This window comes from Paenibacillus aurantius, from assembly GCF_032268605.1.
GTDB lineage: Bacteria > Bacillota > Bacilli > Paenibacillales > NBRC-103111 > Paenibacillus_AO > Paenibacillus_AO aurantius.
Genome location: NZ_CP130318.1, coordinates 5,239,753 through 5,355,095, shown reverse-complemented (window position 1 = coordinate 5,355,095; position 115,343 = coordinate 5,239,753). Strand labels below are relative to the sequence as shown.

Genomic DNA, 115,343 nt, shown 5'->3' with positions numbered 1-115,343 from the left:
GCGATTTCGTATTGTTGTTGTCGATGATCTTGATACTGCTGGTACCGGAAAATGCTTTGGTTTGAAGCTGCTGAACGTCTAAGCCGGTCACAGGCAGAGCCGGACTGATCGTCCAGCCGGTCAGTCCGGCTTGCTCAAAGCTCCCGTTGGCAACCGTCAACGGCTCATACTCGATTTGCTCCTCGGCATAGACGTTCCCTGCGGCAGGGATCATCGCCGGAACAGCCAAGGAAGTGCACAGCAGCACCTTAGATAACGATTTCCACTTCAAACAAAATTCCTCCTCCCGAGTAGTAACAGCATACATGGGACTGATGTGCGGGTCTCTAAGCGATATGTATACCATCTAGAATAAATTACCCTTTCGTGAAACCGCTGTCAATATGACTTTCCTAAACATTTATCGCCTACAAAACTCCTAGTTAGGGAAGGACACCTGGAGTAAACTCTTGTGGATCTTTCCTTTTTTATGGGTAAAAGTGGATAATGAAGGGGGGTTCTGGGTACCCAGTTCCCTCCAAGCAAAGGAGAAGAAAAATGCGGAAAGCTTTATGGATTTGGTTGGTGATTCTATCTACTTTGAATGGGTGCAGTAGCAGCTTGCCTGTTTATCAGGAAGAAAATAATTTTAGAACGGTAAAGATTAAGGGAACGGAATATGCTCTTCATAAATTAAGTTATGGTGGAAAAACGTACATCTCGGAGCCAGAACAGTATATCAATCCGGCCTTTTATAAGGACTTAAAGCTTGGCAAACAAATTGGCAAAACGGAGGGCGGGATGCGGATTTACCAAGTTAAGAACGAGGACGAGCGAGTGGTCATGATGGGGCTTATGTTTCCGGAGTTATTTTACAAGTTAGAATAGACGCATACTGGATAAAGATGGATAATCAAAGAAACTCTTGACCAAAGAAAAGGGATGAGCTGGAGCTTGAGAAGTGGTTATGATTTTATGCGGACACGACTGCTTTCTTAGAAGGTGAACCAAACAAGATTGCTATACTAGGGACAAAAGCTAGTGGAGGGGATGCCGATGGTCACTAATATTTGGTCAGGCACTAAAGTCAGACTACGTCCTGTCCAGCCAACGGATTGGCGAGCCTTTCATGAGAATGACCAAGACTCAGAGGGAGCTAGACTTTGTGACTCTCTTCATTTTCCGCGGTCTGAAGAAGGAACGAAGGCTTGGGCCGAACGTACTTCTTCCATGGGGGTGGAAGGAGATAATATCTTTCTTGCCGTTGAAACCTTAGAGGGGACTCTTGTAGGCAGTATAACGGCAAACCATTGTGATAGGCGTAATGGCACTTTTAAATACGGAGTCGCTGTCTTTCGAAGTCATTGGCGAAGAGGATACGCTTCCGAGGCCATTAGGATTTTGCTTCATTATTACTTTCAAGAATTGCGGTATCGTAAGGCGAATGCTCATGTCTATGCCTTCAACGAAGGCTCTCGTGCTTTGCAGGAGCATCTGGGCTTCATCCAAGAAGGGATACTCCGAGATATGATTTTTACGCAGGGCAGGCATTATGATGAGTATGTGTACGGACTTACGAAAGATGAGTTTGAAGAACTGAATAGGCTGTATAAGGCTTCCTATGAGCGTTCGGAGGGAAAGCAATGACGGAAGAAACGGGCTAAAGCTACCTGAGGGCAGGGGGGGGCCATATCTTGTAATAAAGGTGGGAATAAATGAAAAGAGGAATCCGTTTTGAGATACCCAATGAGTATGGAAGTTTCCTTGGAGAAATGCTTAAGCCTATGAAAATCACATCGTTTCATTGGTATGTCGGGAGTGAAGAAGCCTATTTGGTTAATGAAAATGAAATAGGTGAATCACTTTTCCCTGACGAGATACACGGGCTGGATGGTTTACTCCTTAAAGAGCTTATCGAAAAAGACACGTTCGTTATCTTTGCTAATTTAAAGGCATTTCCTAAAGATAAGAATGTAGTGGATGTTCATACTTATGAGGAATTTATGAATAGCCATTGTGAGCTCGTTTGTTTGGTAACCGACTGTGTTTATGTGGATATTTATTGTAAGGACAAAGCATTGCTTGAAACCCTATTTGAAAATGCAACAAGGAATCGGTTTGAAAATATCCATTATTTAACCAATGAAAATGACGATAGAATAAGGCTATCGGTATGGTAATACATTTACCGGGGTGGGGTATGAACAACCAATGTTCCCGATTGCATCAAATCGTGAGTACTAGGTCAAGATTCCATTTTCCAATTGAGTACACCCAAATCCCTAAGAATGGAATATACATTGTCTTCGAAAAGGGTGAGTCGGGGCATGGTGGAGAAAGGATAGTACGGATCGGAACACATACCGGAAAAAACCAGCTTCGGTCTAGACTGAAACAGCATTTTGTGCAGCAAAACAAGGACCGCAGTATCTTCAGGAAGAATGTTGGCCGCTGCTTCCTAAATCATGCTAATGATCCTTACCTCCCAATATGGGAGCTTGATCTTACGACAAGAGAGAGTAAGGCACGAAATGGGCATTTTGTTGATGGTGTCTACCAGCAGCATATAGAATCAAAAGTAAGTGAATACATTCAAAGCAGCTTTTCCTTCGCCTTGTTGGAAGTGGCGGAGAAAGAAGAACGCCTCTATTTGGAATCCCGGCTCATTTCCACGGTATCCTGCTGTACGGAATGTGGACCGTCCGGTTCCTGGCTGGGCCTTTCCTCTCCGGTCCAGAAGATAAAGCAAAGCGGCATGTGGCAGGTGAATGAGCTATATAAAGAACCGCTATCCGTTGAGGAGACTCGAGGATTAGCGGGATATCCATAAGTCCGCTGAAAGGGTAAAACCACTGGGAGGTAGAATGATCTCCAGTAAAATGGTTACATTCGCTACCGCCCCATTAAAATTTTAGTGGGCTGTATACACGAATAAACAATAAAGCGAATAACGTTACCATTGTCCGGGGCACTCCGTGAGTTGCTCCGATTCCTGCTGTATTTTTCTTGGGATTTTAAAGAAAAGTACAAGGGACGGAAGGAATTACTGGAGCACCGCCGCTTCTCCCTTCTCCATCATTGTACAGCAGATTGCTTTACAGTCATGCATATTTCCTATATATTTTTAGTTGGAGTCTAAAAAGGCAATACAACTATTCCAAATCGTTACAAATCGGTATCCAGGAAAGGTAGGGCCACGTATGGACTTCGACCATAAATCGGGCCGGGGTAAGTTCCGTTCCAAATTGCAGCATATGATCGAACGGCTGCGAAACGATATCCTGATCGGCACGTATAAGCCCGGCGAGTTTCTTCCTTCCGAGACGGCTTTCGTCAAGCAGTACGGGCTAAGCAACAAATCCGTTCGAAAAGCCCTTGACGAGCTGGTGGCCGAGGGTTTGATCGTTAAGATCAATCGGGTGGGAAGCAAAGTCACGGAGAAAGGGAGCCAATCCGCTGTCGTTAAGCTTGGCGTCAGTTCTTCCATCGAAGACGACATTGTATTGGCCAAGTTACTAGAAGATTTCGGCACTTTGCATCCCCATGTACACGTCAAAACCGTAACGATCACCCGGTCCGAATACGCAAGCCAGATCAAGAATTATTTGGAGAGCGGCCTGATTGATGCTTTTACGTTGAACAGCCTGCATTTTCAGGAGCTGGCGGAATCGGGAGCGCTGGAACTGGTGGAGCCGATGGAAGCGGATCGTGAAATATACCCTTTTCTGAACGACGTGTTCTGCCATGACAAGGAATACTTCGCCAAGCCTATCGTCTTCTCGCCGATTGTCCTCGCTTATAACCGCGCCCATTTTCGCGAAATGAACGTACCCGAACCGGACGGAAGCTGGACATGGGAAGACGCGCTGAAGCACGCCGCGACGCTCTCCCGGGTAAAAGGACGGCATGGCCTTTATTTCATTATGGTATCTTCCCTGCGGTGGCCCGTCTTTCTTATGCAAAGCGGCGAGGACTTCAAGCCCGATCGGAACGGCAAGTATGACATTGCCGGCAGCAAGCTTCTGGAGGGCATCCAATTGTCCAAACGTGTTATCACGACACAGGACAATTATGTAGGGTTCCTGGTCGAAGATAACAAAGACATCATGGATTTATTTCGTCAAGGCAACGTGTCCATGATGCTGGCCAGCTATATGTCGCTCAATGAGTTCAAGGAATCGACGCTGGATTATGACATTTCGCCCGCCCCGTTCCTGCACGACCCCTGCACGATGCTGCATGCCATCGGTGCTTCCCTTCGCCGAACGGACCAAGAAAATGGGGCGGCCCGCTTGTTGGTCGACTACTTGGGATCGTCCAGGGCGCAGCAGATTGTCCGCCAAGGGACGGTCAGTATTCCCGCCGTCCGATCCCTGAATGAATCGCCAATCGAAGAACCGGATCCGATTAACCGGCCGCCGCGGTATGCTTTGTATCGCGAAATCATGGCTTCTTACCAAACGCGCAGCAAGTTAAACCTATCCGCCCAGTCGTTCCATTTGCTCGGTAAACTATTGAAAAAGTATTGGTCTAATCTCATAGACGAGGACGAGTTGTGCGAGAAAATACGGGAGCAGTTATAGAAAAGGAGAAAGGAACTTGCTTTCTCCTTTTTTTGTTGTGTTCAAAATACAGCTGCGCCTTCCGTGATTTACCATTGCGTAATTTATTTGTTGACTGATGGAGTAAAAGCCTTTAGAATGACAACGTAAAGTAAATCAGTTTTACGGCAGATGCAGTACATATGATGGTTAATAATTTAATTTGTACATCAGTTTTTACCATTTCGAGGGGGTGCAGCAGGAGTTATTGAGGAAGGAAAGGCTATGTAAGGGGAAGTAGCGTAAAGTAAAGTAACGTAAAGGGAAGTAACGTAACGGCTGGTCATTTTATATTAATCGAGGAGGTTGTACCCAAATGAAAGCTCCTTTGAAAGCGGCTACACTTGCATGTGTCCTTACCCTTATTACCTCGTCTATTACGGCTTGCAGCAGTTCGAAGCCGTCCAGTGATACCGAGGCCTCCGGGACGCCTGGGGCAAAATCTGATGTATATGAGAACGGCTTGCCGAAAGACCAGAAGGTAACGCTGAAGATCGGCAATTTCGAGGGCGGCATGGGCCGGGAATGGTTCGATTATGCGGTCAAAACCTTTAAGGAGAAATACCCGAACGTCTCGATTGACGTGAACTCTTCTCCGAACATCAGTCAAATCACGCAAACCAAAATCGCAGCAAACGATAATGAGGACATGTTCGATCTATTCTCCGGAAGCATACCCGGGGGAATCACAAGCTACGCCGAGAGCGGTATGCTGGAGCCCCAAGATGATCTCTGGGATCGTAAAGCTAGTGATGGTAAAGGGAAAACCTTAAAGGAACTGGCTTTCTCCGGCACTTTCGAATCCACGCAGCATACACTTGGGAAAGTCTATTCCTTCCCGATTGCGGGCAGCGGCTCCGGCCTGATGTACAATAAGACGCTGTTCGAGGAAAAAGGCTGGAACCAGGCGCCCAAGACGTGGAGCGAGTTCCTGCAGCTCTGCGAAACGATTAAAGCCTCCGGCGCCATCCCGATTACTTTCCCCGGAATGTACCCGGATTATATCAATAATGGGTTCGGCACCGCCAAATTATACGAGCTGGCCGAAGCCAAGGGAAATTTGAAGCAGGTACAGGATAATTACCGCAATTTCAAGCTGCCGTATTATCTCGCTCCGGAAAATGTGGAACGCTGGAACCGGATCTATGAGATGGGCAAGAAAGGCTATTTCCCATCCGGCTTGGCCGCGCTAAACCATACGCAATCCCAAATGCAAGTTCTGCAAGGAAAAGCGGCTATGGTATCGACAGGCACGTGGGTGGAGAACGAGATGAAGGCTTCCACGCCGCAAGGCTTCAAATGGGGCTTTATGACCGTGCCGTTCGGAGAGTCGGAAAGCAATACCAAATGGGTGCAATTCACGCCCGGTTCGGGATTCCTGATCTGGGCGAAGAAGCCGGACCTCAACAAGAAATGGGCCAAGGAATTCATTGTTTGGCTGTGGAGTCTGGATGTGCAGGCACAGATTGCGGAAAAAGGCGGGATGCTTCCGCTGCGGGCGGACTTCTCGGAAGATCAGGCTCGTATGGCGAAGCTGCAAAGCGTGCCTAGCGCTTTCCTGGACTATCTGAAAAATAACAAGGTAAAGGTTGACTCGGGTTACTCCGACACGGTGTTGACAGATGAGGCTTACGAGCAATCGCTTAAGCTCATGTCCGAGTCGATCGCGCAAATCGCCACCGGCAAGCAGGAGCCGCTGCCGAAGCTGCAGGAAGCCGAAGCCTTGCTGAAAAAAGCCATTGAGGCACAGAAAAAATAGTGGGCCTTTGTAAAAGGGAGGTTAGCGCCTCCCTTTTATATCACCCAAGATCATATTCCCTATCAAGAAAGGAGCGCGTCTATTGACTAAGAATTCGTCAACCTTGACCTCCGCTCGTCCGAAGCTTAGTCAGCAGCTGCAGAAAGCCAGCTTCCAGAAGACGGTCTTTCTTCTGATTGCTATCGTGCCTACCTTCGGCGGTTACCTGCTATTTGGCTTGTATCCGAATTTAATGTCCGTCTACTATTCTCTGCTGAAATGGAACGGCATTACCAAGCCTAAGTTTATTGGGTTACAGAACTACGTCAACATGTTCCAAGATAAATATGTTTGGAGAGCACTCCTCCATAATCTGTTTTTCATGGCGACTGTGCCATTTTTCATCCTGGCCATCTCCGTGCTTCTAGCCTATTTGCTGACCAACAAGGGGTATAAAGGAACGTCCTTATTGAAAGTACTGTTCTTCTTCCCTAATGTATTGTCAACCGTTGTGGTCTCCTTGCTATGGGCGTTCATCTACGACGGCAGCTTCGGTCTGCTGAATGCTCTGCTTAAGCTCATCGGAATCGATATGCAAGGCTACTACTGGCTGGGAGATGCCCGCACGGCACTCACGGCACTCGTTCCTCCATCCGTGTGGGCGGGGGTCGGCCTGTATGTCGTTATCTTCGTTAACGCGATGACCACGATTCCGAAATCCTTGTACGAAAGTGCCATTCTGGAGGGAGCCGGAAATATGACGCGGCTGTTCCGCATTACGCTTCCCCTCATGACTCCGATCATCCGCGTGAGCGCTATCTTTCTCGTTCTGGGAACTTTAAAAACTTTGGATATGGTTCTGATCTTGACCCGCGGAGGTCCGGCAGGGTCCACCGATGTGATCGGATTGTATATGTTCAATATGGCTTTCGGGGAACAGGTTCGAAGTTACGGATATGCTTCTGCCATCGGCATGTTCCTGTTCGTCATTCTGGTTGGCGCGAAACTGGCGGTAGACAAGCTGCTGCCTAACCGCGAATACGAATATTAGAAGGTGGTAGAGCATGAAAGAACATCGCACGGCTTTCGATTTGATCTGGTGGGTTGTTCTCGCCGCCTGGTCGCTGTCCATCTTGTTCCCGGTTGTTTGGGTCATATACGAATCGTTGAAAACGAATCAGGAGTTCTTCCAGAACGTTTGGACGCTTCCGGAAACGCTGAACTGGGGCAATTATCTCTCGGCTTGGGAGAGATTTAAACTTGGGACCACCTTGCTTAATACGCTGTATTATGTGGGCGCGAGTCTGGTAATCGGCACATTCCTTACCTCTTTGAATGCGTATGCCCTCACCCGTATGAATTTTAGAGGGCGGAAGCTCATTTGGAGCCTAATTATGCTGTCCCTGTTTTTGCCGGGCATCAACGCCCTCATCCCCCAGTATATCCTTATGCGTGATCTGCATTTGACCAACAGCCTTACCGGACTCATCATCCTGGACGTCCTGGGGGAAAATGTCTTCTTTCTCATGCTGCTTGGCGGGTTCATGCAATCGCTGCCTATGGAACTGGAAGAAAGCGCGAAGATCGACGGCGCTTCTCTTTTTAAAATATTCTCGCGCATTATTATGCCGCTCGCGATGCCCGGCGTTATTACGGTGGCCATCTTCAAATTCCTCGGTCTGTATAACACCTTCCTGCAGCCGTTCATCTATCTGAGCGACTCGAGCAAATATACGATCGGCGTGAATATCTACCAGGCGAACATGCGGATGCAGTATACGAATGACTGGGTGACGCTGTTCTCCGGTGTTGTGATTACGATGATTCCTTCTCTTATCGTGTTCATTATCTGCCAGAGGTGGATTGTGGAAGGGGCCACCATGGGTTCAGTGAAGGGATAACGCTAGGGAGGGACAACCAATGGTTACGGACAAATGCAAGGAGAACCCGGACGGGTTTGCGGATAGAGTGAACCGATTCGCCGCCAAGGCTGCAGAAGCCGCTCGCGGCTGGTATGACAGCGAAGGAGAGTGGATCGCGGACAGCTTGCCGGCGGATACAAGAGAACGATTTTGGCTGGCGGAATTGCTTTATGCTGCGGGGGAATCTTCCTGGGCCGACGCCATTGTCCTAAGGGGAGAAGTACCGGAATACGGCGAAGTCCCCTTCGGGATCTTCGAGACCAATCTAGCCACCAGCCTGCTGGTCGGCCATCGCGATAAAATGTCGGCGGAGGTTCGCCAAAAGCTTGAACGCTTGGTGCGGGAAGGCTTTTCCTTTAAGCCGGGAAACCGGCAGCCCGACTATCAGTTTCACGGCTATAACGACAACATGCCCGCCAAGGCCACGATGGGGCTGATCTTGGGCGGGGAACTGCTCGGATGCCAGGAAGCCGTGGAGTATGGATTGTGGAACTTACGGCAGTTCAAGGCGTCGCTGGTTAGAAACGGTATCAACAGCGAGTTCAACTCGCCTACTTATGCAGGGTTGACCATCCGCGCTTTAAGCGAAATCGCCGAGCATGCGCATGATGAGGAAGCCCGAAGCTTGGCCCTTGGCATCGAACAACGCTTATGGCTCGATCTTGCGGCGCGGTTCCATCCGGAGATGGGCGTGTTGGCGGGGCCTTATTCCCGGGCCTATACGGTGGATTGCGTCGCACATGCCAGTGGTGTCTCGAGCTTGCTGTGGTTCTGCCTGGGTGAACGGGTCCATCCTTCGCCGATGGCCTTGTTCGATCTGCCGCAGGATCTCGTTCTCCATCATATGGGGGATGTGCCGTTCAACGCTGCCCAGTTCAGCTGGTTTGCCGGCGGCCGCTATCATATTCCAGACGAAGCTTATGCCATGTTCACCTCCAAGTCCTACCCGTTCAAGGCGGTGGCCACTTGCGAGCTGGGAGCTAGTGCCGACACCGATTTCCTCGCCCGTTCGGGCCGGATCGAGACGGTCCTGTTTCCGGACTTCGCCTTGGGCACCTCCAGCACGCCTTTTGGGAGCATCGCGCAGAACCAAAGCTACTTCGTCACCTATAAACGGCGTGAGCACGTTCAGTCCTTTCGGGATATCGGCACGGTGTTTACCAAGCTTGTCCTAAACGGAGAAGTGCCCGGAACGACAGCACATGCCATGGACGGCGACCGGGTCTACCCGAATGCCGGCGAAGTGGATAACCTGGCTTCCTATGCCAACACGTTTACCATGCAATCCGAATCCACGGCCATGGTGCTGACCCATCCGGTATTGGATGGAGAGGCGGCGATGAAGCCGCTGACGGATGTAAGCGAGCTGATCATCTTATCGACGCACGGTGGTGACGTGGAGGAGCTGATCGTGGGCGGGGTTCCAAGGAAGGAATGGTCCGGAACCGTCGAGCAGGGCCAATGGATCGCCTGCCGCTCCGGAAGAATGCTTGCCGCCTTCCGTCCGATGGCCTATACCCGACTGCCTGACCCGGTCAAGATTTCTCTAGAGTCCAACGGGAAGTACAAATACATCCGCATCCAATTGTACAACGGGGAACCGAGATGCTTCTCGCGCGATGAAATGCGGCTCCTCTCGAGCGGATTCGTCGCCGAACACGCCGGAATCTCCGACTATTCTTCCTTAACTGCTTTCGCGGAAGAGCTTGGGGCCGCCCGGTTCACCGACTATTACTGGACGACACGCCGGGCGCGCTACCGGCGTCCAGCCGGCCGTACCAGACCCGCGCTGGAGCTGGAGACTTCCTGGAGTCCCGGCGGCCTATCGCCGCGCTATGCGACGATTAACGGCCGCCGCGTCGAGCATCCGATCGTCGAGATCGACGGGTTGAACACCGCGGAGCTGCCTTTGTTGAAGGAACCCTTTACCCCGATTCCTCCTTTCTTCCCTTGGAAGGATTTTTCGGTGATGTGGGGCTATGTTCCTTATGCCATCGGAGATCGGGAAGAGGGAAAGGAGAAGGCTTATGATGAATAACGATCTCGTCGCTTATTTGCAGCCGGCGCCTAACCGGTATGATCCCATGGAATGGCGCGACGTCACCGGTTATCTATCGGACATCAAGGTCGAACCGCATCGCCTGGTGCTGAGAGCCGCCCTGCCGCCCGGTCTCTATCACTTCCGGCTGGAAACGAAGGATGGCGCGTTCGACATGAATACGGCGGCAGTCCCTATGGTCCAGGTTCCCGATGGCCGGCTGGAGTCCGTCGGCCCGTGGGATTTGGACCACCTAAGCAATGTCATGGCCATGCCGATGGCCCGAACCTATGTGAACGGCCGGCTGGTAGGCGGATTGTGGTTCGATATGCCGGGGCCGGAAGAGGTTGCGAACAGCCGGTTAAGAGCGGAATTCGGCATTGAAGCAACAGAAGGCGAGACGGAAATCAAGCTGGAGTTCGTCGAACGGGATCGCGACCGCATCGACTGGCAGCGAATCCGGTTCCTCGAGATCCGCAAGGACGACCGCTCCTGGCGCGAGCTTCTTCCTGCCGAGCAGAGCCGGCCCCGCCTATATTTGAATGCGGAGGATGCCGATCGCCTGCGGGAGCAGCTGATCGGCCGTCCGGAATTCGATCGGATATGCGATCGGATCCGGAAGGACGGATCGGCGGGCGAGGTCGATTTCGATCTTATTTGCTTGGCGCATCTGCTTACAGAAGACCAAGAGATCGGCCAAATGATCAAACGGAGGGTTCTGGAGGTATGCTCTCTTCCCACCTGGTCCGGCAAAGCGGATCCACTGGTAATGGGAGGAGACAACGACCGCGGAATTTCCCTGAAGCTGTACATGACCGCCCTCGCCTGGGATTGGTGCCGGGAATTATTCGATAGTAACGAGCAGGCCGTCATTAAAGACAAAGTCGGCACCTATCTGCAGAAAATATTCGATTTCACCGTGCTGCAGCGGGCGTATATGGGCTGTCCGTCACCGGAGCCGCATTCGCTTGGCACCTGGAACGGCACGGCGATCGCCTGCATGGCGTTTTACGATGATCTTCCCTTGGCCCGCAAAATTTTGCCCTTCTTCCATGGGCTGTTTTGCGACAGCCTGCGTCTATACCCGTTGGACGGAAAGAACGTGTGGGTCACCTATTTTCCGTACCATTTGGTTCGTTATTTGGCGGCCGCGCACACCTTTGGCGGGCATCGCCCCGAGCTTAGCGACAGTCCTTTCCTGGACCGTCTCGGCCATGCCATGCTCGCTTGCTTCAACGCTCCTAACAGCCAGGAGCTGCAGCGTGGCTTGCGGACGAAGGAGCATCGTCATCTGGCGGCCTACCTGAACCGCTTCCATCCGACACCGGATATCTCGTCCATCTACGAGACCTTTGTCGAGCAGGAACGTAGAACGGCCGGCGATGTCGCCTTGACGCTATTCGATCTCCTGTACGCGCCGCGGACTTCGGCAAGCCCGGCGCCGTTTCCGCACGCGCCCTTTTTCGCGAAGGATATCGGCATGATTACATTCGCTTCCGAAGGCCAATCGGCCATTACCGGCTCACTCAGCGCCGGCCTAAAGGCAGGGCGCTCCGTCAGCTTCCGGATCATGCCGCACAATCGCGAGTTCGTTCCTTCCCTGGGGAGTCTCCAGCTTAACGTGGACGGCAGTCCGGTTCTCGTGGATATCTCGTCCTATGGTCAGGACAGCTCGCTAAGCAATACGATGTGCTTCGAGGATGGCGGCATCTATACGCAAGGGCAGTACCTGAGCGGGAATGTCGGGCCGGAGAAGAGCTCTTATATCCGCCGCCTCCTGATAACCGATCGGTTCCTCTACGCTCATGCCGTCCTGACGGACGAACTGCATCCGAAGCACCAGGTGAATCATGCGGAGCGGATTCTGGTCGTGGACCTGCAGAGCGGAACGATGGTGATCTCCGATTCGTTTGAGGGCGAGCAGCTGCTGCGCTTTGCGACGCATTTGCACTGCTCCGGCTCCGTCACGGAATGGGGGGCCGGCCAATACCGGCTGACGGGCGGGCAGGCCAATCTGATCGCCGGTATTAAAGACGGCGACAAGGGCTTGACCGATGAGGAGAAAGGCGAGATTTACGTAACCATATTGAACGATAGGCAGGACTGCGCGGTACAGATCGAGGAGCCGTCCTGGCATCCGAGCTATATTTACGGCCTGAATGGAAATGCCGGCGAGCAGGACATCCGGTTTGGCCGGTTTCCGCGTTACCGGCGTTGGCGTTTGGAATACCCTTCACGGGTGAAGAGCGGTGCCTTTCTATTCGCGCTGACCGGCAAACCCGGCGAAGTATCGGCAGAGGGAAACACCGTCCGCTTTGCTGGCGGCGCCCGTCTCTTGTTCGCCGATAACGATCCGTTCCGGATAGCCGGCTTGGAAATGAAGGCGGAAGCGGTCTTGGCCGATAACGGCGAGCGGATGTTGGCCATTATCGGCGCTCGTACGCTCCGCATGGGAGAATGCACGCTTGTCTTTGATAGCCCCGTCGATTTGGAAGTGGAAGTATCCGATGGCGAGTTGGCTGGAGTCGTTTATGCTCCCACCCGTCATTTCCTTTCGACTGGCGAAGGAATCCGCGTGAGCGATTGGCAGTATGCTCCTCATCACAACCGCAGCCACAATCCTTGGATGGCACAGATCCAAAGCTTCTGACGCCAGGCTGCTTGGGGAGAAGCTGTTCGATGCCAGCAACACTAGATAAACTGCAGGACGAGGGAGAGAATACATTGCGTACATTTAGAGCCGGTGTGATCGGCTGTGGAAGCGTGGGGAAAGTTCACACCGAGTGTGTGAAGCAGCTCGACGGTTTCGATATGGTGGCCTACTGCGACATTTTCGAGGAGAATGCCCTATCGCTTCTGGAACAATACGGAGGCGAATATGCAACGAGTGATATCGACCGGTTTTTTGCCGACGATTCCCTTGATGTCATCTACGTGACCACTCTGCACGACACGCATGCGGAATACAGTATCCGGGCCCTGCTGTCCGGCAAGCACGTGATGGTCGAGAAACCGTTGGCCTTAACGGCGGAAGAGTGCGTTCGAGTGGGGGACGCGGTGAATCAATCGGGTAAAAAGCTGATGGCTGCTTTCAAATTGCGTTTTCACGAAATGGTTCTGAAAGCGAAAGAGCTTATTCCGAATCCGGTTATGGTATCGATGCAGTTGATGGATAACCGGTGGGGAGATCATATTTGGGCGAACGATCCGATCAAAGGCGGCGGCAACATCTTGTCGCAAGGATGCCATGCCACTGACATTCTTCGGTTTGTAGCCGGCGGCGACCCTGTCGAAACTTACGCAACAGGCGGCCACTATTACCAGGCGAACGGTCTTCCGGACAACATATCCGCGGTTTACCGCTTCGATAATGGCGTGGCCGGCAATTTGATCGTAGGCGATGCCAACACTCCGTCGTATACGAGCAAATTTTATATGCAAATTTTCGCCGAGGGCAAGTCGGTGACCTTGTCGGATCGTCTTACGACGCTGACCTACAACGCGGCGGACGAAGAACCGGTCGTCTTCCGGAGCACGGAAGCCGGAATGCTCGAGGAAAACAAAGCCCTGCTTCAATGCTTGCAGCAGGAAACGGAGCCTCCGGTCAATCATATCGACGGATTGTATTCCACTTTAATGATTATGCAGGCGATCGAATCCCTAAATAGCCGAAAGCCCGAACCGATCCGCCCCCTGATCGAGCAATTGAACTGCCGCTAAAGAACGATGCGGCGAAGGAGGTAATCCTGTCATGGCCAATTATGTGAAAATCAGCTGTTTAACCGCACCTCCGCTGCGGGTCGGAGAGCACGAGGATGATCAAGAAATCGTTTATAAAATCATCGCCTACTGGCGGGAGCAATTGGAGCAGGTTTTGCCGGATCGTCCGGATCTCATCCTGCTGCCGGAAATGTGCGATGCGCCGGACGGCGCCTTGTTCCCCGCCGCCCGTATGGCAGACTATTATCGCCAAAGAAAGGATCAGGTTCGCGACTTCTTTGCAAAAGAAGCCAGCGAGCACGGCTGTTATATGGCCTACTCGGCCATGCGTCTGATGACGGACGGTTCTTTCCGGAATTCCATGCAGCTGATCGGCCGGGACGGCAAGGTTGCCGGTGTCTACAACAAGAATCATCTCTTGATCGAGGAATGTACCGAGAACAATGCCCGTTATGGAAACGAAGCGCCGATCATCGAGACGGATTTCGGCCGTGTCGCCTGCGTGATATGCTTCGACTTGAATTTCGACGACCTGCGTCTTCACTATGCACAGGCAAAGCCGGATCTCATCCTGTTTAGTTCAATTTTCCACGGCGGATTTATGCAGCAGTATTGGGCGTATTCTTGCCGCGCCCACCTGGCCAGTTCCGTCTATCCGACGACGCCGAGCCAAATCATCACGCCGGTCGGTGAAATTATCGGCGCCAGCACGAACTATTTTCATCACGTCACACGCACCGTTAATCTGGATTGTGCGGTCATCCACCTTGACCATAACGCCAAACACTTCCCTGCCATCAAAAAGAAGTACGGCAGCAAAGTGAAAATCGACGATCCGGGAAGACTGGGATCGGTGCTAATTTCAAGCGAAACCGAGGAATTTACGGTGCAGGACATCCTGACGGAATACGGGCTTGAGCGCCTGGACGATTATCTCGCCCGTTCGTTGAACCATCGTCACGCACCTGGAAATATGGAATGAGCACACAAGGAGAGGGGGCGGCACAATGAGCCGCAAATTTCGGTTCGGCATCGTCGGAGCGGGAGCCATCACCCCGCTTCATGCGGAAGCGGTGCAGCAGCAGGCAGACGCGGAGCTTGTCTCCATCTGCGATATTCGCAAGGAAAGGGCGGCTGCCCTGGCGGAAACCTACGGGATTCCCAACGTGTACGACCGCTACGAGCTGATGCTTCAACAGGATGATCTGGACGTCATCTGCATTTGTCTGCCCAACGGCTTGCATGCCGAAGCAGGCATTGCGGCTGCGAAGGCGGGCAAGCACATCTTTTGCGAGAAGCCCTTGGACGTGACGGTTGAGAAGATCGATGCTCTAATCGACGCTTGCCGGGAACATCGCGTCAAGCTGGCGACGGTGTATCAACGGCGAATGATGCCGGAGGCGATCGCGGCCAGACAATGGATCCGGGAAGGCAAGCTCGGCAAGCTGGTGCTGGGGGAGCTTATCTCAAATATCACCGGGACGAAACGTACTACCAGGCTGCCGGCTGGCGCGCCACATGGGAGGCGAACGGCGGCGGCGTGCTGATGAATCAAGGCGTTCACGGCATCGATCTGCTGCAATGGATGATGGGGGATATCGCCTCCACCTTCGCTTATACCGCTCCGCTCGTGCATAACGTTCCGGTCGAGGACACCGCCGTTGCCGTAATTAAATATGAAAGCGGCGCCTTCGGCGTCATCGAGGGAGCCATATCGGTCTATCCCGATCAAGAGTCACGATTCGAGCTGCACGGATCCAGAGGCACGATCATCTTCACGGATAGTGGAATCAAGCAATGGGATGTGGTCGATGATCAGGGGAACCGGGTGGAATACCTGAACCGTGACACATCGGGGACGGCCTTTGCCCAGGCCCATCGTACGCTGATCGCCGACTTGATCGATGCGATCCGCAACGACCGGGAGCCGTTAATCAACGGAGAAGAAGCAAGAAAAGCCGTTCGGGTCATCCGGGCGATATACGAGTCTTCCCAGTCGGGCAAAGAAATCGTGTTGTCGTAGGCTGGACCAGCTGGAAAGAAGACCGGACTTGGATTCTAGGAGAAAAGGGGTACTTATCGATGCGATTTTATTTAATTGGTGCGGGCGTCATCGGCAGAACGCATGCCGAAGCCATTCGCAAGCTGTCCCTGGAGGAAGGGGTAGAGCTTAAAGTGGCGGACCCCAACCCGCAAGCAAGGTCCAGCTTTGCCGAGCTGTTCCCGGAGGCGGTAGTTTTCAGCGACGCACAGGAGATGCTTTCGGAAAAAGCCGAGGATGATGATATCGTGATTGTCGGGACACCTCCCGTCACGCACTGCCCATTATCCAAGCTGGCGCTGGAATCGGGCCGCCATGTTTTGTGCGAGAAGCCGCTTGTCATGAACCGGGAGGAAGCCCAAGAGCTGCTGGAAACCGCCAACAAGCATGGCCGCTTGATCGGGTGCTGCAGTGACCGCTTCCTCGGGCTCCCCAAGATGGAAGAGGTCAAGAAGATTGTCCACTCCCATTCGCTCGGCGATATTTACAAGGTTACTTTTGTCCACCGCAGCCAGCGGTCGCGCCCGGGGATCGAATACCAGCCGGAAAGCCGCTGGTTTCTCGATCGCTCCAAGTGTGCGGGCGGCATCGTGATGGACTGGGGTCCTTATGATATAGCCGTTATTAACGAGCTGCTGGCCCCGGTTTCCGTGAAGGTGGCGGCGGCCTGGACCAGCCAGCCGAAGACACAGGTGGATCCGACCGACATCGTCTATGATGTGGAAGGGCACGTTGGGGCTATGCTGAACTGCCGCTTGAAGGATTCCCGCGAAGTCAGGGTTCACTATGAACGGGCTTCCTGTACACATGGCGAACCTTACAATCGTGTGGAAATCGAAGGCACCCTTGGGGCGGTGAGATGGTCGCCTTATTTCGGATCGGATGGTGTGGTGACGACGTACGACGAGAAGGGAGAACCGAAGTCCAGTGAGCGGCTGGCTGCGAACGAGAGTGGATTCAAATTCCTGGATCATCCGGTCCTCTTTTTTGTCCGCAAGGTCAGGGGTGAGGAGTCGCCGGCCATTGTGAACGACCAGGCTGTTTTTAATTTCTCCTGTCTGCAGGCGATCTACGATTGTGATCTATCCGGTCAACCGCAAGTGGTCGAGCTTGGGCAGCCTCCAACCGTACATAAGTGATCAAGGAGAGGAGCTGAAACATGGACATTAAAGGATTCTCGTCCGCAATGTTCGGGTGGAACATCCCCTATTGGAGGGAGAACAAAGAGCCTGCCCTGGAGGAGATCTTTCGCCATTGCGCGGAAGCCGGACTCCATGCGGTTGAGCTGGATGCCTCTCCGGAGAAAGTGCAAGCGGCTCAAGCTTACGGCTTGGCGGTTTCCGGGACGTATATTGGGCTGGACCTTCATGAGCTGTTCGAATCGCTCGATATCGAGAAGAGCATCCTGCCGGCGGCGAGGCGGCTTTCGGATGCAGGCGGCAGCGATCTCATCCTCAATGCCAATCCGAAAGGGGGCTGGGGGAACCCTCAGCCCAAGACCGAAGAGGAATTCAAGCGGCAGGGGGCTAACCTGGCGAGGATCGCAGCCGCTGTTCGTCCCTATGAGCTCAAGGTATGTCTCCACAACCATGCAGCGGATAACCATAACGCGGAAGGCGACCTGCGCTCTGTTGTGGACTATGCCTCACCTGAAGTTCATCTTTGTGTCGATACCGGATGGGCCCATGTGGCCGGGGCCGACCCTATCCAGTGGATTCGGGATTACCCCCAAAGAATCGCAGCGGTGCATTTGCGGAATCAGATCGGGGACGTTCCGACGGAGGATATTCTGGAGGGCGAGATCGACATGCCCGAGCTGGTTCGAACCCTCCATACTATCGATTACCGAGGCTGGTTGTGCTTCGAATTATGGCACCGCGAGGATACCTTCCCCAAGCGCACGATGGCAGAAGATATGAGAAGGTCAGTCGAAGCCCTGAAGCTTTGGTTGGATGAGATAAACTAAACGGTACCCTGTAGAGCTGACACTTAAAAAAGTCTCTCTATAGGGTGCTTTTTTTGCGGAGAAAGAAATCGAGCCACTTTCCGCCCCAAGTCCGACGGAAAGCAGCGTGTGAAGGGTATTTACCAGTTTTAGAATCGTTAATAGCTACTACAGCCGATTAAAGCGTTGGATTGACCGCTTTACTGGCACTGGAACCAATATTCGCAACATTATTTAGCTTTGATTTCGTTATTTAGACAGCAAGGAATAAGAGAATGCGGCATCGAATATAGGCTGGTTACCTCTTGCCTGTTTCATGTCAATGAGACGAACAGCAAGCTTAGACAGTCGGTTTTCTCCTTTTAATAACCGTCACCAGTTGACAGAATAAAAAGGCGGTGGTCGAATTGGAATCAAACGACTCGGATAGAAGTCATTTGACAAAATGGCTAGTCTTTGGAGCATTTGCTTCTGCTTTGTTTTTGTTACGTGAACAGACCACATACTTTTACGCAGTTAATCCAGGTGCCGATTTCCTCGGTCGAGACCCGGCATTCTGGCGATGGCAGGTATTACAAAACAGAGGATAAGGTGTTGACCTCCAAGTACCAGTATGCGATGGAATCCATGAGATTCCGAAAGAAAATCTTTCCCTTCCCTGAATCCGAAGGCGGTTCCTCCATCACCGTCACTGATGCCAAGGGCGTAACGCATTCCATTCGTTCAGGACCCCGTAACTTTTTTTCAATTGATGGTGTATGGTACAAAGCCAGCAGCAGTAGAAATTCCGAGATGGCTTGGAAAGGGTTTTCTCAGAATTTCTACAATGATTCAAATCGTATGCCGCAGAAATAACAGACGGATTATACGATCATAAATTCAGCCGCCTTTACAAGGGAAGGCGGCTTTATCATAGCCAATAAAAATGAACTACTCTAACCCTTCGGCCGCCCATCCAAAAGCTATATTCAAAGGACCAATAAAATAGTAATATTATGGAAGTCAAGCGGTGCAGCTTGACCTGAGCTGATCAAAGTATCGTTAGAAGGTGGTATGACGGTGGAATGGCCTATATCCTCCAAGCAGCCTGACATTGCAGCATGGTTTCGCCAATATTCGGATCCCCTTCATCGGGATCCCTATTCGTTTTACCGGTACTTGCTTGAGGAAGAACCGGTTTACTTCCTGGAGGAACGGAGAACCTGGGTGGTCTCCCGCTATGAGGACGTGACTCAAGTCCTTAAGGACCCTGTATTTGTAAAAGAATACCGGAATGCCGTCCCCCTGCCCGAAACCGCTCAAGCGGCGACCTTCTCTAGAAAGATAGACGAGCTTTTCTATCATTCCATGTTGAATCGCGATGCCCCGGTACATACCAGGCTGAGGAGATCGGTCAGTCATGCCTTTACACCCAATAGGATGACACGGCTGCAGCCCAAAATTATCGAAATCGCGAAACAGCTGGCTCATCAATTGGAGGGAGAGGCAAAGCCTGATTTGATCGCTTCCTTTGCGTTTCCGCTGCCTGTCATCGTTATTGCCGAAATACTGGGCGTACCGGCGGAAGACCGTGAGCTGTTCAAAGCTTGGTCCCACACTTTTGCGCGGGATCTGGATGGAACCGACACCTCCCCTGAATTTGCGAGCCGTGCCCGCCAAGCCGGGGACGAGATCTCCGATTACTTTAAATGTATGATCACCGAACGAAGGGCGAGACCGCGTGAAGATTTGATAAGCGAAATGCTCGCTTCTCAACAAAGGGAAGAAGGACTAACCGATCTGGAAATCATCGCTACCTGTACGCTTCTGCTGGTAGCCGGTCATGAAACGACAGTTAACCTTATTGGAAACGGGGTTCGTACGCTGCTGACTCATACCAATCAACTGGAGAAACTGCTCCATCGGCCCGAATGGATGCCTTCGACGATTGAGGAGGTTTTGCGTTATGAAAGCCCGGTCCAGATGACCTCCCGTTTCGCCTCGGCCGATTATGAGCTCCGCGGCAAGGCCATTCGTCAAGGGCAGTCCGTCCAAGTCATGCTCGCTGCGGCAAACCGGGATGCCGCCAAATTTCATCAGCCGGATCGATTCCTTATAGACCGAACGCCCAATCCACATATAGCCTTCGCCACCGGGTCCCATTATTGCCTGGGGGCTCCTCTTGCCCGGATGGAGGGGGAGATCGCCCTGGCTGCGCTGCTGAAACGATTCCCGCGTATGCAATTAGCGGCGGAGCACCCGGATTGGCGCCCTCTGATTTTGTTCCGGGGGCTCTCGTCTCTTTTGCTGCGGTTAGAATAAAGATAAAGATGGTAGGAGGAATACCTAATGGCATTTCAAGTGAGAAACTATGCGGTTGTCCAATTGCCGGTTCGTGACCTGGAGGCTTCCTTGAAGTGGTACCGGGAGAGGCTGGGCATTCCCTTCACGTTCCAATACAAAGAAGGGGACCAAGAGGCTTGGCTGAACGTCGGAGGGGTCGGGCTGGGGCTGATTCACTGCCCGGAGGTGCCGAACCTGGATTTCACCAACAGCCAGGGGCAGCTGCAGCCGTTAATCTCCCTTCAAGTGGACAACATTCACGAGGCCCACGAGGAGCTAAGGAAGAACTGGCCCGACGTCGGCGAAATGGTGTACAAGCCCCAGGGCGGGTACAGCTTTACCTTCCGTGACCCGGACGGCCATCTGGGCAATTTGTGGGGCGGCTGGCCCAAGGAAGATAACTAGACGTTATAAGCCGGAAAAAGGGCTCGTCATGGGAAAATGACTGGCCCTTTTTACCTTCATTAATATAGTCGGCTCCGGTACCCTTCTTCGAGACGGGCCGCCAAAGCATCGGGTGTCACTCCCTCCAGCTTGGAAGCCGGCCCTCCCGTTAGAATGTGCTTGAAGCAGACGTTTACTACTACGGGAGGATTGGTGATGAAAAGGCTTAGATTGTTGATCTTCGTTTGGCTGATGTTTGTTCCTTTAGGGTGTGAGAATGAAAGCTCGGAGTCCATACCCCAAGCTATGCAAGCAGCCGGAATAAAGGATAGGCAAATCATCCATGAGCATGAACTGGAGGATGTCGTCCTTGTTTTTTATCAAGAACCGACTGGTGGTTTAGACGCTGGACTTGTCAATAAAACGGGAACAGGATACAAATGGGGATTCGGCGGCGGCACAGCCTATGAAAAGGATGATGTGCCTTGGGTTTGGACGAATTTGGACTTGAATTCCAAAGAGAAGCGTTACCAAGTATATTATGGAATAGTGAAAAATGATAACATAGCGAGATTACACATTAAGCACAATAATGAAGGGTTAAGCACCATTAACAAAGATGCGGAAATTGTACCCACCCAGGACTACCGGATTTGGTTTGCCCTTCAGGATCGTTACAGTGACATTCATCCTGGATTTCTTTTGACCGGCTATTCCAAAGACGGAGAGGAAATTTTTTCGCTATCCATGAACAGCTAAAGAAGGCAGCAAAAAGGGCCATCCGGCTAAGGATGGTCCTCTTTGGCTGGGGCCGTCAACCCGCCGCTTTCGCCGGGGATAAGGCCGCTTTCCCCGGGAAATTGACGAGAAAAATGCCCAGGCCGATGCATAGCGCCCCCGCCCACACATATCCGTGCAAGGTTTCGCCGAGCAGAGCCCAGCCGGCCAGCATGCCGAACAGGGGAATGAGGAACAGGTAGACGTTCGCTTGGCCCGGGTCGCTGTTCCGCAGCACATAATACCAGGAAACGAACTGGGCGATGGAGCTTATCCCGATCATCCAGCCCAGCACCAGCAGCTCCTTCCCGAGGTGGCCCGTGTCCCAGACGAAGCGGGGCTCTTCCAGTAAGGGGCAGGCGATGAGCAGGAGCACCCCGCCGATCAGCATCTGGTAAGCAGCCATGACCCAGGAGTCGAACGCTTGGCCCCATCGCGAGGTCAGCAGCGTGGCGAAGCCCCAGGCCATGCCGGCCCCCAGGGCATACCAGAAGCCCGGTTGCAGCTGGATGGAGAAGCCCTGCGTGATCGCAACGCCTACAAAACCAAGGAACGCTCCCGCCCATTGGATGGGACGGTAGCGGGTCCCGTACAGCAGGAAGCTGAAGATAATGAACCAGAGGGGGTTCGTGGAGGAGAGGAGGGAGGCGCTGCCCGACGGAATCGTCTGCATGCTGCAGTAAATGCCCGCCATGACCAGGGCCGATTGGAACAACCCGATGATCGCCAGCTTCAGCCATAGCGCCGCACTTTGCGGGTGAGGGCGCCTCCACAGGAAGGGCAGCATGAGCAAACCCGCGCCCACAAAACGGATCGCCAGAACGACAAAAGGGGAACCGAACGAAAGCGCCATTTTCCCCACGGGAAAATTTATACCGGCCGCCAGCATAGTAAAGAACGTGAGAATCAAAAGCCGAGGAGATTTCATGTCGTCACACCTTTCATTCTGTTTAAGGGATAATCACAGTTTATTTTATGGGATGTATCATGTAAAATAATTAAATAAGATAAGACCCATCATTTCATTTGATGTTTTCAAAGGATACCAGAAGGAGGGGCAACGATGGAAAGCGGAGATTTGAAAATCTTTCAGGCGGTTGCGCGCGAAGGAAGCATTACGAGAGCGGCGGCCAAGCTCGGGTATGTGCAGTCCAACGTCACGGCGCGAATTCAGCAGCTGGAAGCGGAGCTGAGCACCCCTTTGTTTCACCGGCTGAGCCGCGGGGTGGCCTTGACGCCGGCCGGGGAGACCCTGCTCACCTACGCGAACCGGGTCGTTCATCTGCTCGAGGAGGCCGTCAAAACGACGAAGTACTCGGAAACCCCGGCCGGCCCGCTGCGGATCGGCTCTCTCGAGACGACGGCGGCGGTTCATCTGCCCGGCATCATGAAGAATTACCACAAGCAGTTTCCCGAGGTGAAGCTGTCGCTTCAGACCGGGCATACGTCGGATTTGGTAAAAAGCGTGCTGGAGTATGAGCTGGACGGCGCGTTCATCAGCGGCCCGTTCGAGCATCCGGACCTGTCGGTGCTGCCCGCCTTCGAGGAGGAGCTCGTGCTCATCTCCGAGCCGACGGACGCCGGGCTGCAGGAGATGCTGAACAAGCCGCTTCTGTTCTTCGGCAAAGGCTGCTTTCACCGCGACCGGCTTGAGCAGTGGCTTCGGGAGGAGCGCCCGGGGCCGCTGAACATTATGGAGTTCGGTACGCTCGAGGCCATCCTGGGAGGCGTCTCCGCCGGACTGGGCGTTTCGCTGCTGACCCGTTCGTCGGTAAGCAGCTGGGAGGCCGCGGGCCGGGTGCGCTGCTTCCGCATTCCCGAGCGGTTCCGCTCCTCGGTGGTCAGTTTCGTCTACCGGCGCGACGCCTTTCCCACGAGCGCCTTCGATAAATTCGTCGAGCGGCTCCAAGATGGCGGGCCGGCCAAAGGTTGAGTCCCTATGACTTGTGCTATAATGGGTAGATATGGGTTTACCGCGGATGGGGGGCCATGCTGTAAATTTCATGAAGGAGAGATTAGATGAAGGAACACCACAGAGAAAACAAGTTCGTCGATCACGTCCGAAGCCTTGTCATGATCATCATTGGCGCTGTTATGGCGGCATACGGGCTGGAGGCCGTGCTGATTCCGAACGATGTCGTGGATGGCGGCGTAACCGGGATAAGCATGATGGGAGCGCATCTATTCGGAATCCCGCTCGGTATCCTGCTCTTCGTTCTGAACATCCCGTTCATTTACTTGGGCTACAAGCAGGTGGGAAGGACCTTCGCGATCCGGAGTACGGTAGGGATCGCCGCTTTGTCCGTCTCCACCTCTTTGCTTCATCATGTCCACACCATCCTGGGCAAGGAAGATCCGCTTCTGATCGTGCTGGCGGGAGGAATCCTGCTGGGGGTCGGCATCGGGGTCGTGCTTCGGAACGGGGGAGCCCTCGACGGCTCCGAGGTGCTGGCGATCCTGGTGTCCCGGGGCATTCCGTTCTCGGTAGGAGACGTTATTCTTTTTATCAATGCGTTTATCTTTATTGGGGCGAGCTTTATCTACGGCTTGCAGAACGCGCTGTATTCCGCCATCACCTATTACATAGCAAAGAATGTGATCGATATTATCCAAGTCGGTCTGGAAAAATCCAAGTCCGTCAAAGTCATCAGTCCCAAATCCGAAGAGATTGGGGAGGCCCTACAGGCGCGTCTTGGCCGCGGCGTAACCTATACCCAAGGGCGCGGAGGCTTCACGAACGAACCGACGGAAATCCTGAACTGCGTAATCAACCGGATGGAAGAAACCAAGCTGATGTCCATTGTCCGGGATATCGACGAAGGCGCGTTCGTGGTCATTTCGGATGTGTCGGAGGTGCGCGGCGGGAGCTTCCGGAAGCGGGACATTCACTAGCTGGACAAGCGGATGGGGCGCGAGGGCTCTGTCAAATAAGGAAGGAGAGGAGAAGGCGGATGGCGGATGATGGACGGAGAAACAATGATTATCCCATGGTCCTTATTCCAGGGGGAGAAATCGAATTGCGGGATGACCGAATCCAAAAGCAGTGGAAAGCCCCGGTCCAGCCTTTCTTTCTTGCCCGCTATCCGGTAACGCGAGGCCTGTACCAAGCTTCCTCCCCGAATTCCAGGGATAACGACCGGAAGCCGGCCGTGAACGTTTCTTGGAACGAGGCGGTTATCTTTTGCAACCGGCTGTCGCGGCAGGCGGGGCTGAAGGAATGCTACTCGGTAGGAAGGGATGGGGAAAGCGTTAGCTGGAACGAGGAGGCGGACGGCTACCGGCTTCCTACGGAAGCGGAGTGGCAGTATGCTTGTAAAGCCGGCACAGCCGGCTATCGGTACGGGGAACTGGATGAGATTGCCTGGTATGAGGGGAATTCAGGAGGCGCCGTACAGGACGTGGGAGGCAAGGTGCCTAACGCCTGGGGGCTGTATGACATGCTGGGGAACGTGTGGGAATGGTGCTGGGACGTATATGACGCGGAAGTTTACGGGTCCTACCGGATCTTTCGGGGAGGCAGCTGGGCAGAAGAGGCCCGGGGATGCGGGGCTACGTGCCGCCGCCGCAGCCATCCGACCTTCGGCATCGACGACCTGGGCTTCCGCCTTGCCCGGTCTTGGCAGGAAGAAAGCGGCTGACCCTCGAGGATCAGCCGCTTTCTTTATCGTGCTTACAACGATTCGGACGCCTGCGCCAGGAGGTTCGACAATTGAGCCAGGTCCGGCTCCACGCCTTCCTTCAATTTGATCCATTTGCGTTCGGCCGGGCCTTCGAAGCCTTTGGGGAACTCAATGCCTTCCGCATTCATGATCATGAACGCAATCGCATCCTTGGAAGGGGAGATCACCGCAGCGAATTGGCCGTTTTTGAGAAAATGCGGCTTCTTGTACTGGATTTTTTCTTCAACCCCCGGAATCGTCTCCTGCACCATCTGACGAAGCTTATGGCCAAGCTCCGCCTGCCACTGCCCGTTAAGGTTATCGATAAATGCCGTCACTTCGGGATTCATAAGTACCGCTCCTTCACTTGTTAATTGGTTTGGTTAAGAAGGGATATCCAATATCACTCTATCATGTAAAAATTTTGAAGTAAATGCTAATGTCTTACCCGGCTACTTGGTTGGCGAGGATTCCGGTTTGGAAGCCTCGGCATCGAGAAAGGGTACGACGGCGGCAAGAAGAAGATGGGTCCGCGAGATCATCGTGTAATGGGTAGTGCCGGGGAAGACGGCCAGCTGCGCATTCGGCAGTCCCGCCAGGTCTCCGGCAACGCCGCCGCCCAGCAGCCGGAACATCTCGACGGCGTGATCCGGTCTGACGTTATCGGAATCGCCGGTGCGGTCTCGAGGAACCGGATGGCCTGGTACACCCACTCTGCCGCTTTGGCACGGGTTACCTTCGACGGGCCGGCTGGCTTCCCCGCTTCCGGCAGCGTCCGGTCCGGCGCAGCAGCCGTAAGGGCAGCGTTCAGCAGCGAAGCAAACTCCTCCTCGGTAAGGGACGCGGAAGGGTCGACGCCGGCCGGAAGAGGGAGGCCAACCGTCTTCGCTTGTTCCACAAGGCCGGCATACCAGGGGCCGGCTGTTGGATCAGCCTCCCTCTCTCCGACGGCTCCCTGCAGCAAGCCTTTCATCACCAGGCTCAAGCCCTCGGCATAAGTCATGTCCTGATCCGGGGCAAACCGGTCCCCGCCGACACCGGACACGATGCCTCTTTCCTTCAGAGCCAGAATGGCTTCACCCTTCTTAGGGTCCACATCCCCAAAGGCAGCCGCCGACCCGGCGGAAAAACTGATGGCCGCGACCAGGACCAAGGGGATCCAAACCGTTTTCTTTACCCCTCGCTTTCTTCCAATTTTTTGCTGTTGATGACAATATACCAAATAGGGAATATTCCTGTCAATGTATATTTAAAGATACTGAACTTGGCCGTAATCGAAAAAATTAAAAAAATGTAAATACCCCTTAGGCAGAGTAGATGTTATAATTATTAACATGTGGCACCGCTTACAAGGGCCTCGGCCTATACAAGGGGGAAGACGTCCATGAATCTGATTAAGCGCCTGGGACATCAGCAGTTATTCATGCGTTTGATGATTCCTTATATTTCGTTCATGCTGGTGGCCCTGATCATCGGGGGTTGCTTCTACAAATTGACCTACGACATCGTTAAAGATGAAGTGACGGGCAGCAATATGCAGCTGCTGGAGCAGGTCAAGGAAACGATGGACATCCGGCTGTCCGAAGTCAATACCATCGCCCTTCAGCTGCTGAACGATCCGATGGTGATGAGCTTCGCCAGGGTGCACGACGCATTCGGAAGCAAGGAGACCTACCGGGTGCTCGAAGCGAAGAAGAATTTGTACAGCTATAACACGTCCAATAATTTCGTCCTGGACTATTATTTGACCTTCAAGAACAGCAACGTGGCCCTGTCGGCCAATTCCATCTATGACCTTCCTTATTTTTATCAGCATATTTTGTCACGTGAGGGCACCGATTACGACTCCTGGCGAAGCGACTTGTTCGGTTCGTACCGCAACCGCGAGGTCATGGCTTCGGGTCGGACCCTGTACCAGGAAAAGCCCTACGATATGCTGACGTACGTGCAATCGCTCGGCTACCCCGGCTACATCCAAGGGGCCCTGATCATTCTGGTCGATAACCAGAAGTTGAAGTCTCTGATGAGTGGCGTCAACGTCTCCGACGGAGGCTGGGTGTCTATCATGGACGAACAGGGACGGGTCGTCAGCACCTTGTCGGGCGACGGAGCCGTTCCCGATCTGAATCCTGCCGAGTATGCCGCGTCATCCGGTATCATCGAAGCGAGCCCGAAGACTAACGGGATGATGGTCACCTATACGAAGTCCTCGTATAACAACTGGTCGTACATCGTGGCACAGCCGCCCCACGTCGTGCTCGGCAAAGTAATCTCCATCCGGAAGATCACGACCGGAATTGCGCTGGCGTTCCTGCTCATCGGGGTTCTGCTCGCCTATTTGTTCGCCAGCCGAAGCGGCAAGCCGCTGGTCCAGCTTTTCTCCACGCTGGCGGAACGGCCCGGCGGTTCGCAGCCCCGGCGACCCAAGGAAATGTATGGATTTATTCAGAACTCCCTGGCTGCGCTAATCGACAACAACACGGCGATGCAGAGGGAGATCAAACGCCAGGCGCCCCTGCTGTGGGAAAGCTTCTATGAACGGCTGCTTAAGGGCGAATTCGTCAGCCTGGATGAAATCAATACGCTGCTGAAGCACCAGCATATTCGGATCGAAGGCCGGAGCTATGCGCTCGGCATCCTCCATTTCCGCGGGGGCACCAGAGGACTGGACGCCGACGATCTGCGCAGGCTGGACGTCGAGCGGGTGCTGGTCAAGGAAGCACTGCGGCGGGCACCCGCCGACAGCCTTTATGTGCATGACCTGACGGAGGACAAAATCGCGATCCTGTTCGTCGATTCCGGCGAAGACGGAGCTCCCTTCAGGCGGACGATCGAGGGGATCATCCAGGATGTGGCGTCCGAGATCGGCAAGCAGCTTCCGCTTGGCCTTTATTTTGCCATCGGGGGATTCCGCGATTCGCTGCTCGACGTTTCCGGGTCTTACGAGGAGGCCAGGCAGTCGCTTTCTTCCCTGACGTACGAGGACATCGTCCAGACGGCGTGGTTCTCCGATCTGCCGAGTGAAAACCGCCTTTTCTACTTCCCGGGGGAAGTGGAGAACCGTCTCTGCAATTTCACCAAAGCCGGAGAGACCGAGGAGCTGAACCAGCTGCTGGATTCGCTATACCGGGAAAATTTTCAGGAGCGCCATCTGCCGCTCGAGAAGCAGCAGCTGTTCTGCTATGAGATCGTCAGCTGCCTGATGAAGCTGCAGGAGCAGCTGATGCTTCCGTATTCGGAAGAGGTGCAGGAGCTGCTTCGCCTGCTTGGCACGACGGAGAACCTGCGGGAAGCGTACCAAAGCGCCGCTGAGCTGTTCCTGTCCATGAGCGCCGAGGCGGATCACCGCAAGAAGAGCCGCAACGTGAAGCTGCTCGAGTCGATACTCGCTTATATCCAGGAGTATTACGGGCAGCCGAGCTTAAGCCTGGATGTCGTAGCCGACCGCATGAACATTTCCAAAGGTTACATGTCCCAGTTCTTCAAGGAACAGACCGGAACCAACTTCTCCGACTATCTCGAGAGCCTTCGGATGAAGGAAGCGAAGCAGCTGCTGGCCACCACCAGCCTCCCGGTCCGGGAGATCGCCGAGCAGGTGGGCTACCATTCCACGAGTACTTTTTGCCGGGCGTTTAAACGGGGCAACGGCCTCAGCGCCACTGCTTTTCGCGAATCGGAAGCAGGCTGAAGGTCGGCGTGCCGTTCGCTCGTAGGAAAGCCGGAACGTTTCGTTCCGGCTTTTTTTACATGGATGATGTCCTGTCTGATCCCTTAGTCCTGATCAGGTTGGAGCCGAAGAGGCCTATTTTCTTGTAATATTTGGAATAAACTAGTCGAATTCTGTTCCTGTGCACATCGATCGGGGAAGTGTAAACCCGGTTTTCTTAACGATTGACGACAAAACCGGAAGATTTACAATTTACGTTCCACCTCCTGCCGGCCTATGCTGGGGACACGGAAAACACGCGAACCAACCTATGGGGGAGAATCGCCTGTGTGATTCCATCTTAAACACTGGAGGAGGTGAGAACTGTTGTTGAGCGGCTATATGTTCAAGAAAAGGCTGGTCCGAAGCTGGCAGCTGTACGTGCTGATGGCCCTTCCGTTCCTTTATCTGATCCTTTTCAAATACGTGCCGATCTACGGGGCGCAGATCGCCTTCAAGAATTTCACGGTCACCAAGGGAATCTGGGGAAGCGACTGGGTGGGGCTCAAGCATTTCGACCGGTTCGTGCATTCCTATGATTTCTGGCGGATCCTGAGGAACACGCTTATTCTTAGCTTTTACAATCTGGCGGCGGGATTTCCGTTTCCGATTCTGCTGGCACTCGGCTTGAACTATTTGAAAAGCGTGCGATTTCGCAGAATCGTGCAGATGGTGACCTACGCACCCCACTTTATCTCCATTGTCGTCATCGTCGGCATCGTGAAGGAGCTGCTGGATCCGCGGACGGGAATCCTGAACAAGCTTCTCGGGTTTCTCGGCATCGCTCCGATCAACTTCATGGGCGAGATTTCGTACTTCTCTTCCCTTTATGTCTGGTCGGACGTCTGGCAGCACGCCGGTTTCAACTGCATTATCTTTCTGGCCGCGCTGGCCAGCATCGATCCGTCGCTGCATGAGGCGGCTGTCATGGACGGGGCGAGCAAGCTGCGCCGGATGTGGCACATCGATTTGCCGGGCATTATGCCTATGGCGATCATCGTTCTCATCCTGAACACCGGCCACATTCTTGACGTCGGCTTCGAGAAAGTGCTGCTGATGCAGAATCCCATCAACCTGAAGGCGTCCGAGATTATCGACACTTACGTGTATAAGGTGGGATTGACGTCCCAGGTGGCCAACTACTCCTATTCGACGGCAATCGGCCTGTTCAAATCGATCATTAACTTGATTCTGCTGCTGACGGTCAACAAAATTGCCCAAAAAACGAAGCAGGGCAGTCTATGGTAACCCCTTGTTCGAAGCTTGCGGGAAAGGAGGAACGCACATGAATATAACCTATCGTAACGAATCGCGAACGGATAAGCTGTTCACCCTGCTGAACAACACCTTCATGATTCTGATGTTTCTGGCGGTGCTGTATCCGATCGTCTATATTGTCAGCGCTTCCTTCAGCGACTCCCAGGCGGTCGTGTCCGGCGAAGTATGGCTGTGGCCGGTTCGTCCGAGCCTGGACGGCTACAACGCGGTATTCGAGTACAGCCAGGTCTGGGTAGGATTTCGTAATTCGATCCTCTACACGGTAACCGGCACGCTGGTTAACATCGTGATGACCGTGCTGGCGGCTTATCCGTTGTCCCGAAAGGATTTCTTCGGCAAAAACCTCTTCATGGTCCTGTTTATGTTCACGACCATGTTCACCGGAGGGCTGATTCCGACCTATCTGCTCGTCAGGGAGCTTGGCATGCTCGATACGATCTGGGCCATGATTCTTCCCGGAGCGCTGACGGTATGGAACGTCATCATCACCCGGACTTATTTCCAGATGTCGATTCCCCATGAACTGCTGGAAGCCGCGCAGCTCGACGGCTGCGACGACTTCCAATTCGTCTGGAGGGTCGTCGTCCGCTTGTCGGGGCCGATCCTGGCGGTCATCACGCTTTACTACGCCGCGGCCAACTGGAACCAGTATTTCAACGCCATGCTGTTTCTGAAAAATCAGGCGCACTATCCGCTCCAGCTTGTGCTGAAGGATATATTGGTCAGCAACGACGTGGACGTCACGATGCTGTCGGGGGATCCGCAGGATGCCGCCCGGCGCGAGGCGCTGAAGACACTGCTGAAGTATTCGCTGATCGTTATCTCAACCGTTCCGCTGTTGATATTCTATCCGTTTGTCCAAAAGTATTTGGTAAAAGGCGTCATGGTCGGTTCACTTAAGGGCTAATAGAAGGGGGAGCAGAAGGATGAAAAATAAAAAATGGTTGTCCATGTTGGTCACGCTTGGCATGCTCGCCGGCATCCTGAGCGCATGCAAAGACAGCAACTCCGCGGGCGATACTACCAAGGGAGACGGCGGTGGGGGCGCCGCGAGCGTGTCGGAAGCTGGGAAGTTCCCGATCGTGGCTGAGAAAACCAACCTCCGCGTCATGATCGGGGCCAACCCGGCCGTCGAGAATTTCGATACGAATGCCTTTACGAAATATTTTGAGGATTTGACCAATATCCATGTCGAGTGGGAGATTGTTCCGGCGAGCACGGGAGCGGAGAAGCTGAATATCGCGCTCGCCAGCGGCGACCTGCCGGACGTCATTATGACGATGAACGTGACTCCCGAACAGCAGGCGTTGTATGGGGAGCAGGGAGTACTCCTTCCGCTCAACAAACTGATTGAGAAATACGGCGTGAACACGAAGAAGATGTTTGAGGAAAGCCCGCTCGTCAAATCGGCGATCACGTCCGCCGACGGCAACATTTACGCGCTTCCCGCTCCGAACGAATGCTACCACTGTTCCATGCGCCAGAAGCTCTGGATTTACAAGCCGTGGCTGGACAAGCTGAACCTCAAAATGCCGACTACGACAGAAGAATTCTACGAGGTGCTCCAGGCGTTCAAAACCAAGGATCCGAACGGCAACGGGAAAGCCGACGAAATTCCGTTCTCGGGGGCGCCGCAGACTAGTCAGAAGTCCACCCTGACGACGAGCGTCGAAAACTACCTGATGAACGCCTTCACGTATGCGCCTTTCACTCGCCTGTACATCAACGATCAGGACAAGGTGGATGTGCCGTTTAACAAGGACGGCTGGAAGGAAGGCCTGAAGTACCTGCACAAGCTGTACAAGGAAGGGCTGATGGATCCTCAGGCGCTGACGCGGGACGCCTCCCAGCTGGTGCAGCTGGGCGAGAATCCCGGTGTGCCGATTCTCGGAGCGGCTTCCGGGCCTAACATGAGCGCGATGACGCAGCTTAACGGCTCAAGCGGCCGCTGGCTGGACTATGTGGCCGTTCCTCCGCTCAAAGGTCCAGGAGGGGTGCAGCTTACCCAGTACGATCCGTATCAAGTGGCACCGGGACAATTCGTCATTACGAACAAGGCGAAAAATCCGGAAGCGGCCTTCCGCTTCGCCGACGCGCTCTATGATCGGGAGATCACGCTTCGTTCCACGGTCGGCGAGCTGGACAAGGACTGGAGATGGGCGAAGGACGGAGAGATTGGCCTGAACGGCAAGCAGGCGGTTTACTTGGACATGTCCAAGTTCGGCGTCACCCAGAACAAGCATTGGTCCCAAAGCGGTATTGCCTACCGTCCGAACTCACTCAGACTCGGTCTTGTCGACACCAAGGACAACCCGCTCGAGTCCATTCTTTACAAGGAAACGAAAGAGAAATACGAGCCTTACCGCGTCCAGGTGAAAACGGTCATGCCGCCGGTGAACCTGACGGTCGACCAGTCGGCGGAAATTGCCGACCTGTCCAAAACGATCTACGACTACACCAATGAAATGCTGTCGCGCTTCATTATCGGCGATGCCGACATCGATGTGCAGTGGAGTCAGTACCTGTCTACGCTCGACAGCATGAATTTGGGGCGTTACCTGGAAATCTACCAGGAAGCGTATAAAACGTATAAAGCCGCGGCGTCGAAATAAGGACGGGGCTGTCCAAGGCCTTTGCGCGAACGGACCGGACGCTGCCTGAATTCCGGGCAGGTCCGTTATCCCCGCGCGCCGAGATCACGAAAGAAGAAGGGAGCTTGCCGTTATGAGCTTGCAGACGAAAGCGTTCACCGTCCCGGACAAATGGAAATGGTTCACCGAAAGCCGGTATGGCATGTTTATACACTGGGGTCCGTATGCCCAGTACGCCCGCGGAGAGCAGGTGCTGTTCCGGGAGCATCTCGACCAGAAGGAATACGCCGAGAAGGCGGCTTCTTGGAGCCCGAAGCACTTTGATCCGGAGCTTTGGGCGGATACCGCCAAAAAGGCGGGCTTCAAATATGCGTGCTTCACGACGCGGCATCATGACGGCTTCTGCATGTGGGACAGCGCCTACACCGACTATTCCAGCGCGAAGCAGGCGGCGGGCCGGGATTTCGTCCGAGAATACGTGGACGCCTTCCGCAAGGCGGGACTGCGGATCGGACTGTATTATTCCTGGATCGACTGGCGCCTTCCGGCGTATTTCGAAGGGCCTGCGCGGAATCCCGAAGGATGGGCGAAGGTCCGTGCCTATTTGCATAACCAGGTGAAGGAACTGCTTACGAATTACGGACAGATCGATCACTTCTTCTTTGATGGCGTCTGGCCGCGAAATGCCGATGACCTCGGGAGCATCGAGCTGGTGGAGGAGATGCGCAGGCTGCAGCCGGGCATTCTGGTCAACAACCGGCTGGGCTACTCCAGCACCCATGACGGATACCGGGCCGACGGAGGAATCGGCGCAGGCGATTCCGATACGCTGGGCGACTTCGGCACGCCCGAGCATCTGATCGTCGCTGACCAGAAGCGGCTCTGGGAGTCCTGCCAGGTTATGACCTGGCGGCTTTGGAGCCACGTCACGGGAGAGCGCTGGAAGCCGGCGGACGTACTGCTCGACACCCTGGTCGAATGTGCCGAGAAGGGCGGCGAGCACGGCGGCAACCTGCTGCTTAACTGCGGACCCACCGCGGATGGCGAGATGCCGCCGGAATTCGTCGAGCGCGCGCTCGAGATCGGCCGGTGGCTGGAGGTGCACGGCGAGGCGATCTACGGCTCGGACGGAGGCTCCATTACCGAATTCATCACGCGGGGCCGCCAGACGACACGGGGCCATTATCTGTATCTGATCATCCGCTTCTGGGACGGCCGTCCGGTCATGCGGCTCGCGGATTTGAGCTCCCGGGTCCAATCGGTAAAGCTGCTGACGACCGGACAGGAGCTTGCGTTCGAGCAAAGCGGCGACGAGCTGTTCATCAAGGGGCTGCCCGTCGAGGCGCCTTCGCGCCTGTTCCCCGTGATTCGGGTGGAATGCGTTGGCAAGCCGCAGGCGAACGAATGGGGCCGGCAGCGCCTCTGGGACGGCGACCCGCTTCGGGTGGCGGATTGGGCGCGCAGCCAGCGGGGAACTTCGGTTTTCGCGGATGGCAGGGAACGCTGACCGGAAAGAGTTAAAAGTCATGCTTGATGAGGTGATCCATAACGGCCATGCGAGTCTCCATGGCCGAACGTCTTACGCTTGCGAACGTTTTTCGGTCGCTGCGGAACACAAAATACCGCCCTTCCGACTTCCGATGGGGAAGCGAAAGGGCGGTAACTCTTTTTTTAACCAGATTAAGCAATCGGCGGGTTAGGGGGATCCAGATACAGCACCATAAGCTCTTCATCCAGGTAGCGGGCGGAATCCAGCTTGATCGCCTGTTTGTCGAATCCGTATGTTTGAAAGCCTAATCCCGCATACAAGGACCTGGCGGGTTCGTTAGAGGCCGTCACCGTAAGGTGAATTTGCTCCACCCGCTCCGTTTCTTTCGCCTTCTTAATGGCTTCTGTCATTAATTGTTTGGCCAGTCCCTTTCCCCGCGTCTCCGGAGCCACGTACACGGCGACGATCTGAGCCCGGTGGGCCAGTTTCTTCTTCTGCCCCAAGACCAAGGTAGCGATTCCGGCCAGCCGGCTCTTGAGGATGGCTCCGAAGGTGAACGTATGCTCATTTGCCGCCAACCGTCGGTTCCATTCTTCTAAAGACATAGCCAACTCCTCTTCATAGCTTGCGCTGTAAGCTTCGGGAGAGGTTTGTAAGGCTTTCAGCCGGATTTCTTTGTAGCGTCCGGCATCCTCAGGACCCAGCAGCCGGATCTCCATCGCGGCATCCTTCTTTCCCAACGTGAATCCCTTCTCCTTCCCGGCCTTCTACTTCGCTCCGGCCAAGGCTTGATCCACCAAATCCATCGTATGCGTCAGCAGCCGCCCGTCTCCCCAAGCCAAGTGACCGGGGACAACCGTCCGGACGTTCGGGTAGCGGTCGATGACCTTTTGCAGGGACGTTTTCCATTCGGGCACGTTCGCATCGGCCAGGTTCCCCAGCCCGTTCACGTCCAGGGAACGGATCATGCATCCGCCGAACAACAAGTTAAACTGGGGAAGCCAGACGACCATGTTATCCTCCGTATGGGCAGGGCCGGGGTAGTAGGTCTCCAGCTTGACATTGCCGATCTGAAGCTCGGTGATTTCGTCGTTCAGAAGAACATCCGGGGAAAGGTAGCCGTCCTCCGCGGCAAGCTTTGCCGTCAGCGGGGTGCTGGCCGCGGGGATGCCCCGTTCGCGTAAAACCCCGATTCCCCCGATCCGGTCATTATGGGCATGGGTAATGATCGCCTGGACGACGTTTTGGTTGAAATGGGCCTCTACCAGATCCAGCAGCTCCGCGGTCAACGGCTCGTCCCATGACGTATCGACCAGAACCAAGCCTTTCGAGGTGCGAATCAGCAGCCCGTTTGACGGGTACGGAACGCCGCCGAGATCGGTATATTCCGTATGCACCCAAACTTGAGCGTTCAGCGGAGTCAGAACAATGGTGCCGGCTTCGTTGGTTATCGTTTGCTTGGGAGGGGCCGACGGGTGGTCCGAGGCCGCGCCAGCCGATAGAGGGGCAGCGGCCAAACCAAACAGGACAAGACTAACCAATAAGATCATCCATTTACGCAGCATTAAGGTCAACTCCAATTCTTATGAATTATCGTGAGGGAGACTGTCTATCGGGCCAGCAGAGCGCCAATGATATCGGCATTTGTGTTTTTTAGAGAATCCGGGATTTCCTTACGGGCGGAGGCCAGAGCAAAGTAATACATCGTTTCCTTATCCTGATGGTACCGGTGCTGCAAAAGGCTCGAATCCCCGCCCCCTTTCTCCAGAAGCTGCTCGTAAAATTCACTCTGGGTTATGGAATCGGAGGAGCTCAAATGAAACGTTCCTTCCAGACGATGATCGACAAGAAAGGCCGTCTGCTTGGCTAATGTCACATCCAGCATATGGGTGCACCGGACATTCGCATAGACCTCCACCGGCTTCTGCCCGCGCCGGCTCTGGACGAGTTGATTCCATCGGGGGGATTCCTTACCCCAGATGGCCGGAATCCGAATGATGACGGCTCTTTCCTTCAAGGCGTCCTTCAGCCGATTCTCGCACTGGATTTTGAATGATCCATAGTCGGATGTGGAAACGGGGGTATCCTCTTCCGTATGAGGGCGGGAGTCATCCCCGTCGAACACATTGGTGGTCGAGAAATAATACATCCGGGACCCGATGGGGTTCATTTCCACCGCCACTCTCTCGTGAAGGGCGAGCTGCTCGTCATAGTTTCCCCGAAGGGAGGAGATCACGACAGCAGGACGAAGGTGCCGGACTATCTTGCTCCCTTTATCGATCTCGCCAACCTCCAGCTGGAAACGCCTGTCTTCGGGAAGATCGGGTAACGAGGAACGATAGGTCCCGTACAGCTCGTACTTGTCCTGGAACTGCCGGATCAAGGCTCTTCCTACGAGACCGCTTGCTCCTAATACGAGCATCCTTTCCATCTATCCTATTCTCCTTTCTGGGCATCCTTCTCTTTAGTAGACGAATGATTAGCCGGATAAGTTATTCCGATCTCAAAAAAATATAAAAAGAAACCCATGCAAAAACAAAATAGCCCAAGGAACGGCCCCGGACGAGGGGGTTCTTTGGGCTGAAATTAGCAGCGTGGTAAACCGGCCGGAGCGGCGCGGCAGGGAAAGCGTGAGCCTCGAATCCAAAGGCCGGTTCGACCGCCTCCTGCTTGGCAGAGGCCGGATAACCGCGCCTACTCGTGCTCCTGCGTGATCACAAGCCTCCACTGCTCTTGCCTGACGGGCTCCTTCGCCCTCAGCACCACGCGGTGGACCCGGTCGCCCCAGACCGCCCGGAGCTTGTCGTCGCCCACTTCGATGCGCTCGCTTTCGGCGGCCAGCCGGTCCGCATCGAACGCGACGCGCACCGCCATGCCCGGGGCGACCGCCAGCGTGAAGCGGCCTTCGGCAAGCTGCGGCTCCTGGAGCGTCATCAGGCTGAGCGTCACGTCGGCGGGTTCTCCCGAGAGGGAGAACGAGTCGGTGACGTGAACGGCCGCCTTCCCGCCAGCGGGCCGGTCGAGCCGGATCGTCCTCTTCCAGCTGGCCAGCTCCGCTTCCGCGGGATAGGCGGACGCGAGCTCGAGGGAGAATTCGGCCGACTCCTCCTCCGCCGCATAATGGACATCCGCCGCCTGGAAGTCGCTGCCGGGCGCCTGCTGGATGCCGCGCACCGTGGGCAGGGCGTGGTACGCCGACTGCATGGTCCAGATCTCGTAGCGGCGCGGGCTGAAGGTCTTCGACGTATAGGTCTCCACGCCGATGTCGATGAGCGCTGGCACGCCGTCGGCATAGACGATGAAGTGGCCTACGTCGTTGTGGTTATGGCTCTCGTCGTTGTGTCCGCCCTTCCCGGCGACATAAAGCCCCTTCTCCGAGCCGGCCCGCTCCCGGGCGGCGAACAGATGAATGCCGTCAAGCCACACATCCCGGAGCAGAAGGGGAGGGGTGGCGTACGTCTGCAGCTCGTCGAAGTCGGCCAAAGCGGGAAGAATCCGGAAGAGCGAGAAGATGCGCGGGATGTCGAGGGAGCTGCGGCGGAAAGCATCCGCCCCGAGAGCGCATAGGGCTTCATCACCGATCCGCAGGCCGTACCGGTACACCAAGTCCCCGTATACCTTGAGGCGGGCGTCTCCATCGGCGAAGTTCACATAATAATCCCCGGCGATATGAACCCGGGCGAAATAGCGGCCGATTTCCTGAACAAGAGGCTCCTCGTAGAAAGTGATCCGGCCCTCGGTGGCCAGGTACAGGTGCTCCAGGCAGTCGAACAGGGAGCCTCCGGCATGTCCCCAGTAGCCGGGGCCCTCGTCGCAGCCGCCGTCCGGAAGATAGACCGCGAGGAAGGTGTCCAGGCTGAGCAGCGCCTTCGCCAGAGCTTGGGCCCGGCGGCCCTGGTCATTCTCCAGCAGAAGGAAGGAGCCCATAACGTTGGAGAGTATCCACGGGTTCCAGTTGTTGACCTTGCGCGCGGAGAAGCCCATCCACCAGAAGTCCTCCCGTTCCAGGAAGGGAATGAAGATCCGCTTGTCCATTTCCCTTCCGATACGCTTCCGAAGCATCGGGCACAACGGATCCAGCTCCTCCTCCAGCAGGTAGGCCGTCCAGGCGAGCAGAGAGGCCGTTTCGGCAGCGAAGAGGTCAATGACCGGATCATCCACATCGGGAAGGGCATGACCCTTGCTCTGCTGGGAAAGTGATAGATGGGCGGGGACGACCCAGGATGATTCTTCGCATAAGGCCCAGAGGCCGTTAGCGATGGTCTCCAGAAACCGCCCGCTGCCCTCGAAGCATTCGGCCAGCACCAGCGCCCCAAGCGCCCGGCGCCGGTCGAAGTAGGCCTCTTCGTACCGCGAGCGGTTGCCGTTCTTGACGAAATCCATATACCGCGAAGCGGGGAGAGCCGGCCAGTCGAAGTCCAGCCGGGCTTCCCCTTGCGCGAGGTACGCCTCCCGAACCGGATCGGGGAGCCCTTCCCAGAAGCCCCGGTCCCGGGCCTGAGGGTAAGGGCGGTACTCCTCCCTCGGCAGAAGCATACTCTTCAACGTTTCCTCCGAATACTTTTCCTGAAGCATGAATTTCTCATCCTTTCCCTTGACTAGGGTAAGCCGGCCCTTGCTCCCAAGGACCCGGCCCGATTCCCCTTCATTGTAGCCGGAAACGCTTTCCAGGGATATAATCTTTTCCCCGGAGCATCCGCTTCGGCGGATAATCATTTCAGATGATTACGTCCGGAGAGCCGCGGATTGTAAGCGCTTTTGTGTCATTTGAAATGATTGTATCTTTTGGCGGGAGGCTTGTCCTAGAATAAGCACATGACTCAGTGCCTTATCCGGTAACTTCGTGGACGAGAAAACCCCTGTATGCACGAAAAATAATAGGGAAGCAGATCAATACTCCCGGATAAGGCACTACCGAAGGAGAGTGAGCCGCTATGAATGTCCGTTCCGCCGAGGCCGCCGGACGTGCCGCTGAAACGGGCGTCCTGTACAAGAGACGGCGCGGGAAAGAGCTTCTGATGGATTGGGACCTCTACCTGCTCCTGGTGCCCGGCCTTTTGTTTTTTCTTCTGTTCAAGTATGTGCCGATGTGGGGCGTGGTCATCGCGTTCCAGGATTACTCCCCTTTCAAAGGGGTGCTGCACAGCGACTGGGTCGGGCTCAAGCATTTCGTCAACCTGTTCACCTACGACAAGTTCTGGGCGATCTTCCGCAACACGATTCTCATCAGCTTCTACAATCTGATCTTCTTCTTCCCGGCTCCGATCCTTCTGGCCCTTCTGCTCAATGAGCTGCGGATCAGCTGGTTCAAGCGCTCGGTCCAGACGATCATCTACCTCCCGCATTTCATCTCCTGGGTGGTGGTGGCGGGGATGACGTACCTCATTCTCGGCACGCAGGGCGGGATCGTCAACGAGCTTATCCAGGCCTCGGGAGGAGAGAAAGTGGCGTTCCTCACCACCCCGGAATATTTCCGGACCCTGATCGTCTCGCAGAGCATATGGAAGGAAGCCGGCTGGGGCACGATCATCTTCCTGGCGGCCCTCTCGGGGGTCGACACGCAGCTGTACGAGGCGGCGATTGTGGACGGAGCGGGGCGCTGGCGCCAGCTGTGGCACATCACGCTGCCGGCGATCCGCAGCACGATTCTCATCCTGCTGATCCTGAGGCTCGGCAATATCCTCGACGTCGGGTTCGAGCATATCTTCCTGATGCTTAACTCCACGGTCAACAGCGTGGGCGATGTTTTCGAAACCTATGTATACCGGGAGGGCCTGATCGGGGGCAAATTCAGTTACACGACGGCGGTGGGGCTGTTCAAATCGCTCGTCGGCCTCGTGCTGGTGGCGGGAGCCAACTGGCTCAGCCAAAAATTCGGAGAAGAAGGCGTCTTCTGATGCCGGAAAGGAGCTACCATGCTGTACAAACCGACGATTGGCACCCGAATCTTTGACGTCTGCAACGTGCTCCTTCTGCTGTTCTTCGCGGGAGTTACGCTGCTTCCGTTCCTGTACATTCTGGCGACGTCGCTCGCCCCGCTGACCCAGGTGCTCCGGGGAGGCGTCATCCTGTGGCCGGAATCCCTCACGTGGGATGCGTACCGGACGATTTTCACGAACGCGCACTTCGTCCACTCCCTGTATACGACGGTGATTCTTACGGTGGTCGGGACGCTTACCAACCTCGTGCTGACGGTGTTCATGGCTTATCCCCTGGCCAAAAAAAGGCTCAAGGGCCGCCGGACCATCCTCTTCCTCGTCGTCTTCACCATCCTGTTCAGCGGCGGCATGATCCCGACCTACATGGTGGTCAAGGCGCTCGGGCTCATGAATACGATGGGCGCGCTCATTCTGCCGGGGGCGATCAGTGCTTTTAACCTCATCATTATGCGGAACTTCTTCCAGAGCATCCCGGAGGAGCTTGAGGAAGCGGCGAAGATCGACGGCTGCCGCAACCTCGGCGTGCTGTTCCGCATCGTGCTTCCCTTGTCGATGCCCGCGCTTGCGACGTTCACCCTGTTCTATGCCGTCGGGCACTGGAACCAGTTCTTCGCGGCGGTCATGTACATCACGAAGTCCAATCTGTGGCCGATCCAGGTCGTGCTGCGGCAGATGATCATCGAGGGCTCTACCCAGGATTTCGAGGCGGCGATGGGAGAGCTGAAGATTATCCCGGCCACCATCAAGATGGCGGCGATTATCGTGGCCACCGTGCCGATCCTGTTCGTTTATCCGTTTCTTCAGAAGCATTTTACCAAAGGGGTGCTGCTTGGCTCCGTTAAGGGGTAACATCCGGTGCTCCGTCACCAATTCATACCAAAATGGGAGGTTCTGTAGGATGAGAAAACCATGGTTGAAAGCGCTGTCCCTTGGACTTACGGTAGCGGTTGCCGCGGGAGCGGCGGCCGGGTGCTCCACGAAGGAGAAGGAATCGGGAGCGGATGCGGGAGATGGAGGAGGCAAGGGAAAGCGCCTGAAGATCAGCATGATGTACCCTCTGTACAATGAGCCGCCGCAGAAGAATGAAGTGTGGAAGTACATCGAGGACAAATTCAACATCGAATTCGAACCGATGGCGGTCCCGAACAACAGCTACGAGGACAAGCTGAAGGTGACGCTGGCCTCCGGGGACATGCCGGATATCATCCTGTGGACGAAGTATCCCGATCCGGAATTCAACAAATACGTGCAGCAGGGAGCCTTTCTCCAGCTCGATGACCTCATCAAGGGGTCGCCTAACCTTATGAAAACCCCTCAGGCGGTCTTCGACAATATCAAAATCGAGGGCAAACTCTACGGCGTTCCCCGTACGCGCGCCCTGACCCGCGCCGCCGTCATGATCCGCAAGGACTGGCTGGACAACCTCGGTCTTCCGGTTCCGAAGACGATGGACGAGGTGTACCAGACGGCGGTGAAATTCACGAAGGACGACCCGGACAAGAACGGCAAGGCCGATACGTTCGGTATCGCCTTCGGCGAGAACGTCTCGCACATGGACCCGCTGTTCACGGCATTCGATACCGGCAGCGGATGGAGGGTGATGGAGGACGGCACCCTCATGAGCGATTCGATCACGCCGGGCCGCAAGAAGGCGCTCGAATGGCTGCGCAATCTGTACCAGGACGGCGGCCTGGATAAGGACTTCGCCGTGCTGAAGAACTCTCAGGTGTGGGAGAAACTGGAAGGCGGCAAGGCCGGCATGCTGCTGGGTGCGCAGACGAGCGACTATGCCCGCTACGTGGAGAACCTCGCCAAGGTGGACCCGAAGGCCAATCTCATCATGATCAAGCCGCCGGCTGGCCCGACGGGCAAATTCGGCTTCGGGGAAACCTCGGGATTTTTCGGGGAGTGGGTCATTCCTTCGAAGACGGACAAGGACAAGGCGAAGCGCATCATGGAGTTCCTGGAGTGGCAGGCAAGCGACGAAGCGTACCAGATGAAGCGGTTCGGCCTGGAGGGCGTGCATTACACGAAGGGAGCGGACGGCAAGCCGAAGGTGAACGTGGAGAAATACAAGGCCGACGGTGTCGATGCAACCATCCAGCATAACCCGTATGACCCGTACAGCTACGTGGTCATGACTGCTCCGGAAGCGGTTCAGAAGGCGCAGAAGGAGAACCTGGACCTGGTAAAAGATCTCGGAGTGAAGAACCCGGCCTTGTCCTTCGTGGCGCCGACCTCGATCGAGAAGGGGGCGGACCTCGGCAAGCTTCGGGATGAGGAATACGTGAAGATCGTCATGGGCAAGGTGCCGCTCGATGATTTCGACCGCTTCGCGAAGGAGTGGCTGGACAAGGGCGGAGCCCAGATCACCAAAGAGGTGAACGAGTGGTACAAGAGCCAGAAGAAGTAACGGGTAAGGGGGGGAGCCCCCGGATGAATAAGGCCGCGGCTGAGGGTGTAGGGCAGCGGATAAGGCACTAGGACCTAGGGCCCTTCCTCTTAGGGGGAAGGGCTCATTTTGCCGATAGAGGAGGGTGGGGGCGGGGACAGGCCGGGGAAACTTCGCTATACTGAATGTAAGGGGTTACATTACTAGCTAAGGAAGGAAGGGATGTCCTTGCTCCTGCGGATCGTGAACGGCATGTGGACGAAAGGGTCCATGAAGCTTAAGGTTCTGGTTGCGGTTTCCCTGCTTGTTATTGTTCCTGTTGCCGTCTTCGGCGGAATTGCCTATCTGGTTGCCGAGAACGCCGTTTCCGAGGAAGTGGGGAAGGCGAATCGGGAAACGGTCAAGCAGGTGCAGGAGAGGATTGACGAGAAGCTCATCACACTCGACAAGATTGCCCTTCAGCATGCGTTCAACCCCAACTTCAAGGAGTTTCTGTCCTTGTCGAATCCTTATGAGAATCCGGAGAAAGCACGCGACGTCATGACCGTCCTGACCTCCATGGAAGGGCTGATCAGCGATGCCAACGCTGTCTCTCTCTATATGACTCAACAGAAGCTGCTCGTCAGCCCAAGCCAGGGGGTCACGGACCTGGGGAAGCTGGACCCGGACCTTCGGAAACGGCTCGAGGCGAAAGCCTCCGAGCTGGAGAACGGCCGGCCTTATTTCCTGACGGACCGCAAATCGGAGTCCCGGCTTCCCCGCGGCGGTTCCCATGTGGTGACCTATGTCCGCAAGCTGCCCGTGTCGGTTCTGGATCAGCCGATGGGCTACCTCATCATCGAGCTTAATGACCGGGCCTTTTTCGATGTGTTCTCCCACATGACCCTCGGAAGCAGCGGGGAGATGCTGATCGCGACGCCTTCGGGCAACATTTTCTCCGACTGGAACAAAAACCTGCTCGGCCCCGACCTGCATTCTCCTCTCATTCAGAAGCTGCTTGCCACCACCAAGCCCGAGGACCGGTTCTCGGAGAAAATCGACGGGCGGACGATGCTGGTCAATTACCTGCAGTCGTCCTACAGCGGGTGGAAGTACATCTCGGTTCTGCCGGTGGAGGAGCTGACCGGGCATTTCGATTGGATCAAGCAGATGATGATCGGCCTCGGCCTCTTCCTGATCGCGGTCAGCCTGCTGGCGGTGTTCTGGCTGTCCCGCAGCTTCTTCGGCCTCTGGCACGGCCTGCTCGAGCTATTGCGGCGCGGCGGGCGCGAGCATCCCGCACCGGCGGCGGGAAGGCTGAATGAGTTCGGGCTGATCCGCCACTATGTGGAGACGCTGCACCGGACAAACGACGAGCTGGAGAAGCAGGTGGAGGACTCCATGCCGCTTCTGAGGACGCATTTTCTGCGGCGGGTGCTGAACGAAGCCATGAAAGAGGAGGAGCTCGGGCAGCGCTTCGGGTATTACGGCCTTCCGATGGAAGGGCGGTACTATGCGGTCATGTGCCTGGAGCTTGACGACCTGCGCGGCCAGACGGAGCAGGACCTGAACCTTTTCGGCTATGCCGTTAACAATATAGCCCGTGAAGTGATCAGCCACCATGCCGAAGGGGCGGTGTTCCAGACGGGCACGGAGCAGACGGCCGTCATCCTTAACCTGGGTGGGGAGGAGACGAGCGCCCATGATGCCCAGGCGGCCGTGTTCTCCGTGGCGGAGGAGCTGCACCGGGTGATCGGCGAGCTGCTCAAGGTCACCGTGACGATCGGCATTGGCCGCTGCTACCCGTGCCGCACCCGCATCCGGTCGTCCTACCGGGAGGCGAAAGAGGCGCTCGAGTTCCAGCTCGTGGAGGGCAACGACAAGGTCATCTTCATCGGGTCGATGCTTCCGCAGCGGTCCGCGTTCTTCTACCCGGCCGAGCAGGAGCTGACCGTCGTCACCGGCCTAAAGCTGTGCCGCCTGGAGCAGATCCGGCAGGGGACGGACCAGTTCGCGGCGAAGCTGACGGCGTGCGGGAGGCAGGCCTCGGTCGACCACATCCAGCAGTCCTTCGTTCAGCTCGTGGCCGCCTCGCTGAAGACGCTCTTCGAGCTGGACCCGGAGGGCGGCCCGAAGCTCTTCCCGTACAACCTGTACCAGCGGCTCGCCCAGCTGAAGACGGGGGACGCCATCGTGCAGTGGCTGGGCACGGAGGTCTATCCGGCCATGGTCGCCCACATCTCCGGCTTCCGGAACCAGCGGCAGCGGAAGACGATGGAGAAGGTGCTCCAGTTCATTCATGAGCATTATGACGAGGACCTGTCCCAGCCCATGCTCGCGGATCTCGTCTCCCTGCCGGGCTCCCAGTTCAGCTCCATGTTCAAGGAGGAAACCGGCATGACGCTGACGGACTATATCATTGCGTACCGGATGGACCGTGCGAAGGAGCTGCTCGTGACCACCGACCTCAAGGTGGGGGACATCGCCGACCGGCTCAGCTACAACAACGCGCAGAACTTCATCCGCGTCTTCAAGCGCATCTGCGGCATCACGCCGGGCGAGTACCGCACGCAGCACGCATCGTCGGACCGGGCGGGGTAGGGGGGGGCGTAACCGTGCAGGAGTGGCGAGCGGAACGGGCGGGTTATGTGGACTTCCTAGTACACGCTTCCTGATGGTTTTAGGGCAGCTGCCCGCGAACCCCATCATACGAGGCGTTCTTTTTTTGTCCAAGATCGAATCTTAGCTCCTACATCTTACCGCCCATTGTCTCCCCCGGGAAACGTGGCTTACAATAGAAACAACTTTCGACGGAGAACGGAGGGGTTGAACATGTGGTTAATCCAAAAAGGAGAGGCCGGCGGGCATCCCGTCTTTCTCCGCCTCCTGGTGCCGAACCTGCTGTTCCTCCTGCTTCCTCTGCTGGTCGGCTGGGTGATCTATCATCAGACGCTGATCGAGATGGAGAAGGAAGTCACCACCGCCAACTTCAACATGCTTCAGCAGAACCGGGAGATTCTCGACCGGCGGCTCCAGGAGCTCTCTTCCATTGCCATGCAGCTGACCGAGGATACCCGGATCATGCAATTTCAGCGGATTACCGATCCTTATCAGGGAGCCAACGTTAACCGGGTACTCGAAACGCGCAAAAGCCTGTACCATTACGGTCTGGCGAATAACTTCATTTTCAAGTATTTTATTCTGTTCAAGAACAGCAATCTGGTCTTCACGGAAGACTCGACCTACAGCTATCCGGAATTTTACCGGAACTTCCGGTATGAAGGCTGGGAGGAAGACGCTTTTCGAAATGAACTTGTAAGCGTTTACCGCCACAAAAAGATTCTCCCCGCCCAAGAGGTCATCGTGAATGACCAGCCTTACACGCTGCTGACGTACCTTCGCTCCCTCGGCATGCCCGGGTATCCCCAAGGCGCCATCGGCATTACGGTGGACAACCGGGAGCTGCAGAAGCTGCTGCGCGGCCTTGACCTATCGGGAGGAGGATGGGCCTGCATCGTCGATGAGGAAGGGAAGGTCGTCAGCACCGCGTCGTCTTCCGATACTCCCGCCTGGCTGGATCCCGCCCTGCTGAAGGGAGAGAAGGGCAGCATCGAACGGACCATTGACGGCAAGAGCATGCTGGTTACCTATTCGAAATCGCCCACCAACGATTGGACTTATCTCGTGGCCCAGCCCGTTCGGGTCGTGCTGCAGAAGGTTTTGTACATCAAGAAAATCACCTTTAGCCTCGCCTTCCTGTTCTTGGCCCTCGGGCTCCTCTACGCTTACCTGATCGCCTACCGCAACAGCCGCCCGCTGAAAGGGATTCTGGATACCCTGCGCGAGCGTGCGGGAGCGGCCGATCCGGCAGGGCGGGACGCCTACCGGTTCATCCGCGACCATGTTACGCGGCTCCTGGAGAATAACAGCGACCTCGAAGAGCGCATCGCCCGCGAAGCTCCCTTCCTCCAGGCGGCTTCGTTTGAGCGGCTGCTGCGCGGCGACTATTCCTCCCCGACGGACACGCCCGTCCTGCTGAGGCACGCCGGCATTGAAGCCGAAGGCCGCTGGTTCCGGGCCGCGGTTCTGCAGCTGCAAGGCTTCGAGGGCAGCCTAAGCCGGGAGATGCTTGTGGACCTGGACGGCAAGCGGGTGCTCGTCAAGGATGTGCTGACCCGGGAGCAGGTTCAGCCGCTGCTTGCCCATGACATGGCGGAGGACCAGATCGCCCTGCTGTTCGCTTACCCCTCCCGGCCGGACAACGATTGGGAGAGGGTCCGCCTGAGGCTTGAAAGGGCGGCGGCCGAGATCCAGACGGAGCTGCACATTCAGGTCCGGTTCGCCGTTGGCCCGCTGCAGGAGGAACTGGTCAACATCTCCCGCTCTTATGAAGAGGCGAGAAATACCCTGGAGTATATGCGCTGGAGAGGCCTTGACGGAGTCATGGCGTACGACCAGATTCCCGGGGAGAACCGCAGCTATTATTATCCGTCCGACCTGGAGGTCCGGCTCTCCCACCTGGCGAAGGCCGGGGAGCAGGAAGCGGTCGAGACACTGCTAAACGAGCTGTATAACGTGAACTTCAAGGAGAAGCAGCTGTCCATCCTTATGCTACGGCTTCTCGTTAACGAAATGTGGGGGACGCTTGTCAAGCTGCTGCCCCAGGTCGGAATGGACGAGACATACGTTTTGGATACGGTCAAGCCCTTTGCCGACGACATGAAATCCTACGAAGGGCTGGAGAGAAGCTTGAGTTCGCTCGCGGGGGTGTACCGTGACATTTGCATCTGCGTCAACGAGCACAAGAAGAGCCAGAACATTGGACTGCTGGAGAGCATTATGGCTCTGCTTCAGGATTCGTATTCCGATTCCGACCTCTGCCTCGATTCGGTGGCGGGCCGGCTGGATATCTCGAAGGGTTATCTGTCCCAGTTCTTCAAGGAGCAAACCGGAGTCAACTTCTCGGATTATCTGGAGGACCTCCGGATGAATAGGGCTAAGGAGCTTCTGGAAACGTCGGGGCTTCCGGTGTATGAAATTGCTTTAAAGGTTGGCTACGGCTCCTCCAATACCTTCTGCCGGGCTTTCAAAAGACTTAACGGGGTAAGTGCCACCGCTTACCGGGAGGGGGGCGCTGAAAACGAATCTTAACCGGTGCACATTGTCCGGTCAACTGCACATCGCCATTATGAAAGCCTGCACATCTGCCTGCAGGCTTTCCTGTTTACCGGCGGGGAAGCCGGCGATAAGGTATAGACAGGCGGTAACGCGATGAAAGGGTGCCGCTATTTACGGAAGGGAAAGGGGAGACCTCATGGACGGGACGAAAACGGAAACGGGAATCGCGGTGCGCAGCAGGGGGGCGCCGGGGACGGCGGTTTGGGCGGCCGCACGGCCTTCTCCGCTGAAGAAGATGAAGAAGGTCTGGCGCCTGTATGTGCTCATCTCGCTGCCGTTGATTTACCTTCTTCTATTCAAGTACTGGCCGATGTACGGGGCCCAGATCGCTTTTAAGAATTACATCGTGACGAAAGGCATCTGGGGGAGCGAGTGGGTTGGCTTGAAGCATTTTATCCGCTTCTTCGAATCGTACGAATTCTGGCGGATCATACGAAATACCATCACGCTCAGCCTCTACAGCCTCGCGGCCGGTTTTCCGTTTCCGATCCTGCTGGCTCTTAGTCTTAATTATGTAAGGAACGAACGGTTCAAGAAATCGGTGCAAATGATTACCTATGCTCCGCATTTCATATCCGTCGTGGTGATGGTGGGGATCATTCTGGAGCTGCTCGACCCCCGCAACGGGATCGTCAATACGGTTCTTAAGCTGTTCGGCCTGCAGCCGGTCAACTTCATGGGGATTCCCGAATACTTCAAGTCCATCTATGTCTGGTCGGGCATCTGGCAGAGTGTGGGGTTCTCCTGCATCATCTACCTGGCGGCGCTCTCGAGCATCGACCCGGCTCTGCATGAGGCTGCGGTCGTCGACGGAGCCAGCAAGTTGCAGCGGATGCGCCATATCGACCTGCCGGGTCTGATGCCGATCGCCATTATCATGCTCATCCTGAACACGGGCCATATGCTCGACGTTGGGTTCGAGAAGGTGCTTCTCATGCAGAACCCGCTCAATATGAGGACCTCCGAGGTGATCGACACGTATGTGTACAAGGTCGGTCTCGCCTCCCAAGCCGTCAACTATTCGTATTCCTCCGCCATCGGCTTGTTCAAGTCGCTGATCAACCTGATTCTGCTTGTGGCCGTCAACAAGATCGCCCAGCGGACCAACCAGTCGAGCCTTTGGTAAACCCAGTCCCGTTCTAGGAAAGGAGGCGCTCATGGAATCGACCGCCATTCGAGAGTCACGGAGCGACCGGATTTTTACCGTCATCAACTATACGGTGCTGTCCCTCTTTCTTCTCATTATCCTCTATCCGCTGGTTTATGTTGTAAGCGCTTCAATCAGCGACGCCGATGCCGTGATTGCGGGCGAGGTGTGGCTCTGGCCCGTTCGGCCGACACTGGACGGCTACACCGCGGTGTTCAGGCACAAGCTCATCTGGAGCGGCTTCGCCAACTCCATCATGTATACGGCGGCAGGCACGCTGGTCAATGTGGTGATGACCATTCTCGCGGCTTACCCGCTCGCCCGGAAGGATTTCTACGGGAAGAACCTGTTCATGTTTCTGTTCGTGTTCACCATGATGTTCTCCGGAGGTCTGATTCCGACCTATCTGGTGGTCAAGGACCTAGGCCTGCTCAATACGACGTGGGCGATGATTTTGCCGGGAGCGCTGGCCATCTGGAACATGATCGTCACCCGCACCTATTTTCAGACGACCATTCCCGATGAGCTTCTGGAGGCTTCTCAGCTGGACGGCTGCAACGACTTCCGCTTCGTCTGGAGCATCGTTCTTCCCCTCTCCGGTCCGATCATCGCGGTCATCGCCCTCTTCTATGCGGTCGGTCATTGGAATTCGTATTTCAGTGCGTTGATGTACTTGAAGAGCCAGAGCCTCTATCCGCTTCAGCTCGTCCTCCGGGAAATTCTTGTCCAGAACGAAGTGGATGCGTCCATGCTGATAGATGTAGCCGAGCAGGCCAAAAGGGAAGGCCTCCGGGAGCTGCTGAAATTTTCCCTTATCGTGGTCGCCACCGTTCCTCTGCTGATTGTCTATCCTTTTGTGCAGAAGTATTTCGTGAAAGGCATCATGATCGGGTCTTTGAAGGGTTGAACTGGAAAGGGGAATTCCTGAAGAGGACGGCCCGAAGGGAATGGTACGGAATGGATTTCATTAATCCGGGAGGTTGAGGAAATGAGGAAATGGAGCATGCTTCTGTCCGTTGTCCTGGGGTTCGGGTTATTGGCGAGTGCCTGCTCCGGCAAAGAGCCGGATGTGGCCAAAGGGGCGAGCGGGGTTAATCCCGCCGGGCAGTTTCCGATCACGAACGAGAAAACGACCCTCAAGGTGCTGGTAAAAGGGGCGTCCACGGTAGAAGATTTCTCGACGAATGAATTTACAAAATGGCTGGAGGAGAAAACGAACATTCATCTTGAATTCGAGGTAGCCCCCGAGAAAACCGCAACGGAAAAACTGAACCTTGTGCTCTCGGGCGGCGATTACCCGGATGTCATCATGGGCTTCGGCGTGTCCCCCTCTCAGATGATGATCTACGGGTCCCAAGGGGTCTTCCTTCCGCTGAACGACCTGATCGAAAAATATGGGGAGGAAACGAAGAAGGGGTATGCGGCCATGCCGATGGCCAAGGAGCTGAGCACGGCGCCCGACGGCAAAATCTACGCCATGCCGCAAATCAACGAATGCTACCATTGTACGCTGCATCAGCGGATGTGGGTCTATCAGCCGTGGCTCGATAAGCTCGGGCTGAAGATGCCGACGACAACCGACGAATTCTACGAGATGCTGAAGGCCTTCAAAACCCGTGACCCTAACGGCAACGGCAAAGCCGACGAGATCCCGCTTTCGGGCTCTCCGCAAAGCTACCACACCTCCATCGATTCCTTCCTGATGAATGCTTTCATCTACAACCATGGCTCCAACAAGCTGTACCTGAAGAGCGGGAAGGTGGATATCCCCTACAACAAGCCGGAATGGAAGGAGGGCCTGGCGTACCTGCGCAAGCTGTACAGCGAAGGGCTGATCGCTCCTCAGACGTTCACGCAGGACGGCACCCAGCTTCAGGAGATGGGCGAGAGCGCGACCCCGATTCTCGGAGCGGCGTCGGGGCATAACATGGGCTCCGTGGCCAAGCTGGCCGGCTCGAGCAACCGGTGGCTGGAGTATACGGCCGTCCCTCCCCTTAAAGGGCCGAAGGGGCTCCAGATTACGCCCCTGCATCCTTTTGCGGTGAACAACGGGGAATTCATCATCACGAACAAGGCCAAAAATCCGGAGGCGGCGTTCCGGCTGGCGGACTTCCTGTACAACCAGGAAGCCACGCTCCGCTGGTATGCCGGTCGGGAAGGCACCGAATGGCGCTGGGCCGAGAAGGGAGAGATCGGCATCAACGGCAAGCCCGCCATCTGGAAGCAGTTGAAGCCTTGGGGCGGGGTGCAGAACGTGAACTGGAGCCAGCGGGGGACGGGCTTCCGGCCGAGCGACCTCCGGCTGGGCGAGGTAGCGGACCCGTCCCAACCGCTGGAGCCGCTGCTTTACAAGGAGACGAAGGAAAAGATGGAGCCCTACAAGCAGTCGATGGAGAACATCCTGCCTCCGGTCTTCTTCACCGCCGAGCAGTCCTCCGAGGTGGCCGATCTCGAGAAAACGCTGCTGGATCATATGAAGGAGATGACCGCCCGGTTCATCACCGGAGACTTGGACCTTGACAAGAACTGGGACTCGTACGTGAAGAACCTGGACAACATGAACCTGAAGCGGTACCTGGAAATTTATCAGACCGCCTACGATGCGAAGTACAAGAAGAAGTAGCCGATGGGCTGACTAATCCCCCTAAAATGTTAATTTAGGAACAAAACGGAAAAGTCTTAAGGCTTTTCCGTTTTGTTATATACAATCCCTTAGGACCCTATGATTTAAGAAAAAAGGTTGCCGTCCCCGGAAAAGGAATGGTACGCTCTTCCAAATACCAAAAGGAAGGCGGCGTACGAGTGAATACCCAAACGATGAAAGGAGGGCCGAACGCTTCCGTTCAAGCCCTTGTCCTTGATCTCGACGGAACCTTGCTGGACTCCTGCAAGGAAGTGTCCGAACGAAACCTTCAGGCGCTGATGAGCGCTTACCGGCAAGGGTGGAAAATCATCATCGCCACGGCCCGGCCGCCCCGTTCCGTTAAGGAGCTGCTGCCGGAGGACCTGCTCCAGGCGGCGTCCTTCGTCTATTACAACGGGGCGTATGTTCACTGCCCGCATACCGGGCTGACCGAGCATTATGCCATTCCTCCGGAAATCAGCTTGAAGGTGCTGGAGTTCTGGGAACAGAACGGCCTTGACGGCACCCTTTGTCTGGAGGACCGGGATGCTTGGTACAGTCTCTCGGCCGAGTCCGACCCGGCCTTCTACCACTCCCATTTCGTCCCGCTTGTCGTCAGCATGGACGAGCTGAAGAAGCTCAGTGCCACGAAGCTTCTGCTCACCAACAGCCGCCGCACGGACCTCTTGGAGGAAGCCTTCCGGGAGCAGCTGAGCCTCGTCGTGACCGACAGGGCAAGCTGGTCCAGCTGATGGGCCGGGGGGTGACCAAAGCTTCCGGCGTTCTGAGCCTGTGCGCCCATTATGAGCTGGAGGCGTCCCGGGTTGCCGCCTTCGGGGATGACCGGAACGACCTGGAGCTGTTCCTTGCCGTCGGATATCCGGTGGCCATGGGCAACGCCGTTCCCGAGCTGAAGGAGAGGGCCCGGGAAATCACGGAGACGAACGACCGCGACGGGGTGGCGGTGGTCGTGGAGCGGATGCTGGCCGAAGCGGAGCAAGCCGGCTTGGCCGGCGGTCTGGAGGCCGCTCCCGGTGCCACGGCAGGGAAGGGAGCGGACCGGCTGGAACCGGCATAAAAACGAGGCCGTCCCTAGTCCCAGAGAAGGACCGTTTTCGAAGGAAAGCGGTCTTTTTCCATTAGCGGATCTCTAGCCTCTTCAGGCAAGAGGGCTGGAACCTAACGAATCGTACAACGCTTATTCACTCAAAAAGGCCCCCTCGCTCCTTCTTGCGAATCGTCAGCACGCTATATGCGCTTTTTCGGTCAAAGATATGCCGAATCCCGCCTATAACGTTACCAGAATTCGTAAGAAAGCCGCGGGGGCCTTTTTTGCCGTTATAAGGTATTCACGATTCGTTATGCCGCCGGCTTACCCGCAGCAACTCCCGCGGTCTAAACGATGCCCGCTCCTGCAGTAGCCGCCGCAGAAACTAGCATAACCCGCCCGCTGGTCCTCTCCCTGCACCCTTCCCGCGAACCTACCGGTTTCGGGCGGAAGCTCCCCGGGAGGCCAAATATTTGGCAAACCCCGTGGTCAGGTAGGTCACGCGCTTCATCATGGAGGGAGTCAGAAGGCCGCGCCCCGGAACCGGGTTAAAATCCAGCAGGAAGATCCGGTTGCGCCGGTCCAACGCCACGTCGATTCCGAGGTGGCTTAAGGTCGGACGGAAGCGGGTAAGGACGCGCCCCGCCACCAGGGCGGCTTCCTCCAGCCGGCGGGCGGACGGAAGCGGTCTTCCGCTTCGGCGGGCCCAGGCGGACAGGCGGGTCCAGGTCGTCTTGGAGCCGCCGGCATGGATGTTGGTGACGATGGACCCGGACCCTCCGAGCTTGGGGCGGATGCCGGCGGAATGCCAGCGGCCATCGGCTCCCCGGTGGACGATGACGCGGAAGTCGATTTTGTGCCGTCCTTTTTTGCGCAAGGACAGCCCTTCCTGGACGAGGTACCGTTCTCTCCTCAGCAGCCGGCTCATGATGCGGATAAACTCCTTCCGCCCGACCCGGTCCGCCCGTTTCCCCGATTTCACCTTAACCCGTCCATGCGATCTTCGCTTCAGCTCGAGAATTCCCCGCCCCTGGGTGCCGTTGACCGGCTTCAGGTAGACGCTCCGGTGCCTTCTCAGGAGTCCCGTCACGTCCGATACGCTTCGTGCCGCCTTGCCGGCCGGAAGAAACCGGCGGACCTCGGAAGCCGACAGCAGCCTCTGGAGCTCCGCCTTGTTGAAGAAGGACGGATTGAACACGGGAATGCCGAGACGCGCGAAAGCCCTCTTCATGCCAACGGCGCGGCGGCTTTTTCCTTTGGGGCCGATCGGGTAATTCTCGTACAGCACATGCGGGAGCGGGTGCCAGCCCCGCCTCCAGCCGGATCGGCCGTCGGGTGATGATGAGGTCCAGGCATGGACCCGGCCCCGGGCAAAGTCCACATCCTCCACGCGAAAAAACAATACCTGCAGGCCGTGCTTTCTGCCATCCGAATGAAATCCCCTCCAGATCCGGTCCGGGACATAGGTGCCGGAACGTTCGGCCCCGGACCCTCTTGCCGGCAAAGCGAGCTGCATAATGCCGAAGCGTGTCATGATCGATTCAAGCCTCCTTCTTACCCTCAGCGTATGAAAGGACCGGTACCTCCGCTTGAGCGCTTGTGCCTCTCACCCGGGGCCTTTTTCGTAAAGGGGCCGTCCCTTTTTGTCCGGGGAACGGGTATAATGTAGGGATAATTCATAGGGCAGGGAAGGAGGAGGAAGAACGTGAACGAACCCATCCAGGAAAAAACCATCCGGGCGCTCTGCGGCCGTTTCGCCTGCGAAGACGGCGAGGCCCTCTTCCGGGCGGGAAGCGTCAACGTGACCAGGCGCTCCGGACATCGGTACGAGGCGGACGTCCGGGAGGACGGCTCGGTCTATCCGGTGACGCTCGGCCTCCCTTCCGCCGGCAAGGCGGAGGCGGTCTGCTCCTGTCCGGTTTTTCACCCCGACGACCTGTACTGCCGGCATATTGCGGCGCTGCTCTTCTGGGTGAAGGACGGAAGCGGGGCAGGCCTGGAAGCCTCGCTGTCCGGAGTCGGGGAGGCCGCGTCCGCCGGAGAAGCCGGCACGGGCTTAAGCGACCGGCTGCTGGAGCTGTTCAGCCGCAAGCCGGTGCCGCCGACGGCGGCCCGTCCTTTCGTGGACGGACGGGAGGTGCTGGAGGCGGAGTTTACCGTGCGGACCGTTCCGCACCGGGACAGAGGGCTTCGCTTCGGAGTCGAATGCCGGATCGGAGCGAAACGGCTGTACGCGGTGAAGCGGATCGGGGAGTTTCTCGAGCAGGTGGAGCGCGGGGAGCCTTATCCCCTGACCGGGACCTTCTCCTATGTCCCGGAGCTTCACAGCTTCCAGCCGGAGAACGATGCCGTCCTGAGGGCACTGCTCCGAATCGTCCGGAGCGAGGGGGAGCCCGAAGGGTCCTCTTACGGTGGAGAGGGACGAATGCCGCTCATCCCGGCCGCCTATTGGGAGGGGCTGCTGCCCCTGCTGGCCGCGGCACCGCAGGTTAAGCTGGTGCATGACGGCCTCACCTACTCCGGCATCGGGCTGACGGAGGAGCCGCTTCCCCTTGTGTTCGCCTTCGAGCCGGCTTCGGAAGGGGCGGAGGACGGACGGCTGGAGATAAGGGGATCGGACCGGGTGACCGTCATGGAAGCCTACGGCATGATTCTCTCCGAAGGCAGGCTGCGGAAGCCTCCCGCCGAGGAACTGAAGCGTCTTGCCGGCCTGATAAGGATGCTGGAGGAAACAGGGATGCCTTCGGTTCGGATCCCGGTGGAGCAGATGGAGCTCTTCCTGGAGCAGGTGATCCCGGGGCTTCTGAAGCTCGGCGCCGTAAAGGTGGCCCAGGAGGTGTCCGAACGGATGGTGCAGGCTCCGCTTAAGGCGAAGCTGTTCCTCGACCGGGTGAAGGACCGCCTTCTGGCCGGCCTCGAATTCCACTACGGCGAGTGGGTGGTCGACCCGCTGGAGAGCCCGGGCACACGGGCCGGCCGGGGCCGGCTTCTCGTACGTGACGGAGAGAAGGAGCAGAGGATTCTAAGCCTAATGGAGCAGGCGGCCTTCCTGCAGACCGAAGGCGGCTACATGCTGCTGGGCGAAGAGGAGGAATACGAGTTCCTCCGGCATGTGCTTCCCGAGCTGGAGAAGCTGGTGCAGGTGTACGCCACGTCCGCGGCAAAGGAGCGGCTCTTCACCGGCCATGCCCCGCCGAGGCTCCGGGCCGAGGTGGACGAGCGCACCGACTGGCTCGAGTTCCGGTTCGAGCTGGATGGCATTCCCGAGAGGGAGATCTCCCGCCTTCTCGAAACCCTCGCGGAGAAACGCCGCTATTACCGGCTTCCGGGAGGGGCCCTTATGCCGCTCGACAGCGAGGAGTTTCAAGACATTATCCGTTTCCTGAACAGCCTCGGGGGAAGGCTGGAATTGGCGGGAGACCGGCTTCGTCTGCCGGCCGCCCACGCCGTCCACTTGATGGAGAACGCCGCCCCCGGGCGGGCCGTCAGCCTCGGGACCTCCTTCCGGCGGCTGCTCGATACCATGCGCAGCCCCGATCATCTGGAGCATCCTTATCCCGAAGGCTGGGAGCCGGTTCTGCGCGGCTACCAGAAATACGGGTACCAGTGGCTGAAGACGCTCGCCCGCTACCGGTTCGGCGGGGTGCTGGCCGACGAGATGGGGCTCGGGAAGACGGTCCAAAGCATCGCCTATCTCGTCTCCGTCCTCCCGGAGCTCCGGGAGACCGGCGAGCCGGCTCTCGTCGTCTGCCCGGCCTCGCTCCTGTACAACTGGCAGCGGGAACTTCGGCAGTTTGCTCCGGAGCTCCGGGTCACGGTTGCGGACGGCGGCGCCAAAGAGCGGAGCGGCATTCTGAGCGATCCGGCGGGGGCCGATGTGATCATCACGTCCTATCCGCTGCTGCGCCGGGACTTGCTCCGCTACATGGCCTTGTCCTTTCACACCGTCTTCTACGATGAGGCGCAGGCCTTCAAAAACCCGGATACGCAGACCGCCCGCTCGGTGAAGGCCATCCGTGCGCGGCATCGTTTTGCCCTAACCGGGACGCCGCTCGAGAACCGTCTCGAGGATCTGTGGTCCCTCTACGATGTCGTCTTTCCGGGGCTTCTGCCCGACCGCAAAGCCTTCAAGGAGTTCTCGAGGGAAGCGGCGGCTAAGCGCATCCGGCCCTTTATGCTGCGGCGGCTGAAGAGCGACGTGCTGCAGGAGCTGCCGGAGAAGATCGAGTCGACGCTTGCCGCCGAGCTTCTTCCGGAGCAGAAGAAGCTGTACGTGGCTTACTTGGCCGAGCTCCGGCAGGAAGCGGTGAAGCATCTGAAGGCGGGCAGCCTCCGGCGTAACCGGATCCGTATCCTGGCGGGCCTCACCCGGCTTCGCCAGCTGTGCTGCCACCCCGCTTTGTTCGTGGAAGGGTACCGGGGAAGTTCAGCCAAATTCGATCAGCTTCTGGAGCTGGTCGACGAGTACCGGGGATTGGGGAGAAGGGTGCTGATCTTCTCCCAATTCACCGAGATGCTCGGTCTCATCCGGCGCGAGCTTGTGGAACGGGAGGTTCCCTATTTCTACCTGGACGGGCAAACCCCGCCCCTGGAGCGGGTGGAGCTGTGCCGGCGGTTTAACGAGGGAGAACGTGACCTGTTCCTTCTCTCTCTGAAGGCCGGAGGGACAGGACTGAATTTGACCGGAGCCGACACCGTCATCCTTTACGACCTGTGGTGGAACCCGGCGGTGGAGCTGCAGGCGATGGACCGCGCCCACCGGATCGGGCAGAGGAAGGTCGTGCAGGTCATCCGGCTGGTAGCCCGGGGCACCGTGGAGGACAAGATGTACGCGCTGCAGCAGAGCAAGAAGGCGTTGATCGGGGAAGTGCTTCAGCCGGCCGAGGAAGGGCTGCCTTCCTTAACGGAGAATGAAATCCGCGAGCTTCTGATGCTGTAAACGGGTATAATGGGAAGAGAAACCACCCCGAGACACGAAGGTCAGGAGATGAGCTATGAAGTTAATGGACCGTTTGACCGACAGCGATCTGTACGGAGGCCCGCCCGAATGGCTGTCTTCGATTTCCCGGAAGGCGGCCCGGGGCGTCCTGATGGACGAGCATGACCGGGTGGCGCTGATGTTTATGGCCCGCCGGGGGCTGTACAAGCTGCCCGGAGGCGGAATGGAGGCGGGCGAGAGCCGGGAGGAGACTTTTCTCCGCGAGCTGCTCGAGGAGACGGGCTGCGAGGCGGAAATTACCCACGAGCTGGGGTATTTTGAAGAGCACAAGGTCAAAAACCGCTACATGCAGGTTTCCTACTGCTACATCGCCCGTGCTCTTTCCTGTACGGACGAAATCAAGCTGACCGAAAATGAACGACGGCTGGGCATGCAGGTTAGGTGGATGTCTTGGCAGGAGGCCCGGGAACGGATGAGGGAGGCCGAGAACGAGCGGCATGACTACTCCTCCCGGTTCATGGTCCTTCGGGACCGGAGGATTCTCGAGGCGGCCTACCGGCAGTGGAGCCAATTGCCGGAAGGACGGGCTTAGTGCCTTATCCGGTACCTTTGTTGGCGCCCCCCCTCCCTATGCTTACGAAAATCAAGAGGGAAGCCGAACAACACTCACGGATAAGGCACTAACAGAAGAAAAAGCGGAGCCGGCGGTATGCGGGCTCCGCTTTTTCTTCTGGCGGCGGACGATCGGATAGGGCTACATGGAACCGGTATCCGGTGCCCTGGATCGGCCCCGCCGTTTCTCTCCCTCGGCGGCCGATTGAATGGGGCTATACCTGAAACCGGTACCCGACGCCCCAGACCGTCTCGATGTACTGGGGCTTCGACGGGTCGGCCTCGATTTTGTCCCTCAGCTTGCTGATATGGACCGTGACCGTAGCGTTGTCCCCGGACGCGTCCCAGCCCCAGATCCGCTCGAACAGCTCATCCTTGGTGAAGACGCGGTTCGGGTGGGAGGCGAGGAACAGCAGCAGGTCGTATTCCTTCGATGTCAGGGCCGTTTCCTTGCCGTTCACGAACACCTTGCGCGCCTGCTTGTCGAGGAGGAGGCCCTTTAGGCGCAGCTCGTCTCGGGGATGCACGGGCTGATCGGCCACCAGCCGGTCGTAGCGGGCCAGATGGGCCTTCACGCGGGCCACCAGCTCCGCCACGCTGAACGGCTTGGTTACATAATCGTCGGCTCCGAGCCCGAGCCCCCGGATTTTGTCAATGTCCTCCTTGCGGGCGGACATCATCAGGATCGGGACGTTGCTCGTCTCCCGCACCCGTCGGCAGATCTCGAAGCCGTCCGTGTGAGGCAGCATAAGGTCGAGCAGAAGGAGATCGTAGCCGCCTTTTTTGGCCAACTCCAGCCCCGTGTCTCCCTGATCCGCTCTATCTACCGCATACCCGCTTGCCTCCAAGTAGTCCTGGACGACCTCGGCAATCACCTGTTCATCCTCTATCATAAGAATCCGCTTCATGGCCGTTTTCCCTCCTGATTCGGCTTGGGCAGCGTGAAGAAAAGGCGGGTGCCCTGCCCTAACCGGCTTTCGGCTCCCACGGCTCCTCCCTGTCCCTCTATCATCTGCTTGACGATGGCGAGCCCCAGTCCGCTGCCTCCGGCCGCCGTGTTCCGGGAAGGATCAGCCCGGTAAAACCGGTCGAAAATATGGGGAAGCGCCGATTCCGCAATGCCCGGCCCGTTGTCCTCCAGGGAGACGATGGCCTCCTCCGGTCCGTCCTGCAGCCGCACCCGGATTTCCTTATTCGGCTTATCCATATAATTCAAGCTGTTGCCGATGATGTTCATCAGCACCCGCTCCAGCTTTTCCCGGTCGGCGAGCACGGTCACGGGACCCGGACCGGAAGACGTGTAGGAGACCTTAACGCCCTCCAGCCGGGGATCCAGACCCAGCTCAACCGTATAATCCTGCAGGTAGGCGTTAAGATCGAGCGGCTCCGGATGAAAAGGCAGCCGCTTCAGGTCGAGCTTGGAGAAGAGGAACAGCTCGTCGATGAGGCGGTCCATTTCCTCCGTTTTGCGGGCGATCATGCCCATATATTTGTCACGCTTGGCCGGGGTGTCCGCGATTCCGTCGCGTATGCCGTCCACGCATGCTTGGATTCCGGTGATGGGGGTCTTCAGGTCATGCGAGATGTTCGAGATGAGCTCCTTGCGGTTCTCCTCGTACTGAAGCTGAAGACGGATGGATTCGTTCAGGCGGCTGCGCATTTCCTCCAACGCTTCCCCGAGGCGCCCGATTTCGTCCTTGCGGTTAAGGTGGATCTCGTGGTTCAGGTTCCCTTCCTTGATCTGCTCTGCGGCGTTTTTCAGCCGGTAGAGGGGCCGGATCAGGTTGCGCGAAACGAGAAAGGTGACCAGGCCGTTCGTCAGGCCGATGACCACCAGAAGAGTAAGCAGCAGCAGTGGGAAGAATTGGCGCATGCCCTGAAAGAACGAGCTCCAGTCGGTGAGGATGTAGACGTCCCCCTTCCCGCCGTCCGGGAAGGATAGCGAGTGGCGTTCCGCGGCGTAACGTCCGGCGGCATTCGGCTTCCATTTGCGCATCGGTTCATCGGGTTCCAGGCGGCGAAGCTCCTCCTCAAGCCCGGGGCGGTCTACGGAAGGAGAAGAATAGACCATCCGGTCGTTCTTCACCACCACGAGTCCGATCTGAAGCGGGCTTAGGAGCTGGTCCATCCGGTTTAGAAAGGCGCTGTCGGTGAATCGTTCGGGGTCGGCCTTGGCCAAGGTTCTCACCCCCGCGACCCAGTCGTTCCGTTCGTTCGTCTGTTCCCAGAAGGGCGTGGTTCCTCCGTTCTCCTTGTCCCCATAAAAAGTCAGGGAAAGGCCGGTGGTAATCAGCGCAAAAAGCACAACCGGAAGAAAGGTCATGAGGATATAGGACAGCAGCAGCTTTACCTTGATGGACATGAAGACAGCTCCTTAAAGCGGGTTTCGTTCGAACCTCACCATTCCCGCCGTATAAGCCATTATACAATACGAAAGCGGTACGACGAGCGCCCCGGCGAAAGTTTCCGTTGACCAGCCGTTCCCCCTGAGAAGGGCGGCTCCATTGGCATACGAGAAGACGGACCAGGCGGACAGCGACGGGTAAAAGAGTGGAGCCGCACGGAAGGCCGCGTACAGCAGCACGAAGCCCGTCATCACGGCCGTGCCGCTCTGAAAAAGCTGGGAGAGCAGGACGGCCAGCAGGACAACGGCCAGCATCGGCAGCCAGGAGGCGGTGTAAGCCGTCAGGCTGTCCACCCAGCCTCCCGTCATCTCCAGGCCGGGCATCGCCAGTGCCGAAAGCACGGACGAGGCCCACAACACCGCAAGATGCAGGGTCAGGCAGGCGGCGAGGGCGAGCACCTTCGCGGCGAAGGCTTTGCTGCGCGTAATGGGGCGGAGCAGGGTCAGCTTCAGCGTGCCGGAGGCGGCTTCGCCCGTGAACGAATCTGCCGCGGCGGAGGCCAGAAAGAGAGGGAGGAACAGGAACGTAAACAGCGACAGCACGGTGAGCGGGAGGTTTCCCGAGAGCCCGAAGGGCAGGCCGGTCCGGCCGTTCAGCCAGCTGAAACAGAGAGCGATGACCGGGGGAAGGAGCAGGGAGAGGAGCAGGTGGGCCTTCGTTCTCCTCCGCTTCCACAGCTTCTCCCCTTCATTCCGGGCCGCGGCGTACAGCTTATGCATAGCGGGCCTCCTCCTTCCATGACTGGATTTGGGAAACGGCGTAGGCCTCCAGCGTGGTTCCCTGTTCTTCGAGCCGGCGGGGATCGGCCATCCCGATGAGCCGCCCTTCCTCCATAATGCCGGTCCGGGTCACCATCAGGCTGAGATCATGGATGAGATGGCTCGATAGAAGGAAGGCCGTCCCTTCTTCCCGGGCAAGTCGGACAACGGTCTGGCGCAGGTCGATCATCCCCTGAACATCGAGGCCGTTCGAGGGCTCATCCAGGAGGACGAGCTTAGGCTTGGCGAGCAGCGCCAATGCAAGCCCGAGCCGCTGCTTCATGCCGAGCGAGAAGCCGGCGACCCGTTCCTTCGCGCGGGCGGCGAGCCCCGCTTGCTCGAGCGCCTCCCCGATCCGGGAGGCAGGCAGGGAGGGATAGAAGCGGGCCGCGAGCTTCAGATGCTCGTACGCCGTCAGATGCCCGCAGGCATCGGCCGTTTCGATCAGGCAGCCCACGCGCTCCATCGCCTGCTCGAACTGTTCGGCGATGTCGTGGCCGGCGATCCGTACCGTGCCGCAGTCCGGCCGCAGCAGGCCTGTTAGCAGCTTGAGCAGGGTGGTTTTGCCTGCTCCGTTGGCGCCGACCAAGCCGAAGACTTCCCCTTCGGCCACTTCAAAGGACACGTCTTCCACGCCCCGTCCGTTCCGGTACCGCTTCGTCAGGTGGTTTACTTCCAATATAGCACTCATGGTTTCTCTCCTTTTGCTGTCTGCCGTCCCCGGCCGGGCGTAAGAAGAAGCAGAAGGTCTAACGGACCGGATCATTCTGGGGCTCTAGAGCCTACAGAGGGGGGCTCGGCCGGACGCATCCGCTTCTTCTTAAGGGCGGGGCTTATGGCTGGTTTCTTAGAACACACCGGTTCCTTCCGCCTTTTTAGCGGAGCCGGCTTAGGGAAGCTTTAATGCTTCCAGCCCCATTTACGGTCGTCCTTAGAGATTTCCACCGTCTGTTTGCCGGTCAGGTCCACCCGGTCGGGCGTCGTGGTGCTCAGATCGGAGAAATCCGCCGCTACCCGGAGAACGAGCTCATGCGGCTTCCCTTCCTCGTCGTTACCGGTCACGTGGATTTCCGCCTTCTGGCTGGTGAGCACGTCGGCAGGGCTGATGCCGGCATCCAGCGCAACGGTCTCGACCTTGATCTTATCCTTCAGCTTGGGGAGCGCGGCGGAGAGATCCATCGGCTGGCCGCCCCACGGCAGGCCGGCAGGATCATCGGACGCCATCTTCCCGTGCCAGCCGGCCCCTTCGCCGGAGGCATGGGCGACGAGCATCGAGCCGATCGCATTCACGAGCGCGGGCACCTGGCGGCCCTCCAGATGCAGGGCGGCCTGCTTGCTGCCGTCGGCCGCGTTCTCGACGGTCGCGAGTTCCCGCACGTGGCCCATCAGCGCATCAAGGACCGGCTCCGCCGCGGCGGGAGGCCCGGCATGAGCACCTTGGCGCTGCCAGCGGGAGTCCCCTTGCTCGAGCACACGGTAGACGTCGGAGTCACCGGTCTGCACGATCACCTTGCCGTCTTGGCGGAATGCCTGGACGGTCTTGGAGAGGGATCCGTCACCGACGGTCGCCTTCATGCTGCCGGTCTGGTCATCCTTGTTAACCTTCGCGTCCGCGGTGCCGGTCACAAGCGGCTTGCCGTTGTCCGAGACGGACCACTCCGCGTGGACGGTGAGACTCGTCTGGGTCTTCAGGTTCTTCGCGGCCGTCTTGTAGACATCGTAGCCGGATGTGTCCGCCATGGCGGAATACCCGCTGGCGAATAACATAACCGCTCCCAGTCCGAATGCGGCTCCGGCAATGGCTGTTTTTCTTTTCATAAGTAAATCCTCCTGTCGGCCAGCGCTGCTCTTGGTCAGCCTGACCTTGTGTAATGGGAAGCCTCCGGCGGTCTTGTCGTCTGTCTTTCCTTGGCTGCGCCGCTCTGAAGCCTTCTGAATTCATCTTAACCCCCGTCTCTTACCTCCTTCTAAAGCTCATCTAAAAAAAGAATAAAATCTAAAAGGCTCGGCGCAGAAGCTTGTCGGAAGCCGGCTTGCCGGGGAAGTGGGAGGGCTGGAACTAAGAAAAACCCCGGAGAAGCGAGGCATGGAAGCCGGAAAATTCCGTGTTGGGAAGGGCTGGAACCAAGAAAAAGCCACAGGGAAACGAAGGACCTGAAACCAGAAAGCCTCGGGAAAGCGAAAAGCCTGGAATTACGATAAGCGGCCGGTTTTCAGCTTTCTGACCAACTGCAGGGGCGGGACTTTAGACTTTTTTAATCTTTTCTTTAGAGAGCGGAAAGAGGCGGGGGCTAAGCTGAGGCTAGGGTTACAAAGAGTAAAGAAAGAAGGAGGAAAAAAGCGAATGCGAAAAGCACAAGGCAAGAGGGGCGCCATGGAAGCGTGGCGGCCGGTAAGAGGGCACGATGGTACGGCTGCTGCATGGCCGCCGGCAAGAAGGAGGCACGGCGGTACGGGAGAGCGGCCGACAAAGAGGCAAGGCGGTACGGGAGAGTGGCCGAAAGGAAAGAGGCAAGGGGAATCCCCTACGTGGCGGCTGATAGGAAGGAGGCGTACGGAGGCGGGATGGCCGGTAGGAAAGATTCAGGACGTTAAGGGTGCATGGTGGCCGGTAGGAAAGATTCAGGACGTTAAGGGTGCGTGGTGGCCGGCAGGAAAGAGGCAAGACGGTATGATAGCGCCGAGGCTGGCAAGAACGGGCCCGCTCTTCCTCGGGTGCCGGGCTGCCGTCGTGTTTAGGCCGAGGGGCCGGGCAGATTTCGTCGGGCTAGCCATCGAGAGCCACTGCGGCTTGCGGACCAGGCGGAAGCCGGGAGGGACAAAATGAAGCGCGCGGCGGGCCACATCTCGCGAAGCTGGTGGCTCCTCCTCGCCGTATCCCTCGGGGTGATGACTCCCTTCGCCGCGCCCTATTTGACGCTGGATCCGGAGCGCAGCCGGGTCACGATCGACTCCGTCGCCATTCAGTATCCGCTCCTGGTCGCGCACGTCGGGCTTGCCTTGGCCGCCCTAGCGGCCGGGTTCCCTCAGTTTTTGGCGGGGCTGAGGGCGGCCCGGCCCCGGCTTCACCGCATTACCGGCCGAATCTACGCGGGCTGTGTATTCGCAAGCGGCATTCTTGCGGTTCCGCTTGCGTTCTACGAGCCGGACTATACCCGAGCGGCGTCCTTTCTTGCGCTTGCGGCAGCCTGGCTTTTTACGACCGGTCATGGCTGGAGGGCGGCCCTCTGTGGAGATTGGGAAGCCCACCGCCGCTGGATGACCCGCAGCTTCGGCGTTACGCTAGCGGCGGTGAGTGCCCGCCTGCTTGTCCCCCTGCTGCTTCTGCTGTACCTGGCCCTTCACGGGTTTAGCTTGCCGGGAGGGCGGGAGGACATGATTAAAGAGGTTCTTGCCGTCAACATTTGGGCAGGGCTCTTGGTCAATCTGATTCTCGTGGAATGGTATGTTCTCGGGAAGAAACGGAGGAAGGAGTGAGGGCGGGGAGTGCCCGCCAAGTTCCTTTTTGCCGTAGGGCAGGGCTCTCCACTCCTTCCCGCGCAAGAGAGGAGACGCAAATAGAGGAACTAGGATGCCCTATTCGGTCTTTTTGGCATATGGCTCAAAAAATAGAGGAACAAAAGGAAGCTATTTGTCCGAAATGGCTTCCCTAAAGCCCATTTTCATCTAACTTTTTGGAAAATAAGGCCCTTTTGTTCCTCTAAATTTGTGCAGAGGCTAAGAAAAGGGCATTTAGTGCCCTTTTTGTTCCTCTATTTTCGGCTGCCTGCAAAGAACCGCCTTTCCAGGAGGGAGGCATGACCGGGAATAGCCGGACTGGCGAAGCTGGCCTGCTGTTTTGGTGATGTCCCCCAGGGCAGCATCTACCGCTGCCTTATCCGTGAGTCTTGTTCCGCTTCCCTATTGTTTCGGGCCCACCGTCAATTCTCCCAACGAGTAGTTTTCGCGTCCCAGATGATTTCGGCGTCCCACAAAAGTGGTCCGCCTCCTGCCGCATGCCAGGTGTCCCTCCCAACGAAGCTGCCGAATCAGGCCCATTTTGCATCGCGCGAATCTCCCCATGCGCGGTGTTAGGTGCCCCATGACAGTAGCCGAGGAAAGTCCTATACCATTAGAGTGAACCGCCTTCCTCAAGGGCGGTTTTTGGTGTGCGGCCGTTCGGGAACGGGCATTCGACAGATGGTCAGCCCTTATGGAAGAGTGCTACAATGATTCATAGAGAGGACAGCGAGACGGGATTTCTCGTCCTCATACGGACTGTCGGACAGTACGGTAAGCTGGGGCTCCCTTTCCGCTTCCCAAGCGGATGGAAGATTAGCAGCATAAGAGGAATCGCTGAACACACCATAAAAAGACAGGCGCGGCGCTGGAATCGTCCTCGCCCCAGCCTTTGAACACGAGGAGGGCATCATGTACCTGTCGGAACTGGACGTGGAGCAAGCCGAGGCGGACCTGATTCACCGTGCGGTATTTGCCGGTTTGGAGGATGACGGCAAGATGGGGGATCTGATTCTCGTTTTCGGGAGCATCCGGGCCCCGGAGCTTCGCGTTCCGAAGGCGGTGGAGCTCTATAAGGCGGGGCGGGCCCCTCTTATTCTCATGTCGGGCGGAACCTCCACGATCCCCGAAGCGCTGGCTATGAAAGAGGCCGCCGTGAAGCTGGGAGTGAAGGAAGAGGCCGTCTGGACGGAAACCCGCTCGACCAATACGAAGGAGAATGCCCTCTTGTCCCGCAAGATGCTCGACCAGCGTTACGGGCTCGACCGGATCCGCCGGATCCTGCTCGTGACCAATGCTTTTCATATGAGGCGCTGTTACCTGACGATGAAGACCTGGATGCCGGAGTGGATCGACTACAGCTTCTGCCGCGTGGAGGACCGGAACACCCGGCCGGACAACTGGCATCTTCAGGAGAAGGGACGCCGGAGGGTGTACCGGGAAGCGGAGAAGCTGGCGTTATATACCCGGACGAAGGAGATCGTGGACATGGAGATATGACTCCCTAGGGCCTTATCCGGTAACTTTGTTGGCGAGAAATCATCCGTATGCGCACGAAAATCAATAGGAAAGCAGAACTTCATTTGCGGATAAGGCCCTGCGTCCGCCGTGAATACAGGAAGGAGCCGACTATGGCCGTCATCCGATTGGCTGATCCGAACGATATCGACGCGCTCGCGCAGATGCGCTGGGACTACTCCGTGGAGGAGACCGGAACGCAGGGGCTGGACCGGGAGGAATTTCTCCGCACCTGCACCGGGTTTCTAGAGAAAGCGCTGGGCAGCGGGAACTGGTTCATCTGGGTGGCAGAGGCGGAAGGGAGGCTCGTCTCCCATATGTACCTGCAGCTCATCCATAAGGTTCCGCGCCCCGGCAAAAGCCCCGATCCGTATTTCGGGTACGTGACCAATGTCTACACGCGGCCCGGCTACCGGAGCCGGGGACTCGGCGGTCAAATTCACCAGGCGATGGAAGGGTGGTCGAAGGAGCATGAGGTCGAGTTCCTCGTGCTGTGGCCGAGCGAGGCGAGCGGGGCTTTCTATGAGCGGCATGGGTTCGTCCCGAGCCAAGAAGCTTTGGAAAAGCATTGGGAATAAGGAGCATTCGGCCCCGAGGCCGGGTGCTTTTTCTATGAAAAAGGAATTGTGAAAAGAAAGGTATTTCAAGTTTAACTAAATACAGGTATGATAATGGTATAGTTTTACAGATCGGGCCTATGGGAAGGAAATAACGTCAATGTCCATCTATTTGGAATTCGCCAAGCAAGCGTTTCGGCAGCGGTTCATTTACCGACTGAATGCCTACATGATGATCGTCAGCTCCTTTCTCGGCCTTCTTATTCTGATCAGCGTCTGGAAGGCTTTGTATGCGGGGAAGACGGAAGTGAACGGCATCACCTACGAGAACATGCTCCAATTTCTCGTTCTGAACATGGCCATCCAGTCGCTAATCCGGTCGAGAATCGGCCAGAAGATCGGGGAGCGGGTGGAGAACGGAGCCATCAGCCTGGATCTGATCCGCCCCATCACGTTGAAAGGCTATTTCCTGGCCGATCAAATCGGAGAGAATGTATTCGGCTTTCTCTTCTCCACGCTCCCGGCTGCGGCTGCCGCGGCTTTGTTGTGGGGGTTCGCCGTACCGGGGGAGCCGTTTCGGTTTCCGCTGTTCGTCATCAGCCTCCTGCTTGGCATCGCCCTCATGAATCAAATCAACTACTTGTTCGGCCTCCTGGCGATCTGGCTCAAAACGGCGTTCTTCATCAACTTCATCACCGGTGCCGTCATCAGTCTTTTTGCCGGATCCTTCGTGCCATTGTGGTTCTATCCCGAGCCGCTGTACAAGATCAGCCTGCTGCTTCCTTTTCACCTGGTTTCGTTTCAGCCAATCGCCATTTACCTCGGCAAAAAGACCCTAACGGAAGCAGGCTTAATCATCGGCGGTCAGCTGGTTTGGATGCTCCTGCTGCTCGGCTTGGAGAAATGGATGTGGAGAAGGGCTCAAACTCATATCGACGTTTTCGGAGGGTGAAGGGGAGATGGACTATTTTCCGCTATACGGGCAGTTCGTAAAGATGAAGCTAAAAGGCATGGCGCAGTTCCGCGGCCCCTTCTGGATCATAACCTTGTCCAAGGCGTCCCTGTGGACCGTGGAAGTTTGCCTCATCTGGATTCTGGTGGACCGGTTTCAATCGATAGCGGGATGGGGGCCTTATGAAGTGCTTCTGCTGTACGGCTTGAATTTGGCCTCTTATGCGCTTGCCGGATTTTTCTTCTATCATCCCTTTACCTACCTGCCCCGCCGCATCCAGACAGGGGAGTTCGATGAAATTCTGACCAAACCGCTTAATCCGTTTCTTTATTTGCTAAGCCGCGAGTTCAGCACCGGGTACTTCAGTAATTTGGGAGTGGCCTTGACGGTCATGATGGTTTGCATCCGCAAGCTGGAGCTTTCCATGGACCCGGGCAACCTCTTATTCCTGGTTCTCACCCTGCTCGGAGGGGCTCTGATTCAAGCGTCCCTTTTCATTTTCACGTCGGTTCCCGCTTTCTGGATGGTTCAGAATAACAGTCTGGTGAGCCTGGTTTTCGATTTGAAGGAATTCGTGCGGTACCCGCTAACGGCCTACCACTGGACCATTCAGATCCTTCTTACGCTGGTCCTTCCCTTCGCCTTTATTAACTTCTACCCGGCCCAGCATCTGTTGGGAAAGGCGGGAGAAGGGGTGTTGCAGCCGGGGGTTCCGCTTCTAACGCCGCTGGTCGGCATCGTTCTGTTCCTGGGCGCCTACGCGTTCTGGAAGTTTGGCATTACCCGATACCGCAGTACGGGTTCGTAGGAGGCAGCCAGGATGGCTTTGATTGAATTGAAGAACTTGTCCAAAAGCTTTCAAATCGTCAAGAGGCAGGAAGGCTTTTGGAATACGGTAAAATCGCTTGTGTCGCGGGAGTATGACACCAAGCAGGCCTTGAAGGAAATCAACCTGTCGATCCGGGAAGGCGAACTCGTGGGCTATATCGGACCGAATGGAGCGGGCAAATCAACCACCATCAAGCTGTTGGCGGGCATCTTGACGCCTACTTCCGGGAGTGTTCAGGTGGCGGGGCGGGTTCCTTATCGGCAGAGGAAGGAGAACGCCCGGGACATTGGGGTTGTCTTCGGCCAGCGCTCCCAGCTGTACTGGGATCTTCCCATGAGGGATACCTTTGACCTGTACCGTAAAATGTACAAAATTGATGACGCCGTCTTCCGCCGCAACGTCGATTTCTATATCGAGCTTCTCGCGATGCAGGAATTTCTGGACCGTCCGGTCCGGCAGCTCAGCCTGGGCCAGAAAATGCGGGCGGATCTGGCGGTCGCCCTGCTGCATGATCCGAAGATCGTCTATCTGGACGAACCGACCATTGGCCTCGATGTCATCGCCAAGAGCCGCATCCGCTCTTTTATCCGGGAAGTGAACAAGGAGAAGGGAACGACGGTCATTCTGACCACACACGATATGGACGACATTGAACAGATCTGCAACCGAATCGTCCTGATCAACCAGGGAAGCATCCTGTACGATGGGGCTCTTACAGAGTTCAAGCATACCTTCAGCCCCGGCCACCTCCTATCCGTTGAGCTGGCGGGTGACCAGCCCCTTGTTCTTGCCGATGAGCGTCTGGTCCTCCTGCACGAGGAAGGGCCGCGTAAACAAATTCTCTTCCGCGAGGACCGGATCCCGGCAGGCGAAGCCGTGACTTTGCTGACCCGGCATAACACCGTGGTGGATTTGCAGCTGAAGGAACCGAACATCGAGGACATTATTAAGGAAATCTACAAGTAACCGGCAACGGAGCCTCCGGCCCTGTGGCCGGTTCTTTGCTGTCCCCGCCTGACCTTCGCAACCTTTCGAAGCCGGGTAACGTCTTAAGGGATATATTCTCCGAAGGGAAAAACCCTGGCGGGACGCGGGTTATTCTGCACACACCCGTCCTAACCCCATACGAAGGGAGTGAAAGCCGATCGAGCCATCCAACCGACGCTTGGTTGTGACCCTGCTGGTGATAGCGGGCCTGGGCTTGGCCGTGGCCGCCTTCTTCCTGTTCCGGATCCCGGAACGGGTCGTGGTAGAGAAGATGGTCAGGTTCGGAGAGGCTCAGCCGGATACGGAACGGGTCATCACGGACCGCGAGAAGGTAAGGACCTTCGCCTATGCCGTCCGGTTCGCCCGTAAGCAGCCGGGGAAGGCGGATATGGCGGTCCCACCCTAACCTCTTCACGTTAGGCGGCGGCCGGCTGTACTACCTCTGGGTGGACGAACGTTATGGAACGGGAACCTTGATGAAACTTCCCGACACGGGGACCACTTACCGGATCAGCGAAGCCCGGGCCAGCCGGCTGAAGGACATTCTGAAGAAGGAATACGGGGAACTGCCGGGATCGTGAGGGAGTTCCCGGATCAAAGAAAAGGCCCTCCTCCCTAAGGGAAGAGGGTCTTTTGGGGTTATCCTTTAACAAGTGACAGCAAGTAATCCCGGGTGTGCTCGTAAGCGGGCGTCCAGCCCATTTTGGCAAAAAACCGCAGGCCGTCCAGTCCCTTGTAATAATGGGCGCCGATGAGCCGCTCTTCAAAATCCGGCAGGAGGAGCCCCTGCTTCTCGTATTCGGCCCGAAACGTTGCGGTCACCGGCAGGGAGGGCAGGCTGCGCTCGACAATGGTCAGATCGATCAGGAAGTCGCCGTAAATAAAGTTGCCGTCCAGCAGGCCGGTGAGGGTCCGGCCGTCGGTCAGGAGATTCCACGGGTGGGAGTCGTTATGCACGAGGAAGCGGTACGGCTCGTTGTATTTGCTGTAGGCCATCAGGCGCGCGTAGCACTCGTCGAACACCTCCCTCTCCAGCACGGAGGTACGGAAGAGGTCGGTCCAATTCTCCCAGAATGTTCCGGTCTGGTTGTCTCCGAAGAAGTCCACGAGGTAGTCCCGCCAGGTAGGGTAGGAGCCGCTGCCGTCCGTCTGGACCCAGCCGTAGCCGTGCGAATCCCCGATCTCCACCCGGTTAAGCCGGGTAATCCGCTCCGCGACGGCGGGCAGGAGATCGCGCTGGACGCCCTCCGGCGCGTTAATGAGCATCGTGCCCTCGATCCGCTCGGCGATGGAATAGGTCAAGGTCCCGAAGGTGCCGTACTCGAGAAAGCGCTGGTAGTTCACGCCTTGGGAGCGCAGGCGCTCCGACATCACGTGTTGCAGGGCGAAGCCCTGGGGAAGATCCGAGAACCGGAGAACACGGCCTTCTCCGCCGATGTCGAAGAAGAAAACCCGGCTCAAGTTGCCGCCGTCGACAGGAGTGACTTTCTCTACCGGAGCGGAATAATGATCCTCCAGGAAACGCTCTGCCTCCGGGAGGGACAAAGCCGGCTTCTCGTAAGCGGTCATGGGAACCAACCTCCTTTTGGCTTGGGAGATGCGGATATCTCCAGTATGAGGGAGCCCGCCGGACGCGGCAACGGCTAGAATCGTTGGAATGATTTTTTCTCTCCGAAAGGGGAAGAGTGGGATGAAAAAGATTCGGCTCCGATGGCTCGTTCCGGCCGGGCTTCTTCTAGGCATCATATTAAACCAAGCGCCCGCCTATGCCTGCTCCCCGGCCCCTTGGACCTTCGAGGAGGCATACCGGGCGAAGGCGATGGTTTACGGCAAGGTGACGGCCGTCCATTCGGACCGCCGCGCCGCCATCCTCCAGGTGATCTCCTATGCGGGACCGGGCCCCGCGCCGCGCCTGGTTCATCTGCCGCGAACGGAGGACAGCCGGCCGGCCCCCCCGTACTCCTGTCCGGATTTCTCCATGAGATTCAAGACGGGCGAAGCCTATGTGTTCTTCCTGGCGGACGTTCCGCCGAGGCTTCGCCTGCTCGAGCCCCAGTGGAGAACGGCCTCTCCCGTACGGAACGGCCAGGTCATGGTCGGACTTCCTCACGGGGAGACGGCTTCGCTGGAGGAACGGCTGCAGAGCTTTGCGGCGCAGCGGAACGTGACCGTCCAGAAGCCCGATTCCGGGTCCCCGGTATGGGGAGAGACCATTTGGGGCAAGCTCCGGTGGCTGGCGACGGCGGCAGGCGCGGCTCTCGCTGTTCTAGGGTTAGGCGCGCTCAAGCGGAAAGGGCGCCGGTAACCGTTCCCCTATCCAAGCTTCGCATCCACCAGCCGCCGTGGCTTCATTACGGCGGCTCTTTTCGTTCCGGCTGTTTCACTAATAAGTATTAAGGTTACTCATTAGTAAGCATGCTTACTATTCGCATGTTTAATAATCCGTTAAAGGAGGGAGTCCATTGCCGGTTGATCCCAAATCCAAGCCGCAGGATGAGTCCAGAAGGCGGTTCCTGCTAAACTCCGGTGTTGCTCTGGGCGGCCTCATGGCAGGGGGCGTGCTCGCCGGAATCATCGGCGATACGGTGAAGGACAAGCCGAAGACGACGCCGCCGCAGAAAGAAGCGAACAAGGGCCCCTACCAGCAGGCCCTTATGTTTTTCACCCAGGAGGCCTTTCAGATCACGGAGGCGGCGGCCGAGCGCATTTTTCCAAAGGACGATGCCGGACCCGGGGCGAAGGAGCTTGGCGTCGCGTACTATATCGACCATCAGCTGGCCGGCCAGTGGGGCGTGAACGCCAGGGAGTACATGATGGGGCCTTTCCAGCCGGGAGAAGAAACCCAGGGCTACCAGGCCCGGCTGAAGCGGAACGACCTTTTTCTCGCCGGCCTTGGGGCGTTGAGGGACTATTCCATGAAGAAATACAACAAGTCGTTCCAGGCGCTAGAGAGCGTCGAGCAGGATGAGGTGCTGAAGGTGTTCGAGAAGGGCGGCGAGGTGAAGGTGTCCGGTCTCGCGAGCAGCGCGACTTTCTTCAGTCTGCTCCGCCAGCTCACGCTTGAGGGAGTATACGCCGACCCTATGTACAGCGGCAACGCGGACATGCAGGGATGGAGAATGCGGAGCTACCCCGGGGCCAAGATGAGCTATATCAACGACATTGAGAAGGACAAGTTCATCAAGTACGATCCGGTCAGCCTTCACAGCATGATGTAAGGTTACATAACGATAGGGAGGGAACAGAGTGGCCAAAACGCTGCCTAAGGTACCGGTCGTCATCGTCGGAATGGGATGGGCCGGAGGCATTATCGCGTCCGAGTTAACCAAGCAGGGAATCAAGGTGGTGGGGCTCGAACGCGGGAAGAAACGCAGCACGGAGGATTATTATCTCGTTCATGACGAGCTCCGCTATGCGCTGCGGTACGAGCTTATGCAGGATCTGTCCAAGGAGACCTTGACCTTCCGCAACAACAGCAAACAGACGGCGCTTCCTATGCGCTCGCTGGGCTCTTTTCTTATTGGGGAAGGCCTCGGGGGAGCGGGGGTTCACTGGAACGGCCAGACGTTCCGTTTTCTGCCGTATGACTTCGAGATCCGTTCCAAGACGGTAGAGCGCTACGGCCAAAGCAAAATTCCGCAGGGCATGACTCTGCAGGATTGGGGCGTCACCTACGATGAGCTGGAGCCGTATTACGACAAATTCGAGAAGATAGCCGGGATTTCCGGGGAGAAGGAACAGAACCCGATGGTCGGGAAGCGCGCGAACCCTTTTCCAACGCCGCCTATGAAGAAGTCCCCGATTCTGAAAATGTTCGAGGACGCCTCGAAGAAGCTCGGCTACCATCCGTACATGATGCCTTCGGCGAACTTGTCGGAGCCCTACAAGAACCCGGACGGCATCGAGCGCGCCCAATGCCAGTACTGCGGCTACTGCGAGCGCTTCGGCTGCGAATACGGGGCTAAGGCGGATGCGGTGGTGACGGTGCTTCCTGTAGCCGAAAAGACCGGCAACCTGGAGGTCCGTTATTATGCGAACGTGACGAAGGTTCTGTACGACGGGAAGAAAGCGACGGGTGTCGTCTATGTGGATACCCAGTCGGGCGAGGAGTTTCAGCAGCCGGCGGATATAGTTGTTCTCGCCAGCTATGTGTTCAACAACGTCCGGCTTCTGCTGCAATCCAAGATCGGCAAGGCCTATGATCCATCCAGCGGGCAAGGCGCGGTGGGCAAAAACTACTGCTACCAGGCCCAGGCGGGCAAGGCGGTCGGGTTCTACGACGACCGGGAATTCAACACGTATATGGGAGCCGGGGCTCTTGGGATGGAGTTCGACGACTTTAACGGGGATAACTTCGACCATTCCAATCTCAACTTTCTTCACGGCGGCGGCATCCGCATTTCCCAAACCGGCCTCCGTCCGATCCAGAACAACACCGTTCCGAAAGGGACGCCCAAATGGGGAGCGGAATTCAAGAAGCAGTCCCTGAAATATGTGAACCGTTACCTGACGGTCGGCTCGCAGGGGGCCAGCCTCCCGTGGCAGCAGCATTACCTGGACCTGGACCCGACCTACAAGGACGCCTACGGCAATCCGCTTATCCGGCTGACCTTCGATTTCGAGGAGCAGGACCGCCAGCTTGTAAAGTTTATGGCGGAGAAGGCGGGGGAAGTGATGAAGGAAATGAAGCCGACCCACATGGAGGTGTCGGGCGAGCTGGGGCCGTACAGCATCGTTCCGTACCAGTCCACCCACAATACGGGGGGCGCCATTATGGGGGCGGATCCCGGGACCTCCGTCGTGAACAGCTACCTGCAGGCTTGGGATGCGGAGAATCTGTTCGTCGTCGGGGCTTCCGCCTTCCCTCATAACAGCGGGTACAACCCGACGGGCACGGTAGGGGCGCTCTCTTACCGGGCGGCCGAAGGAATCGCCAAATATGCGAAGCAGCCCGGCATGCTCGTATAACCCCAGGCAGGAAGGAGGGGGAGGATGGACAAAGACAAGGAAATAATTCGCCACCTGACGGAGCTCCGCAAGCGGCTCATTGTCGTCATTCTCTGGTTTCTTGCGGCCATGGCCGCCGGGCTGTATATGTCGCGATCCATTCTTCTGTATATTAAACACTCGCCGCCGGCGGCCGATGTGGAGTGGAACGTCTTCTCGCTGACGGACGGGATGTTCATTTACATGAAGTGCGCGTTCCTCTTTGCCGTGCTGTGCACGCTGCCGGTGGCCTTCTACCACGTATGGTCCTTCGTCAAGCCGGGCCTTACGGAGGAGGAGGCCCGGGGGACGGCCGTTTATATCCCGATCTCCTTCGTCCTGTTCGTGGCGGGCCTGGCGTTCAGCTACTACATCGTCTTTCCAATGATGGTGGACTTTATGAAGAACGTGAACGTGAGCATCGGGGCGACGGAGCGGTACGGCATCGACCGGTATTTTTCCTTTCTGTTCAACGTCATCTTCCCGATGGGAATCGCCTTTGAAATGCCGGTGGCCGTTATCTTCCTTACCCGGCTCGGTCTGCTGACCCCGGCCCGGCTCAAAATGACGCGCAAATACGCCTATCTCGGTCTAGCGGTGGTGGGGGCCTGCATTTCCCCGCCCGATTTCGTCTCCCATCTTTCGGTTACGGTACCGCTCATTCTTCTGTTCGAGCTGAGCGTGATTGTCGCCGGCTGGTATTACCGGCGGATGCAGGCTGCCGCCGCCCTATAGCAAGGAAAAAGGAGGAGAAAAGGATGCTGAACAACATCGGATTGCCCGGACTGATTATCATCCTGGTCATTGCTCTCGTCGTATTCGGACCGGCCAAGCTGCCCCAGCTGGGGCGGGCTTTCGGCGATACCTTGCGCGAATTCAAGAATTCGACCAAGGGCATTGTCGAGGATTTGAAGGAAGACGGGGAAGAGGAGAAGAAGACCGTCACCTAAGACCTACACCAATGGAGGGATTCTCATGACCAAACGATTCTGGCTGACAAGCATTCTGATCATTCTCGTCGTCTCGGTACTCGCGGCCTGCGGGAGCAAGGATAACGCCGGCGGTTCCTCGGGAAGCGGAGGAAGCTCCTCCGGAGGCGATTCCGGCGGGACGAAGGAAATAACCGTTGCCGCCTCCAACTTCAAGTTCGAGCCAAGCGAAATCCGCGTGAAGAAAGGGCAGAAGGTGAAGATCACGCTCGACAACAAGGAGGGCATGCACGGATTGGCTATCCCCGAGTTCAATGTCGACTTGAAGCAGCCGGGCTCGGCCGAATTCACGGCGGACAAAGCCGGGACATTCGAATTCCACTGCTCGGTCGTTTGCGGAGCCGGACATGCCGAGATGAAAGGCAAGCTCATCGTGGAATAAGAGACAAGCGGAGGAGGGCCGTCGCGGGCGGCTCTCTTTTTTCGGTCACCGCCACCCTTGTTTTGGGATGCTTGACAAACCGTTCCAGAAGCCGTCATAGTGAAAACAAAATCTTTAATCAAGAACCAGGAGAACGAAACCCATGAAGAAACACCCTTCGGAACAGCTGGCCCTGCATCTGTACCGGGTCAACCGCAAGCTGCAGTATCTCATGTCCATTCACCTGAAGCCCTATGACATCACGCCCGAGCAATGGAATGTGCTGAAGCATGTGCAGGAAACGAACGGGGTTTCCCAGAAGGACCTGTCCGTCATGGCCGATAAGGACAAAACCAGCATAACCCGAACCCTCGACAGCCTCGAACGGAGAGGGGCCGTCCGCCGGCAGGTTAACCCTGAGGACCGGCGTTCCTTTCTGGTTTTTCTCACGGAGGAAGGCATGGGGCTCATCGAGAGGCTTCAGCCGATCCCCGATAAAGTCAATCGGCTTGTTTCCCGTGACTTAAGCGGGGAAGAGCTGGCTGTCTTCCGGCAGACGCTTACGTTGCTTCAGAGCCGGATTGAAGCGGAGACGGCTGGGACGGATTCCGTAGCCGGCGGCTCTCCGGACAGCAGGCTGGATGGATAATAGCCGTTGTTCGCAGGAATATCCCTTTCGATAGCGAATGGGTTAGCGAAAGACAGAGAAAACAGAGAGAGAAGGAGAGAGTCCGACTTGGCTGTGCACTTTGACGGAAAAGCAAACATTTATCATCTGCAGACGAAATCTTCCAGCTATCTTTTTCAAGTCACGAAATGGGGAACCCTCGCTCATTTGTATTGGGGCAAAAGGATCCGCCCGACGGGGCTGGACCGGATTCTGCAGCTTAGGGCCCGCTCCGCCGCGTCCCCTACTCCCGACGTAACCGACAAAACCTACTCGCCGGACACAATCCCGCAGGAGTATCCGGGCTACGGCGCGGGGGATTTCCGGCTCCCCGCTTTTCAGGTTCAGCTCGAAAACGGCTCGACGGTGACCGATTTGAAATACCGGGCCCACCGCCTGCTGAATGGCAAGCCGAAGCTGGAGGGGCTGCCGGCTACTTACGCCGAGGCTCCGGAAGAAGCCGAGACGCTCGAGATCGAGTTGGCGGATGAAGTCATCGGGCTGAAGGTCATCTTGACCTATACGGTCTTCGAGCACTATGACGCCATCACCCGCAGCGTCCGCTTCGCCCACGAGGGCCCCGGGCGGCTGAAGCTGCTTCGGACCATGAGCATGAGCGTGGATATGTCCTCCTCCGACTACGACCTGCTGCAGCTCTCGGGCGCCGTCCTGCGGGAACGGCATCTTCACCGGCGCGCGCTCGTTCCCGGAACCCAGTCCATCGAAAGCCGGAGAGGGGCAAGCGGACACCAGCAGAATCCGTTTATGGCGCTGCTCTCCAAAGGGGCGGATGAGGATAGCGGGGACGTGTACGGGTTCAGCCTCGTTTACAGCGGCAGCTTCCTGGCAAGCGCGGAGGTGGAGCAGTTCGGCACCACCCGGGTATCACTCGGAATCAACCCGTTCGATTTCAGCTGGCTGCTGGAGCCCGGGGAGTCCTTTCAGACGCCGGAAACGGTGCTGGTCTATTCCGACCGGGGCCTGGGAGGCATGTCGCGGACTTATCACCGGCTGTACCGGGAACGCCTGTGCCGGGGAACCCACCGCGACCGGGAAAGGCCCGTACTGGTTAACAACTGGGAAGCGACCTATTTCGATTTCAATGCGGACAAGCTGGGGCAGATCGCGAAGGTGGGCGGAGAGATCGGCATTGAGCTGTTCGTTCTGGATGACGGATGGTTCGGGCGGAGGGATAACGACAAGTCCTCCTTGGGGGACTGGTTCGTCGACCGGAACAAGCTGCCCGAAGGCCTGGAGCATCTGGCCGAACGGATCTCGGCGAACGGGCTTGCTTTCGGGCTGTGGTTCGAGCCGGAGATGATCTCCCCGGACAGCGAGCTGTACCGGAGTCACCCGGACTGGTGTCTTCACGTCCCGGACCGGTCCCGGACCACGTCGAGAAACCAGCTCGTGTTGGATTACTCCCGGGCCGACGTGCGGGACTATATTGTCGATACCGTCGGCCAAGTGCTCTCCAGTGCCCCGATCCGCTATGTCAAGTGGGACATGAACCGCAACATGACCGAAATCGGCTCCGCCTTGCTGCCGCCCGACCGGCAGAGGGAAACGGCCCACCGGTACATGCTCGGCTTGTATGATGTGCTGGAGCGGATCACCTCGGCCTTCCCGGACGTACTGTTCGAGAGCTGCGCTGCCGGAGGCGGGCGCTTCGATCCCGGCCTGCTCCATTACATGCCGCAGGTGTGGACGAGCGACAACTCGGATGCGGTCATGCGCCTGAAGGTGCAGTACGGGACGAGCCTGGTGTATCCGCCCGTCACGATGGGAGCGCATGTCTCCGCGGTACCGAATCATCAGGTGGGGCGGATCACGCCACTCAAGACGCGCGGGTATGTCGCCATGTCGGGCAACCTGGGCTACGAGCTGGACCTGACCCGGCTGACGGAGGACGACAAGACGGAAATCCGCAGCCAGATTGAGCTGTACAAGCAGATCCGCCCGCTTGTCCAATTCGGGGATCACTACCGGCTCCGCAATCCGTTCGAAGGGAACGAAACGGCCTGGATGTTCGTCTCCGCGGACCGGCAGGAGGCGGCGGCCTTCTATTTCGAGACGCTGTCGGAAGCGGCCCCGGCGATCAAGCGCCTGAAGCTGAAAGGCCTCGACCCGAACCTTGATTATATGGAACTGGAGTCAGGGGCGGTTTATGGAGGCGATCATCTGATGTACGTCGGGATCCCCCTTCCCGTGCTGAAAGGGGATTTCCTCGGCGTGATGTTCCGTCTGCAGGCGGTAAGCCAAAACGGCGCTTGAAGGAAGAGGATGTTCGGGTTACAATAGAGGGAATATCTGGCAGGTGTAACTGGCGAAACGTGGAGAACCACGGGGGAGCACCTGCTTATCACGCCGATCGCCTGGGCAGAGGTAAGGGACTATCCCTTGCCTCTTTGTGTTTTTATTCTATCGGTGGAAAGGATGGAGGAAGACCATGCCCAACAACGCACTCCTGCTGGACGGCACCAAAGTGGCCGAAAGCATCAAGGAGACACTAAAGGAACGAATTCAGGCTCTGGGGGAAAAAGGAATCGTCCCCTGCCTGGCCACCGTATTGGTCGGCAGCGATCCGTCGTCGGCCACGTATGTGAGAATGAAAGGGAACGCCTGCCGGAGGCTCGGCATCGGCTCAAGGCGGGTCGTGCTTCCGGAGAACACGACCACGGAGGAGCTCGTGGAGACGATTCGGGAGCTTAACGAGGACCCGGCCGTGCATGGCATCCTCCTGCAGCATCCGGTGCCGGCTTCGATCGACGAGAGGGAGGCCTTCGAGGCCATCTCCATCGAGAAGGACGTGGACGGCGTGACGACGCTTGGCTATGCGCGGACGGCCTTTGGCCTGGCGGATTTCCCGTCCTGTACCCCGGCGGCCATTCTGGCCATTATGAAGCATTACCGGATCGAGGCGGAGGGCAAGCATGCGGTCGTCATTGGCCGGAGCCCCATTCTGGGCAAGCCGGTATCCGCTATGCTGCTGAATGAGAACGCAACGGTCACCACGTGCCACTCCCGCACTCGGGGACTCCCGGACCTCGTCCGCCTGGCCGACATTGTCGTAGCGGCCGTAGGCCGCCCCCGGTTCGTACAGGGAGATTGGCTCAAGCCGGGGGCGGTGGTGCTGGATGCGGGATATAACCCCGGCAACGTGGGGGATGTGGACTATGAGGCTTGCCTAGGGAAGGCCTCCGCCATTACCCCTGTGCCGGCCGGGGTGGGCCCGGTGACGATCGCCACACTCCTTAAGCACACCGTGGAAGCGGCGGAGAAATACGGTAACCGGTAACGGAAGGACATCCGAAGAGGAGGAAATCAGATGCATCGTCCCCTGCTTAGAGCGGAAGCGATTATCCGGCGGTCGGACGGGGAAGCGTACTTGGTCCAATGCGACCGGGAGGAGAGCTTCTACCGCTTTCCCGGCGGCGGCGTGGAATTCGGGGAAACCGCGGCGGAAGCCATTCGCCGGGAGCTTCTGGAGGAGTTCGACCTGCCCGTTCAGGTCGGCCCGCTGGTGTGCCTGAATGAGAGCCTGGTGGAGTTCGACGGTCGGCAGCGGCACGACTGCACCGTCCTGCATTGGGCCGCCGTGGAGGAATCGGCCATCCGCGGGGCGCTCACGCATAAGGAGCACCCGGATATTCAGTTAACGTGGCGAACCCTTAAAGAGCTTAAGGAAAGACCGCTCTATCCGGAGGGGATTTGGGAAGCGCTGGAACGGGGCCTCGAGGAGGTTGTCCATCTGGTCATCCGGCGGAATTATGACCGGCCGGAGGAATAGCCCGCTCCGTCAGACGGGCATCCGATCTGACGTTATCCGGATGAACCGAGAACTAACTTGAGAAGGGAGTGATTGGTATGAATATAAAATCTGTTCTGTTGGATCAATGGAACGCTTGTTATCACGATAAGAGCTGGTTTCTTCCTCTTCATGAGATTCTAATGGATTTAAAAGCAAGCCAAGCTGCTTGGGAGAATGAAAGCAAACAATCCATTTGGTCGATCGTGAATCATCTAATTTTTTGGAATGAGAAATGGCTCGAAAGATATAACACGGAATTAGTTGACCGGAGTAGTCCCATAAACAATGACGATACGTTTTATGTAAATCCGCATCCCCTCAATGAGCTGGAGTGGAAGAAGACTTTGCAGAGACTGGAAACCGTTTTTGATAGCTGGAATAAGGCACTTGAGGAAAGCACGGAGCTTAAACTGCTAACGGAAATCCCCTCCTATTTCCATGCTCCATGGTGGGGAGCAGTCTCAAATTTATGTATTCATAATGCCTATCATATAGGACAAATCATGCTGCTCAAAAAACAATGCTTAAGTTTAAGTCAAAAAAATGATTGACTTAGAGGTTAAGAACCCGGCTGACGAAGAGCTCGAGCTCTTCGTATCCATTCTGCGGGAGGGAGCGGAATGGATACGAGCCCGGGGGCAGGAGATGTGGTCGGAGCGGCAGGTCTCCTTGACCGCTCTGCTCGCTTCCTGCCGCAGGGAGGAGCTCTATTTGGGGAGCGTGGGGAAGGAGCCCGCCGCCGTCATGATCCTTCAGGAGCAGGATCAACTGGCGTGGGCCGATGCGGACGGGTGTCCTTCCCTTTACCTGCATAAGCTTTGCGTGAGAAGGCCCTATGCCGGGACCGGGCTCTCCGTTGAAATGATTCGCTGGGCCATTCGGGAGGCGGTAAGACGGGACAAAGCGTTCCTCCGCCTCGATTGCGCCGCCGACCGGCCCCAGCTCTGCCGCTTCTATGAGTACGCCGGGTTCCGGAAGGCAGGCGAACGCCTTCTGTTCGGGCGCTACCCTACGGCCTTGTATGAATATGCCCTGCAAGGGGGCTGACGGGGGGCCCTCATCGCTCTGCTTACCTCGGAGCGGGACATTGTTTTGCAGGAGTCAGTAAATAATTTACAATATAAGAAATAGGGTGAAATTGCTCAGGGGTGATAAAGTGAAATTCTTTAATTTATCGGAGCCTATAGAGTACGAAGCCCTAATGCCTGGTAGGCATAATAGATGGGGGAATGATGCCCTTCTTTTCAGGGTTAACAAAGGGACAGGGAAATTGACCACTAAGTACGGAACGGATAAAAGTGGTGATACCTATGGGTTTTTGTTGCTAGATAATAAACCATTGATAAACAGCTACGGTGAAGAGTTGTACTGTCCAACATGTGCTAAGGTTTTAAGTATGGGTTTAGGCAGGGAGAACGTCAATCAAAGCTTAATTGACACCATTAAACATTCACAAAATGTAGGTAATGATATCAAGGTTGCTTTTGAAAATATAAAACCTATGCTATCAATCTTAGAAGACGGGTACTACTTGTTAACCCGCATCGAGATGATTCCCACTGATGGAGAAGGTAATTTTTTCTGGAATTTACCCAGTTCAAAGAAGCTCTACAAGGCAACAGCGGATGTATATTATAAGTTTCATATTAGTTCTGGTACTCCCAAATTCCTTCTTCCCTCTCAAAGTATTGCTTGTTTAAATAAAGAAAGGGTAAGTCATTACGTAGATCAATTAAATCACGGTAAAAGCATGACAGGGCTTGCTTATTACTACGAAGGGTTCATGAGCACATTATTAGACGGACATCATAGAGCAACCGCAGCTTATATAGAAAATAAAAGTATCGATTGTTTAACCATAGTAAAAGTAACGGGATTGGGTTTCAATCAAGACAAAAAGCCAGATAAGATTTATGCTGGCGGTGAAATATATGATTTTAACTTATTTAGTAAACCTGAGAGGATTTATAAATATCTGAAAAAGATAATGGATTCGAGAAAATGGAAACTTGAGACTCAAGAGGTTGAGGAGCTCCTTAGTGCTTGTCAGTGCGTATGGATACATGAGACAGCTACCACAGAAAATGATTTTGGTAAGAGGATCTATCCTGACTATTTATCAATCGCGTTTTCGGATATGGCGGGAGATGTTTCGGATGAACGCGTTCATGATGTTATGGGTAGGCGGGATGAGGAAGCAGAATTTGAGTTAGAGATGATTTTTAAGAAACTAGAACTGCAAGAACCTAAGAGAGCGATTGAACTTGCCAAACGAATAATCAATGATGCGAATTGGAAGGTACTACTTGAGGAAGCATTTCGCTATTTGGCGTCAATAGACAGTACGGAAGTTGAAGATATATTTATTAAATATTTAATAGATACGGATCATGATCCTAAAGATGTATGCAGAAAGATAGCACATGAATATTTGAATAATAGATAAACACGATTTGTTTGCAAAAAAAAATAAATTAAACCTGATAATATGATTATGCAATTATAGAATGATCAGGCATCGAGGATCAACCAATTCGCTAGATTGTGAGCAAATAGGAACCTTTGCGAAACATATAGCCTGATAAACCTACAGAAACAAAAAAATGTGTTTTTAAGATGGGCACATAGGAGGATTACATGTCCTGGAGCAAATTGAAGCAACATCTGGAGAGTTTTCTCTGTCCTGCGTTATATGGAAGGGTTGAATACCGTGCAACCAGTTACCGATATTTACCTGATAAAGCAGGACAATGTTATATTGCAGTAGATAAAAAGAACGTACTCAATATGAGTGATAAAACTACCTTAATCAGATGGTATGAGACGGAGTTAGAAATTAAGAATGATTCCGATATCCAAATTCCTATCAACAATGATGAAATGGAAGCGGTCAGAAAAGATACCAAGGGGATGGTTCCGGAGGATCGTCTAGAAGTAATGGCAAGAAATAGAAAAAAATCAGAATATGCAAAAGAGCTTTTGTTAGCACAATCAGCATTAAGTAAATCAAATTTTGTCGTTGTAGCTAATAAGTTTTTATCTATTTCTATAGAGGAAAGCATAGAGAGCCATGATATCTTATTGAATATTTTAGCTTTGCTGGACAGACGAGTTGGAAAAAAGCGAATTTTAAACATGACCGAGAAGATGAAGTTCAAGCATCCAAGTGTACAGTATTTTTATGAGCTGCGGTTTAGTACGTTATGAAAAATGAAAAAACTCCTTCCCCCCTCTCAAGCAGGAGGTTTTTTTCATGCGAACGTATATTTGCTGATAAATTGTTGTCGGTAAGAGGATGTATTTTAATGGAAAAAATCTGATAGATAAAAAAATAGCAATGAGAACGCCAGATGAATATGGTGAAAATTTGTTGGATATTGTAGGCGGAGTTGTTGTGGGTAATTCATTTCTTGAAACTGTTGAAATAAAACCTCTGTAAAGAATGTCAGTCCTTATGTACCGCTAGACTTATATACCTATCAAAGTCCTCCATGATACTATTCTCTAAACGATAGTAATTGCTTAATTGAAATTGAGATTAATTGTGGGGAGTTTTCAGAACGTAGTATTGAGGAGATTTCAATCAGATTTGCTGTTAGTAATCCTATTGAAACTTATGAGAAAACCATTGCACTTTGCAAATCACTATGTGAAATGCTAAGTGTTAATGTTTATGATATGCAATTAAAACAGACCTTAAATTTCACGAATGAAATACAGATGCTACATAGTAAGAAATGTTTTTGGAAAAGAGAAGAAAACTCATTCCAGACGATACTATTTCTGTTCCGTTGCATTGTGGAAAAACATTTTGGGACTGGATTAAGGATCGAGATAAGAGATAGTAAACGATGGTGGTGAGTGAATAACAATCGACTTGTTCTATTGGTAAAATCATATAGGGAAGTGACATGATTCTTGTTGATGAATCTAGCCGCAATCGAATTGAAGAATTTATTGAACAACTTTTAAATATACACCCTCCCTAAAAAAGCCGTTTCTTGATGCCCGAAGGCACCAGGAAACGGCTTTTTGCCAGTCATCCACGCAGCTACTGGCTCTCCCAAAGGTCGGCATAGACGCCGCTTTGGGCCAGCAGGGCGTCATGCTCCCCGCATTCCACGATCCGCCCGTTCTTCAAGACACAGATCTGGTCGCAGGACTGGACCATACGCAGCCGGTGTGAAACGAGAATCGTCGTGACGCCCTCCAGCCGGCCGATCAGCCGGGCAATCGCCTGCTCGGTCACGGTGTCCAGGCTGCTCGTCGCTTCATCGAGCAGCAGAAGCTGGGGCTTGCGCAGCAGCGCCCGGGCGAGGGCGAGCCGCTGGCGCTGGCCGCCGGACAGACTGGCTCCGTTCTCCTCCAGCACGGTTTCGTAATGAAGAGGCAGCGCCGCGATATCCTCATGAATTTGCGTCAGGCGGCATACCTCGACCACCTCTTCGAGCCCTGGCTTCGTCTTTAGCCCGAGACAGAGATTATCGTAGACCGACCCGTGGAAAAAGAACGAGTCCTGCGCGACATAAGCCGTCCGGGCCCTTAGCCCCTCGGTGCCGATCTCGTCCAAGGCCCGGCCGCCAATCGAGATAGCGCCTCCCTCCGGCTCGTAGAAACGCAGGAGCAGCTTAAGCAGGCTGCTCTTCCCCGAGCCGCTCGGCCCGACAATGGCGGTCGCCGTTCCCTGCTTCACGGTCAGGTCGAGGCCGTCCAGCGTGAGCGGCTTGCTGCCGTACCGGAAGGACAGGCCGCGGAAGACGACATCTCCGCGGAGGTCGGCCCCCGCCGGTCGTCCGTCCGGCTCGGCTTTCCGCTCCGGCTCCAGGTCCATGATTTCCCCAAGCCTGGAGGCGGCCACATACGCGGATTGAAGCACCGGCTGGAGGTCGATCAAGCGCTGGAGAGGAGTGAGGAAATACGCCAGCAGCACGTTGAAGGTGATGAGCTGGCCTGCCGTCAGCGTACCTCTGGCCACCTCCCTGGCACCAATCCACAGGAGAACTACCCCGCTTACGAGCTGAAGGCTGTTTTTCAGAGCCGCCTGCTGGTTGCTCGCTTTTCCGTACGTCAGGGTGCTCGCGAGAAACGCATCATACTTCCGGTCGGCGGTTTCCCCGACCTCGTTCCCGGCGGTGGCCGCCTTCACCGTTTCGATTCCTTTCACGGATTCGATCACATAAGAGGTGAGCTCCGCCTGGTCCGCCATAATCTGCCGGTTGTACCGGTCGAAGGCTTTGCGGAAGCCCGTCAGGATGATCGCATACAGCGGAACGAGCAGGAGCGTAATCCCGAATAGAAGCGGGTTCTGGTAATAGAGCACGAACGCGGCGATGCCGATGGTGAGCGTGTCCACGGCCAGCGTCAAGGAAGCCTCGGAGAGGGCGTCCCTCACGTGGGCGGCGTCCGTGAGCCGGGAGGTAATGTCCCCGGCCTTGCGGGCGCTGAAGAAGCCGAGGGGCATGCGCATCACATGATGGTAATAGTCCATCACGAGCCGGCGGTCGATTCGCTGGGCCATCCGCAGAAAGAGATGGTTCCGTCCGTAATCCAGCGCCGTCTGCACGAGGTAGAGGACGATCAGCACGGTGGAGATCAGCCCGAGGGTGCCCATCTGCTGGGAACCGAGGAGCCCGTCCAGCAGGTACTGGAAGTAGTAGGCCCCTGCTATGCCGATGCCCGTCACCACGATAGAAGCAGCCACGATCGGAAGCAGCAGACGCTTGTTCTGATTAAGAAGAGGGAGGAACCGCTTGATCGGGCTGCTTCCCATGGAAACCGGCTTGAATTCGGTTCCGGGCTCCAGCAGAATCAGGACACCGGTCCAAATGTCCAGAAAATCCTTCGTGGAAAACGTACGCATGCCCTCCGCCGGGTCGGCCACTTGAACCTTCTCCTCGCTCACTTCATAGAGGACCACATAGTGAAGAACGGCCTTGTCGATGACGACATGGGCGATGGCCGGCAGCGGGAACGGCTCCAGAAGGGAGTCCCTCTCACCCTTTACCGCCTGCGCCTCGAAGCCGATGGATTCCGCCGCCCGGACGAGGCCGAGGGCGTTGGTTCCGGTTGGATCGGTGCCGCACGCTTCCCGCAAGATGGTTAACGGCAGCTTGCTTCCGTAATACCGGGCGATGGTGGCCAGGCAGGCCGGCGCACAATCCTTGCGTTCCTGCTGCCGGATGCAGACCTTTTGTTTGAACAATCCCGTCCCGCCTTTCTAATCGCTAACTTAGTAGTTCATACCCATAAACAGGAAAGGGTTAATCAGGATAGAAACGGGGGAAAGCGGGAACTGGGGAGGATACGGATGCATCCCATATTTGGGGTGCCTTATTTGCAAATGAAGGTTTTCTCACTAATAATGTTACCGGATAAGGCACTGGGATGGGTTTCACTTCCAGTTCCATAGGTTAAAAGTACATACACCTTAGAAAGGGGTTGAAAAGGCATGACTACCATGAAAAAAACGAAAACCACCCACTCGTTTAAGCAGTTAAACGAGGCTGAGATGATGGACGTAAACGGAGGAGACTGGAGGGATATCGCCCGCTGGTCGGCGGACTTTGTCCGGGGACTCTTCTCCAGTCCGTTTGGCTGCGGGCTTGGGGACGTGACAGGCAGGAACAGCAAGCCGAGCAGTGGCTGCTCGCCTTACCCCGCCAGCAAGCGTTGTTAATCCTACTTAAGTCCATAGCTTTATCCACCGGGATAAGGCAGCGGCAAGCGGGCAGGGCCGGTTGGGACCAACCGGCTCTGCCTTGCTTTTTGTGTTGCTACATAAGAAAGGGGGCTGACAATGGACAAGAAGAACGAGAGAATGACGCGGGCCCGGGTTAACTTGCCCTTCCTGCAGGGAGTTTGCCGCTGGATGGAGGAAGAGGGGTTCGGAGAGCCTTCCTTGTATGAAGCATTGAGGGAACGCATCGGCCTGCTGGAGGCCATTGAGGAATGCTCGGACGAGCTGGCCTTCTGGTTCGCGGAGGAGGATGCGGAGCTCATCCGAATGCGGGAGGAGCCGGATCCGTCGCGCATCACGGCCATGGTACGCGGAATTACGGAGACCGGAGAACGGTCCAGAGTGTCCGTCGTGGTCATGACCCGGAATGAGGAACGCTGCATAGCCCGCTGTCTGGCGAGTGTACAAGCCCTGGCGGACGAGACAATCGTGCTTGATACCGGCTCGACGGATCGGACGGTGGAGATCATCCGGGAGGAGTTTCCCGGGGTTCGGCTCCTGCAGGCCCCGTGGGCCGACGATTTTGCGGCGATGCGAAACCGCCTCACGGCAGAGGCGGAGGGGGAGTGGGTTTTTCAGCTGGATGCCGATGAATATTTGGTCAGCGATCCTGCGCCGCTCAAAGCCTTCCTACAGCTCGTGTATGACCTTCCGGTTCCTTCACTTGTGGTGAGCCCGAAGATTGTGAACGAAGACGGGGGAGAGCTGCCTTTGACCCGCCGGATTTACCGTAGGAAGGACGGGCTTCATTACTATGGGATCATCCACGAGGATTTGCGGCTAGCTCCGGATCGGAGAGGAGAAGACCTTCTGCACTTGATGACGGACGACCTCATCCGCCATGACGGGTATGAGCCTGAGGTTATGCGGGCGAAGGACAAAGCAAACCGGAACATTCCGCTGCAGGAGAGGATGGTTCAGGAAGAGCCGGACAACATGAGGTGGCATTATTTTCTTGCCCGCGAGAAGGAGGCAGCCGGTTACCCGGAGGAAGAAGTACTCGAAACGATTGACCGGGGGCTGAAGCAGCGGGCGGAGAAGGCCGGGCCCGATTCCTTCCATCTGCGCTCCCTTCTGCTTCAGGCAAAGCTGCTCGACGCCCGGCTCGGGCCGTTCAATCCTGCCGCCGAGGCCGTTGTGGAGCAGTATCCGGATTGTACGGACGGGCTGTATTACCGGCTGAACCGGCTGGTTTTCCTGGGGCTTTCCTCCATGCTCCAGGGAGCGGACAAAACGCTCGCCCGCTTGCAAAGCCTGGAGAACCCTTATTCCCTGCTCCAGCCGCAGAGCGACCACCTCATGCAACTGATGGGCCGCATCTACTTGGCGGGTGGACAGTATGGAAAGGCGATGCGCGTCTTCTCGACCATCTCCGATGAAGAGATCCGCGGTAGGGTGAAGGAGGAGCTGGCGGATCTGCGCGGACAGCTGGATGCTTTTCTGGATGGCCCGCAACAGACGGCGCTTGTGTGAGCTCTGGAGCGGAGGGAAGCGTTGACCCCTTTAACGCCATTCAGAATACCTCCGGCAGGTAGGGTGATTAGTTCGCTCCAGCAGGGTTATTTTTTTGGCCGCCGATTCGGGTTCAAGAGAGGCATGCCCTGCAACCTCCGGCCGCTGGAAAACGTCCAAAGGATAACAAAGTATCCATTCTAATGGAGGAGGGGGCTTATGGTCGTCTGGGGCTTTCCCTTTGCGGCTCTTTCGGCTTGTCTGGTGGGGATAGCTGGCTATTTGGTTTTGGGGCTTCTGCTGCCAGAAAGCCGGTTTCCGGCAGCAAGGTGTTGGAGAAAAGCGTTGGCGGCGGGACTTTCGCTTGTTTTTCTCTATTTGTACTTGAGTAACCTGGCTCTTCTGGACTAAGGGTAGGTCAGGGATGGAGGCGGGGAAGGGCAGGATGGTAAGGAAACTCGTCAGTGGGGAACGGTGGGGTTAATGAAGTTAAAAAATAGCCGTCCAAGCCAAAAGCCAATGGCCCAGGCCGGGACGTCGGCCTTGATCCTTACCGTTTGCGTCGCCGCTGCTCTGGCTTGGTCTCCTTGGCTGAGCGAGGAACGAGCGGCTCGCTGGGCAGCCGCCCATTTTCATTCCGGCCAGAAGGGGAGAACGGATGCCTGTGGGGTAGTGGGAACGCAAGCCGGGGAGCGCCGCTTTTTTGCCCGGAAGGTGACGCTGTTCTACCGCTGCGGCTTGCTCCCGTCGCCTCCCCAGGATCCGCCCCAAAAGTCTGCTGTTTACGTGACGGGCTTCGGGGCCATCTTCCGTTGACAGCCTCGTTATAACAGGGGATGGCAGAGAAGCAAGGAGCTTAGGAAAGTTCCTCATCCAACCGAAGCCCGAGCGGAGTAGGCAAACCGTCCATGCTGACGGCATTTTTCTCCTTGCGGTAGGCGGGGAGGCTGTCGCCCTTGTGGACCGCCCAGGTCTGGAGCTGGTCCCGCTCCCCCGCGTAGTCGAAATAAGGGACGCTGTAACCGCATGAGGTTTTGACGGCGTGCAGGCGGGCGTGGATGATTTGGCGGGCTCCCGGATAAAGACTAAATTGAGGAGCAAGCGCCTCCCATTCCGGTGTGTCGGGCAGGATCACCCGGCCGGTTCCGTACAAGCGCAGAATGAGCGGATTTCCTTCAAAGGCCACGAACATAAAGGTCAGACGGCCGTTCTCCAGCAGATGGGCGCTTGTCTCATTTCCGCTTCCCGTCAGATCGAGATAAGCGACCTCAGTCGGAGACAGCAGGCGCAGCACATCATAGCCCTTCGGGGATAAGTTGACATGGCCGATCGGATCCAGGGGGGCGGACCCGACGAAAAAGATGCGCTGCTTCCGGATAAACTCCTCGTGCTCCGGCTGGAGGGAAGCAAACAATTTGCCCATGGTGATCTCTCCTTCTTGGTTCGTTTAGGCGCGGCCCTCTTCTCCTCCAGTATGAAACCAGTGGTAAAGGATGTAAATGATGGATTACCTATATGGTTATAGCCGTTGAGGTTTCGATGGCGGAGCGTTGGTTACTTTTAGAGAGCAGCCCATGCGTCCTAAGCCGCCACCTAATGACGTTTCACCCTGCCTCCGGTTGGCTCACGGGCAGGCACGGGGGAATCGCCGCATCCGCTATCCTAAACCTGACCGGGAGGGTCAGGTTTTTTTGTTGGAAAGATAATTCAAGAGGGCCCGGAGCGGTTACATAGAAGTATCAGGTTTTGTCCGTGAGTCACGGAAAAAAGGGGAGAGCGCCATGTTTACCGATACGCTTCACAAACTCATTGACCAGTACGGCTATCTCCTGTTCTATTTGACACTGGCGCTCGGGCCATTCGGCCTTCCCGTTCCGAACGAGGTCACCGCCATGACGGGAGGCGTGACGGCGGCGGCCGGCACCTTGAACCCTTGGGGCGTTTTCGTTTTTATCTTCGGGGGGCTGCTCACCTCGGTGTCGCTCAGCTTCGCGGCGGGGAATTACATCGGAAGCAAGGTGATCCGCCGACTCAAAAAGAAGAGCAAGTACCGCCGGCACATCCGCAGGGCGGAGAAAATTTTAAACAAATACGGCAACGCCGCTTACGCGCTCAGCTGCTTCGTTCCGGTGGTGCGCTATGCGGTTCCGGTACTGGCGGGCGCCAGCCGGACCAAGTTCAAGCGCTTCGCGGTCTACTCGTACACCGGGGTGGCGGTCTGGACCTTGGTGTATTTCGGTCTCGGGCTTGGGTTCGGCGAGGAACTGGCGGCCTTCGTCGCAGGCCTCAATCCTTACATGCTGGCAGGAGTTGCCGCTGCCCTCGCAGGCGGATACTTTACGTACCGCTTCCTGCGCAAGAGCAAAACAGCCGAGCCGCCTGTCCTGGCACCGGCACCGGTTCCGGGTGAGAAGGTGCGGCCCTGACCGGGCCGTCAGGAGGAAGAAGGGCCGGAAGCGGCCGGCAGGCGGTTCGGGCGGAAGCTCTCCAGGCCCATGACTCGAACGATAGGGCCGCGGGACGGACGGCGGCTTGGCGGAAGACGGCCGCCACCTTTGCTATGGCCGGGCCGCCCATGAGCGGAAGAGAGCGGCAGCGAAGGGCGCTGCCTTGATCCGGCCGGAGAGCGGACGAGGGCTTGCCGTGCCGATGGCGTACCCATAGAAAAAGCATCCCATGGACCAAAGGGTCCGTCGGGATGCTTTTGATTTTTATGGGCGGGGCTGCGTTGGCGAGTGACCGGACCGGACAGCGGCCAAGGTGTGGAAGGCTGCGGGGGCGGTTGGGTGCCGATCCGACGGGACGCCGGGGGGAGCCGGTTGGAAGCCTGCGGGTCCGGCCGCAAGCTTCATCCGCCGCTGCTAGGTGAAGGTCGGGAGAAGCTAACGAACCGGCTGATGCTTATTTGGTGCAAAAACGCCCAGATTTTTTTCTAACGAATCCTGATGGTGTTATTCGGTCTTTTTGCTGCTTCAAGCAGGAAAAAGCACCGAATAGCGTGTCTGCGATTCGTTAATGAGAAAAAAGGAGGCTTTTTGAGCCAATAAGGATGCCTCGATTCGTTAGCCGCGCGGGCACCCTCATTCACCGTCTCAAGGAGGACTAGGCGAGGCTTTCTTCGAGGCCGAGAAGCACGAAGCCAGTTGAGCGATAGTGTGTTACTGGTAGCATTCGCTCCGGCCTGGTCTTCCCTCACCTGTGCAGCTTCCGCCCCAACCGGGTCGGCCCTTGCCTATGCAGCTTTCGCTTAGGCCTATCCCCTCGCCTGAAGCTCCGCCTCGACCGCCACCTCCTCCGGCCGGTAAACGGCCAGCAGCCGGCCTTCCCGGTCGGCGGCGAACAGAACGGAGCGCTCGCTCTCGAGTGTGAAGCGGTACTCGGCGCCGGTCTCCGGGTCCTTCGCGGCGATATCTGCCGGAAGGCCGTACTCGGACACGAAGACGAACAGGCTGCCCTCGTCGAAGGCGAGCTTCCGCCCGTACACGCCCGCGAGCTCCCCGCCGGCCAGCCACTCCAGCTCGGGGACGACCCCGGCGGCCGCGATCGCCTGGCGGTAGACGGCCGCGAGCGTATCTGTGCGGCGGTTCAGCTCAAGCGGCAGCGGGCACCAGAGCAGGCGGCCCTTGCCGAGCGGCGCTTCGACGAGCGGCTGCGCCCGGCGGGAATCCGCCGTGCCGACCAGCTGCTTCGCCGAGTCGGCGATGCGGGGGCCGTCGAACGTGACCGGGAGGACGCGGCCGTCTACGATAACGGCCTCCTCGCGAAGCACGTTCGCCTGCCCGGCGGCTCCGAGCTCCGCCTGCAGCCGCTCGACGGGCCGCCAGTAGGCATCCAGCCCGACCGGCCCCGTGATAAGCAGCGTGCCGCCGTGACGGCTCACGTGCCCGGTCAGCTTCTCCAGCGCTTCGCTGCTGAAGTTGTGCGGGCTCGGCAGGATGAGGAGTCCCGGCGGATCCGTCTCCAGGGAATCGAGATGATATTCGCCCAGCCCCCGCACGTGGACATTCAGCTCATACGCCAGCGTGCGGATGGCCGCCGTTGTCGCCGGATAGGCAAGCGGGCGGGTGGAGAAGTCGTTGGAGTAGGGGAACACCACCGCGATGTCCTCCAGCCGGCGGCCGCGGAACAGATGCCCGATCTCGTTCATAAATGCCCCGAACTGGTACGAGACGTCCGCTTCCGGCTTCTCCGTGCCGTCAGCTCGTAACGCCCCTATGTTCGATTCGTTGACGTTGTTCATGTAGTAATTCACGTTCCAGATCCACTGCACGGCTCCCGCGCCTCCGGTCGAGAAAGCGTAGGCGTACTTGCGCTCCAGAATGCGCCGCAGTTCCTCTTCGCTCCGCTTGGCCCGTCCGTCCGGCGTCTCGATGTACATGATGCCGGTTTCCTGGATGAGGTTCGGTTTCCCGGTATCCTTCGAAAATACCCCGTCCCAGACCAGGTCGTCCATGTTCCACCACGAGTGCATGGTCGTATAATCCACTTCCTCCGCGTAGAAGAACGGAGAGGGCCGGCGGCCGCTCAAGGCTTCGTCCTGGCCGACCGTCACAAGCTGCTTCGGCTGGAGGGAGCGGATCGTCTCCACCAGCTGCGCCGCCCACCGGTTGTGCATGTCCATGGTGAAGAGCGAATAATCGAGCCAGGGGCCGCCTTTGGCCGGAAGGATCGCCGTCGTGCCGAAGTTAAGCTCCTCCTTCTCCGGCAGCCGGGCCGCCGCGAAGGAAGGGAGCTCCTCCGGCGTCATGCCCCAGCGCTCTTGCAGCACCCGCACGGATCCGTGGCGCTCCTCGAGCCAAGCGGAGAAGGCCTCCTGCTCAAAGCGGTCCCTGGAAGAGCGCGGACCGGCGAAAATCCTCTTGGGATCGAACATCGAAGGCTCGTTGATGAGGTCCCAATGAACGTTCGTCGTTTCCGCATGGCGGGAGATGATGGAAGCCAGGAACCGCTTCTGGGCCTCCACGCTTCGCGGATCCAGGTAAGGGTTTACCCCTTCCCACGTTTCCGGCGTAAAGGCAAAGAAGTTGAAGGTAACCTCCAGGCCGTAGCGCTTCGCGGTGAGCAGGAAGGCGTCGATGGCGCGCAGCGTCTCCTCCACGGCGTGGCCGTCGACGAACATGACCTGCCGCCAGGCGGTCCAGAGCCCGGTCCGGATATAGTTGATTCCGGCCCGCTTCATCTGGGCCATGTCCCGGTCCCAAACCGCGGCATTGGGCAGGAAGAGGAACTTCCGGGCGACGTCGCTCGTCATGTACGTCATGCCGACGATCGGGAACGGCTTGCCGTCCTTCACGAAATAGTCACGGCCGCAGGAGAGCATCTCGCCCTCGCGCAGCAGGTCCTCGTCCCGGCACCAGAAGCCCTGCTGAAGCCGGCGTTTCTCCCCGGCCTCCGAGACGGCTTCGCACTCGGCGAAATAGAAGCCGGGTGTCAGCTCAACCGGCACGGGAATGCGCGTCCAGTGAAGCTCCCGGCCCAGGACGGTCTGCCGCTCCTCTCCCCACACCGTCTCGTACCGGTCCTCCTGATGGAAATCTCCCGGCTGCGCCGGCTCGGCCGTCCGCTGCAAGGCCCGGCGGACGCGTAGCCGGAGCGTCCACTCCTTGGCCTCGCCGCGGAACGCCCGTAGCCGCTGCCCCTGGAGGGTGAGGGTGGCCCGCTCCCCCTCTTCATAGGAAGCGTAGGTCGGCTTCAGCCACAGCTCGGTTACGCCTTCGGCGGCATAGCCCGCCCACTCGCCCAGAGCCTCGGCACCGCCCCCGTCCCAGAAGCCCCGGCGCAGAATCTGGTTGATCAGAATCCAGCGTCCGCCGGCATAATCGCCCTTGGTATGCTCCAGCAGGACGGCAGGCGCCGCTACTTCGCGCTCCCGGCCGCAGCCGCTGATTCCTTTGAGCAGCGGATAGAGGTGCGCATCCATCGGCCCCGAGGTGCCGCCCTGCCCCGGCTGGTCGTCGGCGTGGGTCGCATGCAGCACGAGGCCGAAGGTCGGCTCGATGCTGAAAAGAGCCTCCCGGCCTTCGAACAGCGGAATTTCCCTATGGGCCGCCAGGTGATGGAAGGGGGAGGGATCGACGGGAAGCGCTTCGTGGATGAGCAGCTTCTGGTGGTAGCCCGTTTGGGGCGCTTCCGGCCGCCACTCGCCGTCTTCCCGGTACACGGGAATTTTGAAGGGCGCCCCTCCTGCGGCGACGAGTCCTTTTCCCTGATGCAGGTGGTCCAGCAGGGCCGGCCAAGCGTCCTTAGGGAAATACGGGCCGTGAAGGTGCACATAGCCGGAGGCTCCCGCAAGAGCGCCGGGAAGTCCTTCGGCATCGGCCAGCGTGTATCGGTCAGCAAGCTCTTCGAGCGTCCGTTCGTCGGGGCGGTCTCCCGCGTAGGGGAAAGCCGGATCATAAAAGACAACGATTTGACTCATGGAGAATCCTCCTTGCCGGCTTGGGCCGGACTTGGTATGATTTTGGTAAACCAGTTAGGTTTGTTAGGTAAGAGAAGCTTTTCGACATGGGTAGAATGTAAGGCTGCGCGCCCGGTGTGTCAACCGTTATCCGGCCGAATCCAACCGATTATAACGGACTAAAATGATACCAGCGTTTCCCGTTGGGCAGAAAAGAGGAAGACCATGGCCAAAATCACCATGCAGATGATTGCCGACAAGCTCGGCTTGTCGAAATATACCGTTTCCCAGGCCCTTTCGGGCAAGCCTGGAGTCGGCCGGGACAAAAGGCAGCAAATTCTCGAAACCGCCCGAACGCTGGGTTACCGGCTGCCATCGGCTCCGCCGGGTACACCCGGTGCTCCCGGAAGCGGGCTGCCGGAAACGAAGAAGCGGAAGCTCCTCCTTCACATGGACCCGGTATACCGGATCGAGAACGACTTCTGGAGGCGGGTGCTCGACGGAATTCTCCAGGCCTGCGAGGAGTCGGGCTGGGAGGCGGCCTTTGTGGAGGAAGCGGAGGAAGCCGAGCAAGTAAGGGAAGCCGAAGAAGTAAAGGTAGCGGAGGAAGAGAAGGAAGAGAAGGAAGAGAAGGAAGTCGAGATGATCCTAGACGACAAGTGGGCCAAGGATTCCCGGAATGGAATGGCCGCGAAGGAGGGGGCCAGGAAGGCGAAAACGGCCGAAGAGGTCGTAAGGGCGCCTCTTGCGGCAGGGCTTATCGTCGTGGGCAAAACGGCCCCTTCCCGGCTGGTCGGCTTCCGCCGGCTGGGCCTGCCGCTTGTGCTGATCGACCACGAAGAGCCGCTGGTCGAAGCCGACGTAATCCTGAACGCCAACCTGGAAGCGGCCCGGATCGCCTGCCGGCATCTGCTCGCTGCCGGCTGCCGCTCGCTTGTCTTCGTCGGCCGGGACAGCTTCTCCGTCAGCTTCCGCGAGCGGTGGTGGGGCTGCCGCCTGGCGGTGGACGAATGGCGGGCGGAGACCCGCGACAGCGGGCTGCGCCTGAAGAAGTGGACCGTCCCGTACGGCGGGTCCGGCTGGCAGAACCAGCTGGGCAGGAGGCTGGAGGCTCTGGGCCCGGCGGTGCTAACGGCTGCAGGGGAAGCCCCGGATGATGCCGGAAACCGCTCCGCCCTAAGCGGGGGAGAGGGAGAGAGACCGGACGGCTTCCTGTGCGCGAACGATCAGATCGCCCTCGATCTGATCGGGCAGCTTAAGCGGGCCGGCCTGCGGGTGCCGGAGGACTGCCGGGTGGCCGGGATCGACAATATCGCGAAGGCCGCCCATGCCGTTCCCGCCCTTACGACGGTGGAGCTGGCGAAGGAAGCGCTCGGCCGGAGGGCTGTGCAGGCGCTGGAGCGCAAGCTCGCGAATCCGGGCTCGTGGGCAGAGAAAATTATTCTGAGTGCCCGGCTCGTGGAGAGACAATCCGGATAGACCGTCCCGTTGGCGAAGTTTCAAAGCCGGAAAGCAAGGTTAAAAGATGGTAGCTAAAGCAGCATTCCTATCCAAGATACAGAAGAACTCCAAATGACGAGAAACCCAAACTCGAAAAGGCGGTGTTGATGATGTATTTATTGGTGCTTGTGATTGTGGCGGCAGCTATCGGTTACTACATCTGGTATTCCAAGAACACCTGGAAAACCGTCGAGGTAGCCACCGGAGCTCAGACGGAGGAAGTCCAGATGAAATATGCTCTGCTTCAGAACGAAGGCGTCCGCTGCCGCGTCAAGACGGACGAGAATCCGGCCAACATGGCGATGGCGGGCGGCCCGCTGCCGGAAACCGGCGGTGTATCCCCTTCGAACCGCGCGACCCTGCAGGTGCATGCAGCCGATCTGGACCGTGCCCGTGACATTCTCGACCGGAATGACACGGTGGTATAATACCCGCCCGGCCGATTAGCGGAAGGCGGAAACACCGATCCGCGGATCGGTGTTTTTTTCTGCCGTTTCGACACGGAATTTCCCGGGAAATGGACAAGCGAAGGCCGAGGAATGTCGCAATACGGTCCTATATCCGGGAACCGGTAATTTTTTCCCTCTCTGGCGGTCTCCCCGGCTTCGTTATATTCTTGAACATGGACCGTCGGAAAGTACCCCCGCATTGCGAAGAGGCGGTGCGAATTTTATGATAGGGTGGGTGATGACAGCATGATAATGGAACAGAAACGATGCATGTTCTGCGAAAAAACGGTACCGGTTAAACCGAATGAGGACGGCGCATACCTGTTTACAGGATGCTCGTGCAGCCAAGACGGGACCTATGCCATCGACCGTCGCTTCTATGAAGATTTGAACAAGCTGGCTCCAGCCGAGAAAAGGGAGCAGTTTTACTTGCTTTCCGGCTTGATCCGGGAAATGCTCGAGCTTAACAAGGACGTTTACATAACGCGGGAGAACAAGGATGCGATGCTGGCGTCCGCGATGATCCCGACAAGCCTGGAGGAGAAGATGGAGAAATGCCTTCTGTCGCTTCACCGCAAGGTGGAGGGACCGAACGAGCTGTTATCTCTCGCTCCGATTGAGCATTCCTACAACATAACGTATTCTCCCAGCCTGCAGGAATTCATCTATGTGCTGGAGGAGCTGAAAACGCAGAAGCTGGTCGAACGGCGCGGGCAGGCGCTCAGCCTGACGCCGGCCGGATGGGCGAAGGCGGAGGAGCTGAAAGAGAACCGGAGCTCCAAGCAGTGCTTCCTGGCCGTGGGCATGGAACCGGAATTATTGGAGCCGCTGAAGGCCGCTCTTCTGCCTAAGCTGAAGGAAAGCGGCTATGAAGCGGTGACACCGGAGGCGGAGGAGCGGGTGGACCGCTCCACGGAGCAGGCGATCCGCGGCAGCGATCTGGTTATTGCGGATTTTACCAATCAGGCGCGGAGCGTCTATTTTGAGGCGGGCTATGCCAAAGGACTCGGGCTCAAGGTGATCGGAACGGTCCGCCGGGATTCGACAGCGGGCCTTCTCCTCGATCCGTCGGGCGATCCGCCGATCGTGTGGGACACGCCTGAGGACCTCGCGGAACAGCTGCAGGAAAGAATTGCGAAGAAGTAGGGGCGGCCTGCCGCTCCAACCGGATAATCCTTCGGCAAGGCCTAGGCCATGCTGAGAAAAGTGGAACACCCGCTTTCAGATCGATCTCCTTTAGCAGACAGAGAAGCGCAGGCCGCCTCTTCTGTCCGACAAGGGGACCTATCGGTCAGGCGGGTGTTTTTTTCTTCTTCCCGAAGCTGGTATAGTGGATAGAGAGAAATGCACACCACCCTACTTACCGTTTTGGAGGTCGTATCATGAGTCAACGTTACCGGATTACAAGAGTTATGCAGGAGACGGCCGAAGGCGGTTCCGCCCCGGCTATTACGCTGGAAGAATGCCGGCGGTACTTCGCCGCTCAGCCGGATTTTATGTATACCCCGGTGTTTACGGTCAAAGGAGAAACGACCATGTCGATCGAAGGGGATTTCTTTCTGTGGAGCTTCGGGGACAAGCCGATTCCCTTCCGGCATTACCAGGGGGACCTGTATGTTTCGGGCACGAACGAGGCCGTGATCCCGAGAATGATGCAGGTCGCAAGCGACCTGCACGCGGATATTATGGAAGGCTGACCGGGAAGGCGGAAGGGAAGGTCGGATAAGGGGAGGAGGAAACCGGGCCTACGGCCGGCAAGGCATCCGGAGCCAGCGGCACCTGAGCATTCATCCCGAACTTATTTCCTCCCTTCCCTGACACGACAAAACGAAGCCGGAGTCCTTCCCGGCTTCGTTTTTAGGTTGGGCAGATAAACCGCGGGGCCTTTCGTCCCTGTGATTCATGGCGCGGCCCGGCGTTAACCGGAGGGACTAAGCGAGCGTGTCGCGAAGAAAGGCAAGCGTCCGCACCCACGAGTCGCGCGAGGCTTCGACGCTGTACCCGGCGCCGGTGTCGTTGAAGAACGCGTGCTTGGCGCCGTCGTACATGTGGGAGGTGAAGGCTTTGCCCTGCTCCTCCATCGCCCGGGCGAAGTCCGGCACGAGCGCGTTGATGCCGGCGTCGAGGCCGCCGAAGAAGCCGAGCACCGGGCAGCGGATGCCCTCCGCGAGCTCCCCTGCCAGGCGGCCGTAGTACACGACGGCCCCGGCCAGCTCCGGCTCGGCAGCCGCCAGCCGCGCGGAGAGCGCGCCGCCCAGGCAGTAGCCGACGGCGGCGGTGCGGCCGTTCGCGGGCTCGTACCGCTGCAGGAAGCGGTACGCCGCGCGCGTCCGCTCCACGAGCTCCGGCAGGCGCCCGGGCATGGCGAGCAGCGCGTCCGCGGACGGCTGCACGAGGCGCCGCTCGGCTTCCGGCCGCTCGGCCAGAGCCGCTTCGCGCACGGCCGGGTCGCGGAACGCCTGCGGCGGCGCCGAGTGCAGGAACGTCCGCACGCGCTCGATGCGCTCGTCGCTCAGGAGCTCGGGCCGTTCGCCGTTCTCGGCGTACAGGTCGGGCGCCGCGGCGACGTAGCCCGCTTTGGCGAAGCGGTCGGTCACGTCCCGGATATGGGCGCTCACGCCCCATACCTCCTGGAGGACGAGGACCGCGGGCAGCGGCTCCTTCACGTTAGCGGGACGGGACACGTACATCCGGTGGACTTGCCCGCCGTCTTCGTAGGTTAACCATTCGCTGGTAATGGGCATGGAGGCAGCACCTGCTTTCGTTGGAATAGGAATAGCTTCTTGTCTATCATAACCAAGCCGGGCATTTTCTCACAAGCGAACCGCCCCCAAGGCCGGTCCTTCAGATCCGCAGCTCCAGATGCCGGATGGTGGAATTCTCGATCTGGATGGTGGGATGATGGATGCCGAACCGGTCTTCGGCGAGCTGGATGGCCTGCTGCAGAACGGCAAAGGCGTCCCGGGAATCTTCAATAAGCAGATGGCAGCTCAAGGAATTCAGCCCGGAGGTGATGGTCCAGATGTGCAGGTCATGCACGTCGATAACCCCGGGCAGCTGCTCGAGGGCTTTTCGAACGTCCGGCTCGCTTACGGTGGGTGGAGTCCCTTCCATCAGCACATGAACCGTATGGGAAATGATTCCCCAGGCGCTGCGCAGAATGAGCACGGAAACGAACACGGAGATGATCGGGTCGGCGGCATACCAGCCGAAGACGGTCATAAGCACCCCCGCGGCAATGGCGCCGAGGGAGCCGAGGGCGTCCCCGAGAATATGCAGGTAGGCGCTTCTCAAGTTCACGTTATTCTTCACGTCGCCTTTTCGTAAGAGCGACCACGCGCTGCCCAGGTTGGCCAGCAGGCCGATAACGGCTATCGCCGTCATGGTCCCGCCCGCCACCTCAGGCGGTGCGGAGAGCCGCTTCCACGCCTCCCAGATGATAAAGCCGGCGATGCCGAACAACGCGATCCCGTTGAACAGCGCAGCCAGAATCTCGAAGCGGTGGAAGCCGTACGTGCGCCGGGCACTGGCCGGCTTGGAAGCGAACCATAGGGCGAGCAGGCTTAGGCCGAGGGCGGCGGTGTCGCTCAGCATGTGCCCGCTGTCCGATAGCAGTGCAAGGCTTCGGGTATACAGCCCGCCTGCAAATTCAAGCAGCATAATGCCGCCGGTGAGGGCGAGGGCGATGGCCAATCCTTTGCGGTTGCCCGGCGACACATCGTGATGGTGATGGCCGATTCCGTGCGAATGACCGTGGGAGGAGGCCCCTTCATGGTCGTGCCCATGGTCGTGTTCATGATCATGGTCATGCTTTCCAGGGCGGGGGGCCGGGCGCCCGTCTTTATGAGCTGCCGATTTCTCCTTCATGATTCATCCTCCTCTTCTCTCTATGTATATATGAATATATGCTCATATATTAATTATGATCGGGTTTGCTCCTTTTGTCAAAAGCTAGTTTTCCCGATTCCGTTTAAATTCCATTTACACACGCGGTCTATTCTATAATCATAATCAAGACGAAAAGTCCCGGTCGAATCTCCGGGCTGTAAAGGAGAGACATTCATGCCCGAACCTCAAACGAACGCATCCCCCCGTCCAGGAGGGCGCGTCTTCCTGGCCTTGATCCGGGACACGAAGCCCCGCATGGGCCAGCTGGCCGCCGCCTTGGCGATGAGCATCCTTACGACGCTCGCGTCCCTGCTCATTCCGCTGCTGACGAAAACCATCATCGACCAAGGCTCGCTCACTTCCCTGAAGCCTTCCCAGATGGCTATGGTCGTCGGGGCCTTCGTCCTGCAGGCAGTCGGCGGAGCCGTATCCGTTTATTTGCTTAACCGGCTGGGACAGCAGCTGGTGGCTTCCCTGCGGGAGCGGCTCTGGTCAAAGCTGCTCGCTTTGCCCGTTTCGTACTACGACGAGCACGAGACGGGGGAGACGATCTCCCGGATGACCAACGATACGGCCGTCGTCAAGAACCTCATCACCGAGCACTTGTCCGGCTTCGTAACGGGGATCATTTCCATCATCGGATCCATCTCCATTCTGTTCTACATGGACTGGAAAATGACGCTCGTGCTCCTGGTTGTCGTTCCCTTCGCCGCCCTGGTGCTGATGCCCCTGGGCCGTCAAATGTACCGCGTCTCGGTCGGGCTCCAGAAGGAGACGGCCGGCTTTACCTCCGTGCTGAGCCGGGTACTGTCGGAAATCCGCCTTGTCAAATCGTCCAATGCCGAGCCCGTGGAGCACACGAACGGCAGGTCCGGAATCGACACCTTGTTCCGCTATGGGCTGAAGGAGGCCCGAATCCAGGCGCTGATCATGCCGGTCATGGCGCTGGTGATCACCTCCCTGATGGTCCTGGTCATTGGCTACGGCGGCTGGCGCGTGTCGACCGGCACGCTGTCGGCAGGAAAGCTCGCCGCGTTCCTCCTCTATCTCTTCCAGATCGTCATTCCGTTCGGCCAATTGACCCAGTTCTTTACCCAGTGGCAGAAAGCCGTCGGCGCTACCCAAACCATCCTGGAAACCCTTCAGGCGGATGGCGAGGACCGGACGGCGGGACGCGCTGTCCGGAATGCCCATCAGCCGATTGCGGTAGACCGCGTGTCCTTCTCCTACGGAGAGGAGCCTGTGCTGAAGGAGGTTTCCTTCACCATGCAGCCGGGCAAGGTCACCGCCATTGTAGGGCCGAGCGGGAGCGGGAAGACGACGCTTTTTTCCTTGATGGAGCGCTTCTATACGCCTAAGGGAGGAGAAATCCGGCTGGGGGAGGATCCGGTGAAAGATTATTCACTGGAATCGTGGCGGAGCAGGATCGGCTATGTTTCGCAGGAGAGCCCGCTCGTCTCGGGAACGATCCGGGATAACCTTTGCTACGGACTGGGCCGCGAGGTGCCGGATGGAGAGCTGGAGAAGGCCGCCCGAATGGCCTATGCCGACGGATTTATCCGCGAATTCCCCGACGGCTATGAGACGGAGGTCGGCGAACGGGGGATTAAGCTGTCCGGCGGCCAACGCCAGCGGCTCGCCATTGCGAGGGCTCTCCTGCGGAACCCGGACATTCTCATGCTGGACGAAGCGACCTCCTCGCTCGACAGCCAGTCGGAGCAGTATGTCCAGCAGGCACTTGCCAACCTGATGAAGGGCCGGACCACGCTGGTCATTGCCCACCGCTTGTCCACCGTCATCGATGCGGACCAGATCGTCTTTCTTGATAAAGGAGTGGTGACCGGCATCGGCACCCACGCCGAGCTGTACCGGACGCACGACATGTACCGCCAGTTCGCGGACCATCAGCTGCGCATGCCGGGAGACAGGGAGCAAGGGCAGGAACGGGGACAAGAGCCGGCGCATGAGCATAAGCTGGAGCGGGATGCAGGATCCGTGCGCGTGTCCGTACCGGCTCCGGGCAGGGTGCGGAATGCGGGGAGCTGACAGAATCCTTAACTCCGATAACGGTTAATCCCGCTTGTTAACGGCATGAACCGTTTCACCGATTAAAGATAGAAGGAGGCGGGCTGGATGAACCGCATACTGGTCGTCGATGACGACCCTCATATCCGGGAGCTCGTTCATGTGCTCCTTAAGCAGGAGGGCTTTGAGGTGACGGAAGCCCCCGACGGGGCGGAAGCTCTGGAGAGGCTGCAGGAGACGAAGGCCGTTCTCGCCGTCGTCGATGTGATGATGCCGCGGATGGACGGCTGGGCCCTGACGGAGGAGCTGCGCCGCCATTACGATATTCCCGTCCTGATGCTGACGGCCAAAGGGCAGACGGCGGACAAGGTGAAGGGCTTCAACCTCGGGGCGGACGATTACCTTGTCAAGCCGTTCGACCCGCCCGAGCTCGTCGTGCGGGTCCGGGCGCTCTTGAAGCGGTACCGCATCGCTTCGTCCCAGACGGTCCAGGCGGGGGGCCTCTTCATGGACCGCCGAACGTACGAGCTCTCTGCCGACGGGCGGTCCGTCAGCCTCCCGCTGAAGGAATTCGAGCTCTTGTTCAAGCTGGCCGGCGTCCCCGGCCAGACCCTGACCCGCGAGCAGCTGCTCGAGGACATTTGGGGCTATGATTTTGAGGGCAACGAGCGAACGCTCGATGTTCACATCAACCGGCTGCGGGAGCGGTTCCCCGAAGACAAGCATTCGTTCCGCATCCGGACGATCCGCGGCCTTGGCTACCGGCTGGAGGCTTCGGTATGAAGGCGAAACAGGCGGGAAAGGTGCTGGCTTGGGTCCTCGCGTGGATTCTGTTTCTGTGGGGAGTCTGGACGGCGGCTTATTACGCGGGGAACGGAATAACGGCATGGACGGGATGGAGCCCGTCGGCTTACGGCCGCCAGCTTCTCAGTAACGGCATCAGCCTCTTCCTGATCTTCGGAAGCGCCATGACCGCCGGCCATATGACGAGGCCTAAGCAGCAAAGGGCGTTTCAGCCGATCCTCGACGCTTTCCGCCGGATGAGCAAGGGGGATTTTAATATTTCCATTGAGAATAAAGCGAAAGGAAGAAACTGGTTTGGGGATATGGTCGACAGCATCAACACGATGGCCGCCGAGCTTGGCGAGCTGGAAACGATGAGGCAGGAGTTTATCTCCAACGTTTCGCATGAAATCCAGTCGCCGCTTACGTCCATCCGGGGCTTCGCCCGTGCTCTGCAGAATCCGGACCTTCCCTTGGAGACGAGGCGGCATTACTTGAGCATCATCGAGACCGAAAGCAGCCGGCTTTCGCGCATGAGCGATCATCTGCTGAAGCTGACCTCGCTCGAATCGAAGCACCATCCCTTTGAACCTAAGCTTTACCGGCTGGACCGGCAGCTTAAGAGCATTATCCTTTCCCTGGAGCCCCAGTGGGCGGAGAAGGGGCTCGAGGTGGAGGCGGAGCTTGAGGAGGTAACGGTGACGGCGGACGAGGAGCTGATGAGCCAGGTGTGGATCAATCTGCTCCATAACAGCATCAAGTTTACGCCCCCGGGAGGAACGCTGACGGTAAAGGCCGTGCGGACCCGGAAGGAGGTCAGCGTCGTGCTGACGGATACGGGAATCGGGCTGAACGAGGAGGAGAAAGAGCACATTTTCGAACGGTTCTATAAGGCGGACCGGTCGCGCAGCCGGGCAGCCGGAGGCAGCGGTCTGGGGCTTGCGATCGTGAAGAAAATCGTGGACATGCACGAGGGAGGGATAGAGGTGGAGGGAAGCCCGGGAGAGGGCACAAGGTTCCGGATCACGCTCCCCGGCTAGTACCCCATCCACAAATAGGGCACTAAATAACCCCGAAAAATTCGCACTCGTCCCGGTCGTGATAGGTGAATTCGCTCACCCCGTATTGAATATACACCGTTTGGTCGTCGAAGCGGATGATCCTTCCGCGGTGCCCGACCACGAGGTCGTTCTGAAAGACGCGGATCGAGAAGCCCCGGTCCATCGCTTCCTTAAGGTCTTGATTCGTCACCAGCTTGCGGGTGGAGGCCATGCGGTCCCTCCTTACTCTTTAATGGGTTAACCTAATCTGACCCCCGTATTGTACCAGACCCGGGACTTCCCTTCAAAACAAACGTAAACCAGGCCTGCGTTTACCTCCGCGAACTCCCCGGATCGGGAGACGGTTTACTCCAAAGCTTTATTCATTCGACCGGACGGTCGAAAGTCCGGAGGGCCGGATTGCCGCCTCCCTAAGCCTTGGCACGGCTTGAGATTGTAACGATTCGTTCATTTGACCGAAGGGTTAATATTTTGCCATAATGAACGTAGAACCGACCGGACGGTCAACTGTGCCGATTCGGAAAAAAGCAAGTCGGAGAGGAGCCGGACATTCCGTATGAAAGGCATTATTCGTTTTTCGCTTACCAACAAATTTGCAATTTGGATCCTGACGCTCATTGTGACGGCTGCAGGTCTCTATTCGGGCTTCAACATGAAGCAGGAGACGCTGCCCAATATCAGCCTCCCGTACCTGGTGGTGACCACGGTTTATCCGGGCGCTGCGCCGGAGGGCGTCGTGGAGCAGGTGACCAAGCCGCTCGAGCAGCGGCTGAAGAATCTGGACGGACTTAAGAACCTGAACTCCAACTCGATGGAGAATGTCTCCTCACTTACGCTGGAGTACAACTTTGGCACCGATATGGATAAGGCGATGAATGACATCCGCCAATCCGTCGATGCCGTCAAGCTGCCGCAAGGGGCCCAGAAGCCGGAAATCAGCAAAATCAGCTTCAACTCCTTTCCCGTTATCTCCGTAAGCGCGGCGGGCGGCAAGGACCTCGAGGAGCTGACCCGGGTGGTGGAGGAGGAGTTTAAGCCTGCGCTGGAAGGCGTGCCGGGTGTGGCGAGCGTAAGCATCGCCGGGCAGTATCTTAAGGAAGTTCAGCTCACCTTCAACAAGGAGAAGCTGCAGGCTTTGGGCCTTTCCGAGGAAACGGTGAAAGGGATCGTTCAAGGCTCGGCCGTGAAGGTTCCCCTCGGGATTTACGAGCTGGACAAGTCCGATAAAGCCGTCGTCGTCGACGGCCGGATCACCACCCTGGACGGCTTGAAGAACCTGGCGATCCCGGTCATCCCGGGTGGAGCGGGTGCAGGCGGCTCGGCCGGCGCAGCCGGTGGGGCGGCAGGCCAGGGAGCAGGCGCGGCCGGAAGTGCCGGCGCGATGCCAGGTGCGGCCGGTGCGGCCGGCGCAGTGCCCGGCCAAGCCGCAGGCCCGGCTGCTGGCGGCGCTGCCGGTCAGGGCGCGGCGGCGAACCCCGTCGCGGGAGCCGCAGCGGCCGGTGAGCCGCCCGCCGCAGGCGCCGCCCCGCAGGGCATCCCGACCGTGAAGCTGTCGGAGCTTGCGGACATTCAGCTGGTCGGGAAAGCCGAGTCGATCTCCCGCACGAACCAGAAGGAATCGGTCGGCCTGCAGATCGTCAAGGCGAACGACGCCAACACCGTGGAAGTCGTTAACGGCGTGAAGGAAGAAATCCGGAAGTTCAACGACACCCACAAGGATCTTCAGCTGGTGGTGCTCCTGGATCAGGGCAAGCCGATCGAAGAATCCGTCGCCACCATGCTGAACAAGGCTTTGTTCGGCGCCCTGTTTGCCGTGCTGATCATCCTGCTCTTCCTGCGCAACCTGCGGACGACGCTGATCTCGATCATCTCGATCCCGCTGTCGCTCTTGATTGCCGTCCTGCTGCTCCAGCAGATGGACATTACGCTTAATATTATGACGCTTGGAGCCATGACGGTCGCCATCGGCCGGGTCGTGGACGACTCCATCGTCGTCATCGAGAACATATACCGGCGCATGTCGCTCACCGGAGAGAAGCTTTCCGGCAAGGAGCTCATTCTGGAATCGACACGGGAAATGTTCGTGCCGATTATGTCCTCGACCATCGTGACGATCGCGGTATTCCTGCCGCTTGGAACCGTCAGCGGGATGGTGGGCGAGCTGTTTCTGCCGTTTGCTCTGACCATCGTGTTCGCGCTGCTCGCTTCCCTGCTTGTGGCGGTTACCGTGGTGCCGATGCTGGCCCATTCGCTTTTCCGCCGGGGGCTTAAGAAGAAGCACACGGATCATGACAAGCCGGGCCGCTTGGCGGGGGGGTACCGGAAGGTGCTGAACTGGTCCCTGAATCACAAGCTCGTCACGTTCCTGCTGGCCGTAGCCCTGCTGGTGGGAAGCCTCTTCCTGATTCCGAAGATCGGGGTAAGCTTCCTTCCCGACCAGGAAGACAAGTACGTGATGGTGACCTACAGTCCGGCTCCGGGCGAACGGCTCGAGGATGTCGAGAAGCGGGCGCTGGAGGCGGAGAAGCTTATTCTGGAACGGCCGGGCGTGGAGAACCTGCAATACTCCGTAGGCGGCAAAAATCCGTTCAGCCCCGGACCGTCCAAGTCCGCTCTGTTCTATGCCCAGTATAAGAGCGATACGAAGGATTTTGATAAGGAGAAGAAAGCCGTACTGGAAGCCCTCCGGACTACCGTCAAAGGCGGGGGTTGGAAGGAAATGGAGGGCGGCGGAGGAGTCGGCGGCAGCAAGCTGGAGCTAAGCGTATACGGGGAGACCCTGGAAGCCATCAAGCCGGTCACCGATCAGATTACCGAGCTGATGAAAGGCGACAGCCATTTCGAGAAAGTGGACACCAGCCTGTCCAAAACGTATGACCAGTACACCCTGGTCGCCGACCAGCAGAAGCTGAGCAGCCTCGGGCTGACAGCCGGACAGCTGGCGATGAAGCTGGCCCCCGTTCGGGAAACGCCGTCCTTGACGAGCGTAACCGTGGACGGCAAGTCCTATAATGTTTATGTCCAGGCGGACGGAAATCAATTCCAGTCCATCGCGGACATCGAGAATACGACCTTGACGTCGCCGCTCGGCATTCAGGTGCCGATCAAGGATGTCGCCAAGGTGGAGAAGGGGACCTCTCCTAACGCGATCGAGCGCAACAATAACAAGATGGTGGTCAAAGTATCGGCCGACATTACGGCGAAAGACGTGAACAAGGCGTCCAACGACCTGAAGGCCAAGGTGGACGAGCTGCAGAAGCCGGCGGGCGTCGAGGTGCAGTTCGGCGGCGTGGCCGAGCAGATCCTGGAGACGTTCACCCAGCTGGGGCTCGCGATGGCGGCCGCCATCGCGATCGTCTATCTCGTGCTCGTCATTACCTTCGGCGGGGCGCTCGCTCCTTTTGCCATCATGTTCTCGCTTCCGTTTACCGTCATCGGCGGCCTGGTCGGTCTGCTGGCGGCGGGAGAATCCCTCAGCGTCTCAGCCATGATGGGTGCCCTCATGCTGATAGGGATTGTGGTGACGAACGCCATCGTGCTCATCGACCGCGTCATTCACAAGGAGAAGGAAGGCCTGACCACGCGGGAAGCCCTTCTCGAGGCGGGCTCGACCCGGCTGCGTCCGATTCTCATGACCGCTCTCGCCACCATCGGGGCTTTGCTTCCGCTCGCCTTCGGCTTCGAGAGCGCAGGGATCATCTCCAAGGGGCTCGGGGTAACGGTTATCGGCGGACTCGTGAGCTCTACGCTCCTGACGCTCCTGATCGTTCCGATTGTCTATGAATTCCTGATGAAGTTCAGCCGCCGGAAACGCTCCGACCGGTCGGCCGTCCTGGCGGACTGAGGCGGAGTGAGCATGGCGGATAAGGAGGCGGAATACCGGTGAATGACAAGAAAAAATCCATCCTGGAGGCGGCCATCCGGTGCTTTGCCCGCAAAGGCTATCATGCCGCCTCCATTCAGGACATCGTGGAGGAGCTCGGCATCTCCAAGGGCTCGCTTTACTTCTACTTCACATCCAAGGAAGACCTGCTTCTGTCGGTCTATCAGTATTACGGGGATATGATTATGCAGCTGCAGGCCGAGAGGCCTCAGGAGGGGAGGCTGTCTCCCCGGGAAAGGCTCGTGCGGCTTATCCTCCGGCAGGTGGAGTTTCTGCAGGAGCACCGGAGCTTTCTCTGCATGCAGATGCAGGAGAAGCCCCTCAGCCTGAACGACGAGCTTCGGAGGCTGCTGTTCGGGCTGAGAGCGGGCATTCTCGACAGTCACCGCAGGAGGATTGTGGCGGCCTACGGGGAAGAAGCGGAGCCGTACGCTCTGGATGGGGCGACTCTCCTCGGTGGCATGCTGTCGGAGTATCTCTTCTATATCTTGTTTTATGACAAGGTGCTCGACCCGGAGCAGCTGGCGGAGTTTATCGTAGACCGCGTGGACGATACCATGACCGGCATGATGGGCAAGGCCCGGCCCCCTCTCCTCGGCGAAGCGGTCCTGGCCGAGCTTCTGGAAGGGGCAGGCGGGCAGGCGCCCGGCCGGGTCCCTGCCTGGAAGGAAGCCGTCCGCGAGCTGCGGGCGCTGATTGAAGCCTGGAACGGCAGCGGAGAGGGGGATCCCTCCCGGGCGGAGGAGGCGCTGGCCTCCCTCCGGCTCCTGGAGGAGGAAGCGGCCAAGCCGGAGCCTCAGCCGGTGCTGATCAAAGGCATGCTCGCGCTCCTGAAGGACCAGCGGATTCCTGGCCTTAAGAAAGCGATAGGGAAGCTCGAGGGGCTGCTGTAGGCTTGATTCTCTTGAAGTCCAAACGGATAAACCAAAAACCCGACCGGATGCGGTCGGGTTTTTGGTTCCGGGCCATAGCCTAATTGAGAATGCCGTGCTTCAGCACATGCAGACGGATCTCCGGGGTCATCGCCGCTTTCGGGTAGTCCTTGTCCCAGTCCGTCTCTTTCCAATACGACGGATAGTAGGCGATGACCCGGCGGCCGATGCCAAGGAAGTCGCAGTCCGCCTTCTGCAGCTTCTCCAGCACGCGGCGGGAGCGGGAGGTGAGCTCATCCGCAAGCTGCCCTTCAATCCGGCCCGCCGTATCCTGGTCCGATAGGTTATCCGGAGGATACTCCATGATCTCGATATTCAGCTTCAGATCGATCCGGGCGTCCACGCCTCCCGGTCCCGCCTTCACCTGCAGCTTACGCTTGTTATTGTAAATTTGGAAAGACAGCGGGGAAGCGGGTCCCTTTTTTCCTTTCACGGGGAAGGTAAAGGAGGCGGTTCGGACTATGCTGCCCTTCAGAAGCATGCAGAGAATAGACTCATCCTTTTCGAGCGTTCCCGTCATTTTCAGGCCGTTGAATAGGGCGTTGCCGATAATGGACAGATCCCCTTTCTCATCGGCGAGATACGGCAGAATAATATCTTCACCGGGATCGAGAAAGATCGGGCAAATGGACTGGATGTTGGCGAGCGGGATGTGGTTGGTCTGCCGCTTGTCGGTAAACATCTTGTCAATGTTCTGGAGGGTCTCCATTTTATCCTTGGCATGGCGGGTAAAGTACTTCTCGGCCGACCCTTTGACCACCCCGATGTTGGCATTCAGGGCGCTTGACGGGTCCCGGAAGAAAATATCTAAGAGCGGGTAGATGCCTTTCTTGGCGGCCGCTTCACCAATCAGCACAAGCCGGTTGTTGGAATTGTCGAGCCTGCCCGGCATCCGCTCTTCAAGCTTGTTGCGCGCATCGTGAGGGGACAGCCCGGTCCCGCTGAACACCAGCACCTTGTTCCGGGGAGACAGAACGGCCATGGTGAGCCGGACATTTCCATTGTCCTCCACGTCGAAGCCGGATGCAATCAAGAGAAGGGAATCCTTCAGCAGCCTTTGGTCCCAGCAGCCCGTTAAAGGAAGAAGGATGAGGAGGAGGACTCCCATTCGGATCATTTTGTAAAAACCCATGGCCTACCCTCCTTTGTTATTCTTAGCGAAGCGGGAGACGGCCAGCAAAGCCAGGGGGATAAAGAAGGTGACGAACGGGCTGCATCTGGTAATCACCTGGTTCCAGGCCTGAAGCTTCCATTCATCGTTCAAATATAAGGGGATGAGAAAGCTGACGACAGCCAGCGGGAGCATGAGCTTCCTGCGGCTATGGCCTCTCCACAGCTCGGCTCCTCCCAAGGAAGAGCCATACAGGTAACTGACGGCGCTTGTGATGGCCATGATGATCCAGATCGAAAGGAAGAGCAGGTCGGTCCGCTCCACGATTTTGAACGTAATCTCTTTAAGCATATAGAGGACCGGCTCGGGAACCAAGGGCATCTCCAAGGGACTGAAGAACATGGCGCTCATGACAAAGGTATACGTATAGAGAAAGCACACCCCCGCCGTCCCAACTAGAGCGTAGTACAGCTTCGCCTTGTCGGAGCCGCGGGTTCGAGCGTAAAGGAAGAACATCATGTCATATCCATACAGGATGGTTAGGGTCTCTTCCCCGCCCTTCAGGAGCTCCTTCCACCCGGTCTGCCCCACCGGAAGCAGATACAGCGGATGGGCGTACCGGAGGGTGAACAGGTCCAGAATAACCGGGGTCAGAATAAGCGGGGACAGCAGCAGAAAAAGCCGGGCGATTGTTTTGGTCTTCTCGCGGGCGATGCAGTAAACGATAGCGACGAGGAGGAATATCACGACCCAGCGGGGAGTCGTCGGCAGAATCCAGGTCCGGATCGTACGGGTATAGACGGAGATATAGGTACCCGCGAAAACCAAATAATACCCCGCATAAAGTACCATTAAGACCTTCCCCGCCCTCCTGCCGAGAAGCCGCGGCATGATCTGGTATACATTGCAGTCCGGATAACGCCGCATGAGAGCCCAAATGACCAGGATGTTCACTTCGCATGCCACTCCTGTGAGCAGAATGGATATCCACCCGTCATGTCCCGCGGCGGTATAAACCCGGTAGGGCAGGCTGAGGATTCCTCCCCCGATCTGCGCGTTCAGAAGGAAGTAGAAGAAGTGCAGCAGTGTCAGCCGGCCGGCCTCTTTAGCCATCGGTTCCACCGCCTGGCAGCCGGATGAATTTCTTGAAGGTTTGCCGCAGCCGGGAATCCAGGACGGACAGGTAAGGGACGCCGAAGGATTCCAGCCGGCACATCTCCAGCAGGATGAACAGGAAGCCGATCACTACGCCGAGAAAGCCGAACATGGCGGCCCCAACCATGAGGGGAAAGCGCAGAATCCGCAAGCTTCCGCTTAAATCCGAGGACGGAACGGCAAAAGAAGCGATCGCCGTCAGGGCCACGATGATGATCGTGATGTTGGACACGAGACCGGCCTTGACGACGGCGTCCCCAATAACGAGACCTCCGACGATGGCGATCGTCTGGCCGATGGAGGTGGGCAGCCGGACCCCGGCCTCGCGGATCAGGTCGATGGTCAGCTCCATGATGATGGCTTCCACAAGCGGAGGGAACGGAATGTCCTGCACGGAGTTCTTCAAAGGGAAGAGAAGCTCGTTCGGGATGACCTCAAAATGAAACGAAACGACGGCTATGTACAGGGAAGGCAGCGTTATGGCGGTGACGAAGCTGAACAGCCGGATCATCCGGAAGAAGGTGCCTACCAGCCAGCGGTTGTTGTAATCGTCGGGAGACTGGTAGAGCGATAGGAACGAGATTGGAAAGATAAGTCCTACCGGAGAACCGTTCATGAGCAGGACAATCCGTCCCTCCATCAGGTTGCTCGTCAGCCGGTCGGGCCTTTCCGTATTAATGATTTGAGGAAACGGGGAATAAGGAAATTCCTCAAGCGTCTGCTCCACCCGGTTAATGGACAAAAGGGGTTCACCCGCTAATTCCTTAAGGCGGTCCTTGGCTTGCCGGATCACGTCGGGGTCCGCCTTGCCGTCAATGTAGAGCAGGGCGATCGTGGTGCGGTTCTCGGTATGGATCGACAAATGATCGATCATGAGCTTCGGATGCGCGACCCTTTTGCGGATGAGATGCACGTTGATGGCCAGCCTTTCCACAAGCCCTTCATGTGCGCCTTTGATGACCCTTTCGCCTTCGGGCTCTTTAACATCCCGCTGAAAGGCCGAGTCGGCCTGGATGAGAATCAGCTCGGGCATCCCCTCGCGGGCGATAGCCGCATAGCCCTCCAGAAGGGCGGAGACAGCCTCCGGGTAGGTCCGGCAGGCTTGGGCGCTTGGAGAAGAGAAAGGCGGCCAGGACAGCGGCACCTGAGGAGAGTTGAGATGCGGAAGCACGTGCTGAATTTTTTGCTTGTCTGTCAGAGTATCGACATAGATCAGGGCTAGTTCCTTCTCGGCGTCCTTGTAACGGGTGACCACCAGATCGCTGGAATGGCCGAATTCCTTCTGAAGCCATTGAATGGTTTCCGATACCGATGGGGAGACGGGCTCATCCGGCAGGCCGGCCGCAAGCGGTACCGGTTTTTCTTTTGGGGGGGCTTTAAAGAACAACATGGGCCGAATCCTCCTTTCTTCGTAGGATTTACCAAAGAGCCCGAACTATTCGGGGGAGGAGAGGGAGGCATTGGGCAAGTAGGCCGAAACTGTTCGACGGCGTGGAGACATCACGTTACAATAGAAGCAAGTTTAACCTGGTGCCTTATCCGGTAAACTTTGATGGCGGAATAACTTCTGTATGCGCGCAAAAATCAATAGGGAAGCAGAACTTCCTTTGCGGATAGGGCACAAGTGACACCAAGCAGATAATGGAGGGGATTCCAGGTGGCAAGCGTACGTTGGGGCATAATAGGATGCGGGGATGTGACCGAGGTCAAAAGCGGCCCGGGCTTTCAGAAGGCGGAACATTCCGAGCTGGTGGCGGTCATGCGGCGGGATGGAGCGAAGGCCGCGGATTATGCGCAGCGGCACGGAGTGCCGAAATGGTACGACGATGCCGATGCGCTTATTCGGGATCCGGAGGTGGACGCGGTTTATATCGCCACCCCGCCGGCCTTTCACAAGCCTTATACGCTGGCGGCCGCGGCTGCCGGCAAGCCGGTTTATGTAGAGAAGCCAATGGCGATGAGCTTCGCGGAATGCGAAGAGATGATCCGCGCCTGCCGGGAGGCGGGGGTTCCGCTCTTCGTGGCTTATTACCGGCGGATGCTTCCGCGCTTCCTGAAGATCAAGGAGCTGCTTGCGGAAGGAGCGATCGGGAAGCCCCGTTTCGTCCAGACTACCCTTCTGCGGCAGGCGAGGCCGTCCGAAGCGGATCCGGACAAGCAGCCTTGGCGGGTAAAGCCTGAGATTGCAGGCGGGGGCTATTTCCTTGATTTGGCGAGCCATACGCTCGACATTCTGGATTATCTCTTCGGACCGGTTACGGCCGTAAACGGATACGCCGCCAACCGGGCGGGGCTTTACCCGGCGGAGGATCTCGTAACCGGATCCTATGTGTTCGAGTCCGGCGTACAGGGAACCGGAACCTGGTGCTTCTGCGCCGGAGAGGCCGCGGACCGGAACGTGGTCTTCGGCTCGGAAGGGAAGCTCAGCTTCTCTACCTTCGGGACGGAGCCCATCCAACTGACGACAGCGGCCGGCACGCGGGACATTCCGCATGAGACACCGGCCCATATCCAGCAGCCGCTCATCCAGACGATCGTGAACGAACTGCGGGGAGCCGGGACATGCCCGAGCACCGGCGAAAGCGCCGCCCGGACGAGCCGAGTGATGGATGCGATGATTCATAGTTATTACAACCCGGCGAGCGGAGAAGGAGGACAAGCGTAGACGATGATCATGACAGAACGTCTGGAGCTCATCCCGTTTAACCCTGTAAATGTAGAGGAAGTAAGCCGACAGTATCCCATCGGCCCCCATGTGGAGTCATATTTGGAAAGGCTGGAGGAGGATCCGGAAGAGATGGGCTGGGGAGTCTGGTACGTGGTGGACAAAATGACCCGCCAGGTCATCGGCGACCTCGGCTTCAAGGGCAAGCCGTCCGGCCGAACCGTGGAGGTGGGTTACGGCTTCCTCCCGGAGGTCCACAACCGCGGGTATGCGACCGAGGCGGTGAAAGCCCTGTTGACGTGGGCTTTCTCTACCGGCCAAGTGGACCGGGTGACGGCCGAATGCCTGCAGGATAACCCAGGCTCCCGCCGGGTGCTGGAGAAGGCCGATTTCGTCCAAACGGGCAGTCGCGACGGCATGCTCGATTGGGAGATCGAGCGGGAAAGCTGGAGTTCGCTAAGCTGATCGGCCCGAGAGGCGCCATGGCCCGGATGGAGGGCCCCGTTGAAGTCCGGATTCAAGCACGCTTGCTTGACGGGATGGTAACGGGGCCTTTTCTTATGAGGTTCCGCGGGCTGGAATTTGTCTTCTCCAGTGGCGCCGAATGGACGATGCCTCCCGGGTGCTGGTTAAATCCTGCCAAAAATGGGGTATAGTATGGAGATATTGTAATTAAGGGGGAAACGGGATGGTTTCATCCTATCGGAAAGTATTCTGGGCGGCCGGCTTCGGCTGGATGTTTGACGCAATGGATGTGGGTCTTCTCTCGTTCATCATCGTGCAGCTGACTAAGGAGTGGGGGCTCTCCCCGACGGAGGGCGGCCTGCTCGGAACGGCCACGACGGCGGGAATGGCCATAGGGGCGGTGGTGGGCGGCTATTGGGCGGACCGCATCGGACGCAAGCCCGTGTTTCTCTTTACCCTCGTTCTGTTCGGACTCG

General features: G+C 57.3%; 102 protein-coding genes, 2 pseudogenes and 1 riboswitch (2 of these 105 only partly in view). Of the genes and pseudogenes, 80 read left to right on the top strand and 24 right to left on the bottom strand.

Translation table 11 applies throughout. The features are described from left to right. On the bottom strand, nt 1–271 hold the 5' end (the start) of the coding sequence (locus MJA45_RS24175) for a hypothetical protein (protein WP_315604456.1). The gene continues 2,900 nt to the left of window position 1, outside the view; the window shows 271 of its 3,171 coding nt (coding positions 1–271); the start codon lies at nt 269–271; its stop codon lies off the left edge, out of view. Between the two features lie 266 nt (nt 272–537). On the opposite strand from MJA45_RS24175, the gene MJA45_RS24170 reads away from it, so the two are divergent. The 21 genes and pseudogenes from MJA45_RS24170 to MJA45_RS24075 all read left to right on the top strand — a co-directional run bounded on the left by MJA45_RS24170 (nt 538) and on the right by MJA45_RS24075 (nt 21,449). After that, a complete protein-coding gene (locus MJA45_RS24170; RefSeq protein WP_315604455.1) occupies nt 538–867 on the top strand; it encodes a hypothetical protein in 330 nt (109 codons plus the stop codon). Nucleotides 868–1,035: 168 nt separating this feature from the next. Then, a complete protein-coding gene (locus tag MJA45_RS24165) occupies nt 1,036–1,626 on the top strand; it encodes a GNAT family N-acetyltransferase (protein WP_315604454.1) in 591 nt (196 codons plus the stop codon). A 68-nt stretch (nt 1,627–1,694) separates the two neighbouring features. Next, entirely contained in the window at nt 1,695–2,159 is a 465-nt protein-coding gene (locus MJA45_RS24160; protein ID WP_315604453.1) for a DUF2691 family protein, read from the top strand. Nucleotides 2,160–2,200: 41 nt separating this feature from the next. Then, nucleotides 2,201–2,809 carry a GIY-YIG domain-containing protein gene (locus MJA45_RS24155; RefSeq protein ID WP_315604452.1) on the top strand — a complete coding sequence of 203 codons (609 nt, stop codon included), beginning with the start codon at nt 2,201–2,203 and terminating at the stop codon, nt 2,807–2,809. Nucleotides 2,810–3,179: 370 nt separating this feature from the next. Next, a complete protein-coding gene (locus MJA45_RS24150; protein WP_315604451.1) occupies nt 3,180–4,562 on the top strand; it encodes an extracellular solute-binding protein in 1,383 nt (460 codons plus the stop codon). Between the two features lie 334 nt (nt 4,563–4,896). Further along, nucleotides 4,897–6,339: an extracellular solute-binding protein gene (locus MJA45_RS24145; protein WP_315604450.1), complete on the top strand. Its 1,443-nt coding sequence runs from the start codon at nt 4,897–4,899 to the stop codon at nt 6,337–6,339. An 82-nt stretch (nt 6,340–6,421) separates the two neighbouring features. Beyond that, nucleotides 6,422–7,369 carry a carbohydrate ABC transporter permease gene (locus tag MJA45_RS24140; protein ID WP_315604449.1) on the top strand — a complete coding sequence of 316 codons (948 nt, stop codon included), beginning with the start codon at nt 6,422–6,424 and terminating at the stop codon, nt 7,367–7,369. Nucleotides 7,370–7,382: 13 nt separating this feature from the next. Then, complete coding sequence (locus MJA45_RS24135; RefSeq protein ID WP_315604448.1) at nt 7,383–8,219, top strand: carbohydrate ABC transporter permease; 837 nt, start codon at nt 7,383–7,385, stop codon at nt 8,217–8,219. A gap of 19 nt (nt 8,220–8,238) precedes the next feature. Beyond that, on the top strand, nt 8,239–10,278 hold the full coding sequence (locus MJA45_RS24130) for a hypothetical protein (protein ID WP_315604447.1): 2,040 nt from the start codon (nt 8,239–8,241) through the stop codon (nt 10,276–10,278). Further along, complete coding sequence (locus MJA45_RS24125) at nt 10,268–12,928, top strand: hypothetical protein (RefSeq protein ID WP_315604446.1); 2,661 nt, start codon at nt 10,268–10,270, stop codon at nt 12,926–12,928. Before MJA45_RS24130 ends, MJA45_RS24125 begins: the two co-directional genes overlap by 11 nt. 74 nt (nt 12,929–13,002) lie before the next feature. Then, a complete protein-coding gene (locus tag MJA45_RS24120; RefSeq protein WP_315604445.1) occupies nt 13,003–13,998 on the top strand; it encodes a Gfo/Idh/MocA family protein in 996 nt (331 codons plus the stop codon). Between the two features lie 31 nt (nt 13,999–14,029). Continuing rightward, nucleotides 14,030–14,980, top strand: a complete 951-nt coding sequence (locus tag MJA45_RS24115) for a carbon-nitrogen hydrolase family protein (RefSeq protein ID WP_315604444.1) — start codon at nt 14,030–14,032, stop codon at nt 14,978–14,980. 25 nt (nt 14,981–15,005) lie between these two features. Next, nucleotides 15,006–15,308 (top strand): annotated as a pseudogene (locus MJA45_RS28685) (Gfo/Idh/MocA family protein); the annotation flags it as partial. Nucleotides 15,309–15,415: 107 nt separating this feature from the next. Then, nucleotides 15,416–16,021 (top strand): Gfo/Idh/MocA family protein, encoded by a 606-nt coding sequence (locus MJA45_RS24105; protein WP_407083074.1) that lies wholly within the window; start codon nt 15,416–15,418, stop codon nt 16,019–16,021. Between the two features lie 59 nt (nt 16,022–16,080). Further along, nucleotides 16,081–17,178, top strand: coding sequence for a Gfo/Idh/MocA family protein (locus MJA45_RS24100; RefSeq protein WP_315604442.1), 1,098 nt, complete (start codon nt 16,081–16,083; stop codon nt 17,176–17,178). 20 nt (nt 17,179–17,198) lie between these two features. Then, entirely contained in the window at nt 17,199–18,005 is an 807-nt protein-coding gene (locus MJA45_RS24095; RefSeq protein WP_315604441.1) for a sugar phosphate isomerase/epimerase family protein, read from the top strand. 78 nt (nt 18,006–18,083) lie between these two features. Next, nucleotides 18,084–18,224 (top strand): annotated as a pseudogene (locus tag MJA45_RS28680) (IS1595 family transposase); the annotation flags it as partial. Between the two features lie 216 nt (nt 18,225–18,440). After that, a complete protein-coding gene (locus MJA45_RS24090; protein ID WP_315604440.1) occupies nt 18,441–18,839 on the top strand; it encodes a hypothetical protein in 399 nt (132 codons plus the stop codon). Between the two features lie 204 nt (nt 18,840–19,043). Continuing rightward, complete coding sequence (locus MJA45_RS24085; RefSeq protein WP_315604439.1) at nt 19,044–20,285, top strand: cytochrome P450; 1,242 nt, start codon at nt 19,044–19,046, stop codon at nt 20,283–20,285. Between the two features lie 27 nt (nt 20,286–20,312). Beyond that, nucleotides 20,313–20,711, top strand: a complete 399-nt coding sequence (locus MJA45_RS24080) for a VOC family protein (protein WP_315604438.1) — start codon at nt 20,313–20,315, stop codon at nt 20,709–20,711. Between the two features lie 195 nt (nt 20,712–20,906). Then, a complete protein-coding gene (locus MJA45_RS24075) occupies nt 20,907–21,449 on the top strand; it encodes a hypothetical protein (RefSeq protein WP_315604437.1) in 543 nt (180 codons plus the stop codon). A 55-nt stretch (nt 21,450–21,504) separates the two neighbouring features. Here the strand turns inward: MJA45_RS24075 and MJA45_RS24070 are convergent, their stop codons facing one another. Beyond that, nucleotides 21,505–22,395: a DMT family transporter gene (locus tag MJA45_RS24070; RefSeq protein ID WP_315604436.1), complete on the bottom strand. Its 891-nt coding sequence runs from the start codon at nt 22,393–22,395 to the stop codon at nt 21,505–21,507. Between the two features lie 135 nt (nt 22,396–22,530). On the opposite strand from MJA45_RS24070, the gene MJA45_RS24065 reads away from it, so the two are divergent. The 3 genes from MJA45_RS24065 to MJA45_RS24055 all read left to right on the top strand — a co-directional run bounded on the left by MJA45_RS24065 (nt 22,531) and on the right by MJA45_RS24055 (nt 25,105). Beyond that, nucleotides 22,531–23,400 (top strand): LysR family transcriptional regulator, encoded by an 870-nt coding sequence (locus MJA45_RS24065; RefSeq protein ID WP_315604435.1) that lies wholly within the window; start codon nt 22,531–22,533, stop codon nt 23,398–23,400. 86 nt (nt 23,401–23,486) lie between these two features. Then, the gene (locus MJA45_RS24060) at nt 23,487–24,359 is read left to right on the top strand and encodes a YitT family protein (RefSeq protein WP_315604434.1); all 873 of its coding nucleotides are present in this window, start codon (nt 23,487–23,489) and stop codon (nt 24,357–24,359) included. A 59-nt stretch (nt 24,360–24,418) separates the two neighbouring features. Beyond that, nucleotides 24,419–25,105 (top strand): formylglycine-generating enzyme family protein, encoded by a 687-nt coding sequence (locus MJA45_RS24055; RefSeq protein WP_315604433.1) that lies wholly within the window; start codon nt 24,419–24,421, stop codon nt 25,103–25,105. 32 nt (nt 25,106–25,137) lie between these two features. Here MJA45_RS24055 and MJA45_RS24050 read toward each other — a convergent pair whose 3' ends face one another. Both MJA45_RS24050 and MJA45_RS24045 read right to left on the bottom strand, forming a co-directional pair. Then, complete coding sequence (locus tag MJA45_RS24050) at nt 25,138–25,476, bottom strand: DUF1801 domain-containing protein (RefSeq protein WP_315604432.1); 339 nt, start codon at nt 25,474–25,476, stop codon at nt 25,138–25,140. Between the two features lie 188 nt (nt 25,477–25,664). Further along, on the bottom strand, nt 25,665–26,279 hold the full coding sequence (locus MJA45_RS24045; RefSeq protein WP_315604431.1) for an S-layer homology domain-containing protein: 615 nt from the start codon (nt 26,277–26,279) through the stop codon (nt 25,665–25,667). 231 nt (nt 26,280–26,510) lie between these two features. Here MJA45_RS24045 and MJA45_RS24040 point away from each other — a divergent pair, with 231 nt between their 5' ends. The 5 genes from MJA45_RS24040 to MJA45_RS24020 all read left to right on the top strand — a co-directional run bounded on the left by MJA45_RS24040 (nt 26,511) and on the right by MJA45_RS24020 (nt 34,208). After that, nucleotides 26,511–28,814: a helix-turn-helix domain-containing protein gene (locus MJA45_RS24040; RefSeq protein ID WP_315604430.1), complete on the top strand. Its 2,304-nt coding sequence runs from the start codon at nt 26,511–26,513 to the stop codon at nt 28,812–28,814. Nucleotides 28,815–29,159: 345 nt separating this feature from the next. Further along, complete coding sequence (locus tag MJA45_RS24035) at nt 29,160–30,080, top strand: ABC transporter permease (protein WP_315604429.1); 921 nt, start codon at nt 29,160–29,162, stop codon at nt 30,078–30,080. Between the two features lie 37 nt (nt 30,081–30,117). Further along, nucleotides 30,118–31,017, top strand: coding sequence for a carbohydrate ABC transporter permease (locus MJA45_RS24030; protein WP_315604428.1), 900 nt, complete (start codon nt 30,118–30,120; stop codon nt 31,015–31,017). Nucleotides 31,018–31,036: 19 nt separating this feature from the next. Beyond that, entirely contained in the window at nt 31,037–32,722 is a 1,686-nt protein-coding gene (locus MJA45_RS24025) for an ABC transporter substrate-binding protein (protein ID WP_315604427.1), read from the top strand. 112 nt (nt 32,723–32,834) lie between these two features. After that, nucleotides 32,835–34,208 carry an alpha-L-fucosidase gene (locus MJA45_RS24020; RefSeq protein WP_315604426.1) on the top strand — a complete coding sequence of 458 codons (1,374 nt, stop codon included), beginning with the start codon at nt 32,835–32,837 and terminating at the stop codon, nt 34,206–34,208. 173 nt (nt 34,209–34,381) lie between these two features. Here MJA45_RS24020 and MJA45_RS24015 read toward each other — a convergent pair whose 3' ends face one another. From MJA45_RS24015 to MJA45_RS24000, 4 genes are all read right to left on the bottom strand, one after another. Further along, entirely contained in the window at nt 34,382–34,930 is a 549-nt protein-coding gene (locus tag MJA45_RS24015; RefSeq protein WP_315604425.1) for a GNAT family N-acetyltransferase, read from the bottom strand. Nucleotides 34,931–34,957: 27 nt separating this feature from the next. Further along, nucleotides 34,958–35,770, bottom strand: a complete 813-nt coding sequence (gene bla, locus MJA45_RS24010; RefSeq protein WP_407083073.1) for a subclass B1 metallo-beta-lactamase — start codon at nt 35,768–35,770, stop codon at nt 34,958–34,960. A gap of 29 nt (nt 35,771–35,799) precedes the next feature. Then, on the bottom strand, nt 35,800–36,621 hold the full coding sequence (locus tag MJA45_RS24005; RefSeq protein ID WP_315604423.1) for a sugar nucleotide-binding protein: 822 nt from the start codon (nt 36,619–36,621) through the stop codon (nt 35,800–35,802). 263 nt (nt 36,622–36,884) lie between these two features. Then, complete coding sequence (locus tag MJA45_RS24000; protein WP_315604422.1) at nt 36,885–38,765, bottom strand: heparinase II/III domain-containing protein; 1,881 nt, start codon at nt 38,763–38,765, stop codon at nt 36,885–36,887. 359 nt (nt 38,766–39,124) lie between these two features. On the opposite strand from MJA45_RS24000, the gene MJA45_RS23995 reads away from it, so the two are divergent. The 10 genes from MJA45_RS23995 to MJA45_RS23950 all read left to right on the top strand — a co-directional run bounded on the left by MJA45_RS23995 (nt 39,125) and on the right by MJA45_RS23950 (nt 52,526). Beyond that, nucleotides 39,125–40,087, top strand: a complete 963-nt coding sequence (locus MJA45_RS23995; RefSeq protein ID WP_407083072.1) for an ABC transporter permease — start codon at nt 39,125–39,127, stop codon at nt 40,085–40,087. A gap of 18 nt (nt 40,088–40,105) precedes the next feature. After that, nucleotides 40,106–40,978, top strand: a complete 873-nt coding sequence (locus tag MJA45_RS23990) for a carbohydrate ABC transporter permease (protein WP_315604421.1) — start codon at nt 40,106–40,108, stop codon at nt 40,976–40,978. Between the two features lie 49 nt (nt 40,979–41,027). Continuing rightward, on the top strand, nt 41,028–42,542 hold the full coding sequence (locus tag MJA45_RS23985) for an extracellular solute-binding protein (RefSeq protein ID WP_315604420.1): 1,515 nt from the start codon (nt 41,028–41,030) through the stop codon (nt 42,540–42,542). 201 nt (nt 42,543–42,743) lie between these two features. After that, entirely contained in the window at nt 42,744–45,101 is a 2,358-nt protein-coding gene (locus tag MJA45_RS23980; RefSeq protein WP_315604419.1) for a helix-turn-helix domain-containing protein, read from the top strand. A 231-nt stretch (nt 45,102–45,332) separates the two neighbouring features. Further along, nucleotides 45,333–47,651 (top strand): helix-turn-helix domain-containing protein, encoded by a 2,319-nt coding sequence (locus MJA45_RS23975; protein ID WP_315604418.1) that lies wholly within the window; start codon nt 45,333–45,335, stop codon nt 47,649–47,651. A 163-nt stretch (nt 47,652–47,814) separates the two neighbouring features. Continuing rightward, nucleotides 47,815–48,804 carry an ABC transporter permease gene (locus MJA45_RS23970; RefSeq protein WP_407083071.1) on the top strand — a complete coding sequence of 330 codons (990 nt, stop codon included), beginning with the start codon at nt 47,815–47,817 and terminating at the stop codon, nt 48,802–48,804. Nucleotides 48,805–48,835: 31 nt separating this feature from the next. After that, nucleotides 48,836–49,732: a carbohydrate ABC transporter permease gene (locus tag MJA45_RS23965; protein WP_315604417.1), complete on the top strand. Its 897-nt coding sequence runs from the start codon at nt 48,836–48,838 to the stop codon at nt 49,730–49,732. An 81-nt stretch (nt 49,733–49,813) separates the two neighbouring features. After that, nucleotides 49,814–51,448, top strand: a complete 1,635-nt coding sequence (locus MJA45_RS23960; RefSeq protein WP_315604416.1) for an ABC transporter substrate-binding protein — start codon at nt 49,814–49,816, stop codon at nt 51,446–51,448. Nucleotides 51,449–51,627: 179 nt separating this feature from the next. Further along, the gene (locus MJA45_RS23955; RefSeq protein WP_315604415.1) at nt 51,628–52,200 is read left to right on the top strand and encodes an HAD hydrolase family protein; all 573 of its coding nucleotides are present in this window, start codon (nt 51,628–51,630) and stop codon (nt 52,198–52,200) included. A gap of 11 nt (nt 52,201–52,211) precedes the next feature. Then, nucleotides 52,212–52,526 (top strand): HAD family hydrolase, encoded by a 315-nt coding sequence (locus MJA45_RS23950; RefSeq protein WP_315604414.1) that lies wholly within the window; start codon nt 52,212–52,214, stop codon nt 52,524–52,526. A 403-nt stretch (nt 52,527–52,929) separates the two neighbouring features. Here MJA45_RS23950 and MJA45_RS23945 read toward each other — a convergent pair whose 3' ends face one another. Beyond that, a complete protein-coding gene (locus MJA45_RS23945; RefSeq protein WP_315604413.1) occupies nt 52,930–54,030 on the bottom strand; it encodes a YheC/YheD family endospore coat-associated protein in 1,101 nt (366 codons plus the stop codon). Nucleotides 54,031–54,201: 171 nt separating this feature from the next. Here MJA45_RS23945 and MJA45_RS23940 point away from each other — a divergent pair, with 171 nt between their 5' ends. Then, complete coding sequence (locus MJA45_RS23940; RefSeq protein ID WP_315604412.1) at nt 54,202–57,435, top strand: DEAD/DEAH box helicase; 3,234 nt, start codon at nt 54,202–54,204, stop codon at nt 57,433–57,435. A gap of 55 nt (nt 57,436–57,490) precedes the next feature. Continuing rightward, the gene (locus MJA45_RS23935; RefSeq protein WP_315604411.1) at nt 57,491–58,027 is read left to right on the top strand and encodes an NUDIX hydrolase; all 537 of its coding nucleotides are present in this window, start codon (nt 57,491–57,493) and stop codon (nt 58,025–58,027) included. A 235-nt stretch (nt 58,028–58,262) separates the two neighbouring features. On the opposite strand, the gene MJA45_RS23930 is transcribed toward MJA45_RS23935, so the two are convergent. The 5 genes from MJA45_RS23930 to MJA45_RS23910 form a co-directional block, all read right to left on the bottom strand. Beyond that, on the bottom strand, nt 58,263–58,955 hold the full coding sequence (locus MJA45_RS23930; RefSeq protein WP_315604410.1) for a response regulator transcription factor: 693 nt from the start codon (nt 58,953–58,955) through the stop codon (nt 58,263–58,265). Further along, nucleotides 58,952–60,409 (bottom strand): sensor histidine kinase, encoded by a 1,458-nt coding sequence (locus MJA45_RS23925; protein WP_315604409.1) that lies wholly within the window; start codon nt 60,407–60,409, stop codon nt 58,952–58,954. Before MJA45_RS23925 ends, MJA45_RS23930 begins: the two co-directional genes overlap by 4 nt. A gap of 12 nt (nt 60,410–60,421) precedes the next feature. Then, nucleotides 60,422–61,171 (bottom strand): ABC transporter permease subunit, encoded by a 750-nt coding sequence (locus MJA45_RS23920; protein WP_315604408.1) that lies wholly within the window; start codon nt 61,169–61,171, stop codon nt 60,422–60,424. Further along, a complete protein-coding gene (locus MJA45_RS23915) occupies nt 61,164–61,901 on the bottom strand; it encodes an ABC transporter ATP-binding protein (RefSeq protein ID WP_315604407.1) in 738 nt (245 codons plus the stop codon). The genes MJA45_RS23920 and MJA45_RS23915 overlap by 8 nt, the downstream gene beginning before the upstream one ends. 209 nt (nt 61,902–62,110) lie before the next feature. Next, nucleotides 62,111–63,028, bottom strand: a complete 918-nt coding sequence (locus tag MJA45_RS23910; protein WP_315604406.1) for a hypothetical protein — start codon at nt 63,026–63,028, stop codon at nt 62,111–62,113. 1,005 nt (nt 63,029–64,033) lie between these two features. Here MJA45_RS23910 and MJA45_RS23905 point away from each other — a divergent pair. From MJA45_RS23905 to MJA45_RS23870, 8 genes are all read left to right on the top strand, one after another. Beyond that, complete coding sequence (locus MJA45_RS23905; protein ID WP_315604405.1) at nt 64,034–64,687, top strand: DUF2306 domain-containing protein; 654 nt, start codon at nt 64,034–64,036, stop codon at nt 64,685–64,687. A gap of 933 nt (nt 64,688–65,620) precedes the next feature. Next, nucleotides 65,621–66,208 carry a YdcF family protein gene (locus MJA45_RS23900; RefSeq protein ID WP_315604404.1) on the top strand — a complete coding sequence of 196 codons (588 nt, stop codon included), beginning with the start codon at nt 65,621–65,623 and terminating at the stop codon, nt 66,206–66,208. Nucleotides 66,209–66,339: 131 nt separating this feature from the next. Beyond that, the gene (locus MJA45_RS23895; protein ID WP_315604403.1) at nt 66,340–66,804 is read left to right on the top strand and encodes a GNAT family N-acetyltransferase; all 465 of its coding nucleotides are present in this window, start codon (nt 66,340–66,342) and stop codon (nt 66,802–66,804) included. Nucleotides 66,805–66,943: 139 nt separating this feature from the next. Next, on the top strand, nt 66,944–67,735 hold the full coding sequence (locus MJA45_RS23890) for an ABC transporter permease (RefSeq protein WP_315604402.1): 792 nt from the start codon (nt 66,944–66,946) through the stop codon (nt 67,733–67,735). 7 nt (nt 67,736–67,742) lie between these two features. Further along, nucleotides 67,743–68,543 (top strand): ABC transporter permease, encoded by an 801-nt coding sequence (locus tag MJA45_RS23885; protein ID WP_315604401.1) that lies wholly within the window; start codon nt 67,743–67,745, stop codon nt 68,541–68,543. A gap of 12 nt (nt 68,544–68,555) precedes the next feature. After that, complete coding sequence (locus MJA45_RS23880; protein WP_315604400.1) at nt 68,556–69,530, top strand: ABC transporter ATP-binding protein; 975 nt, start codon at nt 68,556–68,558, stop codon at nt 69,528–69,530. 205 nt (nt 69,531–69,735) lie between these two features. After that, nucleotides 69,736–69,957, top strand: a complete 222-nt coding sequence (locus MJA45_RS23875) for a hypothetical protein (protein WP_315604399.1) — start codon at nt 69,736–69,738, stop codon at nt 69,955–69,957. Between the two features lie 40 nt (nt 69,958–69,997). Then, nucleotides 69,998–70,132 (top strand): hypothetical protein, encoded by a 135-nt coding sequence (locus MJA45_RS23870; protein ID WP_315604398.1) that lies wholly within the window; start codon nt 69,998–70,000, stop codon nt 70,130–70,132. Between the two features lie 58 nt (nt 70,133–70,190). Here MJA45_RS23870 and MJA45_RS23865 read toward each other — a convergent pair whose 3' ends face one another. Further along, on the bottom strand, nt 70,191–71,120 hold the full coding sequence (locus MJA45_RS23865; RefSeq protein ID WP_315604397.1) for a phosphotransferase family protein: 930 nt from the start codon (nt 71,118–71,120) through the stop codon (nt 70,191–70,193). A gap of 121 nt (nt 71,121–71,241) precedes the next feature. On the opposite strand from MJA45_RS23865, the gene MJA45_RS23860 reads away from it, so the two are divergent. The 15 genes from MJA45_RS23860 to MJA45_RS23790 all read left to right on the top strand — a co-directional run bounded on the left by MJA45_RS23860 (nt 71,242) and on the right by MJA45_RS23790 (nt 83,804). Continuing rightward, nucleotides 71,242–71,856: a hypothetical protein gene (locus tag MJA45_RS23860; RefSeq protein ID WP_315604396.1), complete on the top strand. Its 615-nt coding sequence runs from the start codon at nt 71,242–71,244 to the stop codon at nt 71,854–71,856. Between the two features lie 157 nt (nt 71,857–72,013). Further along, nucleotides 72,014–72,769, top strand: coding sequence for a gluconate 2-dehydrogenase subunit 3 family protein (locus MJA45_RS23855; protein WP_315604395.1), 756 nt, complete (start codon nt 72,014–72,016; stop codon nt 72,767–72,769). A gap of 28 nt (nt 72,770–72,797) precedes the next feature. Next, the gene (locus MJA45_RS23850) at nt 72,798–74,519 is read left to right on the top strand and encodes a GMC family oxidoreductase (RefSeq protein ID WP_315604394.1); all 1,722 of its coding nucleotides are present in this window, start codon (nt 72,798–72,800) and stop codon (nt 74,517–74,519) included. A 24-nt stretch (nt 74,520–74,543) separates the two neighbouring features. After that, on the top strand, nt 74,544–75,272 hold the full coding sequence (gene tatC / locus MJA45_RS23845; RefSeq protein WP_315604393.1) for a twin-arginine translocase subunit TatC: 729 nt from the start codon (nt 74,544–74,546) through the stop codon (nt 75,270–75,272). A gap of 23 nt (nt 75,273–75,295) precedes the next feature. Continuing rightward, nucleotides 75,296–75,487 (top strand): twin-arginine translocase TatA/TatE family subunit, encoded by a 192-nt coding sequence (locus tag MJA45_RS23840; protein ID WP_315604392.1) that lies wholly within the window; start codon nt 75,296–75,298, stop codon nt 75,485–75,487. 25 nt (nt 75,488–75,512) lie between these two features. Continuing rightward, nucleotides 75,513–75,908 (top strand): cupredoxin domain-containing protein, encoded by a 396-nt coding sequence (locus MJA45_RS23835; protein ID WP_315604391.1) that lies wholly within the window; start codon nt 75,513–75,515, stop codon nt 75,906–75,908. 142 nt (nt 75,909–76,050) lie between these two features. Continuing rightward, nucleotides 76,051–76,536, top strand: coding sequence for a MarR family winged helix-turn-helix transcriptional regulator (locus MJA45_RS23830; RefSeq protein ID WP_315604390.1), 486 nt, complete (start codon nt 76,051–76,053; stop codon nt 76,534–76,536). 87 nt (nt 76,537–76,623) lie between these two features. Then, nucleotides 76,624–78,828, top strand: coding sequence for an alpha-galactosidase (locus MJA45_RS23825; RefSeq protein WP_315604389.1), 2,205 nt, complete (start codon nt 76,624–76,626; stop codon nt 78,826–78,828). Nucleotides 78,829–78,863: 35 nt separating this feature from the next. Beyond that, a riboswitch (ZMP/ZTP riboswitch) is annotated at nt 78,864–78,942 on the top strand. A 61-nt stretch (nt 78,943–79,003) separates the two neighbouring features. Next, the gene (locus MJA45_RS23820) at nt 79,004–79,852 is read left to right on the top strand and encodes a bifunctional 5,10-methylenetetrahydrofolate dehydrogenase/5,10-methenyltetrahydrofolate cyclohydrolase (RefSeq protein WP_315604388.1); all 849 of its coding nucleotides are present in this window, start codon (nt 79,004–79,006) and stop codon (nt 79,850–79,852) included. Between the two features lie 30 nt (nt 79,853–79,882). Then, nucleotides 79,883–80,344 carry an NUDIX domain-containing protein gene (locus MJA45_RS23815; RefSeq protein ID WP_315604387.1) on the top strand — a complete coding sequence of 154 codons (462 nt, stop codon included), beginning with the start codon at nt 79,883–79,885 and terminating at the stop codon, nt 80,342–80,344. 77 nt (nt 80,345–80,421) lie between these two features. Next, nucleotides 80,422–80,916, top strand: coding sequence for a DinB family protein (locus MJA45_RS23810; protein ID WP_315604386.1), 495 nt, complete (start codon nt 80,422–80,424; stop codon nt 80,914–80,916). Continuing rightward, the gene (locus MJA45_RS23805) at nt 80,909–81,412 is read left to right on the top strand and encodes a GNAT family N-acetyltransferase (RefSeq protein WP_315604385.1); all 504 of its coding nucleotides are present in this window, start codon (nt 80,909–80,911) and stop codon (nt 81,410–81,412) included. Before MJA45_RS23810 ends, MJA45_RS23805 begins: the two co-directional genes overlap by 8 nt. Before the next feature lie 109 nt (nt 81,413–81,521). Beyond that, nucleotides 81,522–82,811 (top strand): hypothetical protein, encoded by a 1,290-nt coding sequence (locus tag MJA45_RS23800; RefSeq protein WP_315604384.1) that lies wholly within the window; start codon nt 81,522–81,524, stop codon nt 82,809–82,811. Nucleotides 82,812–83,002: 191 nt separating this feature from the next. Then, nucleotides 83,003–83,572 (top strand): SF0329 family protein, encoded by a 570-nt coding sequence (locus MJA45_RS23795; protein ID WP_315604383.1) that lies wholly within the window; start codon nt 83,003–83,005, stop codon nt 83,570–83,572. A gap of 88 nt (nt 83,573–83,660) precedes the next feature. Beyond that, nucleotides 83,661–83,804, top strand: a complete 144-nt coding sequence (locus tag MJA45_RS23790; protein ID WP_315604382.1) for a hypothetical protein — start codon at nt 83,661–83,663, stop codon at nt 83,802–83,804. A 612-nt stretch (nt 83,805–84,416) separates the two neighbouring features. On the opposite strand, the gene MJA45_RS23785 is transcribed toward MJA45_RS23790, so the two are convergent. Further along, on the bottom strand, nt 84,417–86,567 hold the full coding sequence (locus MJA45_RS23785) for a peptidase domain-containing ABC transporter (protein WP_315604381.1): 2,151 nt from the start codon (nt 86,565–86,567) through the stop codon (nt 84,417–84,419). 255 nt (nt 86,568–86,822) lie between these two features. Here MJA45_RS23785 and MJA45_RS23780 point away from each other — a divergent pair, with 255 nt between their 5' ends. The 3 genes from MJA45_RS23780 to MJA45_RS23770 all read left to right on the top strand — a co-directional run bounded on the left by MJA45_RS23780 (nt 86,823) and on the right by MJA45_RS23770 (nt 89,369). After that, nucleotides 86,823–87,041, top strand: coding sequence for a bacteriocin-type signal sequence (locus MJA45_RS23780; protein WP_315604380.1), 219 nt, complete (start codon nt 86,823–86,825; stop codon nt 87,039–87,041). A gap of 120 nt (nt 87,042–87,161) precedes the next feature. Continuing rightward, on the top strand, nt 87,162–88,574 hold the full coding sequence (locus MJA45_RS23775; RefSeq protein WP_315604379.1) for a glycosyltransferase family 2 protein: 1,413 nt from the start codon (nt 87,162–87,164) through the stop codon (nt 88,572–88,574). Nucleotides 88,575–89,072: 498 nt separating this feature from the next. Further along, entirely contained in the window at nt 89,073–89,369 is a 297-nt protein-coding gene (locus tag MJA45_RS23770) for a hypothetical protein (protein ID WP_315604378.1), read from the top strand. A gap of 40 nt (nt 89,370–89,409) precedes the next feature. Here the strand turns inward: MJA45_RS23770 and MJA45_RS23765 are convergent, their stop codons facing one another. Continuing rightward, nucleotides 89,410–89,976 carry a pyridoxamine 5'-phosphate oxidase family protein gene (locus MJA45_RS23765; RefSeq protein ID WP_315604377.1) on the bottom strand — a complete coding sequence of 189 codons (567 nt, stop codon included), beginning with the start codon at nt 89,974–89,976 and terminating at the stop codon, nt 89,410–89,412. Between the two features lie 358 nt (nt 89,977–90,334). Between MJA45_RS23765 and MJA45_RS23760 the strand changes: the two genes are divergently transcribed. Continuing rightward, entirely contained in the window at nt 90,335–90,979 is a 645-nt protein-coding gene (locus MJA45_RS23760; RefSeq protein WP_315604376.1) for a DedA family protein, read from the top strand. Nucleotides 90,980–91,806: 827 nt separating this feature from the next. Here the strand turns inward: MJA45_RS23760 and MJA45_RS23755 are convergent. After that, on the bottom strand, nt 91,807–94,971 hold the full coding sequence (locus MJA45_RS23755; protein WP_315604375.1) for a beta-galactosidase: 3,165 nt from the start codon (nt 94,969–94,971) through the stop codon (nt 91,807–91,809). 204 nt (nt 94,972–95,175) lie between these two features. On the opposite strand from MJA45_RS23755, the gene MJA45_RS23750 reads away from it, so the two are divergent. From MJA45_RS23750 to MJA45_RS23735, 4 genes are all read left to right on the top strand, one after another. After that, nucleotides 95,176–96,429, top strand: a complete 1,254-nt coding sequence (locus MJA45_RS23750) for a LacI family DNA-binding transcriptional regulator (protein ID WP_315604374.1) — start codon at nt 95,176–95,178, stop codon at nt 96,427–96,429. Between the two features lie 128 nt (nt 96,430–96,557). Continuing rightward, the gene (locus MJA45_RS23745) at nt 96,558–96,878 is read left to right on the top strand and encodes a putative signal transducing protein (protein WP_315604373.1); all 321 of its coding nucleotides are present in this window, start codon (nt 96,558–96,560) and stop codon (nt 96,876–96,878) included. 291 nt (nt 96,879–97,169) lie between these two features. Further along, on the top strand, nt 97,170–98,045 hold the full coding sequence (locus MJA45_RS23740; protein WP_315604372.1) for a hypothetical protein: 876 nt from the start codon (nt 97,170–97,172) through the stop codon (nt 98,043–98,045). 236 nt (nt 98,046–98,281) lie between these two features. After that, the gene (locus tag MJA45_RS23735; protein WP_315604371.1) at nt 98,282–98,596 is read left to right on the top strand and encodes a hypothetical protein; all 315 of its coding nucleotides are present in this window, start codon (nt 98,282–98,284) and stop codon (nt 98,594–98,596) included. A 234-nt stretch (nt 98,597–98,830) separates the two neighbouring features. Here the strand turns inward: MJA45_RS23735 and MJA45_RS23730 are convergent, their stop codons facing one another. Together MJA45_RS23730 and MJA45_RS23725 are read right to left on the bottom strand one after the other, a co-directional pair. Beyond that, the gene (locus MJA45_RS23730; protein WP_315604370.1) at nt 98,831–99,643 is read right to left on the bottom strand and encodes a dienelactone hydrolase family protein; all 813 of its coding nucleotides are present in this window, start codon (nt 99,641–99,643) and stop codon (nt 98,831–98,833) included. A gap of 100 nt (nt 99,644–99,743) precedes the next feature. Continuing rightward, nucleotides 99,744–100,766: a cation diffusion facilitator family transporter gene (locus tag MJA45_RS23725; protein WP_315604369.1), complete on the bottom strand. Its 1,023-nt coding sequence runs from the start codon at nt 100,764–100,766 to the stop codon at nt 99,744–99,746. Between the two features lie 195 nt (nt 100,767–100,961). On the opposite strand from MJA45_RS23725, the gene MJA45_RS23720 reads away from it, so the two are divergent. The 3 genes from MJA45_RS23720 to MJA45_RS23710 all read left to right on the top strand — a co-directional run bounded on the left by MJA45_RS23720 (nt 100,962) and on the right by MJA45_RS23710 (nt 104,635). After that, complete coding sequence (locus MJA45_RS23720; RefSeq protein WP_315604368.1) at nt 100,962–102,833, top strand: ABC transporter ATP-binding protein; 1,872 nt, start codon at nt 100,962–100,964, stop codon at nt 102,831–102,833. Between the two features lie 87 nt (nt 102,834–102,920). Beyond that, a complete protein-coding gene (locus MJA45_RS23715) occupies nt 102,921–103,595 on the top strand; it encodes a response regulator transcription factor (RefSeq protein WP_315604367.1) in 675 nt (224 codons plus the stop codon). After that, nucleotides 103,592–104,635, top strand: a complete 1,044-nt coding sequence (locus tag MJA45_RS23710) for a HAMP domain-containing sensor histidine kinase (protein ID WP_315604366.1) — start codon at nt 103,592–103,594, stop codon at nt 104,633–104,635. Before MJA45_RS23715 ends, MJA45_RS23710 begins: the two co-directional genes overlap by 4 nt. A 22-nt stretch (nt 104,636–104,657) precedes the next feature. On the opposite strand, the gene MJA45_RS23705 is transcribed toward MJA45_RS23710, so the two are convergent. Beyond that, entirely contained in the window at nt 104,658–104,867 is a 210-nt protein-coding gene (locus MJA45_RS23705) for a hypothetical protein (protein ID WP_315604365.1), read from the bottom strand. Nucleotides 104,868–105,212: 345 nt separating this feature from the next. Here MJA45_RS23705 and MJA45_RS23700 point away from each other — a divergent pair, with 345 nt between their 5' ends. Together MJA45_RS23700 and MJA45_RS23695 are read left to right on the top strand one after the other, a co-directional pair. After that, complete coding sequence (locus MJA45_RS23700; protein WP_315604364.1) at nt 105,213–108,500, top strand: efflux RND transporter permease subunit; 3,288 nt, start codon at nt 105,213–105,215, stop codon at nt 108,498–108,500. A gap of 38 nt (nt 108,501–108,538) precedes the next feature. Beyond that, complete coding sequence (locus tag MJA45_RS23695) at nt 108,539–109,432, top strand: TetR/AcrR family transcriptional regulator (protein ID WP_315604363.1); 894 nt, start codon at nt 108,539–108,541, stop codon at nt 109,430–109,432. 79 nt (nt 109,433–109,511) lie between these two features. On the opposite strand, the gene MJA45_RS23690 is transcribed toward MJA45_RS23695, so the two are convergent. Genes MJA45_RS23690 through MJA45_RS23680 form a run of 3 tightly spaced genes read right to left on the bottom strand, consistent with a single transcriptional unit; the run spans nt 109,512 to nt 113,127 of the window. Continuing rightward, nucleotides 109,512–110,603 carry a Ger(x)C family spore germination protein gene (locus MJA45_RS23690; protein WP_315604362.1) on the bottom strand — a complete coding sequence of 364 codons (1,092 nt, stop codon included), beginning with the start codon at nt 110,601–110,603 and terminating at the stop codon, nt 109,512–109,514. Nucleotides 110,604–110,606: 3 nt separating this feature from the next. Continuing rightward, complete coding sequence (locus MJA45_RS23685; RefSeq protein ID WP_315604361.1) at nt 110,607–111,695, bottom strand: GerAB/ArcD/ProY family transporter; 1,089 nt, start codon at nt 111,693–111,695, stop codon at nt 110,607–110,609. Next, entirely contained in the window at nt 111,688–113,127 is a 1,440-nt protein-coding gene (locus tag MJA45_RS23680; RefSeq protein ID WP_315604360.1) for a spore germination protein, read from the bottom strand. The genes MJA45_RS23685 and MJA45_RS23680 overlap by 8 nt, the downstream gene beginning before the upstream one ends. A 267-nt stretch (nt 113,128–113,394) precedes the next feature. Between MJA45_RS23680 and MJA45_RS23675 the strand changes: the two genes are divergently transcribed. The 3 genes from MJA45_RS23675 to MJA45_RS23665 all read left to right on the top strand — a co-directional run. After that, nucleotides 113,395–114,402: a Gfo/Idh/MocA family protein gene (locus MJA45_RS23675; RefSeq protein ID WP_315604359.1), complete on the top strand. Its 1,008-nt coding sequence runs from the start codon at nt 113,395–113,397 to the stop codon at nt 114,400–114,402. A gap of 3 nt (nt 114,403–114,405) precedes the next feature. Further along, nucleotides 114,406–114,867: a GNAT family N-acetyltransferase gene (locus MJA45_RS23670; protein WP_315604358.1), complete on the top strand. Its 462-nt coding sequence runs from the start codon at nt 114,406–114,408 to the stop codon at nt 114,865–114,867. Between the two features lie 223 nt (nt 114,868–115,090). Further along, nucleotides 115,091–115,343, top strand: partial view of an MFS transporter gene (locus MJA45_RS23665; RefSeq protein ID WP_315604357.1) — the 5' portion only. 941 nt of this gene lie beyond the right edge of the window; only the first 253 of its 1,194 coding nucleotides appear in the window; its start codon is at nt 115,091–115,093; its stop codon lies beyond the right edge, outside the window.

What these genes read in the sequence shown, in the direction of transcription:
- MJA45_RS23945 (WP_315604413.1), bottom strand. Translation starts at nt 54,030, where the DNA reads ATGACACGCTTCGGCATTATGCAGCTCGCTTTGCCGGCAAGAGGGTCC.
- MJA45_RS23805 (WP_315604385.1), top strand. Translation starts at nt 80,909, where the DNA reads ATGATTGACTTAGAGGTTAAGAACCCGGCTGACGAAGAGCTCGAGCTC.
- MJA45_RS23985 (WP_315604420.1), top strand. Translation starts at nt 41,028, where the DNA reads ATGAGAAAACCATGGTTGAAAGCGCTGTCCCTTGGACTTACGGTAGCG.
- MJA45_RS23990 (WP_315604421.1), top strand. Translation starts at nt 40,106, where the DNA reads ATGCTGTACAAACCGACGATTGGCACCCGAATCTTTGACGTCTGCAAC.
- MJA45_RS23690 (WP_315604362.1), bottom strand. Translation starts at nt 110,603, where the DNA reads ATGGGTTTTTACAAAATGATCCGAATGGGAGTCCTCCTCCTCATCCTT.
- MJA45_RS23880 (WP_315604400.1), top strand. Translation starts at nt 68,556, where the DNA reads ATGGCTTTGATTGAATTGAAGAACTTGTCCAAAAGCTTTCAAATCGTC.
- MJA45_RS23820 (WP_315604388.1), top strand. Translation starts at nt 79,004, where the DNA reads ATGCCCAACAACGCACTCCTGCTGGACGGCACCAAAGTGGCCGAAAGC.
- MJA45_RS23860 (WP_315604396.1), top strand. Translation starts at nt 71,242, where the DNA reads ATGAAAAAGATTCGGCTCCGATGGCTCGTTCCGGCCGGGCTTCTTCTA.
- MJA45_RS23730 (WP_315604370.1), bottom strand. Translation starts at nt 99,643, where the DNA reads ATGCCCATTACCAGCGAATGGTTAACCTACGAAGACGGCGGGCAAGTC.
- MJA45_RS23935 (WP_315604411.1), top strand. Translation starts at nt 57,491, where the DNA reads ATGAAGTTAATGGACCGTTTGACCGACAGCGATCTGTACGGAGGCCCG.
- MJA45_RS23760 (WP_315604376.1), top strand. Translation starts at nt 90,335, where the DNA reads ATGTTTACCGATACGCTTCACAAACTCATTGACCAGTACGGCTATCTC.
- MJA45_RS23960 (WP_315604416.1), top strand. Translation starts at nt 49,814, where the DNA reads ATGAGGAAATGGAGCATGCTTCTGTCCGTTGTCCTGGGGTTCGGGTTA.
- MJA45_RS24030 (WP_315604428.1), top strand. Translation starts at nt 30,118, where the DNA reads ATGAATATAACCTATCGTAACGAATCGCGAACGGATAAGCTGTTCACC.
- MJA45_RS23780 (WP_315604380.1), top strand. Translation starts at nt 86,823, where the DNA reads ATGAAAAAAACGAAAACCACCCACTCGTTTAAGCAGTTAAACGAGGCT.
- MJA45_RS23970 (WP_407083071.1), top strand. Translation starts at nt 47,815, where the DNA reads ATGGACGGGACGAAAACGGAAACGGGAATCGCGGTGCGCAGCAGGGGG.
- MJA45_RS23925 (WP_315604409.1), bottom strand. Translation starts at nt 60,409, where the DNA reads ATGTCCATCAAGGTAAAGCTGCTGCTGTCCTATATCCTCATGACCTTT.
- MJA45_RS24150 (WP_315604451.1), top strand. Translation starts at nt 3,180, where the DNA reads ATGGACTTCGACCATAAATCGGGCCGGGGTAAGTTCCGTTCCAAATTG.
- MJA45_RS23745 (WP_315604373.1), top strand. Translation starts at nt 96,558, where the DNA reads ATGATGTATTTATTGGTGCTTGTGATTGTGGCGGCAGCTATCGGTTAC.
- MJA45_RS23710 (WP_315604366.1), top strand. Translation starts at nt 103,592, where the DNA reads ATGAAGGCGAAACAGGCGGGAAAGGTGCTGGCTTGGGTCCTCGCGTGG.
- MJA45_RS23720 (WP_315604368.1), top strand. Translation starts at nt 100,962, where the DNA reads ATGCCCGAACCTCAAACGAACGCATCCCCCCGTCCAGGAGGGCGCGTC.
- MJA45_RS24040 (WP_315604430.1), top strand. Translation starts at nt 26,511, where the DNA reads ATGAATCTGATTAAGCGCCTGGGACATCAGCAGTTATTCATGCGTTTG.
- MJA45_RS23700 (WP_315604364.1), top strand. Translation starts at nt 105,213, where the DNA reads ATGAAAGGCATTATTCGTTTTTCGCTTACCAACAAATTTGCAATTTGG.
- MJA45_RS23740 (WP_315604372.1), top strand. Translation starts at nt 97,170, where the DNA reads ATGTTCTGCGAAAAAACGGTACCGGTTAAACCGAATGAGGACGGCGCA.
- MJA45_RS23890 (WP_315604402.1), top strand. Translation starts at nt 66,944, where the DNA reads ATGTCCATCTATTTGGAATTCGCCAAGCAAGCGTTTCGGCAGCGGTTC.
- MJA45_RS23915 (WP_315604407.1), bottom strand. Translation starts at nt 61,901, where the DNA reads ATGAGTGCTATATTGGAAGTAAACCACCTGACGAAGCGGTACCGGAAC.
- MJA45_RS24025 (WP_315604427.1), top strand. Translation starts at nt 31,037, where the DNA reads ATGAAAAATAAAAAATGGTTGTCCATGTTGGTCACGCTTGGCATGCTC.
- MJA45_RS23965 (WP_315604417.1), top strand. Translation starts at nt 48,836, where the DNA reads ATGGAATCGACCGCCATTCGAGAGTCACGGAGCGACCGGATTTTTACC.
- MJA45_RS23900 (WP_315604404.1), top strand. Translation starts at nt 65,621, where the DNA reads ATGTACCTGTCGGAACTGGACGTGGAGCAAGCCGAGGCGGACCTGATT.
- MJA45_RS24005 (WP_315604423.1), bottom strand. Translation starts at nt 36,621, where the DNA reads ATGGAAAGGATGCTCGTATTAGGAGCAAGCGGTCTCGTAGGAAGAGCC.
- MJA45_RS23750 (WP_315604374.1), top strand. Translation starts at nt 95,176, where the DNA reads ATGGCCAAAATCACCATGCAGATGATTGCCGACAAGCTCGGCTTGTCG.
- MJA45_RS23830 (WP_315604390.1), top strand. Translation starts at nt 76,051, where the DNA reads ATGAAGAAACACCCTTCGGAACAGCTGGCCCTGCATCTGTACCGGGTC.
- MJA45_RS23775 (WP_315604379.1), top strand. Translation starts at nt 87,162, where the DNA reads ATGGACAAGAAGAACGAGAGAATGACGCGGGCCCGGGTTAACTTGCCC.
- MJA45_RS23670 (WP_315604358.1), top strand. Translation starts at nt 114,406, where the DNA reads ATGATCATGACAGAACGTCTGGAGCTCATCCCGTTTAACCCTGTAAAT.
- MJA45_RS23755 (WP_315604375.1), bottom strand. Translation starts at nt 94,971, where the DNA reads ATGAGTCAAATCGTTGTCTTTTATGATCCGGCTTTCCCCTACGCGGGA.
- MJA45_RS23735 (WP_315604371.1), top strand. Translation starts at nt 98,282, where the DNA reads ATGAGTCAACGTTACCGGATTACAAGAGTTATGCAGGAGACGGCCGAA.
- MJA45_RS23980 (WP_315604419.1), top strand. Translation starts at nt 42,744, where the DNA reads ATGTCCTTGCTCCTGCGGATCGTGAACGGCATGTGGACGAAAGGGTCC.
- MJA45_RS24100 (WP_315604442.1), top strand. Translation starts at nt 16,081, where the DNA reads ATGCGATTTTATTTAATTGGTGCGGGCGTCATCGGCAGAACGCATGCC.
- MJA45_RS24125 (WP_315604446.1), top strand. Translation starts at nt 10,268, where the DNA reads ATGATGAATAACGATCTCGTCGCTTATTTGCAGCCGGCGCCTAACCGG.
- MJA45_RS24020 (WP_315604426.1), top strand. Translation starts at nt 32,835, where the DNA reads ATGAGCTTGCAGACGAAAGCGTTCACCGTCCCGGACAAATGGAAATGG.
- MJA45_RS24130 (WP_315604447.1), top strand. Translation starts at nt 8,239, where the DNA reads ATGGTTACGGACAAATGCAAGGAGAACCCGGACGGGTTTGCGGATAGA.
- MJA45_RS24170 (WP_315604455.1), top strand. Translation starts at nt 538, where the DNA reads ATGCGGAAAGCTTTATGGATTTGGTTGGTGATTCTATCTACTTTGAAT.
- MJA45_RS24065 (WP_315604435.1), top strand. Translation starts at nt 22,531, where the DNA reads ATGGAAAGCGGAGATTTGAAAATCTTTCAGGCGGTTGCGCGCGAAGGA.
- MJA45_RS23995 (WP_407083072.1), top strand. Translation starts at nt 39,125, where the DNA reads ATGAATGTCCGTTCCGCCGAGGCCGCCGGACGTGCCGCTGAAACGGGC.
- MJA45_RS23835 (WP_315604391.1), top strand. Translation starts at nt 75,513, where the DNA reads ATGACCAAACGATTCTGGCTGACAAGCATTCTGATCATTCTCGTCGTC.
- MJA45_RS23765 (WP_315604377.1), bottom strand. Translation starts at nt 89,976, where the DNA reads ATGGGCAAATTGTTTGCTTCCCTCCAGCCGGAGCACGAGGAGTTTATC.
- MJA45_RS24165 (WP_315604454.1), top strand. Translation starts at nt 1,036, where the DNA reads ATGGTCACTAATATTTGGTCAGGCACTAAAGTCAGACTACGTCCTGTC.
- MJA45_RS24050 (WP_315604432.1), bottom strand. Translation starts at nt 25,476, where the DNA reads ATGAATCCCGAAGTGACGGCATTTATCGATAACCTTAACGGGCAGTGG.
- MJA45_RS23885 (WP_315604401.1), top strand. Translation starts at nt 67,743, where the DNA reads ATGGACTATTTTCCGCTATACGGGCAGTTCGTAAAGATGAAGCTAAAA.
- MJA45_RS23895 (WP_315604403.1), top strand. Translation starts at nt 66,340, where the DNA reads ATGGCCGTCATCCGATTGGCTGATCCGAACGATATCGACGCGCTCGCG.
- MJA45_RS24080 (WP_315604438.1), top strand. Translation starts at nt 20,313, where the DNA reads ATGGCATTTCAAGTGAGAAACTATGCGGTTGTCCAATTGCCGGTTCGT.
- MJA45_RS24135 (WP_315604448.1), top strand. Translation starts at nt 7,383, where the DNA reads ATGAAAGAACATCGCACGGCTTTCGATTTGATCTGGTGGGTTGTTCTC.
- MJA45_RS23685 (WP_315604361.1), bottom strand. Translation starts at nt 111,695, where the DNA reads ATGGCTAAAGAGGCCGGCCGGCTGACACTGCTGCACTTCTTCTACTTC.
- MJA45_RS23770 (WP_315604378.1), top strand. Translation starts at nt 89,073, where the DNA reads ATGGCCCAGGCCGGGACGTCGGCCTTGATCCTTACCGTTTGCGTCGCC.
- MJA45_RS23715 (WP_315604367.1), top strand. Translation starts at nt 102,921, where the DNA reads ATGAACCGCATACTGGTCGTCGATGACGACCCTCATATCCGGGAGCTC.
- MJA45_RS24075 (WP_315604437.1), top strand. Translation starts at nt 20,907, where the DNA reads ATGAAAAGGCTTAGATTGTTGATCTTCGTTTGGCTGATGTTTGTTCCT.
- MJA45_RS23810 (WP_315604386.1), top strand. Translation starts at nt 80,422, where the DNA reads ATGAATATAAAATCTGTTCTGTTGGATCAATGGAACGCTTGTTATCAC.
- MJA45_RS23910 (WP_315604406.1), bottom strand. Translation starts at nt 63,028, where the DNA reads ATGAAAAGAAAAACAGCCATTGCCGGAGCCGCATTCGGACTGGGAGCG.
- MJA45_RS23975 (WP_315604418.1), top strand. Translation starts at nt 45,333, where the DNA reads ATGTGGTTAATCCAAAAAGGAGAGGCCGGCGGGCATCCCGTCTTTCTC.
- MJA45_RS23790 (WP_315604382.1), top strand. Translation starts at nt 83,661, where the DNA reads ATGTATTTTAATGGAAAAAATCTGATAGATAAAAAAATAGCAATGAGA.
- MJA45_RS23930 (WP_315604410.1), bottom strand. Translation starts at nt 58,955, where the DNA reads ATGAAGCGGATTCTTATGATAGAGGATGAACAGGTGATTGCCGAGGTC.
- MJA45_RS23725 (WP_315604369.1), bottom strand. Translation starts at nt 100,766, where the DNA reads ATGAAGGAGAAATCGGCAGCTCATAAAGACGGGCGCCCGGCCCCCCGC.
- MJA45_RS23920 (WP_315604408.1), bottom strand. Translation starts at nt 61,171, where the DNA reads ATGCATAAGCTGTACGCCGCGGCCCGGAATGAAGGGGAGAAGCTGTGG.
- MJA45_RS23795 (WP_315604383.1), top strand. Translation starts at nt 83,003, where the DNA reads ATGTCCTGGAGCAAATTGAAGCAACATCTGGAGAGTTTTCTCTGTCCT.
- MJA45_RS24070 (WP_315604436.1), bottom strand. Translation starts at nt 22,395, where the DNA reads ATGAAATCTCCTCGGCTTTTGATTCTCACGTTCTTTACTATGCTGGCG.
- MJA45_RS24145 (WP_315604450.1), top strand. Translation starts at nt 4,897, where the DNA reads ATGAAAGCTCCTTTGAAAGCGGCTACACTTGCATGTGTCCTTACCCTT.
- MJA45_RS23705 (WP_315604365.1), bottom strand. Translation starts at nt 104,867, where the DNA reads ATGGCCTCCACCCGCAAGCTGGTGACGAATCAAGACCTTAAGGAAGCG.
- MJA45_RS23905 (WP_315604405.1), top strand. Translation starts at nt 64,034, where the DNA reads ATGAAGCGCGCGGCGGGCCACATCTCGCGAAGCTGGTGGCTCCTCCTC.
- MJA45_RS23680 (WP_315604360.1), bottom strand. Translation starts at nt 113,127, where the DNA reads ATGTTGTTCTTTAAAGCCCCCCCAAAAGAAAAACCGGTACCGCTTGCG.
- MJA45_RS24095 (WP_315604441.1), top strand. Translation starts at nt 17,199, where the DNA reads ATGGACATTAAAGGATTCTCGTCCGCAATGTTCGGGTGGAACATCCCC.
- MJA45_RS24160 (WP_315604453.1), top strand. Translation starts at nt 1,695, where the DNA reads ATGAAAAGAGGAATCCGTTTTGAGATACCCAATGAGTATGGAAGTTTC.
- tatC (WP_315604393.1), top strand. Translation starts at nt 74,544, where the DNA reads ATGGACAAAGACAAGGAAATAATTCGCCACCTGACGGAGCTCCGCAAG.
- MJA45_RS23840 (WP_315604392.1), top strand. Translation starts at nt 75,296, where the DNA reads ATGCTGAACAACATCGGATTGCCCGGACTGATTATCATCCTGGTCATT.
- MJA45_RS24060 (WP_315604434.1), top strand. Translation starts at nt 23,487, where the DNA reads ATGAAGGAACACCACAGAGAAAACAAGTTCGTCGATCACGTCCGAAGC.
- MJA45_RS24055 (WP_315604433.1), top strand. Translation starts at nt 24,419, where the DNA reads ATGGCGGATGATGGACGGAGAAACAATGATTATCCCATGGTCCTTATT.
- MJA45_RS24105 (WP_407083074.1), top strand. Translation starts at nt 15,416, where the DNA reads ATGGATCCGGGAAGGCAAGCTCGGCAAGCTGGTGCTGGGGGAGCTTAT.
- MJA45_RS24000 (WP_315604422.1), bottom strand. Translation starts at nt 38,765, where the DNA reads ATGCTTCAGGAAAAGTATTCGGAGGAAACGTTGAAGAGTATGCTTCTG.
- MJA45_RS23865 (WP_315604397.1), bottom strand. Translation starts at nt 71,120, where the DNA reads ATGACCGCTTACGAGAAGCCGGCTTTGTCCCTCCCGGAGGCAGAGCGT.
- MJA45_RS24115 (WP_315604444.1), top strand. Translation starts at nt 14,030, where the DNA reads ATGGCCAATTATGTGAAAATCAGCTGTTTAACCGCACCTCCGCTGCGG.
- MJA45_RS23815 (WP_315604387.1), top strand. Translation starts at nt 79,883, where the DNA reads ATGCATCGTCCCCTGCTTAGAGCGGAAGCGATTATCCGGCGGTCGGAC.